Source organism: Pseudomonas sp. MYb118, from assembly GCF_040947875.1.
Lineage (GTDB): Bacteria > Pseudomonadota > Gammaproteobacteria > Pseudomonadales > Pseudomonadaceae > Aquipseudomonas.
In genome coordinates this window covers 1,194,615-1,309,957 of the sequence record NZ_JBFRXN010000002.1, presented here as the reverse complement: position 1 = coordinate 1,309,957, position 115,343 = coordinate 1,194,615, and the positions used below count along the sequence as shown (strand labels likewise).

Below are 115,343 nucleotides of genomic sequence, written 5' to 3'. Positions count from 1 at the left end.
AGTACAGCGCGGTCAGCACCGTCAGGCCACTCACCAGCGCGCCGGTCCAGGGCAGGTCGGCCAGGTCGGCGCCGCTGGCGACCACCAGTCCGCCGAGCCATGCGCCTGTGGCATTGCCCAGGTTGAAAGCGCTCTGGTTCAGGGTCGAGCCAAGATTCGGCGCCTCATGGGCCTGGTCGATGATCAGCAATTGCAGGATCGGGCACAGGGCAAAGGCGAAAATCCCCCACAGCACCAGCGTGATCGCCGCTGGAATCACCGAGTGGCTGGTCTGGCTGAAAGCGGCCAGGACCAGCACCACGGCCAGGGCCATGCCCACCAGCGAAGGCAGCAGGCGACTGTCGGCCAGGCGACCGCCGAGCATGCTGCCGGCGGTCAGGCCGACGCCGAACAACAGCAGCATGATCGTCACGCCATGGGGGCTGACGCCGGTGATGTCCTGCAGGATCGGCGCGATGTAGGTGAACACGCTGAACAGGCTGGTCGAGGCCAGGACGCTCATGCCCAGGGCGAGCAACACATTGACCTTGCCCAGCACCTTGAATTCGCTGGCCAGGTTGGCCTTGTCCATGGCGATCTCTTTGGGCAGCCAGAGCCATTGCGCGATGGCGGCGATCACGCCGATCACCGACACCGCCCAGAACGTCGAGCGCCAGCCGGCGTATTGCCCCAGTGCCGTGCCCAGTGGCACGCCGAGCACATTGGCCAGGGTCAGCCCGGTGAACATCATCGCAATGGCCTGGGCGCGCTTGTTCGGTGCCACCAGCCCGGCGGCGACCACCGAGCCGATGCCGAAAAAGGCGCCGTGGCACAGCGCGGTCACCACGCGAGCGGCCATCAACGTGGCGTAGTTCGGGGCGAGGGCGCAGAGCATGTTGCCGAGGATGAACATCAGCGTCATGCCCAGCAAGGTGGCTTTGCGCGGCATGTTGGCGGTTCCGATCGCGAGGATCGGCGCGCCGAACACCACGCCCAGGGCATAGCCGGTGATCAGCAGGCCGGCGTGGGGAATGCTGACGGCGAGGTCGCGGGCGACATCGGGCAACAGGCCCATGATGACGAATTCAGTAGTGCCGATGCCGAACGCGGCAACAGCAAGGGCAAGCAAGGCGAGGGGCATGCGCAAGGTCTCTTTCTTCGGTTTTGACGCTGCGATCAGGCGTACGCATGCCAAGGGCCGTTATGCGGGCAAACGGCTCGAGACAGGAATTATTGGAATTGGTCTTTGCGCAACTGGGTGCGGCGTGGTCGCTTGCAGTATAAACAGCTGCTGAAATATGGCGAATCAATTCTCCCGCGCCTCTGCACCTGCAGAGCCGTGTCGACCGGAATGTGCGGGTTGTTCAGCTACGCTCTGGTGCTGTACAGCCTGCGCTGCCCGAAAGAACCTTTGCGTCGGCCGTGGCTCTTAGCCTGTGGGCTGGTGGTGATCGACATGCAGGTGATGAAGTCCTGAGCGTGCTCGACCACTGCCTCCATATTTGAAAACCGATAAGGGATGATGTTTATGAATGTTGCGCTGTGGTGCGTTTTGATCGCGATTTTCCTGCCGTACCTGTGCACGCTGGTGGCCAAGATCAGTGGCGGCTACCGGTTGAGCGACAATCACGATCCACGGGATTTCCTCGAATCGCTGGACGGTTTCGCCCGGCGTGCGCATGCGGCGCAATTGAACAGTTTTGAAATCACCCCGGCTTTTGCCGCGGCGGTGATCGTTGCGCACCTGGTGGGCAATGCCGAGCTGGTGACGATCAATGTGTTGTCGGTTCTGTTCATTACCAGCCGCCTGCTGTACATCATTTGCTATCTGGCGGACTGGGCGATTCTGCGGTCGTTGGTGTGGTTTGTGGGGATGGGGTTGATCGTCAGTTTCTTTGTGGTGTCAGCCTGATTTTTTCTGTTTTGCCGAGATTATCGCGAGCAGGCTCGCTCCCACAAAAACCTGTAGGAGCGGGCTTGCCCGCGATAGCAGTCGCAAGGTCGCAGCAGGGCTCAGGGCTTGGCCTTGACCTCATCCGCCACCTGCGGCACCTGGGGCAAGGCTGCGCCCTTGGGCCACAGCATCCAGATCTGCCCCTGTTGCTTCATGTCGCCTGCCAGTTGCCCGGCCGCCTCGCCGGTGCCCCAGAACAGGTCTGCGCGGACTTCGCCGCTGATCGCACCGCCCGTGTCCTGGGCCGCGACCGGTCGAACCAGTGGCGTGCCGTCCGGCCGGGTGGTCGATAGCCACATCAGGCTGCCCAGCGGAATCACCTTGCGGTCCACGGCGGCGCTGTAGCCGGCGGTGAGCGGAACGTTCAGCGAGCCGCGAGGGCCTTCGTTGCTGTCCGGGTTACGGGTGAAGAACACGTAGCTGGGGTTGCTGCCGAGCAGTTCGGGGATGCGTTGCGGATTGGCCTTGGCCCAATCGCTGATGGCCCCCATGGTCACGTCTTCTTTTTTCAGCTCACCCTGTTCCACCAGCCAGCGGCCGATGGGGCGATACGGGTGGCCGTTCTGGTCGGCATAGGCAATGCGCAACTGACGGCCATCGTCGAGCTGGATACGGCCCGAGCCCTGGATCTGCAGGAATTGCAGGTTCATCGGGTCGGTCAACCAGGCCACCACCGGGGCCTTGACCCCTTGGCTTTCGATCGTGGCGGCGTCGTCATAAGGCTTGAGCACACGTCCTTCGAGCCGCCCGCGCAGGCGCTTGCCCTTGAGTTCCGGGTAGAGGCTGTCGAGGGCGACGATGATCATGTCCTCGGGCACGCCATACACCGGAATGTTGGCCACGCTGGTCTGGGTCAGGCTGCCGGGGTAGACCGGCTCGTAGTAGCCGGTGATCAGGCCGTTGGGGTTGTCGTTGGCGGCGCGCAGGCCATAGACGTCGAGGTGCTGCTTGAGAAAACCGCGGATGTCGTTGGCGGTGGCTGGCACGTTGGCGGCAGCGGCGCAGGTCGGGCCCCAGACGGCGTCCGCCTTGAGTCGGGTGCAGGCGCTGCGCCATGAGCCAAAACCAGCGACCAGGTCGTTATCGGTAACGGCGGGCAGTGCGTCCCAGGAGGCGCTGGAGTACGTGGCCAGCGCATGGGTTTTTGGCTGGCCGGAGTCGCCGCCGGTGCAGCCTGCGAGCACGGCAACCATCGGCAGTGTCCACGCGAAGTGGGCTCGCCACGCCTTGAAACGGCTGTTCATGAAATCTTTCCTGTGCCGGTTGTCCGGGCGCTTGGTGCGCGGGAACAACCCTTATTGTTAATAGGGGTATTGGTGTTTGGCGATGAGGCGAGGATACTGGCCGCCGTTTTCCGCGACCTGAAGCCACCATGACTTTGAAAAAAATTGCCGTTGTATTGCTGGCCTGCCTCTCGTTGTCCGCCTGTGGTGGCGTCGACCCGAATTCGCCGTTGGGTCAACGCAAGGCGATCTTCAAACAGATGCTCAAGACCGGCGAAGACCTGGGCGGCATGTTGCGTGGCCGCATTGCATTCGACGGTGACAAATTTGCCGCCGGTGCCGTGAAGCTCGATGCGTTGTCCCATGAGCCGTGGAAGCATTTCCCGCAGGTGCGCGAAGAGGATCACACCAGCGCCAAGGATGATGTCTGGCAAAAACAGGCACGTTTTCAGGAGCTGGCCCGTACCCTCGAGGCGGCCACCGGTGAGCTGGTGGTTGCCAGCCAGGTTAAGCCCTACAAGGCCGGCAACCTGGGGCCGGCGGTGCAGAAAGTCGAAGATGCCTGCAGTGCGTGCCATAAGGAATTCCGGGATCATTGACGGGCGGTGATCACGTTCGCGCCTGGCGCAGGCGTGATCATCTGGCCGTTCTCACTTGTCCAGTTCATCCAGTGCGTCCTGCAGTTCCTTGCGGGACTCGGCCAGTTTGTCCTTGCGCTTGTTGATCTTTTCGGGATCGCCCTTTTTCATGGCTTTGTCGAGGTCGGCCTGACGCTTGCTGACTTCGTGCCTGGCATTGAGGACCTTGTTTTCCCGTTCCTTCTTCAGTGAGGCATCGGTGCAGTGGTCGGTGACTTCGCTCAGGGCCTTTTCGAGGCCAGCCTGCTGGTCGGCGTTGCCCTGGGATTTGGCCTGTTCGATCTGGGTCAGAATGTCCTGCTTCTTGGCGGCGCATCCGGTCAGTTCCGGCGCCTGCTCGGCTGCCATCAGCGGAGCGGCCATCACGCCGCACAGGGTCAGCAGGGCGAGTGGTGAAAGAAATTTCATAAAAGCTCCATGTGCAATTGCAATCGGGTCGAGCGGCGGTGGGCGTTTGAGCCCGCCGTCCCCTTTGGGTTCCCGGTCGGGCGAGCTATCGCGGTCACTGGAAACCGTCGATCCCTGCCGCACGCAATGTCTCGCTCAAGGCCAGTACCTGCGGGTCGCGGAAAAAAGCGCTCAATTGCGCTGCGCGTCCCGGGCCAATGCCGGCTTCGGCCTGCCATTGTGCGATGTTTCGTTGGGCCAGCACCTGCCATGAATCAGCAAGTCGTGCCTGGCCGGTGGGCGGTAAACCCAGGGCTTTGAGCCAGCGAATAAAAGGACGTTGGCGGGCACTGTTGAAACTGTTCAAAAGGCGAGCCGCGTGCCGCTCGCCGAAGCCGTCAATGTTAGCAAGCTCTTGGGCGTCGAGGGTCAACCAATCCAGCAGGCCGTTGAGGTGACCCGTTTCGAAAAGTTTCTCCCAGGTGCCAGGCCCCACATGCGGCAGGGCCAAGCCCTGTTTGCCGCTGAGCCAGGCCAGCCGCGCCAGAAACTGACTTTCGCACCCCGGCGTCGGTTGCCAGCAGCTCAAGGGATGGAAGTCGCTGGCCAGCGGCACGTTCAACTCGGCGCGTGCGCTGGCACGCAGCACCACGCCATCGAGTCTCGGGATGGTCAGCCCGGCCAGGCTGATGGACACCTGGTCGGCAGGGCGGATATCCAGCGCCTGCCAGCGACCCAGGGAGCTGACGCTGACCCGCTTGATCTGTCGGTCATCCAGCGTCACCGGCTTGAGCTCCAGCACCGGCGTGATCCGCCCGGTACGCCCGACCTTGAACACGACTTTGCGGACTTCGGCCAATGCCTGGGCAAACGGGTATTTCCAGGCCGCGGCCCAGTAGGGTGTCGTTGTCTGCCAGCGTTCGGCCGGTGGGCGCTGGCCCTGGCGCAGAACCACGCCGTCACTGGCAAAGGGCAGGGGCGAGCGATACCAGTGATCGCGCCAGTGGCTGGCCTCCGCCAGTGACCGGACCGGCCGGCTGTAAGGTGCGGTGCCGGGAAAGCCCAGTTCATCCAGTGCCTGGTTGCGCGCGGGCAGGTCGGCCGGGCCCTGTGGCCAGTCCCACACGAACAGGCCGATAGCGGCGGCCTGTTCTGGCGCAACCGTGTGGCGAGCCATCACGCCGGCGACTTTGCTGCGGGCGCCGAGGCTGCCGGCGCTGGCTTGCACGTGGCCGTTCAGGCGCCAATAGAGTTCGCCTTGCACGAGTACATCCACGGGCCGTGTCAGATGTTTCGCAATGGCCGGGATCTGCCGTGCCGTGTATGTCCAGTCCTGGCCGCTGACGCCGTCGCCGCGACTGATCGCCTGATGCAGCACGCCGCTGCGGTAGATCAGCGTCACCGCCACACCGTCCACCTTGGGTTGTATCCAGATGTCCTGGCGGTTGCGCAGCCAGTGCTCGATGGCGGGCTGATCGTGCAGTTTCTCCAGGCCGGTATGGGCGATCGGATGGGCGACCTTGCCCGCAGCGGAACGCAACGGCGAGGGGGCGGGACCTGCTGCAAAGCAAATGCGCCAGTCGGTCAGGCGCTGGCGGTATTGATCGTAGAGTTCGTCGGCAACGCTTGAATGACCGTCACGGTGGTAACTGGCGTCCCAGGTGTCGATCTGCGTTTGCAGGCTGGTGATTTCTTCAAGCGCTCGGGCGGGTGGCCAGTCGGGGCAGTCGGCGGCATGCACGGAGAAATAGAGCAGGGGCAGAGTGAAGGCGCAGAGCAGTCGTAGCAGCATTTTTGAGCATCCTTGCTCAATGGGGATGCTTGAAGGCTAGTCGTGGGATTGGGGTGACGAGGGCCGGGTGTTTTGCCTGGTGTGTCTGTTGGGTGCTTTTCCTGTGGGAGCGGGCTTGCTCGCGAATGCGGTGTGACTGTCGCCATTTATGTGCCTGACACACCGCATTCGCGAGCAAGCCCGCTCCCACAGGTGATCCGTGTTTTCAGGTTTGGTGGCTTTCAGGCAATAAAAAGCCCCGCACGGCGAACCGTGCGGGGCTTTGGGGACCGCCGGGGAGGTCTTACAGACCGGCCGCCGCGCGCAGTTGTTCGGCGCGGTCGGTTTTTTCCCAGGTGAAGGTGGAGAAGCTGTCTTCGCCCACGGTCTTGGTTTGCGGAGTGCGACCGAAGTGGCCGTATGCCGCGGTTTCCTGGTACATCGGGTGCAGCAGGTCGAGCATGGTGGTGATCGCGTATGGACGCAGGTCGAACACTTCGCGAACCAGCTTGATGATTTTGTCATCGCTGATTTTGCCGGTGCCGAAGGTGTTCAGCGAGATCGAAGTCGGCTGGGCCACACCGATCGCGTAGGACACCTGGATCTCGCAGCGCTCGGCCAGGCCGGCAGCAACGATGTTCTTGGCCACGTAACGACCGGCGTAGGCGGCCGAACGGTCAACCTTCGATGGGTCCTTGCCGGAGAACGCGCCGCCGCCGTGACGGGCCATGCCGCCGTAGCTGTCGACGATGATCTTGCGACCGGTCAGGCCGCAGTCGCCCACCGGGCCACCGATGATGAACTGGCCGGTCGGGTTGATGTGGAACTGGGTGTCCTTGGTCAACAGTTCGGCAGGCAGTACGTGCTTGACGATCAGCTCCATCACGCCTTCGCGCAGATCTTTGTACGACACTTCAGGGTTGTGCTGGGTCGACAGCACCACGGCGTCGATGGCAACGACCTTGCCGCCTTCGTAACGGCAGGTCACTTGCGACTTGGCGTCCGGGCGCAGCCAAGGCAGCAGGCCGGATTTACGGGCTTCGGCCTGGCGCTGTACCAGCTGGTGCGAGAAGGTGATCGGTGCTGGCATCAGCACGTCGGTTTCGTTGCTGGCATAGCCGAACATCAGGCCCTGGTCGCCGGCGCCCTGATCTTCAGGCTTGGCACGGTCGACACCCTGGTTGATGTCTGGGGACTGCTTGCCGATGATGTTCATCACGCCGCAGGTGGCGCCGTCGAAACCGACGTCGGAGCTGGTGTAGCCGATATCGCAAATCACGTCACGAACGATCTGCTCCAGGTCGACCCAGGCGCTGGTAGTCACTTCACCGGCAACGATGGCCACGCCAGTCTTGACCAGGGTTTCAACGGCCACGCGCGCGTGTTTGTCCTGGGCAATGATGGCGTCCAGCACTGCATCGGAAATCTGGTCGGCGATTTTGTCCGGGTGCCCTTCGGACACGGACTCGGAGGTGAAGAGGGAGTATTCGCTCATCTCGATTTTTTCCTGAATTTACCGATGGTGAGTGTCGCCAGCCGGCCGCTGAAAGTGGCGGACCTGGATCTGGAAACCATTACGTAAGCCTACATAGAGGCTTTCCCCGGGAACGAGTCCCGCAGCGGTGGCCCAACGGGCCAGATCGTCCTGTTCAAACCCCAACCACAGATCACCGCAGGCCTCCCTGGCCCAACTCTGGTTGTGGCTGCATAACTCTGTCACGAGCAGGCTACCGCCCGGTTGCAGCAGGCTGGCCATGTGCTTGAGCGCATCGGCCGGTGCGGCAAAGTGGTGCAGCACCATATTCAGTACCACGCAATCGGCCTGCAAGCTGACACCTGTCAATGCATCGGCCAGTTGCAGGTTGACGTTAGCCAGCTGTTCACGTTCGCAGACCTGGCGTGCCAGCTCGAGCATGGCCTGGCTGTTGTCCAGTGCCGTGACGCGATGGAAGCGGCGCGCCAGTTCCGGCAGGAAAGCGCCGTCACCGGGGCCGACTTCGATGGCCGAGGCGTCAGCGCCAAAGCCCAGCTTGTCGAGCAGGGCCACCACGCTGTCGCGGTACTGCGGCAGGCCGGCAATCAAGTCCTGCTGGGCGCGAAACTTTTCCGCGACCCGTGAGAAAAAATCTTGGCTGGCCGCCGCTCGTTGCCCGTGGACCTGACCGATCCGCGACTGCACATCGGCAGGCAGGGTCAGGTTGTCCACTTCTTCGAGCAGCGCAGCGTGCAGCTTGCCGCCCAGACGTTCGGTGTGGGGCAGGGCACGGCGATAGAAAATCGCGTTGCCTTCGCGGCGTGTCGCCACCAGGTCGGCCTGGGCCAGCACCTTGAGGTGATGACTCATGCCCGACTGGCCGATACCGAAGATCTGCGCCAGTTCCAGCACGCCGAACGAATCGTTGGCCAGCGCGCGCAGTACATTCAATCGCAGCGGATCGCCGCCGGCCTTGCACAGGGCCGCCAGTTCGTCGCAATCGTCATGTTGAATGGAAGGCACGCGCAAGTTCATAGGGCCAGCAGTCTAGTGACGGCAGGAAATCATCGCAAGGGCAATATCAAAAAGTTTTGATATTGCTCGATAGATGGCACTTCTCAAGGTCGCTGTCACTCTACAAAGGGTCAGCGGAAAGGTTTCACCAGGCGAATGAGAATCTATCCACCGGAAAAACGCGTTCAGATGACTATCTGTCATTGCCCCCAGGCGGGTCGGTGAGGGAAAATGCTCGCCTTTTTTCCGTTTCGTTTTATTCAAACCCTAGGAGATCAGCGATGCCCAGCCGTCGTGAGCGTGCCAACGCCATTCGTGCCCTCAGCATGGATGCCGTGCAAAAAGCCAACAGCGGCCATCCCGGTGCCCCGATGGGTATGGCGGATATCGCCGAAGTACTGTGGCGTGACTACCTGAAGCACAACCCGAGCAATCCATCGTTCGCCGACCGTGACCGCTTCGTGCTGTCCAACGGCCATGGCTCGATGCTGATCTACTCGCTGCTGCACCTGAGTGGCTACGACCTGTCGATTGATGACCTGAAAAACTTCCGCCAACTGCACAGCCGTACCCCGGGTCACCCGGAATTCGGCTACACCCCGGGCGTCGAGACCACTACCGGTCCGTTGGGCCAGGGCCTGGCCAACGCCGTGGGTTTCGCCCTGGCGGAAAAAGTCATGGCGGCGCAGTTCAACCGTCCTGGCCACAACATCGTTGACCACCACACCTACGTATTCCTGGGTGATGGCTGCATGATGGAAGGTATTTCCCACGAAGTTGCCTCGCTGGCCGGTACTCTGGGCCTGGGCAAACTGATTGCCTTCTACGACGACAACGGCATTTCCATCGACGGTGAAGTCGAAGGCTGGTTCACCGACGACACGCCAAAGCGTTTCGAGTCGTACAACTGGCAGGTGATCCGCAATGTCGACGGTCACGATCCTGAAGAGATCAAGACCGCCATCGAGACTGCCCGCAAAAGCGCGCAGCCAACCCTGATCTGCTGCAAGACCACCATCGGTTTCGGTTCGCCGAACAAGCAAGGCAAGGAAGACTGCCACGGCGCCCCGCTGGGTGACGCGGAAATCGCCCTGACCCGTGAAGCGCTGAAGTGGAACCACGGCCCGTTCGAAATCCCGGCCGACATCTATGCCGAGTGGGATGCCAAGGAAGCCGGTCGCGCTGTCGAAGCCGAGTGGGATCAGCGTTTCGCCGCTTACTCCGCCGCCTTCCCGACCGAAGCCAACGAGCTGGTGCGTCGCCTGAGCGGCGAACTGCCGGCGGACTTCAGCGACAAGGCCGACGCCTACATCGCCGAAGTGGCTGCCAAGGGTGAAACCATCGCCAGCCGCAAGGCCAGCCAGAACACCCTGAACGCCTTCGGCCCTCTGCTGCCTGAGTTCCTCGGCGGTTCGGCCGACCTCGCCGGTTCCAACCTGACCCTGTGGAAAGGCTGCAAGGGTGTCAGCGCCGAAGACGCCAGCGGCAACTACATGTACTACGGCGTGCGCGAATTCGGCATGACCGCGATCATGAACGGCGTTGCCCTGCACGGTGGCCTGGTGCCTTACGGCGCGACCTTCCTGATGTTCATGGAATACGCCCGTAACGCAGTGCGCATGTCGGCCCTGATGAAACAGCGCGTGATCCATGTCTACACCCACGACTCCATCGGTCTGGGCGAAGACGGCCCGACGCACCAGCCGATCGAGCAACTGACCAGCCTGCGCAGCACGCCGAACCTGGATACCTGGCGTCCAGCCGACGCCGTTGAATCGGCCGTGAGCTGGAAACACGCGCTGGAGCGCAAGGACGGCCCTTCGGCGCTGATCTTCTCGCGTCAGAACCTGCAGCACCAAACCCGTGATGCCGGCCAGATCGCCGACATCGCCCGTGGTGGTTATGTGCTCAAGGACTGCGCAGGCGAGCCTGAGCTGATCCTGATCGCTACCGGTTCGGAAGTCGGCCTGGCGGTTCAGGCGTTCGACAAGCTGACCGAGCAGGGCCGCAAGGTGCGTGTGGTGTCCATGCCGTGCACCAGCGTGTTCGATGCCCAGGACGCCGGCTACAAGCAGTCCGTCCTGCCGTTGCAGGTTAGCGCGCGTATCGCCATCGAAGCTGCCCACGCGGACTTCTGGTACAAGTACGTCGGCCTGGAAGGTCGCGTCATCGGCATGACCACCTACGGCGAGTCGGCGCCTGCTTCGGCGTTGTTCGAAGAGTTCGGCTTCACCCTGGAAAACATCCTGGGTCAGGCTGAAGAGCTGCTGGAAGACTGATCCAGGCGTTGTGTTGCCTGGGCTGACGCCATCGCGGGCAAGCCCGCTCCTACAGGGGATTACACAGGACCTGTAGGAGCGGGCTTGCCCGCGATAGCGATTGTTCAGGCGACACAGCACTGACGGATTCACCACGGTAATCGAGAACCCCATGCCTCAACCGCGTCCCTACAAAGTTGCACTCAACGGCTACGGCCGCATTGGTCGTTGCGTCTTGCGTGCGTTGTTCGAGCGAGGCGAGAAGGCCGGGTTCGAGATTGTCGCGATCAACGATCTGGCCGACATGGCCAGCATCGAATACCTGACACGCTTCGACTCCACCCACGGGCGTTTTCCCGGCGAGGTGAAGGTCGATGGCGATTGTCTGCATATCAATGGCGATTGCGTGAAGGTCCTGCGCAGTGCCACGCCTGAAGGCATCGACTGGGCGTCGCTGGACGTCGATCTGGTGCTGGAATGCTCCGGTGCCTATCACACCCGTGAAGACGGCCAGCGGTTCCTCGACGCCGGTGCGCCGCGCGTTTTGTTCTCCCAGCCGATGGCCAGCGAAGCGGATGTCGACGCTACCATCGTCTACGGCGTCAACCAGGATTGCCTGACCGGTGACGAATTGCTGGTGTCCAACGCCTCCTGCACGACCAACTGCGGCGTGCCGCTGTTGCGCCTGCTGGACCAGGCCATCGGTCTGGAATATGTGTCGATCACCACCATTCACTCGGCGATGAACGACCAGCCGGTGATCGACGCCTATCACCACGAAGACCTGCGCCGCACCCGTTCGGCGTTCCAGTCGGTGATCCCGGTGTCCACTGGTCTGGCGCGCGGTATCGAGCGCCTGTTGCCGGAACTTGCCGGACGAATTCAGGCCAAAGCCGTACGCGTGCCGACGGTGAATGTGTCGTGCCTGGATATCACCATGCAAACCGTCAGCGACACCGACGCCAGCGAGGTCAACCGGATACTGCGCGAAGCCGCCACCAGCGGTCCGCTCAAGGGCCTGTTGGCCTATACCGAGTTGCCTCACGCCAGTTGTGATTTCAACCATGACCCCCATTCGGCGATTGTCGATGCCAGTCAGACCCGCGTTTCCGGCCCACGGCTGGTGAACATCCTGGCCTGGTTCGACAACGAATGGGGGTTTGCCAACCGTATGCTGGATGTTGCAGAGCATTATCTGCAGACAGCCGGCGCTCCAAAACACCGCTCTGCAAACCAGTAGGAAATGCGACCCATGACCGTGTTGAAGATGACCGACCTCGATCTGCAAGGTAAGCGCGTACTGATCCGCGAAGACCTCAACGTCCCAGTCAAGGACGGTGTAGTCACCAGCGATGCGCGAATCCTGGCTTCGCTGCCGACCATCAAGCTGGCCCTGGAAAAAGGTGCGGCCGTGATGGTCTGCTCGCACCTTGGCCGTCCGACCGAAGGCGAGTTCTCTACCGAGAACAGCCTCAAGCCGGTTGCTGACTACCTGAGCCGCGCCCTGGGCCGTGAAGTGCCGCTGGTCGCCGACTACCTGGGCGGCGTTGACGTCAAGGCCGGCGACATCGTGCTGTTCGAAAACGTGCGCTTCAACAAGGGCGAGAAAAAGAACGCCGACGAACTGGCCCAGCAATACGCCGCCCTGTGCGACGTATTCGTGATGGACGCCTTCGGCACCGCCCACCGCGCCGAGGGTTCGACCCATGGCGTGGCCAAGTTCGCCAAGGTCGCAGCGGCTGGCCCGCTGCTGGCCGCTGAACTGGACGCGCTGGGCAAGGCCCTGGGCGCTCCGGCCAAGCCAATGGCTGCCATTGTGGCGGGCTCCAAGGTGTCGACCAAACTCGACGTGCTCAACAGCCTGAGCCAGATCTGCGACCAGCTGATCGTCGGCGGCGGCATTGCCAACACCTTCCTGGCCGCTGCCGGTCACCCGGTCGGCAAGTCCCTGTACGAGCCGGACCTGCTGGACACCGCTCGCGCCATCGCCGCCAAGGTCAGCGTGCCTTTGCCGGTGGACGTGGTGGTGGCCAAGGAATTCGCTGAAAGCGCCGCAGCCACCGTAAAGCTGATCGCCGACGTGGCGGCCGACGACATGATCCTGGACATCGGCCCGCAGACCGCGGCGAAATTCGCCGAGCTGCTGAAGTCGTCCAAGACCATCCTGTGGAACGGCCCGGTCGGCGTGTTCGAATTCGATCAGTTCGGCAACGGCACCAAGGTGCTGGCCCAGGCCATCGCGGACAGCGCGGCGTTCTCCATCGCCGGCGGCGGCGACACCCTGGCGGCCATCGACAAATATGGCGTTGCCCAGCAGATCTCCTACATTTCCACCGGTGGCGGTGCGTTCCTCGAGTTCGTCGAAGGCAAGGTGTTGCCGGCCGTTGAAGTCCTGGAAAGCCGTGCCAAGGCCTGAGGTCGTTGAATTGACCAGGCAAGGGAGTGTTCACATGGTCAAGTTGCTTGCGCTGTTGATCGTTGCAGGTTCACTGGCCGCTTGCGGGAGTAACCCGAAGGCTGCGCCGGAACCTGCACCGCAAGCGCCGGAAAAGGGCTGCTACCAGGCTGACTGGCAGGCGGAAACCAACCCGGTGCTCAACAAGCGTTCCGGGCCGGATGGCCTGGATAAATACGAAACGCAGACGCCCGCCAAGGAACATGGTTGTCCTTGACGGGTCTGACTCCTTACTCAGGGCCGGCGGCGTACGCCGTTGGCCGAGGAACACGGATGAAAGGTTTGATCGCCATTACGGCGCTGGCACTGTTGGCAGGTTGCTCGAATTTTGATCTGTTCAAGAGCGCAGAACCTGCGGACAACTGGACCACCTGGACCTGCGACAGCCAGGCCAAAGTGCTCTGGCGCTACACCGACGACAGCCGCAAGGTCGTCGATGTGCGCCTGGGCGGGGCCGATCAGGTCTATCGCCTGAAGGAGGAGCCAGGTGCCTCGGGCGTGCTGTACAGCAACGATATGCTGGCGTTTCACATGAAAGGTGAGGAAGGCCTGGTTTACTGGGTCGCCACCAATGATTTGATTGGCCGTGGTTGCAAGGCGCAATAACCGAAATAACGCTGTTCCCCTGTGGGAGCGGGCTTGCTCGCGAAGGCGGTGTGTCATTCGGCAGAGGTGTTGCCTGACCTGACGCATTCGCGAGCAAGCCCGCTCCCACAGGGGGCCGCGAAGAATTCGAGCGGACGGGCCCAACCCCCGATCTGCAAAAACTTGAATAGCCGCCGCCGCTCCGGCAGGCTGGCACGATTAACGACCCAAACCGGGAGAGAGACACACAATGGCACTTATCAGCATGCGCCAGATGCTGGACCACGCAGCCGAGTTCGGCTACGGCGTTCCAGCCTTCAACGTCAACAACCTTGAGCAGATGCGCGCCATCATGGAAGCCGCTGACAAGACTGACTCTCCGGTGATCGTCCAGGCTTCGGCCGGTGCTCGCAAATACGCTGGCGCGCCGTTCCTGCGTCACCTGATCCTGGCGGCCATCGAGGAATTCCCGCACATTCCGGTGTGCATGCACCAGGACCACGGCACCAGCCCTGACGTCTGCCAGCGCTCCATCCAACTGGGCTTCAGCTCGGTGATGATGGACGGTTCCCTGGGCGAAGACGGCAAGACCCCGACCGACTACGACTACAACGTCCGTGTGACCCAGCAGACCGTGGCCATGGCCCACGCCTGCGGCGTTTCGGTAGAAGGCGAGCTGGGCTGCCTGGGTTCCCTGGAAACCGGCATGGCCGGTGAAGAAGACGGCATCGGCGCCGAAGGCGTGCTGGATCACAGCCAGATGCTGACCGACCCGGAAGAAGCCGCCGACTTCGTCAAGCGCACCCAGGTCGATGCCCTGGCCATCGCCATCGGCACCAGCCACGGCGCCTACAAGTTCACCAAGCCGCCTACCGGTGACGTGCTGGCGATCGACCGCATCAAGGAAATCCACAAGCGCATCCCGAACACCCACCTGGTGATGCACGGTTCGTCTTCGGTTCCGCAAGAGTGGCTGGCGATCATCAACCAGTACGGCGGCGACATCAAAGAGACCTACGGCGTACCGGTCGAAGAAATCGTCGAAGGCATCAAGTACGGCGTGCGCAAGGTCAACATCGACACCGACCTGCGCCTGGCGTCCACCGGTGCCATGCGTCGCCTGATGGCCACCAACCCGAGCGAGTTCGACCCGCGTAAATTCTTCGGCGCCACCGTCACCGCCATGCGCGACGTGTGCATCGCCCGTTACGAAGCCTTCGGCACCGCCGGCAACGCCTCCAAGATCAAGCCGATCTCCCTGGAAGCGATGTACCAGCGTTACCTCAAGGGTGAGTTGAACGCCAAGGTCAACTAAGCCTTCAGCGTTCGCTCATGAAAAACCCGCCTGTTGGCGGGTTTTTTTGTAGCAGATGGGGCGTCATGTCAACTTCCTGGCTCTGGGGGTGACGGTATCAATGTCGTTCAGTGAGACTGCTTCATATCCAGATGCTTCGGTCTCAATGATCCAGGCTTTCATTGCCCGGTCTTTGCTGTAGAGAGCCCCCTCAATTGTTTCGCCAGAATGAGTACGAATGGTAAGAGTGTCGCCGACTTCAAAATGCTCTTCTGTTGTGTTCATTGGGACAATCCCTTTATCGGTATATGGCGCCTGTTCAGACTGTAACTGCGTAGGTGCTGAGGAAGGACACTGCGATTGTCCTGCCTGACGCGTTCGTCTGCTGGTAGCTCAATCTGTAGTTGCCGTTGACCAGGCCCATGTTCTGCAAGGTCTGGTAGTTGTTTACATAAAATCCCTGATTTTGGTTAACGCAGGTCTTCAACAAGGGCTCTGTCAATTCTTCTACGAGAAACTTGAATGAAGCCAATGTGGCAAGGTTTCTCAACTCCAGGCGTATGACATCTCCGATCCTTGTACCGGGAGTCAAATAGATGCTGGCGCTGAAAAAGTCCATGCCGTTCATGAACCCTACAGACTTCATGGTGGGTGCGATGGCCACCGAGGCGCTTGCAGGGGGAGCTGCCGCAATCATGGCGAGAGTGATGGGAGGGGTGGAGGGAGCTGCGGGGTTGTTGGTTGGGGTCAGTGTAATTGTCATTTTTTAGGCCCTGTAATAACAGCAGTGTGATTCAGTGCTTGGCTCCAGGGATTTTTGGCGAATGAAGTTCGACTGCCAACTGTCAGATATACCAGTTCAATCAACTCATTCGAGCTTAAAAGGAGCGTTGTTATTCTCGTGTTGTAAGAACGTAGGCAAGAGTGGAACCCGCGCAGACGCAGGTTCATTTCGAAAGTACTGGCGCACCAGAAACGACTATTTGTCGTGATCAATATCCAGCTTGCTGAACGTCACCTTGCCGCCTTCGCTGGTGTAGCCGGTGTTGTCCTGCACGTACACCCCGGCCTTGAAATACAAGGGTTTGACCCGCCACGTCGCGCTGATCTTGGTGTCCCACTGGTAGCCCGCCGCACTGATGCCCAGTGCGCCGCCGGGGCTCAGGTGGATGAGGTAGGAAAACTCCTGGTTCAGTTTCACGCCCGTGGCGATGGTGATGACCCGGCCTTCGCCGTCGTCGGGGTGCATGCGTACCTTGGCGACGATGTTGCCGGCCTTGGTGGCGTCCTTGTATTGGTACTCGACCTTGACCATGGGCTTCTGGCTTTCATAGGCGTGAATCTGGCCGATGACGATCTTGCCCGAGCTGGGCACCTGGTTCACTGCCAGGGTGGCGCGCAGAGAGTTGTCGGCGTCGGGGTAGTACCAGTTTTTCAGGGTGCCGTTGCTGTAGGTTTCCCGCAGTTCGGTGCGCGGGTACTTGGCGTTTTCGGTGCGGGTGCCGGTCACGGGCGACCAGAAGAACAAGGTACCGGTGTCGGAATGAAAATATTGATTCTTGTAGCCCTTCACCAGTTTGTTGGTTTCAACAGTGTACGGCGGGCTGCCGACGGGAACGCTGAGGTTCCAGGATGCAAGGTCGATCATAGGTGAATGTCCACAACGTTTTTCCGGCACGGGTGTGCCAGAAGCTCTAGCACGGGCCTTGGAGGGCGCTCTTTATAAGCGTAGAAGGACGCTTTGTTAACGTCGGACTGACAGATGGATGGCGTCAAAATCCTGTTAAAACGCCATCTTTCCCGTGTTTAGGGGGCTGTAGAGGTGACCGTTAGTCGGCAAAATAACGCTGTGGTTAAATGATGGCGTACTGACAGCTTCAGCTTTTGCCGAACCCGGTCTAGAGTGAAAGCACTGTAGTGTCCGGTTTTCACGAGAATCCGGCCTGACGTCCCGACAAGAGAAGCAGCATGGAATGCGCGCAAACTTCGCCAGTTGAAGGCAACTCAACCCTTTTGATCGTCGATGATTACCCTGAAAACCTGATCAGTATGCGCGCGTTGTTGCAGCGCCAGGACTGGCAAGTGATGACGGCTGCGTCCGGTTTCGAGGCGCTCAGCCTGCTCCTCGAACACGATATCGACCTGGTGCTGCTGGATGTGCAGATGCCGGGCATGGACGGTTTCGAGGTCGCCCGCCTGATGCGCGGCAGCCAGCGAACCCGTCTCACACCGATCATTTTCCTCACCGCCAACGAACAGTCCCAGGATGCCGTGATCAAGGGCTATGCCAGCGGGGCGGTGGATTACCTGTTCAAGCCGTTCGACCCGCAGATCCTCAAGCCCAAGGTCCAGGCGTTGCTCGAGCACCAGCGCAATCGCCGGGCGTTGCAGCGCCTGAGCCATGACCTGGAAGTGGCGCGGGCCTTCAACGCCTCGGTGCTGGACAACGCCGCCGAAGGCATTCTGGTGGTCGATGAGAGCGGGGTGATCCGCTTCGCCAACCCGGCCATGTCGCGCCTGCTCAATGCCACGCAGCAGGACCTGCAGGACAAGGAATTTCTGGATTACCTGCAAAAACCGCATATCCCGCTGTGGGCCGATTCGGAGTTGTTCTGCGGTTACAAGCGCGGCGAGACCTTCCGCCTGCATGATGCTTTGCTGCGTACCGCCACCGGGCAGCAGTTGCCCGTGGCGCTATCGTGCGCGCCGCTGCCTGCCGAACAGCACGCGATGGTGGTGACGGTGCTGGACATGTCGGTGGTGCGCCATCTGCATCAGCAACTGGAGTTCCAGGCGGTCACCGACCCGTTGACCGGCCTGCTCAATCGCCGGGGTTTCTATCAGACGGTAGAAAACCTGCTGCTGCGCGGTGAGCGTTCCGATTGCGCGTGGGTGCTGATGTACCTCGATCTGGACGGTTTCAAGCGGGTCAACGACTCCCTTGGGCATGACGCCGGTGACCGGGTGCTGCGTTGGGTCTCGGAACAACTGAAAGCCTGTTTGCGCCCTTTCGACATTCTGGCGCGCATGGGCGGTGATGAATTCACGGCGCTGCTGGAACTGGAGTTTCCCGAGCAGGCGGCGAAAATCGCGGAAAAACTCATCGAGCGGGTGTCGATCTGTCAGCAGATTGATGGCCTCGATATCTCGCTGGGTGCCAGTATCGGCATCGCGACCTATCCGGACTGCGGTGCCAACCTCGACGGGTTGATGCGCGCGGCGGATATCGCCATGTACGAGGCCAAACGCGCCGGGCGCCAGCAGTATCGCTTCTATGACCACGACATGAACGGCCGGGCACGCTCGCGGCTGATGCTGGAAGAGAGCGTGCGCAACGCCATTGAAAACCGTGACTTCAACCTGGTGTATCAGCCGCAGGTGGCCATCGAGGACGGGAAGATCCGCGGGTTCGAAGCGTTGCTGCGCTGGCAGCACCCGAGTGTCGGCGACGTACCGCCCGGGCTGTTTTTACCCTTGCTGGAAGAGGCGCGGCTGATCAGCCGCCTGAGCACCTGGATCTATCAGCGCAGCGCCGGCCAGCGCAAAGCCTGGGAAACCCTGTTTGCCGAGGACCTGGTGCTGGGTGTCAGCCTGAGCAGCACGCAGTTCGGCATGCCCAACCTGGTCACCGAGTTGCGCCAGGTGCTGGAGCGGCATGAGTTGCAGCCGCACCATCTTGAGGTCGAGGTCACGGAAGAGGCCTTGATCCAGAACCCCGAGGAAACCCGCAAGCAGTTGCGTCTGCTGCGTAATCTGGGGGTGCGGGTGGCGCTGGATGACTTCGGTTCCGGACCGTGCTCGCTGTCTCATCTGCGCGACCTTGAGCTGGACACGCTCAAGCTCGATCGCCATGTGATCGCGCGGTTGCCGGGCTCGTCGAGGGACGCGGCATTGGTGCGCAATGTGATCGACCTGTGCAAGCAGTATGCAATCCTGGTGATCGCCGAAGGTGTGGAAACCGTCGAGCAATATGAGTGGTTGCGCGCCAATGGCTGTGAGTACGTGCAAGGCTTCCTGGTGGCGCATCCGATGGTCGCCGAAGACGTCTCGGGCTTCGCGCAACCGTTCGACTGGAGCGCGCTGACGGGCTGAATTCGCTACACTGGCGACCTTTGTGTAATGGATGTCTGCGTTGCAATGACCGCCTTGAAGTACCTACAGGCCTACCCCGCCGCGTTGCAGGATCAGGTGCGCCAACTGATCGCCGACGACCGTCTGGGCGAGTACCTGAGCCGGCGCTATCCGCAGCAGCACGCGGTGCAGAGCGACAAGGCGCTGTACACCTACGCCCTGGACCTGAAGCAGGAATACCTGCGCAACGCGCCCGCCATCGACAAGGTGTTGTTCGACAACCGCCTGGACCTGACGCACCGCGCCCTGGGCCTGCACACCACGATTTCCCGAGTGCAGGGCGGCAAGCTCAAGGCGAAGAAGGAAATCCGCGTGGCCTCGCTGTTCAAGGAAGCGCCAGCCGAATTCCTCAAGATGATCGTGGTGCACGAATTGGCGCACTTCAAGGAATCGGATCACAACAAGGCGTTCTACAAGCTGTGCGAGCACATGTTGCCGGGGTATCACCAGGTGGAATTCGACCTGCGGGTGTACCTGACGTGGCGGGAAATGCAGTAGCCAAGGAGTGTGTGGATGGACGTGAGCAAGACCAAGAGCAGCTTCTACCGTCGCCTGTACGTGGCGTACCTGATTGATAGCGGGCTGGCCAGCAGTGTACCGGCCCTGACCGATGTGACCGGCATGCCCCGGCGCACGGCCCAGGACACCATCGCGGCGTTGGCGGACCTGGACATCGTCTGCGAATTCGAACAGGAGGAGGGCGCACGCAATCACGCCGGGCGCTATCGGATTCGCGAGTGGGGGGCGATTGATCGCGGGTGGATCGAGCGCAATTTGCGGCAGATCAGGGCGGTGTTGGAATATCCTTGATTTTTGTAGTGTCTGAGCTGGCGCTATCGCGAGCAGGCTCGCTCCCACAGTAGGGCGCGTTGCCTTTTGTGGGAGCGAGATGTTTCTCAGGGCCGCCGCATGCCGATGTGTGGAATCCCATCCTCAAGGTACTCCTCTCCGGCCACCTCAAACCCGTAGCGCCCGTAATACCCCTGCAAATGCGCCTGCGCCGACAGGTAGATCGGCATATCCGGCCAGTGCTTTTGCGCCTGTTTCAACGCCTGGGCGATCAGCTCATGGCCCAGCCCCTGGCCGCGATAATCAGGCGCCGTGATCACCCGGCCGATCACCACATCGCCGCCCTGCATTTGCGGGTCGAGCAGGCGCAGGTAAGCCGCCAGCCGATCGCCATCCCAGGCCATCAGGTGGCAGGTATCGCCTTCCAGGTCCTGTCCATCGACGTCCTGGTACACGCATTTCTGTTCGACCACGAACACCTCCACGCGCAGTTGCAGAATCGCGTACAGCTGTTCCTTGCCCAGATCGCTGTGGTGTTTGCAAACCCAATCGAATGTCATCTTCACGTTCCCCTGAATCAGTGGTTCGGATACTAAGCGTCCGGAAGGGGGATGTCTGCATGGCAGAGAAATCTGTGACAAAGGCCAAAATGCCATCATTCATTTCTCTCAGCCGTGTCTTCTTTGTGTAATCTCTGGTGAAGCGCTGCGCAGTGGTTTCGATGAGCTAAGGTTAGTACCTGGGTCATGCCGGTAGAGGGGCCTTGGAGTTTTCGCTGAAAACACGTGGGCGCCTGCCCGCTAAGGATATCGAGCATGCCGCGATTGCATCGAGCATTGGCCTTGATCGGTTTGCTGTTGCTGACTCAAGGCGCGGCTGCGCAAAAGCTGCGACTGGTCGCCGACGCCTGGCCACCCTTTACCGACGCCACGCTGGTCAATGGCGGGCTGGCTACCGACATCGTTGCCACAGCGCTGGCTCGCGCAGGTTACGCCAGTGAATTCGAGCAGGTGCCCTGGGCGCGGGCGTTGATGGGCGTGGGCGAAGGGCGTTACGACGTGCTGGTGAATGCCTGGTACACCGAAGAACGCACCAAGCTGGGCAAGTTTTCCGCTGAGTACCTGCTCAACCGCGTGCGCTTCCTCAAGCGCAAGGACGCCCCCATCGAGTTCAATAACCTGCAACAACTGCACATGTACCCGATTGCCATCGTGCGCGGTTACGCCTATTCGCCCGAGTTCGACGAAGATGCTTCGTTACAGAAAATCCCGGTTCACAGTTTTGCCATGGCCGTGCGCATGGTGGCGGCTGACCGGGTCAAGCTGACACTGGAAGATGAATACGTGGCGCGTTATTACCTGGCGCGTGAGTCCGCCAAGGTGCGCAATTCGGTGGAGTTCCTGCCCAAGGCGCTGAGCGAGAACAGCCTGCATATATTGGTGAGCCTGAAGAACCCGGAGCATGAGCAGATCGTTGCCGGGTTTGATCGGGAGATTGCCGGGATGAAGGCCGATGGCAGTTATGCGCGGTTGTTGAAGCAGCATGGGATGTGAGGGTGTTTGCACTGGCCCTATCGCGAGCAGGCTCGCTCCCACAGTGGGTGTCAGTGCCCACCGATTTTGTGTACAACACAGAACCCTGTGGGAGCGAGCCTGCTCGCGATGACGGCCGATCAGCCGCTACACATCCTCGCTCGTATCCTTGATCAAATGCGCCGCCAACGTCCGCAGCGGCCCCAGTTGCCGGCAGATCAACGCCAATTGCGTCTGCACCAGCCGCTGACCTTCGTCGATCTCGTCCGGCATCTGCTCCAGTTCGTTGGCCAGCGCTTCTTCGTCATCGCTCTGGATCGCGATCGGCATTTTGCTCACCAGGCCCTGGGCGATTTCATCAATGCTGCTGGCCAGCTTCGCCCCGGCGCCCTCGATCAGATGTTCGCGCACGTCCGTCGGCAGCTGGGTTTCGCGGTGCGCGCCCAACCCTGACAGGTAGCTGAGCAAGGTGTGCGACAGCACCAGGAAACGAAAGCCCACATCCGCCTCTTTCCGGAAATGCCCCGGCTCCATCAGCATGTTGGCCAGCGTCGTCGACAGCGCCGCGTCGGCGTTGTGGGCGTTGCGTCGGGCCAGGCGATACGCCAGGTCGTCGCTTTTGCCGGCGGCGTATTGCTGCATGATCTGGCGCAGGTAAATGCTGTTGCAGGTCAGGGTATTGGCCAGCACCTTGTTCAAGCGTCGGCCCTGCCAGTCCGGCAGGAACAGGAACACCGCCAGCCCGGCGATCAGGCTGCCGAGCAGGGTATCGAACAGGCGTGGCAGGAACAGCCCGTAGCCATCGCCCACCTGGTTGAAGCAGAACAGCACCATCAGCGTGATCGCGGCGGTCGCCAGGGTGTAATGGGTGGTTCGGCTGATAAAGAACACCACCCCGGCGACGATGGCGATGCACGACTGCACCAGCGGATTGGGAAACAGATCGAACAGCGCCCAGGCGACGGTCAGGCCGATGGCGGTGCCGATGATTCGCTGCCCGAGCTTGCGCCGCGTCGCGCCGTAGTTCGGCTGGCAAACGAAGAGCGTGGTGAGGATGATCCAGTAGCCCTGCGAGGGGTGAATCAAGTGCACCATGCCGTAGCCAATGCTCAAGGCCAGCGGCAAGCGCAGGGCGTGACGGAACAGCAGCGAAGTCGGCGTCAGTTGCGTGCGCAAACGGACCCACACGTCCTTGAGGTTGCGTGGCGAGCGGTCGAGCAGGCTGCTGTCGCTGGCGTCGGCGAGGGCGTCGGGGTTGCTTGCATCACTGAGCAGGCGGTCCATGGTGCCGAGGTTGACGGACAGCGCGCGCAGGGATCGCAACAGCCCGCGCCAGGCCGGATTGCTCTGGATGCGCAGGTGTTCGATGGACGCGTGCAGGTCGCCCAGGGCCTCGGCGAAACTGGCGTCATAGATGAATGGTTGCCGCATCTGGATCGACTCGGCCAGGACGCGACAGGCTTTGCCTTGCTGGCGCAGCAGGCGCTGACAGCGGAACAGCACGTCGCTGTGGAAAAACGCCTCGGCCAGGGCGTTGTACGGGTAGTGCGAGGAGCTGGCCCGTTCGTGGATGTCCTGGGCGAGGAAGTAGAGCTTCAGGTAACGGCTGACTTTCGACCCCGGTCGACCGTTGCCGACCCGGTGCAGGATGATTTCCTTGGCGGCGTTCAGGGCGGCGACCACCCGGCCGTTCTGTTGGGCCAGTTCCAGTCGGCGTGCTTCCACGTCCAACTGGCGGATCGGTTCGAGCAGCGATGATTTGAGCTTGAGGTAAAACCCCAGTTCGCGGAACAGCCGCGCCAGGCTCTGTTGCACCGGCTGGTTGGAAAACAGCGCCTGCCACAGCACCGAGAGCATGCCGTACCACGCCGCACCCGCCACCAACAGCATCGGCTCGTGCCAGAAGTCGGTGACCGCGCCGCCGCGCTGGTCCACGCCGATCATGGTGTACACCGACAGGATCAGCGTGCCTGAAGCGATCGCACCATAACGTTCGCCCAGTGCGCCAAGCATGGTCAGGCCGAAACCGGCCAGGGCCAGGGCGATGACAAAAATGATCGGGTAGGGGAACAGCAATTCCACCGACAGGGCGGCGATGCTGAAACACACCAGGGTCACCGCCAGTGAATTGAGGCGGCCCTGCCAGCTGTCGTCGGTCTCGGCCAGGGCGCAGGCGATGATGCCGAGGAACAGCGGGATCAGCAGGTTCATTTCATCCTGATACCAGCACAGCGCCATGCTGCCGGTCAGGGCAATGAATACCCGTACGCTGTAGCTGAATTTATCCAGCGCCCAGATACGACGCAGAGACTGACGAAGAGGGGTCGATGACATGAAGTGCGAAGGCCTTCCGAGGCAATGACGCTAAATTGAGCCACTAATGACGCCGACGCAATGGCGCCGATCACATGTGACAGCAAAATCTGTTCCTTATCTTTGCACAATGATCGTTCCCACGCGGAACGTGGGAACGATCGGAGATTTCCGCAATGGCAGAGAACCCTGTAGGAGCTGGCTTGCCAGCGATGAGGCCGGCACATTCAACGTCTTTGTTGGCTGTCAGGCCGCTATCGCTGGCAAGCCAGCTCCCACGGGATTGCATTCACATTGGGAAATTCGAGTCAGACGTACTGCGCAGCCGCGTAGCCCGAGGCCCAGGCCCACTGGAAGTTGAAACCGCCCAGGTGTCCGGTCACGTCCAGCACTTCGCCGATGAAGTACAGGCCCGGGCTTTTCAGCGATTCCATGGTCTTGGACGACACTTCGTTGGTGTTCACGCCGCCCAGGGTGACTTCGGCGGTGCGGTAGCCTTCGGTGCCGGCGGGCACGACTTTCCAGCTCGCCAGTTTGTCGGCGATGTCAGCCAGTTCCGCGTGGGTGTACTGCTTCATCGGCTTGGACACGAACCAGTTGTCCGCCAGCAGGTTGGCCATCTTCTTGGTGAAGATTTCACCGAGCAGGGTTTTCAGTTCGCTGTTCGGGCGTTCCGCTTGCTGCTGTTGCAGCCAGGTCGGCGTATCCAGGTCGGGCAGCAGGTTGATCTCGACCGTATCGCCGGGTTCCCAGAACGAGGAAATCTGCAAGATCGCCGGGCCGCTGAGGCCACGGTGAGTGAACAGGATGTTTTCGCGGAAACTCTGCTCGTTGCAGCTCACCAGGCAATCCACTGAAGTACCCGACAGCTCGGTGCACAGGGCCTTGAGCTGGTCGGTGATGGTGAACGGCACCAGGCCCGCGCGGGTCGGCAGCAGGTCGTGGCCGAACTGCTTGGCCACCTGATAACCGAAACCTGTGGCGCCCAGGGTCGGAATCGACAGGCCGCCGGTGGCGATCACCAGCGATTGGCAGCGGACCTGGCCGAGCGTGGTGTCCAGCAGGTAACCGTTTTCCAGTTTCTCGATGTTCTGGATCGAGGTGTCCAGGTGCAGGCTGACGCCGGCCTGATCGCACTCGTCGAGCAGCATCTCAAGAATGTCGCTGGACTTGTTATCACAGAACAGCTGGCCGAGTTTCTTCTCGTGGTAGGGCACGCTGTGCTTGGCCACCATGGCGATGAAATCCCACTGGGTGTAACGCGCCAGGGCGGATTTGCAGAAGTGCGAGTTCTGCGAGAGGAAATTGCTCGGCTCGGTGTACATGTTGGTGAAATTGCAGCGGCCACCGCCCGACATCAGGATTTTCTTGCCGGCCTTGTTCGCATGGTCGAGCAGCAGCACCTGACGCCCGCGCCCGGCGGCGGTCAGTGCGCACATCAACCCTGCGGCGCCAGCGCCAATGATCACGACTTCGGTAGAGCGCAAAACGGTGTCCTCTTCATTCACCAAACACGAAACCTGTAGGAGCGAGCTTGCTCGCGATGAGGGTGTGTCAGCAGCATTAAACTGCCTGACACATCGCTATCGCGAGCAAGCTCGCTCCTACAGTGGGGACGGTGCGTCCTTAAAGGATCCGCACCCGGAACGAGCGGCCCTTGATCTTGCCGTCATTCAGGCGCTGCAAGGCCTGTTTGGCGACGCCGCGTTCCACGGCCACGTAGGCCTGGAAGTCGAAGATCGCGATCTTGCCGACCTGCGCGCCGGGAATGCCGGCGTCACCGGTCAACGCGCCGAGGATGTCGCCCGGGCGTACCTTGTCCTTGCGCCCGGCGGCGATGCACAGGGTGCTCATCTGCGGCAGCAGCGGGCCGCCGCCCTGGGACTTGAGGTTGTCCACCTGATCCCAGGTCAATGGCGACTTCTGCAACTCTTCGATGGCCTGGGCGCGCTGTGCTTCGGACGGCGCCACCAGGCTGATCGCCAGGCCTTTCTCACCGGCACGACCGGTACGGCCGACGCGGTGGATGTGGATTTCCGAGTCCCGCGCCAGCTCGACGTTGATCACCATGTCCAGCGAGTCGATGTCCAGGCCACGGGCGGCCACGTCGGTGGCCACCAGCACCGAAGTGCTGCGGTTGGCGAACATCGCCAGGACCTGGTCGCGGTCACGCTGTTCCAGATCGCCGTGCAGGCCGACGGCGCTGATGCCCTTGGCGGTCAGGTGATCGACGGTTTCCTGGACCTGCTGCTTGGTGAAGCAGAAGGCCACGCAGGACGCCGGGCGGAAATGCCCGAGTACCTTGGTTACCGCGCTCATGCGATCTTCCGGGGAGATTTCGTAGAAGCGTTGTTCGATCTGCGAGTCGTCGTGCAGCGCTTCGGCCTTGACCTGCTGCGGGTTGCGCATGAACTTGGCGGCCAGTTGCTTGATGCCCACCGGGTAGGTGGCGGAGAACAGCAGCGTCTGGCGACGCTCTGGGGACTGCATGATGATTTCTTCGATGGAGTCGTAGAAACCCATGTCGAGCATGCGGTCGGCTTCATCGAGGATCAGCGTGTTGAGGCCGTGCAGCACCAGCGAACCCTTGCGCAGGTGTTGCTGGATGCGCCCCGGGGTGCCGACGATGATGTGCGCGCCGTGCTCCAGCGAAGCGATCTGCGGGCCCAGGGACACGCCGCCGCACAGGGTCAGGACCTTGATGTTGTCTTCGGCACGGGCCAGGCGACGGATTTCCTTGGCGACCTGGTCGGCCAGCTCGCGGGTCGGGCACAGGATCAGTGCCTGGCACCCGAAGTAACGCGGGTTGATCGGGTTCAGCAGACCGATGCCGAACGCGGCTGTCTTGCCGCTGCCGGTCTTGGCCTGGGCGATCAGGTCCATCCCCTTGAGGATCACCGGCAAGCTTTGCGCCTGGATCGGCGTCATCTGGGCATAACCGAGGGATTCGAGGTTAGCCAGCATGGCGGCGGACAGCGGCAAAGTATTAAATTCGGTGGCGATGGTGGTCACGGGACTGGCCTGCAAAACAAAATGTCGCGCAGTGTACCAGTCCCGCCCGCCCTACCTGCAAATTCTGGACGAATAGCCTTTGGCCGCTATCCCCGGTCAGTGCTCGATGTGCGGGTCGCGGTTGACTATCCGGCGCCCGTCGGTAGGCGACAGCTGGGAGAAAATCGTCGCCGCCAGCATGGCCATCACGCCCACGGTGACGAAGGTCAGCTGGAACGCGCCGAGCACCGTGTCCACGCCGTCATTGCCCACTTGCGCGGTGAAGCCGCCAAGCAAGGCACCGGCACAGGCCACGCCGAGGCTCAGGGACAACTGCGCGACCACCGACAGCAGGCTGTTGCCGCTGCTGGCGCTGGCGTCGTCGAGGTCGATCAGGGTCACGGTGTTCATCGCGGTGAACTGCAACGAGTTGATCGCCCCGAGGATCGCCAGCATGCCCAGCAGCAGCCAGTACGGCGTCTGCTCGCTGACCAGGCCCATGCTCGCCAGCATCAGGCCCAGCGCCAGGGTGTTGCCGGTGAGCACGATGCGATAGCCCAGGCGCTCGATCATTGGCCGTGCCACTGACTTGGCGACCATCGCCGCGGCGGCCAGCGGCAACATGCTCATACCGGCCTGGGACGGCGAGTAACCCAGCGCCACTTGCAACAGCAGCGGCACGAGGAACGGCAGGGCGCCGCTGCCCAGGCGGGCGAACAGGTTGCCGAGGATACCCACGGCGAAGGTGCGGGTCTTGAACAGCGACGGGGCGAACAACGGATTGTCGATGTGCCCGGCGCGCAGCCAGTACGCGGCCAGGCAGGCCATGCCGCCGAACAGCAGCAACATCACCCGCAGGTGCGGCAGGTGCAGTTCGCCCAGGCCTTCCATGGCGATGGTGATCAGCACCATCGCCGCGCCAAACAACAAGAAGCCCAGGCTGTCGAACCGCGTGCGCTCGCTGCCGCGCAGGTCGGGGATGAATTTCCACACGGCGTAACAACCGATGGCGCCGACCGGCAGGTTGATCAGGAAGATCCAGTGCCAGGTCAGGTACTGCACCATCCAGCCGCCCATGGTCGGGCCGATCAGCGGGCCGAGCAGGCCGGGAATGGTGATGAAGCCCATGATCCGCACCAGCTCCGAACGCGGGTAGGCGCGCAGCACCACCAGGCGCCCCACCGGCAGCATCAGCGCGCCGCCCAGGCCCTGGATCACCCGCGCGCCGATCAGCATGCTCAGGCTGTTGGACAGCGCGCAGAGCAGCGAACCGATGCTGAACAGCAGGATCGCGCCGAAGAAGATCTTCTTGGTGCCGAAGCGGTCGGCGATCCAGCCCGAGGCGGGAATCAGCAGGGCGACGGTGAGCATGTAGGCGATGATCACCCCCTGCATGCGCAGCGGGTCTTCCGCCAGGTCGCGGGCCATGGCCGGCAGGGCGGTGTTGAGGATGGTCCCGTCCAGGGACTGCATGAAAAACGCAATGGCGACCACCCACGGCAACCAGCGGGCGGTGACAGCATCGAGAGCAGGGCGGTTGGGCATGGGGCCTCTTGTTAGGGGTGACCTTTGGGAGATTTACCTGTGGGAGCGAGCCTGCTCGCGATAGCGGTGTGTCAGTCGACCTGTTTATTACTGATGTACCGCCATCGCGAGCAGGCTCGCTCCCACAGAAGTGTTCACACCAGTGGGAGCGGTGTTTACAGGGTTAGAGTCAGCTTGCTGACCAGCGCCCCCGGCAGCAACGCCGAAGCGGTCGCCCGCTGACTATAGGTGCTCGCCGACAGCAACAGTTCCCGCTCCGAGGTCAACGCTTCCAGTTGCGACCCCAGCAGGCTGAAGGCGCTGTCGTCGAAGCGCATGGTGCTGACCGGTGCCTGGATCTCGCCGTTCTCCACCCAGAAGGTGGCGAAGCGGGTCATGCCGGTCAGACGTGCTGCCGGCTGGTCGGAGAAGTTCAGGTACCACAGGTTGCTGATGTACAGCCCGGAGCCCAATTGCTTGAGCACTTCGGCCTCGGGCAACGTGCCGGCCGCCATGTTCAGGGCGCTGGGTGATTCGTAGCTGCTGGCGCCGTTGGCGGTCAGGCCGTATTCGGCGGCGCTGCGTGAGTTCACCAGTTGCGCGTCGCCGCGGCCCTCGGTAATCAACTTCAGTTCGCTACGTGGATAACCCTCGTCGGAAAACGCCGGGCTCAGCGAGCCGCTGACCTGCTCGTCGACCGACACCAGCGGGCTGAACGATTGGTCGCCGCCATAGAGCTTCTGCAAGGGGCTGCTCTTGCTGGCGATCGACTGCGCGGAGAAACCGCCCCAGCACAACATGCCCATGATTTCTTCCAGCGCCGCCGGTGCCAGGTAGGCGCGGTACTGACCGGGCGCCAGGGTGCGCAGCGGTCGGCTGAGGAATTCGAGTTGTTCGCGTGCCTGGGCAAAACGCCGGGCGAACCCTTCGCTGTTCCAGTCATGCCCGGCATAGCTGGCTTTCACCGCCTGGCCGTTGGCGTGGAACAGGCTGAAGTCGAAGTTGAAGCTGTTGGCCTGATGCCAGCCGAATGCGCCCGCCGAGCTGGCGAAACCACGGCTGATCGGGCCGGCCGCATAGATGCCGACCAGGTCCAGGCCTTCACCCGCGCGGCTGATTTCCTCGATCACTTGCGCAGTGTCCGGCAGCGGATGCGCCTGCACATTGCTGCTTTGCCAGCCGTTGTAGTTCAGCAGCAGGTACGGATCCGGCGGCAGCAGCGGCAAGGTCTCGCGCAGTTGTTGCAGGCCCTCGGCCAGGCGTTCGGCATCCACCTCTGCATCGCCCGACAGGGTGATGTCGAGGTCGGCATGCCGGCCTTCGTTGATGAGTTTCAGGCCGATGCTCGCCTGCTGCACCTGCCCGGCCTGGCGCACCTTGCCGTGGTTGAAGCGCACGAAGGCCGACGATTCGGCGGCGTAGCTCAAGGTGAATTGTTCCGGCTCGCGCAGCGCACCGCGCAGGCGCTTGACCAGGGCCTTGAACGCCTCGGCCTGGCTGTTGGCAAAATGGCTGTGCGGCATCAGGCGTCTCCCCCAAACACATCGACATTGCTGAACACACAGGCGGGCGAGGCATGGCCGACGCGGATCACCTGGTTCGGTTCCCCCTTGCCGCAGTTCGGCGTACCCAGCACCTGGAAGGTGTTGGCATCGCCGACCGCGCTCAGGCTCTTCCAGAACTGCGCGGAAACGCCCCGGTAATTGGGGTTCTTCACCACGCCCTTGAGTTCGCCGTTTTCGATCAGTTGCCCCCATTCGCAACCGAACTGGAATTTGTTGCGAGCATCGTCGATCGACCACGAGCGGTTGGTCGACATCAGGATGCCGTGCTCGATGTTGCCGATCAGTTGCGCCAGCGGCTGGTCGCCGGGCTCGATGTTGAGGTTGGCCATGCGGTCGATGGGGGCGCGGTTCCAGCTACAGGCGCGGCTGTTGGCGACGCCGTCCATGCCCGTGCGAAATTGCGACAGCGCGCCGCCCAGCGGGCGCAGCAGCACACCTTGCTTGATCAGGAATTGCTTGCTGGCGGTACTGCCGTCGTCGTCATGCCCGTAGCTGGCCAGTTGTTCGGCAATGTTCGGATCGAACGTCACGTTGAGCAGGTTCGAGCCGTATTGCAGGTGACCGAAGTCTTCGGCCTTGACGAAGCTGGTGCCGGCGTAATTGCGCTCATCGCCGAGGATGCGGTCCAGTTCCAGCGGGTGACCGATGGATTCGTGGATCTGCAGCATCATCTGGTCGGGCATCAGCAGCAGATCTCGCGGGCCCTGCGGGGTGTTCGGCGCCAGCAGCAGTTGCAGCGCCTGGTCGGCGACCGTCGGGCCGGCACCGATCAGACCGCAGCGGCTGATCACGTCTGCGCCGCCCTGCTGGCCGAAGTTTTCGCGGCCCAGGCTGCGGGTCTGGCTGTCGTTGCCGTCGTAGGCGGTGACGTCCAGGCCTGGGTAGACAAAGCGCTGGGCCTGGCGCAACTCGGCGCCGGCGCTGCTCAGGTAGATCTGTTCGACGTGGGTGATGCCGATGCTCACCTGCCAGTTCACCAGTCGCTCGTCCTTGGGCACGGCGGCAGACTCGGCGCCGAGCAGCTCGAAGCACTCGCTCAGGGACGGGAAGGGTTGTTCGAGGTTCGGCGAAAAGTAATCGGCGCTCTCGCTGGACACCGCTTGCCCGCTCAGGTCGAGCAAGGCATGGGGCTTGAGTTGGCGCGCTTGCTGCTCGGCCTTATCAAGGGCGGCCTGCAGGCCCGATTGCGACAGGTCGTTGGTGGCGGCGTAGGTTTCGACGCCATTGACCCTCACGGTCAGCATCGCCCCTTCGTCACGCCGCAGGCTCGGAGGTTCGGCGACGTTCTTGCGCACCGACAGGTACTGGCCGGACTCGCGCACATAACGCAGGGAAAAGAATTCAGCGCCCGTGCGCAAGGCAGCGAAGCGCTGCTTGAGCTGGGGGTGGAAATCGAACATGGGTGAACCTCCTGGCGATGGAGTGGGGTGCTGCGGTGTGGCGGGGGGAGGGTGAAACGGTTGCGTGGCGCTAGAGTAGGCCTGGCAGGGGGGAGGGATCAAGGTTGGAGCGGTGATTGTGGGGGCCTCATCGCGAGCAGGCTCGCTCCCACATTGGGTCTGTGTCGTACAGAAATCCACTGTGGGAGCGAGCCTGCTCGCGATAGGGGCGACGCGGTATTACGCCGTCTGAGGCACTTCCCGCACCGCCTTACCTTTCACCGGCGCATCGCCAGCCACATAGTAATCCGCCGTGCTGCGCGGCAACGGCTGGCGACCACGGATCCGGTCGGCGATTTTCTCGGCCATCATGATGGTCGGCGCGTTCAGGTTGCCGGTGGTGATGATCGGCATGATCGAGGCATCGACCACGCGCAGGCCCTGCATGCCGTGCACGCGACCCTGGCCATCGACCACGGCCATGTCGTCGGTGCCCATCTTGCACGAGCAGGACGGGTGGAACGCGGTTTCGGCGTGCTCGCGAATGAACGTGTCCAGTTGCTCATCGGTCTGCACGTCGATGCCTGGGCTGATTTCGCGACCACGGTACGCGTCGAGGGCCGGCTGCTGCATGATTTCCCGGGTCAGGCGGATGCCGTCACGGAATTCCTGCCAGTCCTGCTCGGTGGCCATGTAGTTGAACAGGATGCTCGGGTGCTGGCGTGGGTCCTTGGACTTGAGCTGGATGCGCCCGCGGCTTGGCGAACGCATGGAGCCCATGTGCGCCTGGAAGCCGTGTTCTTTTACACCATTGCTGCCGTTGTAGTTAATCGCCACCGGCAGGAAGTGGTACTGGATGTTCGGCCATTCGAATTCCGGACGGCTGCGGATGAAGCCGCCGGCTTCGAACTGGTTGCTGGCGCCGATGCCGGTGCCGTTGAACAGCCACTCGGCACCGATGGCCGGCTGGTTGTACCAGAGCAGCGACGGGTACAGCGAGACCGGTTGGGTGCAGGCGTATTGCAGGTACAGCTCAAGGTGGTCCTGCAGGTTTTCACCGACGCCCGGCAGGTCGTGGACCACCGGGATGTCGAGGCTTTCCAGCAATTTGGCCGGGCCGACGCCGGAGCGTTGCAGCAGTTGCGGCGAGGCGATCGCGCCGCTGCACACCAGCACTTCCTTGCGCGCACGGACTTCGACGCGCTCTTCGGCGGCGCCCACCAGGTAACGCACGCCGACCGCGCGCTTGCCTTCGAAGAGGATCTTGTCGGTCAGCGCGTGGGTGACGATGGTCAGGGTCGAGCGCTGCTTGGCCACGTCCAGGTAACCGCGGGCGGTGGAAGCACGACGGCCTTTCGGGGTCACGGTGCGGTCCATCGGGCCGAAGCCTTCCTGCTGGTAGCCGTTGAGGTCTTCGGTACGCGGGTAACCGGCCTGCACGCCGGCTTCGACCATGGCGTGGAACAGCGGGTTGTTACCGGCCTTGGGCGTGGTCACGCTGACCGGACCATCGCCACCGTGGTAGTCGTTGGGACCGATGTCGCGGGTTTCCGCCTTGCGGAAATACGGCAGGCAATCGAGGTAGGTCCAGTCTTCCAGGCCCGGCAACTTGGCCCAGCCGTCGTAGTCCATGGCGTTGCCGCGGATGTAGCACATGCCGTTGATCAGCGACGAGCCGCCCAGGCCCTTGCCGCGACCACACTCCATGCGGCGCCCGTCCATGTGCGGTTCCGGATCGGTTTCGTACGCCCAGTTGTAGCGACGACCCTGCAGCGGGAAGGCCAGGGCGGCCGGCATTTGCGTGCGGAAATCCATGCGGTAGTCCGGGCCGCCTGCTTCGAGCAGCAGCACGGTGACGCCTGCGTCTTCGGTCAGGCGGGTCGCCAGGGTGTTACCGGCCGAGCCGGCACCGATGATGATGTAATCGAATTCTTGGGACATTGAATGCACCCTCTTTGATGGTGGTCCAGATCGAGGTGTCTCGGGGCGAGTGCTGCGCACTCGAATCGCGGGCAAGCCCGCTCCTACAGGGGAGGCGTTGCATTGGCTCCTGTAGGAGCGGGCTTGCCCGCGATAGCGGCCTCGCAGGCAATACAGAACTCGGCGCTTAGAACACCGACGCGTAATCGCCCAGCTCGACCTGTACCGATTTGATGCGAGTGAAGTTGTTCAGCGAGCTGATGCCGTTCTCACGGCCCACGCCCGACTGCTTGTAGCCGCCGACCGGCATCTTGGCGTCGGACTCGCCCCAGGCGTTGATCCAGCAGATGCCCGCTTCCAGTTGATGGATGATGCGGTGCGCGCGGTTCAGGTCCTTGGTGACCACACCGGCGGCCAGGCCGAAGTCGGTGTCGTTGGCGCGGCGGATCACTTCTTCTTCGGTTTCGTAGGTCAGGATCGCCATGACCGGGCCGAAGATTTCTTCGCGCACGATGGTCATGTCGTCGGTGCAGTCGGTGAACACGGTCGGCGCAACGAACGCGCCCTTGGCGAATTCGCCTTCGGTCAGGCGGCTGCCGCCGCACAGCACGCGGGCGCCTTCTTCCTTGCCCTTGGCGATGTAGCCCAGCACGCTTTCCATGTGGGCGAAGCTGACCAGCGGGCCGAAGTTGGTGTTTTCGTCTTCCGGGTTACCGATGCGGATGCGTGCCACGCGCTCGGCGATCTTGGCTTCGAACGCGGCCTTGAGGTGGCTCGGCACGAACACGCGGGTGCCGTTGGTGCAGACCTGGCCCGAGCTGTAGAAGTTGGCCATCATCGCGGTGTCGGCGGCGCGATCCAGGTCGGCGTCGTCGCAGATGATCAACGGCGATTTGCCGCCCAGTTCCATGGTCACGTCCTTGAGCGAGGAGCTCGAGGCGCTGGCCATGACTTTCTTGCCGGTGTCGGTGCCGCCGGTGAACGAGACTTTCTCGATGCGCGGGTGCTCGGTCAGCCAGGTGCCGACTTCACGGCCGCTGCCGGTCAGGACGTTGAACACGCCCGCTGGCAGGCCGGCTTCGGTGTAGATCTCGGCCAGTTTCAGGGTGGTCAGCGAGGTGACTTCGCTTGGCTTGAAGATCATCGCGTTGCCCGCCGCCAGGGCCGGTGCGGATTTCCACAGGGCGATCTGGATCGGGTAGTTCCACGCGCCGATGCCGGCGACGACGCCCAGCGGCTCGCGACGGGTGTAGACGAACGAGGTGGTGCGCAGCGGAATCTGCTCGCCTTCGATGGCAGGTACCAGGCCGGCGTAGTACTCCAGCACGTCGGCGCCGGTGACGATGTCGACGTAGCGGGTTTCGGAGTAGGCCTTGCCGGTGTCCAGGGTTTCCAGGGCGGCCAGCTCGTCGTTGCGTTCACGCAGGATTTCCACGGCGCGGCGCAGGATGCGCGAACGCTCCATGGCGGTCATGGCGGCCCAGATCTTCTGGCCCTTCTCGGCACTGACCACGGCGCGCTCGACGTCTTCCTTCGTAGCGCGTTGTACTTTTGCGAGGACTTCACCGTTAGCCGGGTTGATGGCTTCGAAGGTGGCATCGCTGCCAGCGTCGGAGTAAGCGCCATCAATGTAGAGTTTTTGCAATTCGAAACGGGCCATAAAGTCCTCGCAAGTGCATCAGTGATTGGCTCGAATCGGGTGTTGAGCGTTCTAGGTGTGCTCTAACTCACCCGCTTGGCCAGTTGGAAATCCATGTATTCGTAAGCGATCCGGTGCGCCTGCTCGGTGTCGAAAGCGTCTCCCGACAGCGCGCCGCGCAACCACAAACCGTCAATCAACGCTGCCAGGCCCCGGGCTGCACTGCGCGCATCATCGAGCGGCAGTTCGCGGCGGAACTGGCAGCACAGGTTGGAATACAGACGGTGATCGTTGATCCGCTGCAACCTGTGCAAAGACGGGTGGTGCATGCTGGTGGCCCAGAAGGCCAGCCAGGTTTTCATTGCCGGGCCATTGACCTGGCTGGCGTCGAAGTTGCCTTCGATGATCACCTGCAGATGCGCCCGCGGGCTGTCATCTGTCAGCGCCTGACGGCGCGCGGTGACATTCTCGGCCAGGACAGTCATCAGGTACTGCGCGGTGGCAGCGATCAGGCCGTTCTTGTCCTGAAAGTAGTGACTGATGATGCCATTCGAGACACCGGCCAAACGGGCGATCAGCGCAATGCTGGCGTCCCCCATCCCGACCTGATCGACCGCCAGCAGCGTGGCTTCGATCAATTGCTGGCGGCGGATGGGTTGCATACCGACCTTGGGCATCTGCACATCTCCTTGGGCCTTTTCGGCAGACGTCAAACGACTACCGGCTTGAGGCCAGTCTATTTTGTTTTGATTGAACGTTCAATCAACAAAGAATAAGCTCTGCGACAAATCGTCGCTCCCTGCCGGTTTTTCCAATCTGTAGAGGGCGATAAAACCGACACCCAAAAAGGCTCGAAACCAGCGCGCGCAAGCGTCTGCAGGCTTCGGGCTTTTTTCGGGATGTCTTTATAACACCCGCCGGTCGGCTGCCCACTAACCGATTGGTCGGGTACCGCGTTTGCCTTGTGTTCTTTTGCTGCATTGCCCGGAGCATCTGTGTCATGAGTTCTGCTGCCCTGATAAAGACCCCACCCACGAAGGTGACGGTCAACGGTTGGGTGTTCTACACCTCGACCGCGCTGATCCTGTTGTTGACCGCCATCCTGATCATCGCCCCCCAGGAGGCGGGGCGAATGCTCGGTACAGCGCAAGCCTGGCTGTCGCGCAGCTTCGGCTGGTACTACATGGTGGTGATCGCCGCCTACCTGATTTTTGTCGTCGGCCTGGCGTTTTCCTCCTACGGCAAACTGAAACTGGGCAGCAAGGACGATACCCCGGACTTCAGCTATGGCGCCTGGGCGGGGATGCTGTTTTCCTCGGGCATCGGCATTTCGCTGTTGTACTTTGGCGCTTCCGAGCCGCTGGACCATTTCTTCAACCCGCCCGAGGGCGTGGCCGGCAGCAACCAGGCAGCGCGCCAGGCGGTGCAGGTGACGTTCCTGCATTGGGGCCTGCATGGTTGGGCGATCTATGCGCTGGTCGGGTTGGCCGTGGCCTACTTTGCCTACCGGCACAACCAGCCGCTGGCGCTGCGTTCGGCGCTGTACCCGCTGGTGGGCGAGCGCTGGGTCAAGGGCGCGGCCGGGCACGCGGTGGACGGCTTCGGCATGTTCGTCACGCTGCTGGGGCTGGTGACGAACCTGGGGATCGGTTCGCTGCAAGTGTCGTCGGGCCTGGAAAACCTGTTCGGCATGCAGCACAGCAACACCAACCTGCTGATCGTGATCATCGTGATGAGCACCGTGGCGACCATCGCTGCCGTGTCGGGCGTGGAAAACGGCATTCGCCGCCTGTCCAACCTCAACATCATCCTGTTCAGCGGCCTGCTGATCTTCGTGCTGCTGTTTGGCCCGACCCTGCACCTGCTCAACGGCTTCGTGCAGAACATCGGCGACTACCTCAACGGTGTGGTGCTCAAGACTTTCGACCTGTACGTCTACACCGGCGACAGCGCCAAGTCCGACCGCTGGCTGGGCCTGTGGACCCTGTTCTACTGGGCCTGGTGGATTTCCTGGGCGCCATTCGTAGGCATGTTCATCGCGCGCATTTCCCGTGGTCGCACCGTGCGTGAACTGGTGGCCGGCGTGCTGCTGATTCCGTTGGGCTTCACCCTGGCGTGGCTGTCGATCTTCGGCAACTCGGCGCTGGACCTGGTGATGAACCACGGCGCGGTCGAACTGGGCAAAACCGCACTGGAACAGCCGTCCATGGCGATCTACCAGTTGCTGGAGCATTACCCGGCGTCGAAAGTGGTGATCGGCGTGTCGATCTTCGTCGGCTTCGTGCTGTTCCTGACCCCGGCGGATTCCGGCGCGGTGATGATGGCCAACCTTTCCTGCAAGGGCGGCACCGTCGACGAAGACGCCCCGCACTGGCTGCGGATCTTCTGGTCGGTGGTGATCACCCTGGTGACCATCGGCCTGCTGTTCGCCGGCAACTTCGAAGCCATGCAGACCATGGTGGTATTGGCTGGTTTGCCGTTCTCGGTGGTGCTGGTGTGTTTCATGTTCGGCTTGCACAAGGCCATGCGCCAGGACCAGCAGGCGGAACTGGAGCAGGCCGAACTGGCGGCGCGCAGTCGTCGTGGGTTCAACGAGTTGCTGACCGAGCTGGACATGGAGCCTTCGCGAGCGGCGGTGAGTCGTGATGGGGTTTCTGCCTGAAGCACCGAGTCGTTTTATCGCGAGCAGGCTCGCTCCCACAGGTTTTGGGTCGTTCACAAAACCTGTGTTCAAACTGATCCATTGTGGGAGCGAGCCTGCTCGCGATCGGTTCTTCAGAGTTGTCCGTACAAACAAAAACGCCGCGATCTCTCGCGGCGTTTTTGCATCTGTGGCCTTACCCCAGGTTCTTGCCCAGCAACGCGTGATACAGCTCGCTGTCGCCAAGAATCCCCACCACCTTGTTGTTGTCGTGCAGCACCAGCTTGTTGCCGGTCTGGTAGCGGATCTGCAACGCATCGCGCATGCCGATGCTCGAATCCACCAGCGTCGGTCGGCGGCCCAGGCCTTCCACTGCTTGCCCCGGCGCCCAGTTCTGCAGGTCCAGGGTCGAGCCGTTCTGGCGGGCACCCTTGATGGTGTTGCCTTCGGCCAGGTCCAGCCAGGAGTCGCCACCCGGGTCGAGGCACACCGAGCCGTTGATGCGTTTGCAGTTGTCCAGGGTGCGCATCAGGCTGCGGCCGCACAACACGTTCAGCGGGTTGGTGTGGGCGACAAAGGTACGCACGTAGTCGTCCGCCGGGTTCAGCACGATTTCTTCCGGCTTGCTGTACTGGATGATCCGCCCGTCTTTCATGATCGCGATGCGGCTGCCCAGCTTCAGGGCCTCGTCGAGGTCGTGGCTGACGAACACGATGGTCTTGCTCAGCTTGCGTTGCAGTTCCAGCAGTTCGTCCTGCAGACCCTGGCGGATCAGCGGGTCGAGGGCCGAGAACGGTTCGTCCATCAACAGGATGTCAGCGTCCATCGCCAGCGCGCGGGCCAGGCCGACACGCTGCTGCATGCCGCCGGAGAGCTCGTCGGGCTTCTTGTTGCGCCATTGGGTCAGGCCCACCAGTTCGAGTTTTTCATCGACCAGTTTCTTGCGGTCCTTTTCCGGGCGGCCCTGCATTTCCAGGCCGAAGCTGATGTTCTCGCGCACCGTCAGCCAGGGCATCAGGGCGAACTTCTGGAACACCATGGCAATGCGCTTGGTGCGCATCATCTTCAGCTCGGCGGCGGTGCAGGAGGCAATGTCGATCTGCCGGCCTTCGTGCTCGACGAACAGCTTGCCGCGGCTGACGGTGTTGAGGCCGTTGATGCAGCGCAGCAGGCTGGACTTGCCGGAACCGGACAGGCCCATCAGCACGCAGATTTCACCTTTCTCGATGTCCAGGCTGGCCTTTTCCACGCCGACGATCTGCCCGGTCTTTTTCAGGATCTCGTTACGGGTCATGCCCTGATCCAGCAGCTTGAGCGCCTCGCGTGGATCCTTGGTGAAGATTACATCGACGTCTTCGAAGCGAATTATGCTCATGCGTCACCCCCTACTTTGGCGTCGGGTTGTTTGCAGATACGGTCGAGCATGATCGCCAGCAGTACGATCGCCAGGCCGGCTTCGAAGCCCAGGGCGATATCAGCAGTGTTCAGTGCGTTGACCACCGGTTTGCCGAGTCCGTCGGCGCCCACCAGTGCCGCGATCACCACCATCGACAACGACAGCATGATGCACTGGGTGATGCCCGCCGCGATGCTCGGCATGGCGTGGGGCAGTTCGATCCTGGTCAGCAGTTGACGTCGCGAGCAGCCGAAGGCCTTGCCGGCGTCCATCAGTTCCTGTGGCACATCGCGGATACCCAGGTAGGTCAGGCGGATGGGCGCGGCAATCGCAAACACCACCGTCGAAATCAGGCCTGGGACCACACCCAGCCCGAAGAGGGTCAGGGTAGGAATGAGGTATACGAAGGTCGGTACGGTCTGCATCAGATCGAGTACCGGTCGCATGAGGGTAAAGAACATCGGTTTGTGCGCGGCAATAATGCCCAGCGGCACGCCGATGACCACGCAGACCAAGGTGGCGAACAGCACCTGGGCGAGGGTTTCCATGGTCTCCTGCCAGTAACCCAGATTGAGGATCAGTAGAAAGGAAGCGATGACGAAGACGGTCAGGCCCCATTTGCGTTGGATGAAATGCGCCAGTAGCGCGATAAGCCCGATCAAGACCAGCGGGTTGAACCAGGTGAGCGCAAACGTCACGCCGTGGATCATCGTTTCCAGTGACACGGCGATGGCGTCGAAGGTGTTGGCGCCGTGTTGCGTCAACCATTCAACGAAGCCTGCAATGTACTGGCCTAGAGGTATTTTCTGATCAATCAGCATGGTAGTGAACGTCCGCATGCAAGGAAATAAACAGCCCGGACGGCCTGAGCCGCCCGGCATAAGCGATGCTCTTTAACTCAAGGCTGGTTGAGCTTGGCTTTCACGGCCTCCAGGCCAGGTTTACCGTCAGTGGTGGTCACGCCAGCGAGCCAGGTATCGAGCACCTGTGGGTTCTTTTTCAGCCAGGCTTTGGCGGCCGCGTCAGGCTTCATCTTGTCGTCCAGGATGTTGCCCATGAGTTCGCTTTCCATGTCGACCGTGAACTCCAGGTTTTTCAGCAGTTGGCCCACGTTGCTGCATTCCTCGGCGTAACCCTTGCGGGTGTTGGTCGCCACGGTGGCGGCACCGAAATCCGGGCCAAAGAAGTCGTCGCCGCCGGTGAGGTACTGGATCTTGAAGCGTTTGTTCATCGGATGCGGCGCCCAGCCGAGGAAGACCACGGCGGTGTCGCGTTTCTGTGCGCGGTCGACCTGCGACAGCATGCCCGCTTCGCTGGACTCGACGACCTTGAAGCCGGCGTCTTTGAGGCCAAAGGCGTTCTTGTCGATCATGCTCTGGATCAGGCGGTTGCCGTCGTTGCCGGGCTCGATGCCGTAGATCTTGCCGTCCAGTTCCTTCTTGAACTTGGCGATGTCGGCAAAATCATGCAGGCCTTTGTCGTACAGAGCCTGGGGCACGGCGAGGGTGTACTTGGCGCCCTTGAGGTTGGTGCGCACGGTTTCCACAGTGCCGGCGTCGCGGTAGGCCTTGATGTCGTTTTCCATGGTCGGCATCCAGTTGCCGAGGAAAACGTCCATGTTCTTGCCGTCGGCCAGGGACTTGTAGGTCACCGGCACGGAAATCATCGTGGTCTTGGTCTTGTAGCCCAGGGCGTTGAGCACGACGCTGGTGGTGGCGGTTGTCGCGGTGATGTCGGTCCAGCCGACATCGGAGAAGTTCACGGTATTGCATTGTGCGGGTTCTGCAGCTTGTGCCAATAACGGCAGGCTGAGCATGGCGGCCAACAACAACGACGGGGAACCTTTCATGAATGGACTCCTTGGTGTTTTTTTTTGGCAGTGTTCCGACTGGGACCACCGCACTTATGGGTTGCGGTTGGGTGGCGTTCTTGTGACAGCTCTTACCGCAGCGCCTGCAATCGAGTCGAATAAGATCATGTACCAGTGAAAATCTGACGCCTACAGGGGGCGTCGTAACCAGTACAGGGATGGTCGCATCCAGTGTCGGTGACGTCGTTTACAGATTTTTTCAGGTCCTTTTGCCCCGCTGCGCCGCAAAAAAGCGGCGAAACATGGCGTAAAACGCCAGCGGCGTTGCTGGACATGAGTGCGTCGGTTCGAGACGTCGCACGACAACCCAAAAGCCCGATGATGCGGCCATCTCGGCGGATTGCAGCTTGAGCGTAGCAGCTCCGTCACCGGGCGCTTTTGCGCCTGGAAATGGCACATCCAGGAGTTCGGCAGCCATGGCTATCAGCGTTTTCGACCTGTTCAAAATCGGCATCGGTCCTTCCAGCTCGCACACCGTCGGGCCGATGCGCGCCGCCGCGCTGTTCGTGCAGGGTTTGCGCGAGCAGGGGCGGCTGGAACAGGTGCGGCGGGTCGAGGTCCGGTTGTATGGCTCGTTGTCGGCCACCGGCATCGGCCACGGTAGCGACAATGCGGTGATCATGGGCCTGATGGGCGAGTGGCCGGATGCGATCGACCCGTCGCAAATCGGCATCCGCATCGCCACCTTGCGCGAAACCGACACGCTGCTGCTCGACGGGCGCCTGCCGGTGCCGTTCATCTGGGCGCGGGACATGCTGCTTATAGATGAGAACCTGCCGTTTCACCCCAATGCCATGACCCTGGTGGCCGAGGGCGATGACGGCGAGCTGCATCGCGACACCTACTATTCCGTCGGCGGCGGCTTTGTCGTCGATGAGGCCCAGGCCAGCAGTGGCGTGGTCGACCTGGACCGCACCGAACTGCCTTACGACTTTTCCAGCGCCGTCGAGCTGCTGGAACTGTGCAAGCGCCACAACCTGCGGGTGGCCGAACTGATGATGGCCAATGAGCGGGTGTGGCGCAGCGAGGAAGAAATCCGCGCCGGCCTGATGAAACTCTGGCGGGCCATGCAGGATTGCGTCGAACACGGCCTCAAGCACGAGGGCATCCTGCCCGGCGGGCTGAATGTGCGCCGGCGCGCGGCCAAGTTGCACCGCAGTTTGCAGGAGCTGAACAAGCCCAACGTGATCGGCTCGACCTTGAGCGCCATGGAGTGGGTCAACCTGTATGCCCTGGCGGTCAACGAAGAAAACGCCGCCGGTGGGCGCATGGTCACGGCACCGACCAATGGCGCGGCAGGGATCATCCCGGCGGTGTTGCACTACTTCATGAAGTTCAGCGAGGCGGTGACGGACGCCAACGTGGTCGACTACTTCCTCGGTGCGGCGGCGGTGGGCATCCTGTGCAAGAAGAACGCCTCGATTTCCGGCGCCGAAGTCGGCTGCCAGGGTGAAGTCGGTTCCGCCTGCGCCATGGCGGCGGCGGGGCTGGCGGAAATCCTCGGCGCGACGCCGGAGCAATTGTGCAACGCCGCGGAAATCGGCCTGGAGCACAACCTCGGCCTGACCTGCGACCCGGTGGGCGGCCTGGTCCAGGTGCCGTGCATCGAGCGCAACGCGATTGCCGCGGTGAAGGCGATCAACGCCGCACAAATGGCTCTGCGTGGCGACGGCCAGCATTTCATCTCGCTGGACCGGGTGATCCGCACCATGCGCGATACCGGCGCGGACATGCATGACAAATATAAAGAGACATCGCGGGGTGGGTTGGCGGTGAGTGCGGTGGAGTGTTGAGATCGCGTTGACCCCCATCGCGAGCAGGCTCGCTCCCACAAGGGATTTGTGAACATCGCAGATCAACTGTAGGAGCGAGCTTGCTCGCGATGGCGTCAGACCAGTCAAAACTGCGCGCAAATCGAACACCCGCGCTCATCCACGCCACCTTTTAGCGCGTCGCTCACAGATAAATGCCCCCGCCACCGGTCGGGTACAATCACGGCGTGAACCACCCATCCCCCCGCGCCTGGGGTGACACTCTCCCCGGATTGCCCACAGCCCCCTTCCCACAAGTGCTACCGAACTGCTCACACCCTTCGCGACAGCACACTTCGCAGCGCTGATGGCACTTATTACCCCCACTCGCGGCGCGGCTTATATAGACACGTCCATAGGTCGTTTTCAGGATTTATTGAACGCGCATTCAAGTTTAGGCATGGCATTTGCTCTGTCATTACAAAGCCCGTCTCCACTGCGAGAACGATGGCCATAACAAGAGCCTCCGCCTGAGGCCATCACCTGCTTTGTGTGAGGAGATACCGCGATGACGTCGTTCAACTCCGGGGCTCAACCCCAGAACCGTGCGCCTCAATCCATCGGCTTTCTGCTGCTGGACAATTTCACGCTGATTTCCCTGGCCTCCGCCGTAGAACCCCTGCGCATGGCCAACCAATTGTCCGGTCGCGAGTTGTATCGCTGGACCACGCTCACCGTCGATGGCGGCCAGGTCTGGGCCAGTGACGGCCTGCAGATCACCCCTGACGCCTCCATGCACAAAGCCCCGGCCATGGACACCATCATTGTCTGCGGCGGTATCGGTATTCAACGCACCGTGACCCGTGAACACGTGTCATGGCTGCAAAGCCAGGCGCGCCAGTCCAAGCGCCTGGGCGCGGTCTGCACCGGCAGCTGGGCCCTGGCCTGCGCCGGCCTGCTCGACGGTTTCGATTGCAGCGTGCACTGGGAGTGCCTGGCCTCGATGCAGGAAGCCTTCCCGCGCGTGGCCATGAGCACCCGACTGTTCACCCTGGACCGTAACCGTTTCACCAGCTCCGGCGGCACCGCGCCGCTGGACATGATGCTGCACCTGATCAGCCGCGATCACGGCCGCGAACTGTCGGCCGCGATTTCCGAGATGTTCGTCTACGAGCGCATCCGCAACGAACAGGATCACCAGCGCGTACCGCTCAAGCACATGCTGGGCACCAACCAGCCGAAACTGCAGGAAATTGTCGCGCTGATGGAAGCCAACCTCGAGGAGCCGATCGACCTCGACGAACTGGCGGTGTACGTCGCCGTGTCCCGTCGCCAGCTCGAACGGCTGTTCCAGAAATACCTGCATTGCTCGCCGTCGCGTTACTACCTGAAGCTGCGCCTGATCCGTGCGCGGCAGCTGCTCAAGCAAACGCCGATGTCGATCATCGAAGTGGCGTCGGTCTGTGGCTTCGTGTCCACCCCGCACTTCTCCAAGTGCTACCGCGAATACTTCGGCATCCCGCCGCGTGACGAACGCGTCGGCTCCAACACCACCCAGCAGGTGGCACTGATGCCACTGCCGCAAGCGCTGGTGCTGTCGCCATTGTCCGGACCGCTGTCGGCGCTGAGCCAGGCGCGCAATGAGTCGACGTTTGCCAGTGTGAGGCTGTAAAGCCTCAGCTTCTTCTGTAGGAGCGAGCTTGCTCGCGATGCTAGCCAAGGCACCGCGGGCATCCAGACATCCCGCGTCATCGTTAACGACCATCGCGAGCAGGCTCGCTCCCACAGGTGTTTAAGGTGTTCACAGCTTTTGTGTTCACCCCGCCCCCTGTAGGAGCGAGCTTGCTCGCGATGGTAGTCCAGACACCGCGGGCATTCAGAAAATCCGCGTTATCGTTAACGACCATCGCGAGCAAGCTCGCTCCTACAGGGGTAAATTTTTAGACAGCACGACCTTGCTGATACGCCGCCAACGCCGGCAACAACTGCCGATCAATCGCCTGGCGTACGGCCGGGAGGATGGTCGCGCTGCTGGTGTACATCTGCTTGACCATGGTGCGCAGGGTCATCGCGCGTTCGTCGTTCAAACCGCGTACGGCGCACTCGCAGGCCTGCTCGGCCGTGGCGCCGTTGGGTACCTGGAAACCCAGTGACTTGAGTTGGCCCAACAGGTCTTCCTGATCGATCAGATCGGCATGCATCATGGCGTAAATCCTTCTTCCGGGAATGGTGTCGTGGCTCGATTCTGGTAGGGGGGAAGGGGCGCGGCAAGGGCGATTTGTCGTGATGGCCGCATTGACTATGAGCATGTCGTTTTCGGCTAACTTGCCTTGCCGGGGAGTCGGCACACTGGCTCCAGCTTGCTTCACGAAGGTTTGGTCACCCTCGCATGGCGGCTCCTCAACAGTACCCTCTGCCCCGATCCTGTCACGGCTTGTATCGGGGCTTTTTTTGTCTGTGAATCTTTGGGTTTTGTTGTGTCTGGGCGGGCCTCATCGCGAGCAAGCTCGCTCCTACAGGGGGCAGGGCGTATACAAGATTTGTGAACACCCCCAATACCTGTAGGAGCGGGCTTGCCCGCGATGAAGTCGGCTCGGTCTACCGCTGCAACACCAGGATGCGCGACAGCAGCTCATCGCGATCCACATAACAGCCCTGGAAATGCCGCGCTCCGGTGGCCGGGTCGAACGCGTTGCGCGCGTGCAGCGTGCGGCGGTTGTCGAAGCACCACAGCTCGCCGGGGTTGAGCCGCTGCATCAGTCGAAACCGGCTCTCGCGGGTCATGGCGATGAACCGGCGATAGGCCCGGTACAGCCTGGGCATCTGTTCCACCGAGGCATCGAACGGCCCGCGCAGGAAGTTGGCCATGCGGATTTCCGCGACCTTTCCCAGGGCGTTCAAGGCGATGATCGGTGCCAGGCAGCGGTAGTCGCTGTGGCGGTCCTTGTTGCGAAACTCCACGGGGATCTCGCACAGCGCCTGGAACGCCTCGGGGTCTTCCTCGCGTAACGCTTGGGCGATGGCAAAACCGTCGACGAAGATGCTTTCACCCCCTTCGGCATCGTTGACCAGGCAATGCAGGAATTGCAGCCCCGGTTGCAGCTCGCGGGTCGGCAGGTCGCTGTGCAGCGGCAGGTTGAAAGCGGTGTAGGCGTTGCTGTCGGCATCGGCCTTGGATTGCACGTTGAACAGCACGCCGAAATTGCTCTCGCGGATGAACGAAATCCGCTGCGCGATCAGTTTCAGCGAACCGGGCTCGGTGGGCACGCCGCGTACCTGGGTCAGGCCGGTATCGCGCACCGCCAGCAACCATTGCAGCAGGGCGTGGTTGTCGTTCATCAACGCCTGATAGTCGAACACCGGCAGTGTCAGGTCGCTGTACCAGAGCTTCGCCCCGGGCTTGGCCGCCTGGCGTTCGGCGCGCGACGCATCGTCGTAGGCGTGGGCGCGCAACCATCCCGGATCGAAGCGGCTCTGATGGCCGTCCTGCCAGTCGATGCTCAGGCAACCCTGTTCGTCGACACGGGCGTTGGTCGCCTTCAAGTCCGCTTCGACATCGACGATTTCCAATACCTGCTCGCGGGTCACGCTGTAGACGCATTGTGTGCACGGGCAGTTGTCCCGCAGCCATTGATGATGGAACGGGCTGACACGCTGGTCGGCCCAGGTCACCACGACACGATCGGCCAGGGCCTGCACGCCACCGAGCGCGCTGATCAACGGATACGTACGAAAGTCGGCAAACGCAGCGGCGGTGTTCATGGCGATCTCCTTGATTATTTTTTTGTCGGTAACGCGATCACTCGGCCAATGTATTGCGGGGCGGACAGGTCAGCCTGCTCGGTGACGATGGCTGCGAGCCGCGCCAGCGAAGTTTCGCTGAACGGCGTGGCATGCGGGCCGGCGAGGTCGACGTGCAAGAGCATCTGCTCGTTGCCGGCCAGTGCCTTGTCGTCGCCCACGAGATGCAGGCTGTGATACAGGTGCAGGCGTTTGCTGTCGTGACCGATGATCTGCGTGCGCACCTCGACCTCGGCATCGAGCTTCACTTCGTGCAGGTAATTGAGGTGCAGCTCCAGGGTGAACAGCGAATGGCCGCTGGCTTCGCGGCTGTTGCTGTCGAGGCCGAGTCGGTCCATCAGGGCGTCGGTGGCGTAGCTGAAGATCAGCAGGTAGAAGGCGTCGCGCAGGTGGCCGTTGTAGTCGACCCAGTCGGGGATGATGCGGGTCTGGTAGGTGGTGAGGGTGGGCATGGTGATTGATCCGGAGTGTGTGGGGATTTGGCTACCGTCATCGCGGGCAAGCCCGCTCCCACAGGATTCGTGAGCACCGCAAAACCTGTGGGAGCGGGCTTGCCCGCGATGAGGCCAGACCTGCTATTCGCTGAAACTCATGCCATGTTTGGCCTTGGTCGCCTTCACCGCCTCCAGCACCGCCATCAGGCAATCATCACGATAGCGCTCCAGCGCCGAAATGCTGTGTGAGCCCAGTTGCTCGCTGGTGCCATCGACCACGTCGTCGATCAGCTTTTCGGTCAGCTCGGGCGCTGGCAGGTAGGTCCAGGGCAACTGCAGGGCCGGGCCGAACTGGGCCATGAAGTGACGCATGCCCGCGTCACCACCGGCCAGGGTGTAGGTGAGGAAGGTGCCCATGAACGACCAGCGCAGGCCCGCGCCAAAGCGGATCGCGTCGTCGATTTCGCCGGTGGTCGCCACGCCGTCGTTGACCAGGTGCAGCGCCTCGCGCCATAGCGCTTCGAGCAGGCGATCGGCGATGAACCCCGGCACTTCCTTGCGCACATGCAGCGGGCGCATCCCCAGGGATTCGTAGACTTGCATGGCGGCCTGCACGGCTTCAGGAGCGGTGTTCTTGCCGCCGACCACTTCCACCAATGGCAGCAGGTACACCGGGTTGAACGGGTGACCGACCACGCAGCGCTCCGGGTGCGTGGCACTCTCGTAGAACTCGCTGGGTAGCAGCCCCGAGGTGCTGGAGCCGATCAGGGCATTGGGCTTGGCCGCCGCGCTGATTTTGCTGTGCAGGTCCAGTTTCAGCTCAAGGCGTTCCGGAGCGCTTTCCTGGATGAAGTCGGCATCGCGTACGCACTCTTCGATGGTGGCGACAAAACGCAGGCGATCCTGCGAAGCGCCGGGCGCCAGGCCTTGTTTCTCCAGAGCGCCCCAGGCGTTGGCCACGCGCTTGCGCAAGGCTGCTTCGGCGCCGGGCGCCGGGTCCCAGGCGACGACGTCCAGGCCGTGGGCGAGGGCGCGGGACACCCAGCCGCTACCGATGACACCGCTGCCGAGGGCGGCGAAGGTTTTGATGTTGGTGATGAAGCTCATGATCGCATCCCGAGAATTTGAAAAGAAAAACTGTAGGAGCGAGCTTGCTCGCGATAGCGGCATGCCAGTCGACATCAATGCTGAATGTGCTGACGTCATCGCGAGCAAGCTCGCTCCTACAGGGGGAAAAACGGAGGAGGTTTAGCCGCGCTGCTTGAGCCCCATCTTCTTGCGGCCCTCGGCCGGGGTCAGGACGCGGGCGCCCATGCGGCTGAGGATTTCGCTGGCGCGTTCCACCAGTTGGCCGTTGGTGGCCAGCACGCCCTTGTCCAGCCAGATGTTGTCTTCCAGGCCGACCCGCACGTTGCCGCCCAGCAGCACCGCCTGCGCCGCCATCGGCATCTGCATGCGACCGATGCCGAAGCCGGCCCAGACCGCGTCTGGCGGCAGGTTATCGACCATGGCCTTCATGGTGGTGGTGTCCGCGGGGGCGCCCCACGGGATGCCCAGGCACAGCTGGAACAGCGGGTTGTCGAGCAGGCCTTCTTTCATCATCTGCTTGGCGAACCACAGGTGGCCGGTGTCGAAGATCTCCAGCTCAGCCTTCACCCCCAGCTCCTGGATGCGCTTGGCGCCGGCACGCAGTTGCGCCGGGGTCGAGACGTAAATGGTGTCGCCATCGCCGAAGTTCAGGGTGCCGCAATCGAGGGTGCAGATTTCCGGCAGCAGTTCCTCGACGTGGGCCAGGCGGGTCAACGGGCCGACCAAGTCGGTGTTGGGGCCGAATTCCATGGGGTTTTCCCCGGCGCCGATTTCCAGGTCGCCGCCCATGCCGGCCGTCAGGTTGACGATGATGTCGACGTCGGCCTCGCGAATGCGCTCCATGACTTCGCGGTACAGCGCCACGTCGCGGCTGAACTTGCCGGTTTCGGGGTTGCGCACGTGGCAGTGCACCACGGTGGCGCCGGCCTTGGCGGCTTCCACGGCGGCGGCGGCGATCTGTTTCGGGGTGACCGGCACGTGCGGGCTCTTGGCGGTCGTGTCGCCAGCACCGGTGAGTGCGCAGGTGATGATGACGTCGTGGTTCATGGGGCGGTTCCTTACAGGCGAGTGCTTTTCGGTGGGCGTAACGGTGCCGTTCGCAGCCCGCAGGGGCTGCGAAACGGTGATTCGTTCATTGGGTTATTTGGCGGTCAGTTGCAGGTTTTCAGCCGCCGGCTTGCCATCGAAGGTGGTCACACCTTCAAGCCAGCGTTCCTTGTCCTGCGGGTGATCCTTGAGCCATTGGCGGGCCGATTCGAGGGCGTCCTTGTGATCCAGCAGCGGCTGCATCATCCGGCTCTCGTCTTCGGCGGTGAAGGTCAGGTTGGTCAGCAGGCGGCCGATGTTCGGGCACTGCTGGGCATAGGTCGGCGCGGTGACGGTCCACACGGTGGCCATGCCTTCGTTCGGGCCTAGGGCGTCGTCGCTGCCGGTCAGGTAGGTCATCTGCACGTTGACGTTCATCGGGTGCGGCGCCCAGCCGAAGAACACCACGGCTTCCTTGCGGCGCACGGCGCGGTCGACGGCGGCGAGCATGCCGGCCTCGCTGGACTCCACCAACTGGAACTTGCCCAGGCCGAACTGGTTCTTGGCGATCATCGCCTTGATCTGGGTATTGGCGCCGGAACCGGGCTCGATGCCGTAGATCTTGCCGCCCAGTTCTTTCTCGAACTTGGCGATGTCAGCGAAGGTTTTCAGGCCCTTGTCGGCGAGGTAGGTCGGCACGGCGAGGGTCGCACGGGCATCCTTCAGGCTTGGCTCTTCAAGCACCTTGACCTGGTTGGCCTCGACGAACGGCGTGATGGTCTGGGTCATCAGCGGGTTCCAGTAGCCCAGGAACAGGTCCAGGCGCTGGTCGCGGATGCCGGCGAAGATGATCTGCTGGGAGGCGCTGGTTTGCTTGGTCTTGTAGCCGAGGCCGTCGAGCAGGACCTGGGTCATGGCGCTGGTGGCGATCACGTCGGTCCAGTTCACGACGCCCATGCGCACGTTCTGGCACGATGCAGGCTCGGCCGCCATGACGCTGGCGTTCAGCAAGGCGGTACCACTCAGTGCAAGAACACAGCTGCTGATCAGTCGTTTCATCACAGGTTTCCTCGGCAGAACATTATTGTGGGGTCCGGTGTCTGTGCGCCGGTGATGCCAACGTTACGCAGCCTTGGCCCCCTGAAAGCGCACTGCGGCGACCAGCTCTTGCACTGCAGCGACCTGTGCTCTTGAATGCTGGGTGCAAGTGGCGTATCAACATCCACACGCTAGCGGTCTCACGTTACTGGCTGATCGAGTGCGCCATGTCCCAGGATTTCTACTTTTTGTTGATGCCGGGTTTCTCGGCCATCGGATTCATCTCGGCCATCGAGCCGCTGCGGGTCGCCAATCGCTTTCGCGGCGAGCTGTACCGCTGGCATGTGCTGAGCGCCGACGGTGGGGCGGTCCTGGCCAGCAATGGCATGTCGGTCAACGCCGATGCCGCGCTGGAGCCTTTGAAGAAAGGCGCGACGCTGCTGGTGGTCGCCGGCTTCGAACCGCTGAAGTTCGCCACGCCCGCCCTGGAGCATTGGCTGCGCCGACTCGACAAGGAAGGCGTGACCCTCGGCGGGATCGACACCGGCAGCGTTGTCCTGGCCGAAGCCGGCCTGCTCGATGGTCACCGCCTGACCCTGCACTGGGAAGCCATCGACGCCTTCAAGGAATCCTATCCACAACTGAGCGTCACCCAGGAACTGTTCGAGATCGACCGCCGGCGCATCACCTGCGCGGGCGGTACCGCCTCCATCGACCTGATGCTCGACCTGATCGCCCAGGCCCACGGCCCGGAACTGGCGATCCAGGTCAGCGAGCAATTCGTGCTCGGCCGCATCCGCCCGCGCAAGGACCACCAGCGCATGGAAGTCGCCACGCGGTATGGCATCAGCAACAAGAAACTGGTGCAGGTGATCGGCGAAATGGAGCAACACAGCGAACCGCCGCTGACCACCCTGGAACTGGCCGAGTCGATCAAGGTGACGCGCCGGCAACTGGAACGGCTGTTTCGCCTGCACCTGAACGACACGCCGAGCAATTTCTACTTGAGGTTGCGGCTGGAAAAGGCCCGGCAGTTGTTGCGCCAGACCGACATGAGCGTGCTGGAAGTGAGCATTGCCTGCGGGTTTGAATCGCCGTCGTATTTCACTCGCAGCTATCGCGCGCGGTTTGCGCGGTGTCCGCGGGAAGATCGGCGCACCGCGAAGGCATGAACATCGGATAAACCTGTGGGAGCGGCGGTGCGGCGGTGCGACGGTTCGACTTGCTCGCGAAAGCGGTGTGTTAGTCAGTATCAAGGTGTCTGATACACCGCTTTCGCGAGCAAGCCCGCTCCCACAGGAGGGCTGCTTTGACCGGTTGAGAGGGTTACTTCTTCATCAGCGCCGAACAGGCCGCTTTATAGGCCTCATGCTGATACTTGTTCAGCGTCGCCGGCGGCTCGAAACCGTGCTTCTTGGCCTGTGCATTGATGGTCTGCGGTGACAGCAGCGTCACCTCGCAGCTTTCGAGCAACTGGAAAACGCCCTCGATCTTGAACGTCGTCGGCCCACCGGCGAATTCGCCTTTTTTGCTGCGCTTCTTGATCGCGATCCGGTCGATGGCGTTCTCGCGAACGAACGAGGCGACCTGTGCGGCAAACACCTTGACGTTGGCCGCCTCGTCGTCGTCATCCAGGGCGATCTTCTTGGTGTTGAGCGCGACATGGCCCAGCGCCTGACCGTCGAGCGCCGCCACGGCAATGATCGCCTCACTGCCCTTGATTTCAATGCCGCAGATTTTCATGTCGGTGCCTTTCAAAATGGATGTTGCGCAGTCTACAGCTCAAGCTGGTTGGCGGTGATGCCAAACGCCGCAGCAATTTTCTCGCGGGTGGCCCGACGCGGCTTCGCGACGGTTTCCTGCTGGGCGAAGGCAGGTTGCGAGATGCCCATGCGTTGGGCCACTTCTTCCTGGGTAAGGTTCAAGTGTTCGCGCCAGGCGCGAATCGGGGTCGCACCGTCGACCATCCGGCTGACCACTTCATGGGGAATCAAGTCGGGTTCGATCTTCTGCGCCACATATTGCGCGTAAGGAATGACCACGAAAGCAGGATTGCCCTCTGCATCGTTGATGATTTGAACGTCAGTAGGTGCGTTCATCGCGTTTTTTGACCTCTTGGATACTGATCACTTTGATTGCTCCATCCCAATCGAACATGACTCTGTAATGACCTACTCGAAGTCGATAGGCATACAGATGGCCGACCAGTGCTTTGACGTTGCCCGTATCGGGCATGTCAGCCAGCGACGTCACGGCATCGCGAACCTGGCTCTGATGAGTGGAATGCAATTTCAGGAGTTGCTTAACGGCCTTTCGAGTCCAGTGGATACTGTTCATGAGAGAATATAAGTCTTTTATAAGATTTCCAATCTTTACTTATATTTCTCTTAGGGCCAATAAACAAAACATGTCGGGGTGTTGCCCAAGGGGAGGGTCCGACAAGGTGTGATGTGGGGTCTGTAGGCAGGCTCAGCAAGGTGTGTAGGAGAGGGCTGGCAAGAGTGCCAGCTCCTCGCAGAAGCATCATTTCACTCCTGCCCAATCGACTCCAAAAACTCCGACCGCTCGTCGCTCATGCGCGCCACGCAGTCATTTTGCGCGATGGTGAAGGCCTTGCTGCCACTGGTCGCAGGGAAGGCTTCGACGGCGCAGTCGGCGTCGCGGGTTTTCAGCCATTGTTGCTGGGCGGCCTTGATCTTGCCGGTGATGTCGGCCAGTTGCGTCGGGTTCTTGCCATAGACGCCTTGCAGGCGTTCGGTGAGGCTTTGGAGGTTGTCCTTGAGCAGGTCTTCGGCGGTGGTGCGGCTGTAGACCGAGCATTCCAGGGTCTGCACGTCGTTTTCGACTGCGTCGCAAGGGTTGGTGTCGGACTCCTGCGCCGCGTGTGCGCCGGTCGTTATCAGTGCCAAGGCCAGCAAAACAGATTTCATCGCATCACCCCAAATTCCGTAATGGCGCGAATTCTGGCCCATGCGCAAGCCCTTGAACAGGTGGCTCGTGTCGGCTGGCGACGACCCTTTGTCGCGGATTGACGCTTTCGGCAATTCCCCTGTCGTTTTTGCACCCGGCTGCCAAGGCACCGAGGCATATGCTGGCCCCAAAGCGCCGGCACACGATTCGGCGCATGAATCGACAATAGGGGACAGCCTGATGAGCCCAGCCGAGTTACACGCCGACAGCATCGTTATCGACGGGCTGATTATTGCCAAATGGAACCGTGAGCTGTTCGAAGACATGCGCAAGGGCGGTCTGACCGCAGCCAACTGCACCGTGTCGGTGTGGGAAGGCTTCCAGGCCACAGTCAATAACATCGCCGCCAGCCAGAAACTGATCCGCGAAAACAGCGACCTGGTGATCCCGGTGCGCACCACCGCCGACATCCGAAAAGCCAAGGAACAAGGCAAGACCGGCATCCTGTTCGGCTTCCAGAACGCCCACGCGTTCGAAGACCAGATCAGCTATGTCGAGATCTTCAAGCAGCTCGGCGTGGGCATCGTGCAGATGTGCTACAACACCCAGAATCTGGTGGGCACCGGCTGTTACGAGCGCGATGGCGGCCTGTCGGGTTTCGGTCGCGAAATCGTTGCCGAGATGAACCGCGTAGGCGTGATGTGCGACCTGTCCCACGTCGGCTCGAAAACCTCCGAAGAAGTCATCCTCGAATCGAAAAAGCCGGTGTGCTACTCGCACTGCCTGCCGTCGGGCCTCAAGGTTCACCCGCGCAACAAATCCGATGAAGAACTGAAGTTCATCGCCGACCACGGCGGTTTCGTCGGTGTGACCATGTTCGCGCCGTTCCTGGCCAAGGGTATCGACTCGACCATCGACGACTACGCCGAAGCGATCGAATACACCATGAACATCGTCGGCGAAGACGCCATCGGCATCGGCACCGACTTCACCCAGGGCCATGGCCAGGACTTCTTCGAATACCTGACCCATGACAAGGGCTACGCCCGCCGCCTGACCAGCTTCGGCAAGATCATCAACCCGCTGGGCATCCGCACCGTCGGCGAGTTCCCGAACCTGACCGAAACCCTGCTCAAGCGCGGCCACTCCGAACGGGTGGTGCGCAAGATCATGGGCGAAAACTGGGTCAACGTCCTCAAGGACGTCTGGGGCGAATAACCCGCCGCGCTGAATCCTTTTCCCCCGGCCGTCCGCGCCGGGGGCAACACCAAAATTTTTCTGGAGTTAAGTTTCCATGGCCAAGATCGCCCCGCAATTGCCTATCGAAGTCGACAGCGAAACCGGTGTCTGGACCTCCGACGCCCTGCCGATGCTGTACGTGCCGCGCCATTTCTTCGTCAACAACCACATGGGCATCGAGGAAGTGCTGGGCGCCGACGCCTATGCCGAGATCCTCTACAAGGCCGGCTACAAGTCCGCCTGGCACTGGTGTGAAAAAGAAGCCGAGTGCCATGGCCTGGAAGGCGTCGCGGTGTTCGAGCACTACATGAAGCGCCTGTCGCAACGCGGCTGGGGCCTGTTCAAGATCCAGGACATCGACCTGGACAAGGGCACCGCCAGCGTCAAGCTCGAACACTCGGCGTTCGTCTACGTGTACGGCAAGGTCGGACGCAAGGTCGACTACATGTTCACCGGCTGGTTTGCCGGTGCGATGGACCAGATCCTCGCCGCTCGCGGCAGCAAGATCCGCACCGTCGCCGAACAAGTCTACGGTGGCTCCGAAGAGGGCCACGACGACGGTTTGTTCACCGTCAAGCCGTTGTAAGTCGAGGAACCCGCCATGGCTTTCGAAGCAATGTTCCAGCCGATCCAGATCGGCAAACTGACCATCCGCAACCGCGTGATCAGCACCGCGCACGCCGAGGTCTATGCGACCGACGGCGGCATGACCACCGACCGGTACGTCAAGTATTACGAAGAGAAAGCCAAGGGCGGGATCGGCCTGGCGATCTGTGGTGGTTCGTCGGTGGTGGCCATCGACAGCCCGCAGGAGTGGTGGAGCTCGGTGAACCTGTCCACCGACCGCATCATTCCGCACTTCCAGAACCTGGCCGACGCCATGCACAAGCACGGCGCCAAGATCATGATCCAGATTACCCACATGGGCCGTCGCTCGCGTTGGGACGGCTTCAACTGGCCGACCCTGATGTCGCCGTCGGGTATCCGTGAACCGGTGCACCGCGCCACCTGCAAGACCATCGAGCCGGAAGAGATCTGGCGGGTGATCGGCAACTACGCGCAGGCGGCCCGTCGGGCCAAGGCCGGTGGCCTGGATGGCGTGGAGCTGTCGGCGGTGCACCAGCACATGATCGACCAGTTCTGGAGCCCGCGGGTCAACAAGCGTACCGACGAATGGGGTGGCAGCTTCGAAGGCCGCATGAAGTTCGGCCTGGAAGTGCTCAAGGCCGTGCGCGCCGAGGTCGGTGACGATTTCTGCGTGGGCATGCGCATCTGCGGTGACGAGTTCCACCCGGACGGCCTGTCCCATGAGGACATGAAGCAGATCGCCAAGTATTACGACGACACCGGCATGCTCGATTTCATCGGCGTCGTTGGCTCGGGTTGCGACACCCACAACACCCTGGCCAACGTGATCCCGAACATGAGTTATCCACCGGAGCCGTTCCTGCACCTGGCGGCCGGGATCAAGGAAGTGGTCAAGGTTCCGGTGCTGCACGCGCAGAACATCAAGGACCCGAACCAGGCCACCCGTATTCTGGAGGGCGGTTACGTCGACATGGTCGGTATGACCCGCGCGCACATCGCCGACCCGCATCTGATCGCCAAGATCAAGATGGGCCAGGTCGACCAGATCAAGCAATGCGTGGGCGCCAACTACTGCATCGACCGGCAGTACCAGGGCCTGGATGTGCTGTGCATCCAGAACGCTGCGACCTCCCGTGAATACATGGGCGTGCCGCACATCATCGAGAAGACCACCGGCAAGAAACGCAAGGTGGTGGTGGTCGGTGCCGGTCCTGCGGGCATGGAAGCGGCGCGTGTCGCCGCCGAGCGTGGCCATGACGTGACGCTGTTCGAGAAGAAGGAATTCATCGGCGGGCAGATCACCACGGCGGCGAAAGCCCCGCAACGCGATCAGATCGCCGGTATCACCCGCTGGTACCAGCTGGAACTGGCACGCCTGAAAGTCGACCTGCGCCTGGGCACCGCGGCGGATGCCCCGACCATCATGGACCTGCGCCCCGATGTGGTGGTGCTGGCGGTTGGCGGTCATCCATATCTTGAGCAGAACGAACACTGGGGCGCGGCTGAAGGCCTGGTGGTCAGCAGCTGGGACGTGCTCGACGGCAAGGTCGCGCCGGGCAAGAACGTGCTGGTCTACGACACCATCTGCGAATTCACTGGCATGTCCACCGCCGACTTCCTGGCCGACAAGGGCAGCCAGGTCGAGATCGTCACCGACGACATCAAGCCGGGCGTGGCGATCGGCGGTACGTCGTTCCCGACCTACTACCGCAGCATGTACCCCAAGGAAGTGATCATGACCGGGGACATGATGCTCGAGAAGGTCTACCGCGAAGGCGACAGGCTGGTGGCTGTACTGGAAAACGAATACACCGGCGCCAAGGAAGAGCGGGTGGTGGACCAGGTGGTCGTCGAAAACGGCGTGCGTCCGGACGAAGAGATCTACTACGCGTTGAAGGAAGGCTCGCGCAACAAGGGCCAGATCGACGTCGAGGCACTGTTCGCGATCAAGCCACAGCCTAGCCTTGCGCAGGACGGCGACGGCTACCTGCTGTTCCGCATCGGCGACTGCGTGGCCCAGCGTAACGTGCATGCGGCGATCTATGACGCGTTGCGGTTGTGCAAGGACTTCTAACGGCTTGCGCATGGCCCCTGTAGGAGCGAGCTTGCTCGCGATGGCGGTGTATCAGCCAACACTGATACCCACTGATACACCGCATCGCGAGCAAGCTCGCTCCTACAGGGCATCGGGCACGGCATCCAAGTAGTTTGGCCTGCAAGACCCCCGGTCTTTGGGAGCTTCACCTATGTTGAACACCCTTCTTCCAATCCTGTTGTTCGCCGCCCTGGGCCTTGCGGTCCTCGGCGCGTTGCGGCGGGTGGCCATGTGGCGTCGCGGCCGGGCCGCGAAGGTCGATCTGATCGGCGGCCTGTTCGCCATGCCCAAGCGCTACATGGTCGACCTGCACCACGTGGTGGCGCGGGACAAATACATCGCCAACACCCACGTGGCCACGGCCGGTGGGGCGGTGGCGTCCATCGTGCTGGCGATCCTGGTGCACGGTTTCGGCCTGCATAACCGCTGGCTCGGCTACGCGTTGCTGGTGATGACGGCGGTGATGTTCGTCGGCGCGATATTCGTCTACCGGCGTCGGCTCAACCCGCCGGCGCGGCTGTCGAAAGGGCCGTGGATGCGCCTGCCGAAAAGCCTGCTGGCGTTCTCGGCGTCGTTCTTCCTGGTGACCCTGCCGGTGGCCGGGATCCTCCCGGAAAACTTCGGTGGTTGGCTGTTGGCGGCGATCCTTGGCGTCGGTGTGCTGTGGGGCGTGTCCGAGCTGTTCTTCGGCATGACCTGGGGCGGGCCGATGAAGCACGCTTTCGCCGGTGCCCTGCACCTGGCCTGGCACCGTCGCGCCGAGCGCTTTGGCGGTGGCCGCTCCACCGGGTTGAAACCGTTGGACCTGAACGATCCGAGCGCCCCGCTGGGCGTGGAAAAGCCCAAGGATTTCACCTGGAACCAGTTGCTCGGCTTCGATGCCTGCGTGCAGTGCGGCAAGTGCGAAGCGGCGTGCCCGGCCTTCGCCGCCGGCCAGCCGTTGAACCCGAAAAAACTCATCCAGGACATGGTCGTCGGCCTGGCCGGCGGCAGCGACGCCAAGTTCGCCGGCAGCCCTTACCCAGGCAAGCCAATCGGCGAACACAGCGGTAACCCGCATCAACCAATCGTCAACGGCCTGGTGGACGCCGAAACCCTGTGGTCCTGCACCACCTGCCGCGCGTGCGTCGAGGAGTGCCCGATGATGATCGAGCACGTCGATGCCATCGTCGACATGCGCCGTCACCTGACCCTGGAAAAAGGCGCGACCCCGAACAAGGGCGCCGAGGTCCTGGAAAACCTGATCGCTACCGACAACCCCGGTGGCTTCGCTCCAGGCGGGCGGATGAACTGGGCGGCGGACCTCAACCTCAGCCTGCTCAGCGAGAAGAAATCCACCGACGTGCTGTTCTGGGTCGGCGATGGTGCCTTCGATATGCGCAACCAGCGCACCCTGCGCGCCTTCGTCAAAGTGCTCAAGGCGGCGAAAATCGACTTCGCCGTGCTCGGCCTCGAAGAGCGCGACAGCGGTGACGTGGCCCGGCGTCTGGGCGATGAAGCGACCTTCCAGCTGCTGGCCAAGCGCAACATCCAGACCCTGGCCAAATACAGCTTCAACCGCATCGTCACCTGCGACCCGCACAGCTTCCACGTGCTGAAAAACGAGTACGGCGCGTTCGACGGCAATTACCTGGTGCAGCACCACAGCACCTACATGGCAGAAATCATCGACGCGGGCGCGTTGAACCTCGGCCAGCACAAGGGCGACAGCGTGACCTACCACGACCCGTGCTACCTGGGCCGCTACAACGGCGAATATGAGGCGCCGCGCCAGGTGCTGCGCGCCCTCGGTATCGAGGTGAAGGAGATGCAACGTTCCGGTTTCCGCTCGCGCTGCTGCGGCGGCGGTGGCGGCGCGCCGATCACCGACATCCCGGGCAAGCAACGCATCCCCGACATGCGCATGGAAGACATCCGTGAAACAGGCGCCGCCCTGGTGGCCGTGGGTTGCCCGCAATGCACGGCGATGCTCGAAGGCGTGGTCGAACCCCGACCGTTGATCAAGGACATTGCCGAGCTGGTGGCGGACGCGCTGCTTGAAGAAGACGCGCCGAAAGCGGCCCCGGCGACCAAACGCGAACCTGCGGAGGTGCACTGATGAGCGACATTATCCGCCGCGACCCCCGTGCCGAATGGATTGCCCGTAACCGCCTGCACCCGCTGCATGCGGCCATGCAACCGGCGCAGCACAGCTGGATGGGGCCCAATGGCGTCATCCGCAAGAACCTGCACGGCATCGGCTTTATCGGCCCCAACGGCATCAAGCGCATTGACCGCAGCGGCGCCCAGCAGGGCGGCGGTGCCAAGCACTCGGCCAGCGTGGAAGTGCAACTGCCGCTGCATCAGGTGCCCGCGCCGGCGTTCTACATCAGCGTGGTGCCGGACATGGTCGGCGGCCGGCTGAGCAGCCACGACCGCGACTTGCTCGGCTTGGCGCACCAGTTGGCCGGCCAGGACGGCGCCGTGTTGGCGGTGGTGTTCGGCGAACACAAGGAAAGCGCTTTCGCCACGGCCGGCGTCGATCGCCTGCTGGTGCTCGAGGGCGACGAATACAGCGGTTATGCACCGGAGCAACGCATCCAGGCCCTGCGGGCTGTGGATAACCAGTTCAGCCCCCGGCACTGGCTGCTGCCGGACAGCCGCACGGGCGGTGGCGAACTGGGTCGGCGCTTCGCTGCCGCCGTCGGCGAACGCCCGGCGACGCGGGTCTGGCAGGTCAAGGATGAGCAATGCATCGGCCGTGCCGGTGCCGGCTTGCAGGACATAGCACGCCCTGTCGCGCGGCTGATCCTCGGTGCCGTTGAATGTGCCGAACCGGTCAGCGAAACCCGTCACGAAGCCTTGCCGGTGGAGTTATCCACAAGCGTGGCGCGCAGCTTGTCGCGCATCGAGGACCTGGGCGCGGTGGCCGTGGACCCGGCGGCGATTCCGATGGCCGAAGCCGAGTTCATTTTCTCCGGCGGCAACGGGGTCAAGGACTGGGAGCTGTTCCACAGAACTGCCGCTGCGCTGGGGGCGACCGAGGGCGCTTCGCGGGTGGCGGTGGACGATGGCTTCATGGCGCGCGACCGGCAGGTCGGCGCCTCCGGCACCTGGGTCACGGCGCGGGTCTACGTGGCCGTGGGGATTTCCGGGGCGATCCAGCACCTGCAAGGCATCGGTGCCTGCGACAAGGTGGTGGCGATCAACCTCGACCCCGGTTGCGACATGATCAAACGGGCCGACCTGTCGGTGATCGGCGAAAGCGCCGAGCTTCTTCAAGCCTTGATTGATGCGGTAGCGGCTTATCGCAACGACGCCAAGCGCGATGCGGCTTAAGGGAAGGAAAGGGTTATGAGCACGAAAATCGTCAGCCTGGTGTCCATCGGCGCCCACCCGACCTCCGGCCGTCCACGCCGCGCGGAGCAGGATGCGCGGGCGGTGGAACTGGGTTTGCAACTGGCTGGGGATAACTTGCAGGTGCTGCACGCCGGCGATGTTGCCGAGCCGGCGCTGCGTGCGTACCTGGGCATGGGCCTGGAGCAGATGCATGTGCTGGAACAACCGGCGGGCGCCGATGCGCTGCCGGCGCTGACCGCTTACTTGCGTGACGCCGGGGCCCAGGTGGTGCTGACCGGCAGCCAGGCGGAAACCGGTGAAGGTTCGGGCATGCTGCCGTTCCTGCTGGCGGAGGGCCTGGGCTGGCCGCTGGTGGTGGGGTTGGCGCAGGTGGAATCCATCGACGGCGGTTCGGCCCTGGTCCTGCAGGCGTTGCCCCGTGGCCAGCGGCGACGCCTTAAGGTGCGCCTGCCGTTCCTGGCCACTGTGGATAACGCTGCGCCCAAGCCCCGCCAGAGTGCCTACGGCCCGGCGCGGCGCGGGGTATTGCAGGCCGACGATGTCGAAGTGATCGACGACGAGCTGCTGGCGGTGGCCACGCTGCAACCGGCCAAGCCCCGGCCAAAACGCCTGAAAGTGATCAAGGCCAAGAGCGGTGCCGACCGCATGAAAGCCGCTACGGCCAAGGCCAGCGGCGGAGGCGGGCAGGTGCTCAAGGGCGTGTCCGCCCAGGCGGGTGCCGAGGCGATCCTCAAGTTGTTGATCGAGGAAGGTGTGGTGCGTTGATCACACCGACAATGCACAACTCTGTGGGAGCGAGCCTGCTCGCGATGGTCGTCAACGATAACGCTGGCTGCCTGACACCCAGCGGTGTCTGACACTCCATCGCGAGCAGGCTCGCTCCCACAGGGGAATTTCCACAGCAATTCCGCACAGTCTCCCACCCAGGAACCAGCCACCCTATGACCGTTGAATTCCGTCCTGCCCGGCGCAGCGATGCGCGGGAGATTGCCCGTCTGTTCCAGATTTCTTCCGAAGGCGCCGCCGATTACATCTGGAGCCAGATCGCCGAACCCGGGCAGCACTTGCTCGACGTCGGCGCCCAGCGCTATGCCCGCGATGATGTGGATTTCTCGTACCAGAACTGCCTGATTGCCGAAGCGGACGGCCAGGTCATCGGCATGATGCACAGCTATGTCATGCGCCATGACCCGTTGGCCGAACCCACCACCGACCCGGTGCTGGCGCCCTACGCCACGATGGAAATCCCCGATACCCTCTACATCTCCAGCCTGGCCTTGCATGAAGGCTGGCGCAGCCAGGGGCTGGGTCAGCGTTTTCTCGCCCATGCCCAGGAGCGTGCCAGCCGGCTGGGTCTCAAGGGCCTGAGCCTGATCGACTACGCCGTCAATACCGGCGCCCGGCGTTTTTACGAGCGTCACGGCTTTCGCATCGTCGATACCTGCCAGATCGCGCCGCATCCCATGATTCGGGTGACGGGTGATGCCTACCTGATGCAGTGGCCGTGAGGTTACCCACAATCCCTGTGAACGCTTCTGTGGATAACATGTTTGCCCCTCCCGCAAGGCCTTGGCAATCAAGGCCTGCGGGCCTTCGTACGAAAAATGATCAACCTAAGCTACGGTTTTTACGGGTTTTTTTACCCACGAAGTGCGGGAGTTGCCCCCAATCTCTGTTGGCGTATCTGTGGATAAGGTGTTCGCTGTCGCGTCGAGGCCTTGTGGGACGGGGCGTGTAGATGTTTGGTTGAAAATTAACCAAATTGGCCTTTGAGCCTTTGAAAAGTGCTGGGAGCCCTTGTTTTCAGAGTCTTTGAGCGGTTTTCCACAGCGGTGCGCAAGTTGCCCCCAAAGTCTGTTGGCCTTTCTGTGGATAACGTGTTCGCCATCCTTTGCAAGCCACGTGAATAGCGGATTACACGGCTTTGATCAAAAAATAACCATAAGTTATCCAGAGCTGTCTTTTTGGATAAGTCACGGTTTTTCTTCAGTTTCTGCAAGCAGAATGGATGACGTATCCACAGTTGTCCCCATTTGTTGTGGGTGGAGGTGTGGATAACTTGTTTGTGGAAGGCTGGGAGGCGCGGCGGGCTTAGTGCTGAATGAAATAGATCATATTTCGTACAGTTCTAGGCTTTGAGATATCTAGTGTTTGAAAGGACGCTTTCGCGGGCAAGCCCGCTCCTACAGTGGGTTTGGCGCAGAACCTGTAGGAGCGGGCTTGCCCGCGATGCTTTTTGCGATTAACCGCTGACCGCTACCCCTTTGAGGTAAGGCGCAGGCTCGGCCCCGAGGTTGTTGAGCATGCGGCCGCTGTACCAGTCGATGAAGTTCACCACACCGAACTCATAGGTCTTGGAGTAAGGCCCAGGCTGGTAAGCCGTGGAGTTGATGCCGCGCTGGTTCTCTTCGGCCAGGCGACGGTCCTGGTCGTTGGTGGCGTCCCAGACCTGGCGCATGCGCTCCACGTCGTAGTCCACGCCTTCGACGGCGTCCTTGTGCACGATCCACTTGGTGGTGACCATGGTTTCCTGGGCACTGATCGGCCACACGGTGAACACGATGATGTGGTCGCCCATGCAGTGGTTCCACGAGTGCGGCAGGTGCAGGATGCGCATCGAGCCCAGGTCCGGGTTCTTGATGCGGCCCATCAGTTTGGCGCAGCCCTGTTTGCCGTCCAGGGTCATCGACACGGTGCCCTTGAGCAGCGGCATGCGCACGATGCGGTTACGCAGGCCGAAGCTGGCGTGGGCGTAAGGGATCTTTTCCGCTTCCCAGGCCGCGGCGGAGGCAGCGACATGGTCCTTGAACGCCTGGTCGGCACGCGGGTCGGTGACGTCGTCCCATTCCAGCAGGGTTTTCAGCAGTTCCGGGTGCGACGCGTTGCAGTGGTAGCACTCGCGGTTGTTTTCCAGCACCAGTTTCCAGTTGGCCTTTTCCATCAAGGTGGTTTGCACCGCCACCTTGGTGTTTTCCATGTCGTACGGTTCCATGTAGTGGGTCAGCGTGGCCAGGAACTCGTCGATGGCCGGCGGGTTTTCCGCCAGGCTGATGAAGATGTAGCCGCCGGCGGTCTTCACGTTCACAGGCTTGAGGCCGTATTGCTTCATGTCGAAGTCGGCGCCCATTTCGGTGCCGGCGAACAGCAGGCGGCCGTCCAGCTCGTAGGTCCACTGGTGGTAATGACACACCAGCTTGGCGACCTTGCCCTTGTCGCTGGTGCACAGGCGCGAACCGCGGTGACGGCAGACGTTGTGGAAGGCATGTACCACGCCCTCGGCGCCACGGATGACGATGATCGGGTTCTTGCCGACCTGCAGGGTCAGGTAGTTGCCCTTGGCCGGGATCTCGCAGGTCATGCCGGCGATCAACCACTCTTTCTGGAAGATCTCCTGCATGTCGATATCGAACAGGCGCTCGTCCGAATAGAACGGTTGCGGCAGCGAGAAGGTGCGCTCACGTTCTTGCAGCATCTGCGCGGTGGCCTTGCGTGCGGGTTCCAGCGGATCGCCCAGGCTCAGGGTAGTAGTGACGTCCATCATTGTGATCCTCAAGGCCATTCTGTGTGGCCAGCGAAAGTGGCTAATCAGGGTTGCTACGCAAGGTGTCGAAGGTCTGTCTTGGTATGGGGCGAGTGTGGGGCCGGCGTGACCGATAACCTTATCCATGGGCGACATGGCCCAATCTGTTCCCGACGCGCAACCCCCGGTGGTTAAGGGCTGGTCGCGATAAGTATGTGAATGTCGCTGGTAGGTAAATGGGCGGTTTGCGCTATACGCAGAATCGCCAACATAAGGCCGACACTCGGCGGTGGAGAACAAGCATGTCCAATAACTTCCTGAACCCGGTAACCACCCAGACCTGGGCCAATGGTCGACACATTGTCCGTTGCGTCAAAGTCATCCAGGAAACCTGGGATGTGCGCACCTTCTGCTTCATGGCCGACCAGCCGATCATGTTCTTTTTCAAGCCGGGGCAGTTCGTCACCCTGGAGCTGGAGATCGAAGGCCAGCCGATCATGCGTTCGTACACCATTTCCAGCTCGCCGTCGGTGCCGTACAGCTTCTCGGTAACCATCAAGCGCGTGCCGGGCGGCAAGGTGTCGAACTGGTTGCACGACACCCTGCACGAAGGCCAGGAGCTGGCGGTGCACGGGCCGGTCGGGCTGTTCAACGCCATCGACTTCCCCGCGCCGAAAGTGCTGTATTTGAGCGGCGGTGTCGGCATCACGCCGTGCATGTCCATGGCTCGCTGGTTCTACGACACCAACGGCAACGTCGACATGACATTTATCCACAGCGCTCGCTCGCCCAAGGACATCATTTATCACCGCGAGCTGGAACACATGGCCTCGCGCATTGATAACTTCAGCCTGCACCTGATCTGCGAGAAGCACGGCCTGGGCGAGCCATGGGCCGGTTATCGCGGCTACCTGAACCACAAGATGCTCGAATTGATGACGCCCGACTTCATGGAGCGCGAAGTGTTCTGCTGCGGCCCGACGCCGTACATGAACGCGGTCAAGCGCATGCTCGAGTCCGTTGGTTTCGACATGAAGCGTTATCACGAGGAATCCTTCGGTGCCACGCCGGAAGAGGCCCGCGCCGACGCGGTAGAACAAGCCGAACAGGCGGCGGATGCCCCGGAAGTCGATGCGGCGGACCTGCATCAGGTGGAATTCATTTCCTCGGGCAAGAGCATTCGCGTGGCTCCCGGCGAAACCGTGCACGCGGCGGCGGCCAAGGTCGGCCTGCTCATCCCCAAGGCCTGCGGCATGGGCATCTGCGGCACCTGCAAGGTGTTGAAGTTGGGGGGCGAGGTGGAGATGGAGCACAACGGCGGGATCACCGAGGAAGACGAAGCCGAGGGGTACATCCTGTCGTGCTGCAGCGTGCCGAAGGGCGATGTGCGGATCGAATTCTGATACCCCCCCGCTTTCTGTAGGAGCGAGCTTGCTCGCGATGGTCATTAACGATGACGCTGGCTGTCTGAAACCCAGCGGTGTCTGGACTACCATCGCGAGCAAGCTCGCTCCTACAGGTTTCGGTGTGTTCAGTCGATGAATAGATCCGGCATCAACGCCTCGCTGCTACCCGGTTCGAACCGGTAGTGCTCGAACTCGCTCACGCCGTTCTCGCGCAATACCTGCTCGTCTATCATCAACCGCCCGGTCAGGCTGCGGCCAGTGCTGGCGAGGATCACGTGCGCGGCATCGGCCATGATCGCCGGGGTCCTGGCGTGCTTGAACGATTCGCGTGAGCCCAGTTGAAACTCGATGGCGGCCGTGGCGATCATGGTTTGCGGCCACAGCGAATTGACGCTGATCCCGAAGTTACGAAATTCCTCGCTCATCCCCAGGGTCAGCATGCTCATGCCGTACTTGGTCACGGTGTACGGGCTGTACTGGGCGAACCACTTGGCATCCAGGTTCAGCGGCGGCGACAGGTTGAGGATGTGCCCGGCGGATTTCTTCAGGTAGGGCAGGGCGGCCTGGCTGCACAGCAGCACGGCGCGGGTGTTGATCTGGTGCATCAGGTCGAAGCGCTTGAGTTCCAGGTGCGCCACCCCGGTCAGCTTGATGGCGCCGGCGTTGTTGACCAGCGCATCAATGGTGCCGAAATGCTCATTGGCCTGGGCCAGCGCCTGCTGCACGGCCATCTCGTCACGCACGTCCACTTGCAGGGCCAGCGCCTTGCCGCCAGCGGCCTCGACTTCCGCGGCCACGCTGTGAATCGTGCCCGGCAACTTGGCATGCGGCTCGGCGCTCTTGGCGGCAATCACGATGTTGGCGCCATCGCGCGCGGCGCGCAGGGCAATCTCGCGACCAATCCCACGACTGGCACCGGTGATGAACAGGGTTTTGCCTTGCAATGACATGCGCATGCTCCTGATTGTTGTTATTCGAGCAAAGGCTCGAGAAACAATGTAGACGAAGTCTTCAGGTGCGAATGAAGCCCACCTCCATCCCTTTGTGGGAGCGAGCCTGCTCGCGATGCGGTGTGTCTGGCAGGCCGCTATCGCGAGCAGGCTCGCTCCCACAGGGATGACAGTGAGGGCGGGAGCTGGGTTAACGCGTCATCACTTCACGGATATCGGCGGCCAGTTCGCGGACGCGGTCTTCTTCGGTGTCCCAGGAGCACATGAAGCGGGCGCCGCCCTTGCCGATGAAGGTGTAGAAGCGCCAGCCCCTGGCGGTCAGGGCGGCGATGGCCGGTTCCGAGAGTTGCAGGAACACGCCGTTGGCCTGTACCGGGAACATCAGTTCGACGCCTGGAATGTCGCTGACCAGTTCGGCGAGCAGTTGCGCGCAGTGGTTGGCGTGGCGGGCGTATTTGAGCCAGGCGTCGTTTTCCAGGATGCCGACCCAGGGGGCCGAGAGGAAGCGCATTTTCGAGGCCAGTTGCCCGGCCTGCTTGCAGCGGTAGTCGAAGTCTTCGGCCAGGTCGTGGTTGAAGAACAGGATCGCTTCACCCACCGCCATGCCGTTTTTCGTCCCGCCAAAGCACAGCACATCGACGCCGGCCTTCCAGGTCAGGTCGGCGGGGGTGCAGCCCAGGTACGCGCAGGCGTTGGAGAAGCGCGCGCCGTCCATGTGCAGGTTCAGGCCCAGTTCCTTGCAGGTGACGCTGATGGCGCGGATTTCTTCCGGGGTGTAGACGCTGCCGACCTCGGTGGCCTGGGTCAGGGTCACCACCCGTGGTTTGGGGTAGTGGATGTCCTGGCGCTTGAGCGCCACTTCGCGGATCGACTCGGGGGTCAGCTTGCCGTTTTCAGTGCGGGCGATCAGCAGTTTGGAGCCGTTGGAGAAGAACTCCGGCGCGCCGCATTCGTCGGTTTCGACGTGGGCGGTTTCCGAGCAGATCACGCTGTGGTAACTCTGGCACAGCGACGACAGGGCCAGCGAGTTGGCCGCGGTGCCGTTGAAGGCGAAAAATACTTCGCAGTCGGTTTCGAACAATTTGCGGAATTGATCGGACGCGCGAGCGGTCCATTCATCGTCGCCGTAGGCGCGCTGGTGGCCATGGTTGGCCTGTTCCATGGCCGCCCAGGCTTCAGGGCAGATACCGGAATAGTTGTCGCTGGCGAATTGTTGGCTCTTATCGGTCATGGCCCTGCTTTCCGTGGTCGAGACGCCTATGGTGAAGCGGCTCAAGGTCATTGATGGTGCGAACTCTACCGAAGATCATCCGGGGAGCACACGGGATGCGTCAGACAAAAAAATTCAAGGACGACGGGCAATTATGCACATGACGCACAGGGATGGGGCACTGGATTTGCTCAAGTGGCTGGCGCTATTGAGCATGGTGCTCGATCACCTGCGATATGTCGGCTACTCCGTCGATTGGCTGTATGTGCCGGGACGTCTGGCGTTTCCCTGGTTCTGCCTGGCGATGGCCGCCAATCTGGCCCGCGGGCCGGTCGCCACCACCGGGCAATGGCGCTACCTGGGCTGGCTGGTGCTGTTCAGCGCGGTGAGCGAGATTCCCTACCGACTGTTCATCGCCGATGCCGACACCTTGAACGTGCTGCCCACCCTGGCGCTGGGCCTGCTGGTGGCGCGGGGCTGGCAGGCGCCGGGTCTTCAGGCACGGGTGTTGGCGGTGACGGCCATGGCGGTGGCGCTGCTGTTTTCGGCGCAATTGATGTTCGGCGTGTTTGGTGTGCTGTTGCCGCTGGCGACGCTGCTGGTCTACCGCAAACCCTGGTATTTCGCCCTGGTGCCGGGGCTTGTGTGCCTGGCGGCCAACCAGTGGTCGGTGCTGTATCACTCGATCCGCCTGGGCAGCACGGTGGCAATGGTGGCGGTTGCCACATGCCTGATTGCGCCATGGCTGGGACTGTTCCTGTTGCGACATGCGAAAGGCGTAAAACCACCGCCGATGCGACGGTGGGCGTATGCGCTTTATCCGGGGCATTTTCTACTGCTGCTCGCACTTCGCCAGATGCTTGCCTGATCCTGCACCATCCCTGTGGGAGCGAGCCTGCTCGCGATTGCGGTGGGTCAGCCTGCACAGATGCTGAATGCTCGATCGCCATCGCGAGCAGGCTCGCTCCCACAGGGGCTGTGCACAGGTTGAGGATCTCAGCTGGCCTGTCGCTTTGCGCCCATGTCGTAAACGCGCCTTTGCGTGGCGCCCGTAGGCATTTGACCTCTCGACGCCGGCCATACCATCGCATTCAAAGGGCACTGCCGAAGAGCCGGTGCCTTACCAAGACGAATGGCGCACAGATGCCGCTGGGAGAGACGCGATGTTCAGCAAGCAAGACCAGATCCAGGGTTACGACGATGCACTGCTGGCGGCGATGAATGCCGAGGAGCAACGTCAGGAAGATCACATCGAGCTGATCGCGTCGGAGAACTACACCAGCAAGCGCGTGATGGAAGCGCAAGGCAGCGGCCTGACCAACAAATACGCCGAAGGCTACCCGGGCAAGCGCTACTACGGTGGCTGCGAGCACGTGGACAAGGTCGAGGCCCTGGCCATCGAGCGCGCCAAGCAGCTGTTCGGCGCCGATTACGCCAACGTCCAGCCGCACTCCGGTTCCTCGGCCAACAGCGCCGTGTACCTGGCCCTGCTGCAAGCCGGCGACACCATTCTGGGCATGAGCCTGGCCCACGGCGGTCACCTGACCCACGGTGCCAAGGTGTCGTCCTCGGGCAAGCTGTACAACGCCGTTCAATATGGCATCAACACCGAGACCGGCCTGATCGACTACGACGAAGTCGAGCGCCTGGCCGTCGAGCACAAGCCGAAGATGATCGTCGCCGGCTTCTCGGCCTACTCCAAGACCCTGGACTTCCCGCGCTTCCGCCAGATCGCCGACAAGGTCGGTGCGCTGCTGTTCGTCGACATGGCCCACGTGGCTGGTCTGGTCGCCGCCGGCCTGTACCCCAACCCGATTCCGTTCGCCGACGTGGTCACCACCACCACCCACAAAACCCTGCGCGGTCCGCGTGGCGGCCTGATCCTGGCCAAGTCCAACGAAGAGATCGAGAAGAAGCTCAACGCCGCGGTATTCCCCGGCGCCCAGGGCGGCCCGCTGATGCACGTGATCGCCGCCAAGGCCGTGTGCTTCAAGGAAGCGCTGGAGCCAGGCTTCAAGGCCTACCAGCAACAAGTGATCGAGAACGCCCAGGCCATGGCCGGCGTGTTTATCAAACGCGGCTACGATGTAGTGTCCGGCGGCACCGATAACCACCTGTTCCTGGTCAGCCTGATCCGTCAGGGCCTCACCGGCAAGGATGCAGACGCCGCCCTCGGTCGCGCCCACATCACCGTGAACAAGAACGCCGTGCCGAACGACCCGCAGTCGCCGTTCGTCACTTCCGGCCTGCGCATCGGTACCCCGGCGGTGACCACGCGCGGCTTCAAGGTGACCCAGTGCGTCACGCTGGCCGGCTGGATCTGCGACATCCTCGACAACCTCGGCGATGCCGATGTCGAGGCCAATGTCGCCGAGCAGGTGTCGGCCCTGTGCGCGGACTTCCCGGTTTATCGCTGAGTGCAGTTTTGGAGTAAATGACTATGCAACGCTACTCGGGTTTCGGCCTCTTCAAGCACTCTCTGAGCCATCACGAAAACTGGCAGCGCATGTGGCGCACGCCGACGCCGAAGAAGGTCTACGACGTGGTCATCGTCGGCGGTGGCGGGCATGGCCTGGCGACTGCCTACTACCTGGCCAAGGAACACGGCATCACCAACGTGGCCGTGGTAGAGAAAGGCTGGCTGGGCGGCGGTAACACCGCGCGCAACACCACCATCGTTCGCTCCAACTACCTGTGGGACGAGTCGGCGCACCTGTACGAACACGCGATGAAACTGTGGGAAGGCCTGTCCCAGGACCTCAACTACAACGTGATGTTCTCCCAGCGTGGCGTCTACAACCTGTGCCACACCCTGCAGGATATTCGTGATTCCGAGCGTCGGGTCAGCGCCAACCGCCTCAACGGCGTGGACGGCGAGCTGCTCGATGCCAAGCAGGTCGCGGACGAGATTCCGTACCTGGATTGCTCGAAGAACACCCGCTATCCGGTGATGGGCGCTACCGTGCAGCGTCGCGGCGGCGTGGCCCGTCACGATGCCGTGGCCTGGGGCTTTGCCCGTGCCGCCGACGCCCTGGGCGTGGACCTGATCCAGCAGACCGAAGTGACCGGGTTCCGCAAGGAAAACGGCGTGTGCATCGGGGTCGAGACCAACAAGGGCTTCATCGGCGCCAAGCGCGTTGGTGTGGTCACCGCCGGTAACTCCGGGCACATGGCCAAGCTTGCCGGTTTCCGCTTGCCGCTCGAATCCCACCCGCTGCAGGCGCTGGTGTCCGAGCCGATCAAGCCGATCATCGACAGCGTGATCATGTCCAACGCCGTACACGGTTACATCAGCCAGTCCGACAAGGGTGACCTGGTGATCGGTGCCGGTATCGACGGCTACAACGGCTACGGCCAGCGTGGTTCGTACCCGGTGATCGAGCACACCATCCAGGCCATCGTCGAGATGTTCCCGGTGCTGTCACGCGTGCGCATGAACCGCCAGTGGGGCGGCATCGTCGACACCACCCCGGATGCCTGCCCGATCATCTCGAAAACCCCGGTGCCGAACATGTTCTTCAACTGCGGTTGGGGTACCGGTGGCTTCAAGGCCACGCCGGGCTCGGGCAACGTGTTTGCCGCAAGCCTGGCCAAGGGTGAAATGCACCCGCTGGCCGCACCGTTCTCCATCGACCGCTTCCACAGCGGTGCCCTCATCGACGAACACGGCGCTGCTGCCGTCGCCCACTAACAGGAGAAATTTCCCATGTTGCATATCTTCTGTCCTCACTGCGGCGAACTGCGCTCCGAAGAGGAATTCCACGCATCCGGCCAGGCGCACATCCCGCGCCCGCTGGACCCCAACAGCTGCACCGACGAGGAGTGGGGCGACTACATGTTCTTCCGCGACAACCCTCGCGGTTTGCACCATGAACTGTGGATCCACGCCGCCGGTTGCCGTCAGTACTTCAACGCCACCCGCGACACCGTGACCTACGAGATCCTGGAAACCTACAAGATCGGCACCAAGCCACAATTCACCGACAAGACCGAGAGCCCGAAAGCGGCCGCCACGGCTCTGGGAGAGAAGGTATGAGCCAGACCAATCGCCTGTCCAACGGCGGACGGATCGACCGCAACAAAGTCCTGAGCTTCACCTTCAACGGCCAGAGCTACAAGGGCTTCGAAGGTGACTCTCTGGCCGCAGCCCTGCTGGCCAACGGTGTCGACATCATCGGTCGTAGCTTCAAGTACTCGCGCCCACGCGGCATCTTCGCTGCCGGTGCCGAAGAGCCCAACGCGGTGCTGCAGATCGGCGCCACCGAAGCCACGCAGATCCCCAACGTGCGCGCCACGCAACAGGCGCTGTACCAGGGCCTGGTCGCCACCAGCACCAACGGCTGGCCGAGCGTGAACAACGACGTGATGGGGATTCTCGGCAAGGTCGGCGGCAAGCTGATGCCTCCGGGTTTCTACTACAAAACCTTCATGTACCCGCAATCGTTCTGGATGACCTACGAGAAATACATTCGTAAGGCCGCCGGCCTTGGTCGCTCGCCGACCGAGAACGATCCGGACACCTACGACTACATGAACCAGCACTGCGACGTGCTGGTGGTCGGCGCCGGCCCCGCAGGCCTGGCCGCAGCACTGGCGGCGGCACGCAGCGGCGCCCGGGTGATCCTCGCCGATGAACAGGAAGAGTTCGGCGGCAGCCTGCTCGATTCGCGCGAAAGCCTCGACGGCAAGCCTGCCATGGACTGGGTGGCCAGCGTCGTCAGCGAACTGAAGAACACCCCGGACGTGGTGCTGCTGCCACGCGCCACGGTCAACGGCTACCACGACCATAACTTCCTGACCATTCACGAGCGCCTGACCGATCACCTGGGTGATCGTGCGCCGATTGGCCAGGTGCGCCAGCGTATCCACCGGGTGCGCGCCAAGCGCGTGGTCCTGGCGACCGGCGCCCACGAGCGTCCATTGGTCTACGGCAACAACGACGTGCCGGGCAACATGCTCGCCGGCGCTGTGTCCACCTATGTGCGTCGCTACGGCGTGGCACCGGGCAAGAAACTGGTGCTGTCGACCAACAACGACCACGCCTACCGCGTGGCCCTGGATTGGCTCGATGCCAGCCTGCAAGTGGTGGCCATCGCCGACGCCCGCAGCAACCCGCGCGGCGCGCTGGTGGAAGAAGCCCGCGCCAAGGGCATTCGCATCCTCACCGGCAGCGCCGTGATCGAGGCCCGTGGCAGCAAACACGTGACCGCTGCCCGTGTCGCGGCGATCGACGTCAAAGCCCACGCCGTGACCAGTCCTGGCGAATGGCTCGAATGCGACCTGGTGGCCAGCTCCGGCGGCTACAGCCCGGTGGTTCACCTGGCTTCGCACCTGGGTGGCAAGCCCATCTGGCGTGAAGACATCCTCGGTTTCGTACCGGGTGAAGCCCCGCAGAAACGCGTGTGCGTCGGTGGCATCAACGGCGTCTACGGCCTCGGCGATTCCCTGGCCGATGGTTTCGAAGGCGGCGCCCGTGCGGCCAGCGAAGCTGGTTTCAGCGTGGTCGAAGGCACCTTGCCCAAAGCCCTGAGCCGCCTCGAAGAGCCGACCCTGGCGCTGTTCCAGGTGCCCCATGAAAAGAACACCGCTCGTGCGCCGAAGCAATTCGTCGACCTGCAGAACGACGTCACCGCCGCCGCCATCGAACTGGCGACCCGCGAGGGCTTCGAGTCGGTCGAGCACGTCAAGCGCTACACCGCGCTGGGCTTTGGTACCGACCAGGGCAAGCTAGGCAATGTCAACGGTCTGGCCATCGCCGCCCGTTCGCTGAACGTGACCATCCCGCAGATGGGCACCACCATGTTCCGTCCGAACTACACGCCGATCACCTTCGGCGCTGTGGCCGGCCGTCACTGTGGGCACATCTTCGAGCCAGTGCGTTTCACCGCGCTGCATCACTGGCACGTGAAAAACGGTGCCGAGTTCGAAGACGTCGGCCAGTGGAAGCGTCCGTGGTACTTCCCGAAAAACGGTGAAGACATTCATGCGGCGGTGAAACGCGAATGTAAGGCCGTGCGTGACAGCGTCGGCCTGCTGGACGCCTCGACCCTGGGCAAGATCGACATCCAGGGGCCGGATGCCCGTGAGTTCCTCAACCGCATCTACACCAACGCCTGGACCAAGCTAGACGTGGGCAAGGCGCGCTACGGCCTGATGTGCAAGGAAGACGGCATGGTGTTCGACGACGGTGTGACGGCCTGTCTGGCCGACAACCATTTCGTCATGACCACCACCACCGGCGGCGCTGCACGCGTGCTGCAGTGGCTGGAGATCTACCAGCAGACCGAATGGCCGGACCTGAAGGTGTACTTCACCTCCGTGACCGATCACTGGGCGACCATGACCCTGTCCGGGCCGAACAGCCGCAAGCTGCTCAGCGAAGTCACCGACATGGACCTGGGCAACGAAGCGTTCCCGTTCATGACCTGGAAAGAAGGCCTGGTGGGCGGCGTGCCGGCGCGGGTGTTCCGGATCTCGTTCACCGGTGAGCTGTCGTACGAAGTCAACGTGCAGGCCGACTATGCGATGGGCGTGCTGGAAAAAATCGTCGAGGCCGGCAAGCAGTACAACCTGACCCCGTACGGCACCGAAACCATGCACATCCTGCGGGCCGAGAAGGGCTTCATCATCGTCGGCCAGGACACCGACGGCTCGATGACCCCGGACGACCTGAACATGGGCTGGTGCGTGGGCCGCACCAAACCGTTCTCGTGGATCGGCCAGCGTGGCATGAACCGTGAAGACTGCGTGCGTGACCAGCGCAAGCAACTGGTAGGCCTCAAGCCGATCGACCCGACCAAGTGGCTGCCGGAAGGTGCGCAACTGGTGTTCAACACCAAGCAGGCGATCCCGATGACCATGGTCGGCCACGTCACCTCCAGCTACCTGCACAACTCCCTGGGCTATTCGTTTGCCATGGGCGTGGTCAAGGGCGGGCTGAAGCGCCTGGGTGAGCGCGTGTTCGCACCGCTGGCCGACGGCAGCGTGATCGAGGCGGAAATCGTTTCTTCGGTGTTCTTCGATCCGAAGGGGGATCGGCAGAACGTGTAGTGGCTTGAAGTCTTGTGGGTGGGCAGTGACACCGAGTCGGCCCATTCGCGAGCAAGCCCGCTCCCACAATTTGGAATGCGTTTCCCTGTGGGAGCGGGCTTGCTCGCGATGGCGGCGGGCCTGCCACCACAGGAGCCGGAACCAACAGAATTCAGCAAAGGGTGCCTTATGACCGCAGCCAACGTATACCAACAACGCCCAACCACCGGGGCCAAGGCCGAGTCGTCGCTGCATCATGCCGACCTCGCCAGCCTGGTGGGCAAGGGCCGCAAGAGCGCCGGCGTGACCGTGCGCGAGAAAAAACTCCTCGGCCACCTGACCATCCGTGGCGATGGCCATGACGCCGCGTTCGCCGCCGGTGTGCACAAGGCCCTGGGCATCGAACTGCCGGCCGCACTGACCGTCATCGTCAAGGGTGAAACCAGCCTGCAATGGCTGGGCCCGGACGAATGGCTGCTGATCGTGCCGAGCGGCGAAGAGTTCGAAGCCGAGAAAAAACTGCGCGAAGCGCTGGGCGACCTGCACATCCAGATCGTCAACGTCAGCGGCGGCCAGCAGATCCTCGAACTGAGCGGCCCGAACGTGCGCCAGGTGCTGATGAAATCCACCAGCTACGACGTGCACCCCAACAGCTTCCCGGTGGGCAAGGCCGTGGGCACCGTGTTCGCCAAGTCGCAACTGGTGATCCGCCACACCGCCGAAGACACCTGGGAACTGCTGATCCGTCGCAGCTTCTCCGACTACTGGTGGCTGTGGCTGCAAGACGCCTCGGCCGAGTACGGCCTGGCCGTGCAGGCCTGATTCACCCCTCCACCCTGTGGGAGCGGGCTTGCTCGCGAATGCGCTGGGTCAGCTGTATCAATGGCGACTGACACACCGCATTCGCGAGCAAGCCCGCTCCCACAGGAGAGGCGCATAGAATATCAATGTTCCAGGAGTCACCCGCTATGAGCCGCGCCCCAGACACATGGATCCTGACCGCCGACTGCCCCAGCGTACTCGGCACCGTGGACGCGGTGACCCGCTTTCTGTTCGAGCAGGGCTGCTACGTCACCGAGCACCATTCGTTCGATGACCGGCTTTCGGGCCGCTTTTTCATTCGTGTGGAATTCCGTCAGCCCGACGGCTTCGACGAGCAATCCTTCCGCGCAGGCCTGCAGGAGCGAGGCGAGTCGTTCGGCATGATCTTCGAACTGACGCCCCCGCACTACCGGCCGAAAGTGGTGATCATGGTCTCCAAGGCCGATCACTGCCTCAACGACCTGCTCTACCGCCAGCGCATCGGCCAGTTGTCAATGGACGTGGCGGCGGTGGTGTCCAACCATCCGGATCTCAAGCCGCTGGCCGACTGGCACCAGATTCCGTACTACCATTTCCCCCTGGACCCGAACGACAAGCCGTCGCAGGAGCGCCAGGTGCTGCAAGTGATCGAAGACGCCGGCGCCGAACTGGTGATCCTTGCGCGTTACATGCAGGTTTTGTCGCCGGAACTGTGCCGCAAGCTCGATGGCAAGGCGATCAACATCCACCACTCCCTGCTGCCGGGGTTCAAGGGCGCCAAGCCGTACCACCAGGCCTACAACAAGGGCGTGAAACTGGTCGGCGCGACGGCGCATTACATCAACAACGACCTTGATGAAGGTCCGATCATCGCCCAGGGCGTGGAGGTGGTGGATCACAGCCACTATCCGGAAGATCTGATCGCCAAGGGGCGGGACATTGAAGGCCTGACGTTGGCGCGGGCCGTGGGGTATCACATTGAGAGAAGGGTGTTTTTGAACGCCAATCGTACGGTCGTTCTCTAGATCGCTATCGCGGGCAAGCCCGCTCCCACAGGATTTGTGTCTGCCTGCAAATCCTGGTCACACCAATGATCAACTGTGGGAGCGAGCCTGCTCGCGATGACGGCACAACAGGCAACACAAGAACAGCATCTGTACCCGAGCAACCAGCGCGCCGCCGTCCTTTGGCGACGCGTCCGTTACATAAAAACAACAGCGAGGTGAAAGCATGTCTGGCAATCGTGGTGTGGTGTATCTCGGCTCTGGCAAGGTCGAAGTACAGAAAATCGACTATCCGAAAATGCAGGACCCGCGCGGCAGGAAGATCGAGCACGGTGTCATCCTGCGTGTGGTTTCCACCAACATCTGTGGTTCCGACCAGCACATGGTGCGCGGCCGTACCACCGCCCAGGTCGGCCTGGTCCTGGGGCACGAGATCACTGGTGAAGTGATCGAGAAGGGCAGCGACGTCGAAAACCTGAAAATCGGCGACCTGGTCTCCGTACCGTTCAACGTGGCGTGCGGGCGCTGCCGTTCCTGCAAGGAGCAACACACCGGCGTGTGCCTGACCGTCAACCCGGCCCGTGCCGGTGGCGCTTACGGCTATGTCGACATGGGCGACTGGACCGGCGGCCAGGCCGAATACGTGCTGGTGCCGTACGCCGACTTCAACCTGCTGAAACTGCCGGACCGCGACAAGGCCATGGAAAAAATCCGTGACCTGACCTGCCTCTCCGACATCCTGCCCACCGGCTACCACGGTGCCGTGACCGCCGGTGTCGGCCCAGGCAGCACCGTGTACATCGCCGGTGCCGGCCCGGTCGGCCTGGCGTCTGCCGCTTCGGCGCGCCTACTGGGTGCGGCGGTGGTGATCGTCGGCGACGTCAACCCGATCCGCCTGGCCCACGCCAAGGCCCAGGGTTTTGAAATCGTCGACCTGTCCAAGGACGCACCGCTGCACGAGCAGATCGCCGACCTGCTGGGCGAGCCTGAAGTGGATTGCGCCGTGGACTGCGTGGGCTTCGAAGCCCGTGGTCACGGTCATGATGGCGTGAAACACGAAGCGCCGGCCACCGTGCTCAACTCGCTGATGGGCGTGGTCCGGGTTGCCGGCAAAATCGGCATCCCCGGCCTCTACGTCACCGAAGACCCGGGCGCCGTCGACGCCGCCGCGAAGATGGGCAGCCTGAGCATCCGCTTTGGCCTGGGCTGGGCCAAGTCCCACAGCTTCCACACCGGCCAGACTCCGGTGATGAAGTATAACCGGGCGCTGATGCAAGCCATCATGTGGGACCGCATCAACATCGCCGAAGTGGTGGGCGTGCAGGTGATCAGCCTGGACCAGGCGCCGGAAGGCTACGGCGAGTTCGATGCCGGCGTGCCGAAGAAGTTTGTGATCGACCCGCACAAGTTGTTCAGTGCGGCGTAAGTCATACGCGCAAGGGAAAGGGCGACGAATGTCGCCCTTTTTCTATTACGGCACCTCACCTATGCCCGATCCATGCCCACTGTGGGAGCGAGCCTGCTCGCGATGGAGGCACAGACAGCGCAGTTTGTCAGGTAGCCAGCGTTACCGTTGACGACCATCGCGAGCAGGCTCGCTCCCACAGTGGCGGTGGGGCGGGGGAACAATCGCCGATGGCTTTAGTCCAACGAACTGTTTTAACCGCCCATTCCCGGGCGGTTTTTCGTTGAGGGTGTCTGGATGAAGGTTTCACGCGGTTTTGTACTGGCATCGCTCATGACCCTGGCCGCCGGGCCGGTGTTTGCACAGTTCAGTCTGGGCGATGCGGCCAGCGCCATTGCCGGCATGAAGGGTGACAACGCTGCCACCGAGGCTGCGCCAACCTCCGAGACCGCCGGCTTGCTCGGTGCGCTCAGTCAGCTGGACGTGACCCCGCAACAAGCCGTCGGCGGCACCGGGGCGATGCTGGGGCTGGCGAAGAATCAGTTGAGCACCGCCGACTACGCCGAGCTGGCCAAGAGCGTGCCGGGCATCGACAAATTATCGGGCGGTGGCGAGTTGGGCGCGCTGGCCAGTCTGCTCGGTTCCAACGGCAAGGCCGCCGGCCTGGATAATGCCTTGGGCAACGTCAAAGACACCAACGACCTGAACAACGCGTTCGATGCCCTGGGCATGGACAGCGGCATGGTCGGCCAGTTTGCCCCGTTGATCCTGCAATACCTCGGTCAGCAGGGCGTTGGCGGCTCGCTGCTGCAAAGCCTGGGCGGTATCTGGGGCACCGGCAGCTGATTCAGCGGCTTTCGTTGCGCAGGGCGGCGATGCGAAGGTCTTTCTCGGTCCAGAGCTGGTTGACCCAGTTCTGCACCGACTCGCGAAACACCGGGTCGTTTTCGTAATCGCCCTGCCACAGCGCCGGGTCGAGCTCGCGGGTGTGGATATCAATGATCACCCTCGGCACGTTGCCGCTGATCAGGTCCCAGAACCCCGGGATGTTCGCCTGCGGGTAGACCACCGTCACATCGAGAATGGCGTCCAGCTGTTCCCCCATCGCCGCCAGTACGAACGCCACGCCGCCGGCCTTGGGCTTGAGCAGATGGCTGAACGGTGATTGCTGCTGGGTGCTTTTCGCCGGAGTGAAACGGGTGCCTTCCAGGTAATTGACCACGGTCACCGGCTGGCGCTTGAACAGTTCGCAGGCGGCCTTGGTGATTTCCAGGTCCTTGCCCGCCAGCTCCGGGTTTTTCGCCAGGAACGCCTTGGTGTAGCGCTTCATGAACGGGTAATCCAGCGCCCACCACGCCAGCCCCAGGAACGGCACCCAGATCAGTTCCTTCTTGAGGAAGAATTTGAAGAACGGCGTGCGCCGGTTCAGCGTCTGGATCAGCGCCGGGATGTCGACCCAGGATTGATGGTTGCTGATCACCAGGTACGAGGTGTCGCGCCGCAGGTCGTCGCCACCGCGAATGTCCCATTGGGTGGGGATGCACAGGTGGAAGATCAGCTTGTCGATCTCCGACCAGGTCTCGGCGATCCACATCACCGCCCCGGAAGCGTAATCGCGAAAACGGCCGGGCAGGACCAGCTTGAGCAGGGCGAACACCATCAAGGGCCCGATCAGGACCAGGGTGTTGAGCAACAGCAGCAGGGCGACGAAACAGCCAGTGAGCAGGCGGCGCATGGGCGACTCTTGAAAACCATTGGGCGGGCCATGATAAGCAGGTTCGGGTGGCAGGCCAAATTGCCGGTGACGAATGTTTCACCTTGTTATCGGTATGCTCGCAAAAATGCAGCCAGGCATACCGGCCCCTCGCGAGCAGGCTCGCTCCCACAGTTGGGCGCTGTCTAATGTGGGAGCGAGCCTGCTCGCGATAGCGATTTGAAGAACGAACGAATCCCTTGCCGGCGGTCTAAAATCCCGCTGCCCCTTTCTCAAGGACACCGATCACGTGAAATCTTTTCTTGCAATTTTGTCCCTGGTTGCCCTGCCGGTCATGGCCGCCGAACCGACCCTGTACGGCCGCTACGAATACATCGCCCTGCCGGAAATCGGCGGTGAAGTGCTCAAGGCGAAAATGGACACCGGCGCGCTGACCGCCTCGCTGTCGGCCAGGGACATCGAAACCTTCACCCGCGATGGCGAAGACTGGGTGCGGTTCCGCCTGGCCACCAAGGACGCCAGCAACAAGATCTTCGAGCACAAGATCGCGCGTATCAGCAAGATCAAGACCCGCTCCGAAGAAGACGATGACGAGGAAGTGGCGGCGCCGACCAAGCGCCCGGTGGTCGACCTGGAACTGTGCCTGGGCAACGTCAAGCGCACCGTCGAGGTCAACCTCACCGACCGCAGCAGCTTCAACTATCCGCTGCTGATCGGTGCCAAGGCCTTGCGCGAGTTCGGCGCAGCGGTGAACCCGGCTCGGCGTTTCACGGCGGACAAGCCGGACTGCTGATTTCAACCCGCCCGATTGACGTGATGTAAGGCTTGAGTCACCGTTCGCCCACTCCACTGCCGGGCTCGGACGCCATGCCTCACATCCTGATTGTCGAAGACGAAGCGGCGATTGCCGATACGCTGATTTTTGCCTTGCAGGGCGAAGGTTTCAGTACCACCTGGCTGAACCTCGGGGCCGCCGCGCTGGAGCATCAACGGCAGACGCCGGCTGACCTGATCATTCTCGATATCGGCCTGCCCGACATCAGTGGCTTTGAAACCTGCAAGCAACTGCGGCGTTTCTCAGAGGTGCCGGTGATTTTCCTCACGGCCCGTGACGCAGAAATTGATCGGGTGGTGGGCCTGGAGATCGGCGCTGATGATTACGTGGTCAAGCCGTTCAGCCCTCGCGAAGTGACGGCGCGGGTTCGCGCGATTCTCAAGCGCATGGCGCCCCGTGTGGAGGCCGAGCCCTCGTCGGGCCTGTTCCGTGTCGATCATGAGCGGGTGCAGATCCACTATCGCGGCCAGGTGCTGAGCCTGACCCGCCACGAATTTCGCCTCTTGCAATGCCTGCTCGAACAGCCCGAACGGGTGTTCAGCCGCGAGCAGTTGCTCGATGCCCTGGGCGTGGCGGCCGATGCCGGCTACGAGCGCAGTATCGACAGCCACATCAAGAGCGTGCGCGCCAAGTTGCGCGCGGTGAAGGGCGATGCCGAGCCGATCCAGACCCATCGCGGCCTCGGCTACAGCTACAGCCCGGGGCACAGCTAATGCCACTCGGGCTACGGATTTTCCTGGTCTATGTGCTGTTCATCGGCCTGACCGGTTACTTTGTGCTCAGCACGGTCATGGAGGAAATCCGTCCTGGCGTGCGCCAGTCCACGGAAGAAACCCTGGTGGATACCGCCAACCTGATGGCAGAGATTCTGCGCGATGACTTCAAGGCTGGCACCCTCAACCAGAACCGCTGGCCGCAGTTGCTCAAGGCCTATGGCGAACGGCAACCGAAGGCGAGCATCTGGGGCTTGCCGAAGAACCAGGTCAACCATCGCATCTACGTCACCGACGCCAAGGGTATCGTGGTGCTGGATTCCAGCGGTACGGCGGTCGGCCAGGATTATTCGCGCTGGAACGATGTTTACCTGACCTTGCGCGGTGAGTACGGCGCGCGTTCGACTCGCAGTGACCCGGACGATGCCAGCTCGTCAGTGATGCACGTGGGGGCGGCGATCCGTGACAACGGCCAGATCATAGGCGTTGTAACCGTGGCCAAGCCCAACAGCTCGCTGCAACCTTATGTCGACCGCACCGAGCGCCGCTTGCTGGCGTATGGCGCCGGGTTGATCGGTCTGGGCCTGTTGTTCGGCGCGTTGCTGTCGTGGTGGTTGAGTGCGGCGCTGCGCCGGCTGACTGCGTACGCGCAGGCGGTCAGCGAAGGGCGCCGGGTCGAGGTGCCGCATTATCGCGGCGGCGAGCTGGAGCAACTGGCGACGGCCGTGGAGCAGATGCGCACCCAGCTTGAAGGCAAGGCCTACGTCGAGCGTTATGTGCACACGCTGACCCATGAACTGAAAAGCCCGCTGGCGGCGATTCGCGGTGCGGCGGAGTTGCTGCAGGGGGAAATGCCGTTGGCGCAACAGCAGCGCTTCGTCAGCAACATCGACAATGAAAGCGTGCGTATGCAGCAGTTGATCGAGCGGCTGTTGAACCTGGCCCTGGTGGAACAGCGCCAGGGGTTGGAGGAGCGCGTGCCGGTGCCGCTGGCGGGGCTGGTGGATGAATTGCTGATGGCTCAGGCCGGGCGTATCGAAGGCAAGCAGTTGCGCGTGGAGCGGGCGGTCGCGCCGGACCTGGCGTGGTTGGGGGAGCCGTTTCTGTTGCGTCAGGCGCTGGCGAATCTGCTGGAAAATGCGCTGGATTTCACCCAGGCCCAGGGCCTGTTACGGTTCAGTGCTGCTCGGGTGGGGGAGCGGGTCGAGTTGAAACTGTTCAACCAGGCCGAGGCGATACCGGATTATGCGTTGCCGCGTTTGAGTGAGCGCTTTTATTCCCTGCCGCGTCCGGACAGTGGGCGCAAGAGCACCGGGTTGGGGCTTAATTTTGTCGAGGAAGTGGCGAAGTTGCATGGTGGGGTGTTGAGGATTGGCAATGTCGAGGGTGGGGTGGAGGTGATTTTGTGTCTGCCTTGAGACCGAGTTGTGTCTATCGCGAGCAGGCTCGCTCCCACAGGGGCTCAGTCTCCACACAATCTCCATAAACCCCACATAACCCCTCCACACACCGACCCCAGACTCTCCCCATCCAAACAGGGAGAGTCCCATGAACCGCAATCTGACCTTGAAACTCGGGGCCATCGCCCTGCTGATTTTGTTGCTGCTGATTCCGCTGCTGATGATCAACGGCGTCATCCAGGACCGCCAGCAACTGCGCGACGGCGTGCTCGAAGACATCGCCCGCAGTTCCAGCTACAGCCAGCAATTGAGCGGGCCGCTGATGGTGGTGCCGTACCGCAAGGTGGTGCGCACCTGGAAACTCAACGAAAAGACCAACCAGCGCTACCAGGAAGTCGGCGAAGAACGCGGTCGCCTGTACTTCCTGCCGGAGCGCTTCGAACTCGACGGCGAGGTGGCCACGGAACTGCGTGCCCGGGGCATTTATCAGGCGCGACTGTTCCATGCCGACAACCGTATCAACGGACACTTTTCGCTGCCGGCGCAATTGGGCATCAAGGAAGATTTCGCCGATTACCAGTTCGACCAGCCGTTCCTCGCCGTCGGTATCAGCGACATTCGCGGCATCGAGAATGCCTTGAAACTCGAACTCAACGGCCAGCGCCTGGACTTCGTGCCGGGCAGCCAGGTCGGTTGGCTGGGCGAGGGTGTGCACGTGGTGTTGCCGGCGTTGGACGCCAGGCAGAACACCGAGCTGGCGTTCGCATTCGACCTGAAGCTGCAAGGCACCGGCCAGTTGCAGGTGGTGCCGGTGGGCAAGACCAGCAACGTGTCGCTGACCGCCAACTGGCCGCACCCCAGCTTCATCGGCAACTACCTGCCGGCCAAGCGTGACATCACCGACCAGGGCTTTTCCGCCGAGTGGCAGACCTCGTTCTTCTCCACCAACCTGCAAGAAGCCCTGAATGACTGCGTGCTGCGCCGCAGCTGTGAAGCGTTCAATGGGCGCAGCTTTGGCGTGAGCTTCATCGACCCGGTTGACCAGTACCTGAAAAGCGATCGGGCGATCAAATATGCGCTGTTGTTCATTGTTCTGACGTTTGCCGGTTTCTTCCTTTTCGAAGTGCTGAAAAGCCTGGCGGTGCACCCGGTGCAATACGCATTGGTGGGGGTGGCGCTGGCGTTCTTTTATCTGCTGTTGTTGTCGTTGTCCGAGCACATCGGCTTTGATCCGGCGTACCTGCTGTCGGCCGGCGCCTGTGTGTCGTTGATCGGGTTCTACGTCTGCCATGTCCTGCACAGCGTGCGCCACGGCTTGAGTTTCTCGGCGGGGCTGGTGGCTCTGTATGGCCTGCTTTACGGGCTGTTGAGCGCCGAGGATTACGCGTTGTTGATGGGGTCGGGGCTGCTGTTCGGCGTGCTCGGGGTGTTCATGGTGCTGACCAGAAAACTGGATTGGTACGGGGTGGGGCAGAAGGTGGCCAAGCCGGTGGCGTTTGATTTGGGAGAGGTGAAATGAGCCGGTCGCTGGGGTTGCGCGAGGATCAGCGGGAAGGGGAGAGGTTGGTGGTGTTGATTTGCGAGTTATTTACGTCGGAACCGCTGGGATGCCATCGCGAGCGGATCGAATCGTCGCTCCGTCGCTCCCACCTGACGGCGCGGTCCGGTGTGGGAGCTGCGGTGCGACGATTCGACTGCCCGCGATGAGGCCAGCCCTGCCAGCGAAAATCTAAACCTTGGGCATCGTCGCCAGCATCGAAGGCCGCTGGCTCACCTCGAAATACCAGGCCGCCAACTGCGGATTCGCCTCGCGCCATGCCAGATCCGGATGGCGCAGGTCCAGGTAACCCAACGCACACGCCACGCTGATCGCCGCCACATCGAAGTGGCTGGTCAGCTCGGCAATCGCGTCTTTTTCCAGCAGGGCCAGGGCACGGCGGATCTTGTCGCGCTGGCCGTCGAGCCATTGCGGCCAGTGTTTTTCCGGTGCACGCAGGGCGACTTCGTAGCGGGTCAGCACGGCGGCGTCCATGATGCCGTCGGCCATCGAGGCCAGGGTCAGGCGGCGCCAGCGGGCCGAACCTTCACGGGGAATCAGCGGGTTGCCGACGTGCTGATGGTCGAGGTAGTCGAGGATCACCCGGCTGTCGTGGATGACGTTGCCGTCGGCCAGGCGCAGGGCCGGGATCTTGCTCAGGGGATTGTCGTCGATCAGCGCCTGGTCGGGGTCGACCGGGGTCAGTACGCAGTTTTGCAGGCTGACGCGATCCTGCTGGCCGGTTTCGTGCAACAGCACCATGACTTTGCGTACGAAGGGCGAGAGGGGGTTGTGGTACAGGGTCATGCTCGGGGCGGACATGGCTGCGTCTCGGTCGGTGGCTGAGGGGGGCAGCATAGCGTGTTGCAGGGTTGGCTCAAACTAGGCAGAACCCTTGTGGGATAACCTGTGGGAGCGAGCCTGCTCGCGAGGCGGAGTGTCAGCCAGCAATTGTGGTGACAACATACCGCCTCGCGAGCAGGCTCGCTCCCACAAGGGGGCAGCCGTGCGTCAGCGGCGTTGCAGCAGGCCGCGCAGGGCCAGGGCGGCGGGTATGCCCAGCCCCAGCCAGCTCAGGGCATCCCAGGCGCCATCGCCCAGTAGCGCGGCAAACAGGCCTGCGGCAGTCAGCAGGGCGATCACCGTGGGCGTGGCGAAGACTTTCCAGAAGTTCGATTGCCGAGGCTTCATGCGGCGACCTCGGCTTTTTCCAGCGCGGGCTTGGCCGCTCTGCGCCGCACCACCCACAGGTAGACACCGCTGCCGAGCACGATGATGGTCAGCACGTCGAGGGTGGCCCAGAGGATTTTCATCGGCATGCCGCCGTAGTCGCCGAAGTGCAGCGGCTGCGACATGCCCATGGCGTCCATGTACCACGGCCGCTCGACCACGGCGGTGACCTCGAGGTTGCTGGCGTCGATCAGGATCGGCGTCAACAGGTGGGAGGTCAGGTGCGTGCTGCCCTTCATGAACACGGCGTAATGGTGCTCACTGGAAAACCGCGTGCCGGGGAAGGCGATGAAGTCCGGGCGCATGCCGGGCGCGGCGTCACGGGCGATGTCGAGCAGGCGGGTGGCCGGGGCCAGTTGGGTCAGCGGCGGGGCATTGCGGTACGGCGCGATCATGGTGTTGAGCGTGTCGTTGCGCCATTGCGCGATCAGCAGGTCGGCGCAGGCGCTGATGACACCGGTGACGCCCACGACCAGCGCCCAGGTCAGGGTGACCACGCCAATCAGGTTGTGCAGGTCGAGCCAGCGCAGGCGGGTGGATTTGTCCTGGCGCACGGTGGCGAACTTGAGGCGGCGCATGAACGGCAGGTACAACACCGTCCCGGACACGATCGCCACCACGAACAGCAGGCCCATGAACGCCAGCAACAGCTTGCCCGGCAGTTCGGCGAACATGTCCACGTGCAGGCGCAGCATCAACATCATGAACCCGCCATTGGCCGACGGCATTTCCAGCGCTTCGCCGGTGCGCGCATCGAGCATGAAGGTGTGCGACGAGTTCGGCTCGGTCCCGGCGGTGGCCGCCATGATGGCAATGGCAGCGTTGGGTTCGTCTTCCTCATAACCGAAATACTGCATGACTTCGCCGGGACGATGTCTTTCTGCCGCCTGCACCAGTTGCTGCAGATTGAGCTGCGGAGTGTCGGCCGGCATGACCTTCAACTCCGGGGCATCACCCAGCAGGTGATCAATCTCATGATGGAAGATCAACGGCAGGCCGGTGAGCGCCAGCATCAACAGGAACACGGTGCAGATCAGGCTGGTCCAGGTGTGGACGAAGGACCAGCGGCGGATTGTTTTGCTTTTCATTTCATGACTCTCAGAAATACCAAAGCCGTCCAATGAGGACGGCTCGGGTACAGGGTCTTGTCAGTTCAACCCGTTACCACTTGTAGTTCACGGCAGCCACGACATTGCGTTCATCACCGTAGTAGCACCAGAAACCGTCGCAAGTCGAGACGTAGTCCTTGTCGAAAATGTTCTTCGCCGTGACGTCGACCGAAACACCAGCCAGCGCCGGGTTAAGACGGCTCAGATCATAATGGACGGAGGCGTCGTACACAGTGTAGGAGCCAACGTGCGAGTTTTCGGTATTGCTGGTGCTGCCGTAGGTGTCACCGACATAGCGAACGCCCGCGCCGACGCCAAAGCCGTCGAGGAAGCCCGAACGCCATGTGTAGTCAGACCACAGCGAGGCCTGATTTCGCGGAACCAGTTTGAAGCGATTACCTTTGTCGGCGCCCTTGAGGATTTCGGTGTCGGTGTAGGTGTAGGAACCCACCACCTTCAAGTTTTCGTTGACGTCGGAAGTGGCTTCAAGCTCGATACCGCGCACTTTCAGCTCGCCGACCTGACTGGTCACGTTGTTCTGGGTCACGGAAACGTTTTCCTGACGCAGATCGAACGCCGCTGCGGTCAGCAGTGTGTTGCTGCCTGGTGGCATGTACTTCACGCCGACTTCGGTTTGCTTGCCTTCGGTCGGTTTGAACGAGTTGGTGGAGCTGGCATCGGCACCCATGGATGGCTGGAACGACTCGGTGTAGGAGATGTACGGCGTAATCCCCGAATCGAACACATAGCTCAAGCCGGCGTTTCCACTGAAGGCTTTATCGCGCTGAGTGTTGGTGGCGTCGCTGAGGTTGTTGAACTGCGTCGCGGTATGAATCCAGTCTTCACGGCCGCCCAGGGTCAGGCGCCATTTATCCAGGGAGATTTGATCCTGGACGTACAGACCTGTCTGGTTGGTCTTCTGGTTGTAGTCGTAGAAGGTGGCGTAATTGACGTTGGAGTAGTCGGCACCACGGACCGGCGTGATGACGTTGCTCGGCGGAGCACTGCCTTCAAGCCATCTGTAGTTGGTATTGGTGCGTTGATGATCCAGCCCGATCAGCAGGACATGGCTGAGCGGACCCGTCTGGAAATCGGCCTGGAAGTTGTTATCCACGGCGAACTGGCTGATGTCTTCATCGACCTTGTCGACCAGGCGAGCCAGCGTGCCATCCGGCGACACCGAGTTACCGAACGACGCATAGGTTTGCTGGAATTCCAGATCGCTCTTGGTATAGCGCAGATTCTGTTTGAACTGCCAGACGTCATTCAGGCGATGGTCAAAGGCATAGCCCAGTGCGTAGTAGGTGCGATCGTAGTGATCGGACTCCGGGTCGCCCAGGTTCTTGTGGTGCGAGATATCCCCGAGCGGTGAATCCAGCTTGGTGCCTTGCAGCGGCAGGAACTGACCGCTGACCCCGGTATCGTCGCGAGTGAACTGCGAGAGGAACGTCACGTGCGTGTCGTCGTCCATGTTCCACGTCAGGCTCGGCGCCAGGTTGTAGCGCTTGTCATCGGTGTGGTCGACCGGCATCCCGCTGTCACGCACCACGCCGTCGACGCGGTAGAGGAACTGACCTTCGTCATCGACTTTGCCGGTGCTGTCGAAGCTGATCTGCTTGCGGTTGTTACTGCCGACTTCGGCGCGTACTTCGTGGCTGGCAATGGCCTCGGGACGACGGCTGACCATGTCGAGCATGCCGCCGGGAGGGGTCTGGCCGTACACCGAGGAGGCAGGGCCGCGCAGGAGTGTAATGCGTTCCAGGTTCCAGGTTTCAGCCTTCGGGTTGGCGTAGGAGCCTTTCGGTAACGGCAGGCCATCGAGGAACTGGGTCGGTTCGAAGCCGCGCACGCGCAGCCAGTCGGCACGCGAGTCGCTGCCGTAGCTGCTGGCAATCACACCCGGCATGTAACGCACGGCGTCATCGAGGTTCTGTACCCCACGATCGTCCATCTGTGCGCGGGTGATCACCGACATCGAGCGCGGTGCCTCGACGATAGGCGTGTCGGTCTTGGTGCCTGCCGCAGTGCGAGTGGCGACGTAACCCTCGACCGGTCCCCAGGCATTTTCGGTGGTGCCTACGCCGATCACGTTGGTTTCCGGCAATGCGACAACGCCTTCAGGTGCGGCCACCAGGCTGTAGGTACCGGTGCTGCTCTGTTCAAGTTGCAGACCGGTGCCGCGCAGGGCTGCACGCAGGGCGCCAACGGCATCGTACTGGCCACTGACCGGGGCAGAGGTCTTGCCTGCTGCCAGGGATGGATTGAGCGACAGCGCCACGCCGGCCTGGCTGGCGATCTGGTTCAGGGTGCTGGCCAATGGCGCGGCCGGCAGGTTGTAGGCGCGAACGCTGGACGCCTGCTCAGCGGCGATCAGCTGGCTGCTGGCCAGCGGGGTGCAAAGGGCGATAGCGACCGCCAACAGGCTGGGGCGCAAAAACGTGTCAAGCGAACGGGACATACAGCGGCTCCTGAAAGGGAATACTTCTCAATTGCCTGTGTGCCGAATGAGATTTGAAAAGTGATAGGGCTGGATGAAAATAATTTTTATTCAGGGGGATTTTTAGCGAATCGGATGGCGCTATCGCGAGCAGGCTCGCTCCCACAGTTCATTTATGGCGTACACAAATCCACTGTGGGAGCGAGCCTGCTCGCGATTGGGGCCTTCCGGCTTCCATCTATTTCAGGGCTTGGCATCCGCCTTCGCCACCGTCACCCACCACGCCGTGTGCTGCTCGATCTGCACCGGCAATGTCGGCAGCAGGGCGCTCAGGGCGAGGTCGGTGTTCTTCAGCGGGAAACTGCCGGTGATGCGCAGGTCTGCCACTTCCGGCGCTACGCCAAGGTGCCCGCGACGGTAGCGACCGAGCTCATGCACCAGGTCTTCCAGGCGCGCGTTATCCACCACCAGCATGCCGCGGGTCCAGGCGTCGGCGCCGACGTCCAGCGCGGCGATGGGGCCAAGGCCATTGCTGCGCATCAGCACCTGCTGGCCTTCCTGCAGAATCTGTTCGTCGGGGCTCGACTCCGGGTGTGCGGCCACGGCGGACTTCAACACGCTCAGGCGCGTGCCTTCTTCCTCGCGCTTGACCAGGAACCGCGTGCCCAGTGCACGCATGCTGCCCTCGCGGGTTTCGACGATGAACGGCCGGGCGTCGCCGTGGCCGGTTTCGACGAGGATTTCGCCGTCCTGCAGAATCACTCGCCGCTGCTTCTCGTCGAAGCGCACGTCCAGGGCACTGTGGGTGTTGAGGTTGATCACGGTGCCGTCGCTCAGGCGCAGGGTGCGTTGCTCACCGGTGGCGGTGCGTTGATCGGCCAGCCAATAGTCGACCGGCAGGTAGCGCCCACCGGCGAACAGGGCCAGGCCGATCACTGCGACGACGCTCGCCAGGCCATTGCCCAGCTTGCGCACCCGTCGGCGAATGCTTTCGCGCGATTGCAGCAACGCGGTGCGCGCCGGGCCGCTGGCCACGCTGAAACGCTGATCGAGCATGCCCAACTGGTTCCAGGCGCGGGCGTGTTCTTCGTGGGCGGCGTGCCATTTGGCGAATTCTTCGCGCTCCACCGGGTTGGCCGAGTCCAGAGACAGCTGCCAGGCGATCGCCGCGTCCAGCACCTGCGCCGAGACCGGTTTGGAACTGGTCGGGGTCACACCGGTTCTCCATACAGCGCGATGTAGCACTGACGAATGCCCTGGGCCAGGTACTGACGCACCCGCGGCACCGAAACGCCCAGGCGTTGGGCGATTTCCGCGTGGCTGAGACCGTCGAGACGGTTGTACAGGAATGCCGCCCGTGCCTTGCTGGACAGCTTGCCGAGCAGGCGGTCGATGTTCTTCAGGTCTTCGAGGATCAGTTGCTGTTCTTCCGGTGAAGGGTGTTCTTCCTCGGGGATCAGCATCAATTCGGTGAGGTAGGCCTGTTCCAGCGCGGCGCGGCGGAAATAGTCGAACAGCAGGCCCTTGGCGATCGCCACCAGGAACGCCCTGGGTTCGCGCGGTTCTTTGAGCTCATCGCGGCCGAGCAAGCGCACGAAGGTGTCCTGGCTCAGGTCCTCGGCCCGCTGGGGGCAGGCGATGTTGCGTCTGAGCCAGGCCAATAGCCAACCGCGATGGTCGCGATATAACGCACCGACGAGCTCACTTTGAGGGCTTGGGACTGACGACACGCAGCATCACCGATTAAGAAGTGTTAACTAACGAGAATTGTTCGCGATTGTGGCAGAGGCGAGAAAGGGAAGCAATTGGCCGCTGGTCGGCTGGTGAGAACGGCAGATAGACCGCGTTATCGTTCATCGCGGGCGAGCCCGCTCCTACAGAGATCTCTGAGCGCCGCCCACCCTGTAGGAGCGAGCTTGCTCGCGATGGGGCCCGCCCAGTCAACGAAGATTCAAAAGGACGGCGAATTCTGCCGCCGCTTCCACTGGCTCAACCGCTGTTGCAGATTCAGCGGGCTGTGAATCTGCTGCTGCCGCGCCCGGCTGAACAGGATCAACGCCAGTTCGGCGGTGGCCAGTGCATCGGCGCTGGCGTTATGGCGCTCGACCACTTCAAGCTTGAACCAGTCGATCCACTCATCCAGCCCGGCTTCGCGAATGTGCGCCTGCGGGCACAGCAGTGGTGCGATGTCCGCGACATCCAGGAAGGTGTGTTGCAACTTGTAACCCAGGTGATCCTTCAACGCGCGCCCGAGCATGTGCTGGTCGAACGGCGCATGGAATGCCAGCAAAGGGCTGTCGCCAACGAACTCCATGAACTCGACCAGCGCCTGCGCCGGGTCGCTGCCAGCGGCTACCGCGCTCGGGCCCAGGCCGTGGATCAACACGCTGGGCGCCACTTTCATGTCGGCGCATTGCAGGGTGCGTTCGAACTGCTGGCCGAAGTCGATGGCGCCGTCCTCGATCACCACCGCGCCAATGGACAGCACCCGATCCTTGTTCAGGTTGAGCCCGGTGGTTTCCAGGTCCAGCACCACCCAGCGCTGCTCGCGCAGGCTGCATTCGCCCAGCTCCGCCAGCGCTGGCAGGTCTTTGAGCCGTTGCTGCAATTCCCCGGACAACATGGGGCCGGTCGGTCGCAGCCAGGAAAACAGGCTCATAACTGATACCGCAGGGTCAGGCTGCTTTGCAGGCGTTGGGCCTGGCGCAGGGATTCACGCAGGATGCGGCGATCCAGGTGATTGAGGCTGTCGGGATCGACCCGGTTGGAGTAGGGCAGGTTCTCCCGCGTTTGTAGCTGATGTTGCTGCATGCGGGTTTGCTGAATGAAGTGGTAGGCCTCTTCGTACGCTGCGCCGTCGAGCTTGTCGATCACTTCCTTTTCCACCAACTGACGGAAACGCTCCAGGGTATTGTTCGCGCCGATGCCATGGGCCAAGGCGAGCAGGCGTGCACCATCGACGAAGGGGCCCAATCCCTGGGCCTTGAGGTCCAGCGTGGCTTTCTCGCCGTTCTTGCGCGCCAGCACGAACTCGCGGAAACGCCCTACGGGCGGGCGGTTGCGCAGGGCATTCTCGGCCATCATGCGCTGGAACAGGCGGTTGTCGCCCACCTGGTCGAGGATCCCGCGACGCAGTTGCTCGCAGCTCTGCTCGTCGCCCCAGACCACCCGCAGGTCGAAGTAGATGCTCGACCCCAGCAGGTTCTCTGGTGTCGCTTCACGAATGAACGCGGCAAAGCGTCGGGCCCACTCGGCGCGGGACAGGCACAGCTCGGGGTTGCCGGCCATGATGTTGCCCTTGCACAGGGTGAAGCCGCACTGCGCCAGGCTGTGGTTGATGTGTTGCGCGATGGGCAGCAGCTTGCCGCGAATCTCGGCGGCATGCGCCGCATCCCGGGCTTCGAAAAGAATGCCGTTGTCCTGGTCGGTGTGCAGCGTCTGTTCGCGCCGGCCTTCGCTGCCGAAGCACAGCCAGCTGAACGGCACGCCGGGGTCGCCTTTTTCGGCAAGCGTCAGTTCGATCACCCGGCATACGGTGTGATCGTTGAGCAGGGTGATGATGTGGGTGATCTGGGTTGAGGAGGCACCGTGGGCGAGCATGCGCTCCACCAACTGGCCGATCTCGCCCCGCAGCGCCACCAGGTTTTCCACCCGTTGCGCACTGCGGATGGTGCGCGCCAGGTGCACCAGGTCGACCCGTTGCAGGGAGAACAGGTCGCGCTCGGAGACCACGCCGCACAGGCGTTGATCCTTGACCAGGCAAACGTGGGCGATGTGCCGTTCGGTCATGGCAATCGCCGCATCGAAGGCGCTGTGATCCGGGCTCAGGAAAAACGGCGAGCGGGTCATGTGCCCGTCGATGGCTTCGTTGAAATCATTGGTGCCGCCCGCCACCACGTGGCGCAGGTCACGCAGGGTGAAAATCCCCTGGGCGTCTTGTGCTCGTTGACGATCACAATGCTGCCCACCTGCTGTTCGTGCATCAGGGTCACGGCTTCGCGCAGGGGCGTTTGCGGGCTGCACGTCACCGGGTGACGCATGGCCAGCTCACCCAGGCGGGTGTTGAGCGAGTACTGGGTGCCGAGGGTTTCCACGGCTTTTTGCTGGACTTGCTGGTTGACCTGATCCAGCAGGCTGCTGACCCCGCGCAGGGCGAAATCACGAAAGGTGTTGGACAGGGCGAACAGCTTGATGAACGCCAGCTTGTTCAGTTGCAGGCAGAAGGTGTCTTCGGCGGCCAAATGTTCGGTGCGGGTCGCCCGCTCGCCCAGCAGCGCAGCCAGGGGGAAGCACTCGCCGGTAGTGATTTCGAACGTGGTTTCGGTGCCGCCCTTGGCGCTGTGGGGGCGTTCACCCACCACCCGGCCCTGTTTGACGATGTAGAAATGCTCAACCGGGCCGTCGGCGGGTTTGATGATGCTCTCGCCGGGCGCATAAAAACGCAGCTGACACTGTTCAACCAGATAGGCCAGATGGGCGTGTTCCATCTGATTGAAGGGCGGGAAGCGCTGAAGGAATTGCAGAGTGCCCTGGATGTTCTGCAATACCGCGGTTTTCCCTGCCTGGGTGAAGGCGTCCGCTTTACTCATAACCATTACCGCAGTCTTTTTTAAAATTGTTGTTGTCGGATGACTCAGCCATGGTCAGCTTCTGAGCGCCAAGTGCCCATTGGACGTAAGTCTAGGATGGCCCGGGGACTGCAAAATTTCGGAAATCCCCTACGCAATCTTTGGAAAAAACTATCCTTTCCCTTATAGGCAAAAAATCCGACGAAGTGCACATTAGAAGGTCTCCTTAGGATGTCTCACCACTGAGCCAGGGAAGAATTTGATTACCTAGAGAAAGCCATGTCCGACCACGATATTTTGAGTGACGCCGAACGCGCAGCGCTGAGTGCCGTCATGCTGGAGCCCGATCTGCCGCCGCAACGGGTGCTGATCGTTGACGACGATAAAGACGCTCGCGAGCTGTTGTCGGAAATATTGGGGTTGGATGGCATTCGCTGCATGACCGCTTCCAGTGGCGAAACGGCGCTGAAGATGTTGAGTGAGAAACCCTCGATCGGCCTGGTGATCACCGATCTGCGCATGGGCCACGTCGATGGCCTGGACCTGATTCGCCAGGTGCGCGAATCCGTGAGGGCGGCCATGCCGTTCATCATCGTTTCCGGCGATGCCGACGTGAAGGATGCGATTGCCGCGATGCATTTGAGCGTGGTGGACTTCCTGCTCAAGCCCATTGATACGGGCAAGCTGCTGGCGTTGGTCAAGCATGAGTTGGGGATGGAGCCCTGACCGAACCGTTCCCGTCCCTGTAGGAGCGAGCTTGCTCGCGATGGTCGTTAACGATTACACGGTTCTACCTGATACCCAGCGGCGGTCTTGCGTCCATCGCGAGCAAGCTCGCTCCTACAGGAATCAAGCAGCACATACAAAAAAGCCCTGATCGACAGATCAGGGCTTTTTTCATTGGCTTCAGTTACAGGCCATTGGCAGCCTTGAACTCACGACGACGACGGTGCAGGACCCGCTCGGTGTAGCCGTTGGGTTGTTTGGTGCCTTCGATCACCAGTTCGACCGCCGCCTGGAAGGCGATGTTGCTGTCGAAATTCGGCGCCAGCGGACGATACAGCGCATCGCCCGCGTTCTGACGGTCAACCACTGGCGCCATGCGCTTGAGGCTTTCCATCACCTGCTCCTGCGTGACGATGCCGTGACGCAGCCAGTTGGCGATGTGCTGGCTGGAAATGCGCAGGGTGGCGCGGTCTTCCATCAGGCCGATGTCGTTGATGTCCGGCACTTTCGAGCAGCCGACGCCCTGGTCGATCCAGCGCACCACGTAACCGAGAATGCCCTGGGCGTTGTTGTCCAGTTCGTTCTTGATCTGCTCGGCGCTCCACTGCGGGTTCACTGCCAGCGGGATGGTCAGGATGTCGTCCACCGAGGCCGGTGCACGCTTGGCCAGTTCGGCTTGGCGGGCGAATACATCGACCTTGTGGTAGTGCAGCGCGTGCAACGCGGCGGCGGTTGGCGACGGGACCCAGGCGGTGTTGGCTCCGGCCAGCGGGTGGGCGATTTTCTGTTCGAGCATCGCCGCCATCAGGTCCGGCATGGCCCACATGCCTTTACCGATCTGCGCACGACCTTGCAGGCCGGTGCTCAAGCCGATATCGACGTTGGAGTTCTCGTAGGCGCCGATCCATTTTTCCGCCTTCATGTCGGCCTTGCGCACCATCGGGCCGGCTTCCATGGAGGTGTGGATTTCATCGCCGGTGCGGTCGAGGAAGCCGGTGTTGATGAACACCACGCGCTCGCTGGCCGCCTTGATGCAAGCCTTGAGGTTGACCGTGGTACGGCGCTCCTCGTCCATGATCCCGACTTTCAGGGTGTTGCGCGCCAGGCCCAGCACGTCTTCGATGCGACCGAACAGCTCGTTGGTGAACGCCGCTTCTTCCGGGCCGTGCATCTTCGGCTTGACGATGTAGATCGAGCCGGTGCGGGTGTTCTTGCGCGTGGTGTTGCCATTGAGGTTGTGCAGCGCCGCCAGGCACGTCACCAGGCCGTCGAGGATGCCTTCCGGCACTTCGTTGCCCTGGCTGTCGAGGATCGCGTCGATGGTCATCAGGTGACCGACGTTGCGCACGAACAGCAGCGAGCGGCCGTGCAGGCTCAGCGCGCTGCCGTCGACGGCAGTGTAGGTGCGGTCGGCGTTCATGGTGCGGGTGAAGGTCTTGCCACCCTTGGCGACTTCTTCTGCCAGGTCGCCCTTCATCAGGCCGAGCCAGTTGCGGTAGATCACCACTTTGTCGTCGGCATCGACGGCCGCAACGGAGTCTTCGCAGTCCATGATGGTGGTCAGCGCGGCTTCCATCAGAATGTCTTTGACGCCGGCAGCGTCGGTCTGGCCGACCGGGGTGCTGGCATCGACCTGGATTTCGAAGTGCAGGCCGTTGTTTTTCAGCAGGATGGCGATCGGTGCCGCGGCATCGCCCTGGAAGCCGATCAGTTGCGCGTCGTTGCGCAGGCCGCTGTTGCTGCCGCCCTTGAGGGCGACGACCAGCTTGCCGTCAGCGATGCTGTAGCGGGTGGCGTCGACGTGGGAGCCGGCGGCCAAAGGTGCGGCTTCGTCGAGGAAGGCGCGGGCGAAGGCAATGACCTTGTCGCCGCGAACCTTGTTGTAGCCTTTGCCTTTTTCCGCACCATCGGCTTCGCTGATGGCGTCGGTGCCGTAGAGCGCGTCGTACAGCGAACCCCAGCGGGCGTTCGAGGCGTTGAGCGCAAAACGGGCATTCATCACCGGCACCACCAGTTGCGGGCCGGCCATACGGGCGATTTCTTCATCGACGTTTTGCGTCGTTACCTGGAAATCGGCCGCTTCTGGCAGCAGATAACCGATGTCTTGCAGGAACGCCTTGTAAGCCTGGGCGTCATGGGCCTGGCCTGCACGTTCTTGGTGCCAGGCGTCGATACGAGCCTGGATATCATCGCGTTTGGCGAGTAGGGCTTTGTTCTTCGGCGCCAGGTCATGAATGACCTTGTCGGCACCGGCCCAGAACGCTTCGGCGGTGAGGCCGGTTCCGGGAATGGCTTCGTTGTTCACGAAGTCGAACAGGACTTTGGCGACCTGCAGGCCACCGACTTGAACGTGTTCAGTCATTGCTTGCCTCACTCTGCTCAGCTATTTCGCTTTTGTTCTTCAAATTGACAATCAAGCCTGGGGCTATTTAAACCACAAACCCCTTCCCTCGGTACATGCCCTTTCGGGCGGCCGGGATGGAACCGATCAACGGCTTTGAAGCCTTGCTGACTGGGCTTTGGGGGTTGCGAGCGTGCCTGCGGCAGACCTCGATCCAACGTTATGTAGTGCGCGCTGCGGCATACTACATGATCAATTGCGCTTGTGAAAATTAGACTAATTACGTCGTTCTGCGACCCCGTGACGCATTGCAGTCACGGCGAAGCACGGGATGTTCTCAAAAAACTCATGGATTGTTCCAGTTAAATATCGTGAGTTGTACACGATTTGTCGTTCGCGCCGCCCCGATCCCTGTAGGAGCGGGCTTGCCCGCGATGGCGTCCGCCCAAACAACACACAACCCCCGCTTGCCTATACTTGCAACTCAACTACAAAAATCATGACCAGAGAGGGCTGCGCCATGGACCACCTCGTACTCACCGTTTTCGCGCCGGACAAACCCGGCCAGGTCGAGCGCATTGCCCAATGCATCGCCGAGCAGGGCGGTAACTGGCTGGAAAGCCGCATGTCGCGCATGGCCGGGCAGTTCGCCGGGATTCTTCGGGTGGGCGTGCCGGCAGAGGCCTACGACGCGCTGGTCGATGCCTTGCAAGGCTTGTCGACCCAGGGCATTCGCGTGTTGATTGCCGAAAGCTCGATCGAGCAGTCCTGCACCTGGAAGCCGATTGCCATGGAACTGGTGGGCAATGATCGCCCGGGGATCGTGCGCGACATCACGCGACTGTTGAGCGAGCAGGGGGTGAACCTGGAGCGTCTGGTCACCGAAGTGCGCCCAGCGCCGATGAGCAGCGAGCCGCTGTTCCACGCCGAGGCGATCCTGGCCGTGCCGCTGACGCTGTCGCTGGATGTGCTGCAATCGCGCCTGGAAACCCTGGCGGATGACTTGATGGTGGAATTGGTGCTGCGCAGCGAGCCCTGAACGGGTTATCCAGTTTATTCGTGCACCGGCCTGTGGATAACCTGTAGAGACAGCCCGCTAGCCCCCGCCGGCCGGGCTTCTTCAAGAACTGATCAAAAAACCAGCAGTTTCAACGAGTTGCGCACAAACGGCGGGGATCACGCTGTGGATAACCTTGGGAAGGATGCGTGCAGGCCACGGCGAACGCGGCCTGCAGGGCTTTGTGCGTTTTTTGATCAGCTGCGCCGGCGCAGACTTATCCACGCATCGACGCTGTAAACCGCCAGCCCGGCCCAGATGAACATGAAGGCGATCAGGGTGGTGGACGACAGATGCTCACCAAACAGCAGCACGGCTTGCAGCAGCACCAGCGTCGGCGCCAGGTATTGCAGGAAGCCCAGGGTGGTGTAGGGCAGGTCCCGCGCGGCGGCGTTGAAGCACACCAGCGGCACCAGAGTGACCGGCCCGGCGGCGATCAGCCACCAGGCCTCGGTGGTGGTCCAGAACTCGGGTTGGGCGGTCATGGCCGTCTGGTTGAACAGCAGCCAGGCCATGGCCAGCGGCACCAGCATCCAGGTTTCCACCACCAGCCCGGGCAGGGCCTTGACCGGCGCCTGCTTGCGGATCAGGCCATAGAAGCCGAACGTCAGCGCCAGCACCAGCGACACCCACGGCAAGCTTCCGACCTGCCACACCTGCTGCGCCACACCCACAGCCGCCAGCCCGACGGCGATCCACTGCATGCGCCGCAGCCGTTCGCCGAGGATCAGCATGCCCAGCAGCACATTGACCAGCGGGTTGATGTAGTAGCCGAGGCTGGCTTCGAGCATGCGCCCGTTGTTTACCGACCAGACATACGTCAGCCAGTTGGCCGCGATCAGCGTGCCGCTCAGGGCAAGGATCGCCAGGCGCTTGGGGTTGTCACGCAATTCGCGCCACCAGCCCGGGTGCTTCCAGACCAGCAGCAACAGGCTGCCGAACAGCGCCGACCAGATGGCCCGGTGAATGATGATCTCGACCGCGGGCACGCTGGCGATGGCTTTGAAATAGATCGGGAACAAGCCCCAGATGATGTAGGCGGTGAGGCCCAGGATATACCCGCGACGCGGGTTGGCAGCTTGCATGCAGAATCCTTGCTTAGGCAGCTAACAAAAGAGTGATTGTAAGGAAATTTGTCTACAAATGTCCCGTAAACAACGGTGGAGCCAATACCTGTAGGAGCGAGCTTGCTCGCGATGCAGTGAGTCAGCCAACGTTGATGGTGAATGACGAACCGCAATCGCGAGCAAGCTCGCTCCTACAGGAGGGGCTGTGGTCAGAAGAGTTTCAATGGCTCTTCATTCAACGCCGCCAATTGCTCGCGCAGCGCCAGCACCTGATCCCCCCAGTACCGCTCCGTGCCAAACCAGGGAAAACTGTGCGGGAACGCCGGGTCATCCCAGCGCCGGGCGAGCCAGGCGCTGTAGTGCATCAGGCGCAGCGCGCGCAACGGTTCGATCAGTGCCAGTTCCCGTGGGTCGAAGTCGTGAAACTCGTTGTAGCCATCCATCAGCTCCGACAACTGGCCCAGGCAGGCCTGGCGATCGCCGGCGAGCATCATCCAGATGTCCTGCACCGCCGGGCCCATGCGGCAGTCGTCGAGGTCGACGATGTGGAACACCTCGTCGCGGCACATCATGTTGCCGGGGTGGCAGTCGCCGTGCATGCGGATGTTCTGGTGCGGGGTAGCCTGGTAAACCTCTTCCACACGCTTGAGCAGGTCGCGGGCCACTGACTCGTAGGCCGGCAGCAGGCTTTTGGGAATGAAGTTGCCTTCGAGCAGGATGGCCAGCGAGTCATGGCCGAAGTTTTTCGTGCCCAGCGCTTCGCGGTGCTCGAACGGCCGGGTCGAGCCGACGGCGTGCAGACGCCCGAGCAACTGGCCGAGGCGATACAGTTGATCGAGGTTGCCCGGCTCCGGCGCGCGGCCGCCACGGCGGGGAAACAGGGTGAAACGAAAACCGTTGTGTTCGTGCAGGCTGGTGCCGTTGTGCATCAGCGGCGCGACCACCGGCACCTCGCACTCGGCGAGTTCGAAGGTGAACTGGTGTTCTTCCAGGATCGCTTCGTTGCTCCAGCGCTGCGGGCGATAGAACTTGGCGATCAGCGGTTCTTCGCCTTCGATGCCGACTTGGTAGACGCGGTTCTCGTAACTGTTGAGCGCCAGGATGCGCGCGTCGCTGAGAAAGCCGATGCTTTCGACGGCATCGAGCACGAGGTCTGGGGTGAGGGTTGCAAACGGGTGGGCCATGCTGACTCCTGCGCGCAGCAGGCTGCTGCGTCCGGCCAGGCATGGTAGCGCAGACGGCCTTGTAAGGGTTGGGACTGTGGTGAAGCTATCGCGGGCAAGCCCGCTCCTACAGAGGATTTGTGAACGACACAGATCAACTGTGGGAGCGGGCTTGCCCGCGATGAGGCCCTATCAGGCGCCGACGACCCCGCCATCCTCACGGGTAATCGCCATCACCGAAGACCGCGGCTTGCCATTGGGCAAATGCTCGGGGAAGGTCGAACCACCGTTTTCCCCGGGATGCTGAATACCGACGAACAAGGTCTTCTGGTCCGGCGAGAAGCTGATGCCGGTCACTTCGCAACCAATCGGCCCGACCATGAAGCGGCGGATCTCGCCGGTCACTGGGTCGGCGCAGAGCATCTGGTTGTTGCCCATGCCGGCGAAGTCCCCGGTATTGCTCGAATCGCCGTCGGTGAGGATCCACAGCCGGCCGGCCTTGTCGAAACCCAGGCCGTCGGGGCTGTTGAACATGTTCTGCGGGGTGACGTTCGACGAGCCGCCCTTGGGCGTGCCGGCGTGCACGCCTGGGTTGCCGGCGACCACGAACAGGTCCCAGGCGAAGCTGTTCGACGCGTGATCGTCACGGTCGGTGCGCCAGCGCAGGATCTGCCCGTAGACGTTTTTCTCCCGTGGGTTCGGGCCGCCGACCGGCTGGCCGTCTTCGCCGCGTTTGGCGTTGTTGGTCAGGGTGCAATAGACCTGGCCATCCTTGGGGCTGACGACGATCCATTCCGGACGGTCCATGCGCGTGGCCTTCACCACGGTGGCGGCCAGGCGTGCATTGATCAGCACTTCGGCCTGGCTGGCAAAACCGCTGCTGGCGTCGATGCCGTTCTTGCCGTGGGTCAGTTCGACCCACTGACCTTTGCCCTTGGGGTGGTCGGCATTGCCGTCGCCGGCGTCGAAGATCGCCACGTACAGGGTGCCGTGGTCCAGCAGGTCACGGTTGGCCTTGGGGTTCTTGTGGTTGATCTTGTCGCGGCTGACGAACTTGTAGATGAATTCGCCACGCTCGTCGTCGCCCATGTACACCACGGCGCGCCCGTCATGGGTTTCGGCCAGGGCGGCGTTTTCGTGCTTGAAGCGGCCCAGTGCGGTGCGCTTGACCGGCGTCGATTTCGGGTCGAACGGGTCGATTTCCACCACCCAGCCGTGACGGTTGAGTTCGTTGGGGTTTTTCGCCATGTCGAAGCGTTCGTCGTGCGGGTGCCAGTTGATCTCCTTGCTGGCGGCCACCACGCCATAGCGCTTCTGAGCGGCGTCGAACTTGTGCTCGGCATTGCTGCTGCCGAAGCAGTCGGTGAAGTTCTCTTCACACGTCAGGTAAGTGCCCCACGGCGTCTTGCCGTTGGCGCAGTTCTGGAAGGTGCCGAGGACGTTCTTGCCCTGCGGGTCGGCGCTGGTCTTGAGCAGGTCATGACCGGCGGCGGGGCCGCTGAGGGTGATCGGCGCATTGCCGTGGATGCGACGGTTGTAGCGCGAGCCCTGGACGAACTGCCAATGGCCCTTCTTGCGTTGCACCTCGATCACCGTCACGCCTTCGCAGGCCAGCGCCTTGCGCACTTCTTCGGCTGACTGCGGCATGCCGCCGTGGGGGTAGAGGTAGCGGTAGTTGGTGTATTCGTTGTTGATCGCCATCAGCGCCCGGTCTTTCTCGCCGGGAAACTCGAACAGGCTCATGCCGTCGTTGTTGTCGCCAAACTGGACTTCCTGCTGGGCGGCGGTGCCGTTGCCACTCGGGTCGAACGCCGGGCCGTCCTTTTGCAACGGCTGGCCCCAACTGATCAGTACCGAGGACTTGTAGCCGGGCGGCAGGGTAATGGCATCGCTGGTGGCCGCGGGGATGCTGGCAAAACCCAGCAGCTTGCTGTTGCCGGCGCTGACGCTCGCGGCCATCACGCTGCGGCTCAGCAGATTACCGCCGAGGAACATCGCGGCACCGCAGAGGGCGCCGGCGCTGATGAAACCACGACGGCTGAGGCCGACCATTTTTTCAAGGTCGGTGGATTGGTTCTCTTCTAATAGGCTCACGGTCAGGCTCCCTGCGGTTTTTTGCAGTCACCTTAAAGCGCGTAAATGACGCTTGTGTTTCAGAGTTGTGTACCGAGCAGCACGTTGGACGGGGCGAACTGCACCCGCACCGGTTTATCGACCCCCAGGCCACGCGCGCGCAGGTCCAGCGGTTCGGCCAGTGCGCACAGGGTCTGGCCTGTGGGCAGGCCGATGCGCACTTCACTGGGGCCGTCCTCGGCGTCGAGGATTTCTTCGATGACGCCGGTCAGATCATTGTGTCCCGGTGTTGCCGGCGTTTCGACGGCCAGCAAGTCGAGCCAGCCAGCCTTGATCAGGGCGAAGACTTCGCTGCCCGGCTCCAGTGCCAGGCGCACGGTGCTGTCATGGGTGATCTGTGCATCCAGGCTCAAGCCTTCAGCCAGTTCCAGACGAATCAGGTCGTTGCGACCCTGGGCTTCGATGGTCTGGACCTTGCCGTGCAACTGGTTGCGGGCGCTGGTGCGCAGCATCAGGCGTCCGAGCAGGTTGAGGTCGCTGGCCTCTTCGGCGGCTTCGAGCACCTGGGCCTGCAGCGCTTGCAGCTTCTGGTACAGGCGCAGAATCCGCTCGCCCTCGCTCGACAGCTTGGCGCCGCCACCGCCCTTGCCGCCGACGCTGCGTTCCACCAGCGGTTTTTGCGCCAGGTTGTTCAGCTCGTCGATGGCATCCCACGCGGCCTTGTAGCTCAGGCCCGCGCTTTTCGCGGCACGGGTGATCGAGCCCTGTTCGGCGATGTGTTGCAGCAGCGCGATGCGTTGCGGGCGGCGGACGATGTATTGGGACAGCAGGGTGGACAGAGGCATGGCGGATATTCTGTAGGAGCGAGCTTGTCGAGGCGTCGAACCGTCGCGATGGACGTCAACGATAACACTGTCGGCCTGACACACCGCGGCGTTCTTGAGGCCATCGCGACGGTTCGACGTTTCGACAAGCTCGCTCCTACAGGGATCCCGATCAACCCGGTTTTGGTGTTCGCGCCAGGCAATACACATCGACCCGCGCAGCGCCGGCCTCCATCAACAGCCGCGCCAATGCCTGGGCGGTGGCGCCGGTCGTGAGCACGTCATCCACCAGCACCAGGTGGCGGCCGACGACCTGCGCACCGGGCACCAGGGCAAAGGCGTGACGCAGGTTCTTCTTGCGCGCCTCGGCCTTGAGTTCTTGTTGGGCGCTGGTGTCTTGTACGCGCTTGAGCAGGTGTTCGTCGCTGGCGATGTCCAGGCTGTCGCCCAGCCAGCGGGCCAGCATCACCGCCTGATTGAACCCGCGCTGACGCAAGCGCTTGACCGCGAGGGGTACCGGCACCAGGGCATCAGGGCGCGCCAGCCCTTCGTCGTAGCGATGTTGCAGGAACTGGGCGAGAAGTTCGCCGAGCAGGCGGCCATAGGGCCACTTCGCGTTGTGTTTGAAGCGGGTGATCAGGCTGTCCAGCGGAAAGTCGTACAGCCATGGTGCGACCACCCGCTGGAACGGCGGCGGTTCGTGCAGGCACTGGCCGCATGTCAGTCCTGCGGCGGGTAAGGGCAGGGCACAGGTCTGGCACTGATCGCCCAGCCACGGCAATTCGGTTTCGCAATCGGTGCAGATGGGCGTGGCCTCATCGGCGGGCTCGCTACAAAGCAAACAGATTTGTTTGTTTTTTAACCAGATGTAAACCGGTCCATCGTACTGCGGTTGACAGCGCATCGCTCTTCCTTAAATATGCCAAACATCCGTGTCGCGCCTGTGGTTATTCCCTGCCTCAGTCGCCAGCCTTGCCCCGTTCAGAATAAAGGTAACGCCCATGAGCGCCAGCACCTCCGCCACTTTGCGTCATGACTGGTCTTTGGCCGAAGTCAAAGCTCTCTTCGTCCAGCCATTCAATGACCTGTTGTTCCAGGCGCAGACCGTGCACCGCGCGCATTTCGACGCCAACCGCGTGCAGGTCTCCACGCTGCTGTCGATCAAGACCGGCGCCTGCCCGGAAGATTGCAAGTACTGCCCGCAGTCCGGCCACTACAACACCGGCCTGGAAAAAGAAAAGCTGATGGAAGTGCAGAAGGTCCTCGAGGAGGCTGCGCGCGCCAAAGCCATCGGTTCCACCCGTTTCTGCATGGGTGCGGCGTGGAAGCACCCATCGGCCAAGGACATGCCTTACGTGCTGAAGATGGTCGAAGGCGTGAAGGCCATGGGCCTGGAAACCTGCATGACCCTGGGGCGCCTGGACCAGGAGCAGACCGAAGCGCTGGCCAAGGCCGGCCTGGATTACTACAACCACAACCTCGACACCTCGCCCGAGTTCTACGGCAGCATCATCACCACCCGCACCTACAGCGAGCGCCTGCAAACCCTGGCCTACGTGCGTGATTCGGGGATGAAGATCTGCTCCGGCGGCATCCTCGGCATGGGCGAGTCGCTGGACGACCGCGCCAACCTGCTGATCCAGTTGGCCAACCTGCCGGAGCATCCGGAGTCGGTGCCGATCAACATGCTGGTGAAAGTCGCCGGCACACCGCTGGAAAATGCCGAAGACGTCGACCCGTTCGACTTCATCCGCATGCTCGCGGTTGCGCGCATCCTGATGCCGCAATCCCACGTGCGGCTGTCCGCTGGCCGCGAGGCCATGAACGAGCAGATGCAGGCCCTGGCGTTCTTCGCCGGCGCCAACTCGATTTTCTACGGCGAAAAACTGCTGACCACCGCCAACCCGCAGGCCGACAAGGACATGCAACTGTTCTCGCGCCTGGGCATCCTCCCGGAAGCCCGCGAGGAGCATGCCGACGAGGTGCATCAGGCGGCCATCGAGCAGGCGCTGGTGGAGCAGAAGAGTAGCGAGATGTTCTACAACGCGGCGGTTTGATATCGCGGCTTGAAGTACAACCCCACACTTTGTGGGAGCGGGCTTGCCCGCGATAGCTGTGTGACATTCAACATAGATGTCGACAGATTGATTGCTATCGCGGGCAAGCCCGCTCCCACATGTCCAGTGTCTACATTCATTGCTGTCCGAGGCCTGCATGTCTTTCGATCTCGCCGCACGCCTGGCTGCCCGTCGTGCCGAAAACCTCTACCGCCAACGCCCCCTGCTCGAAAGCCCGCAAGGCCCCGAGGTGGTGGTTGATGGCCAGCCATTGCTGGCGTTCTGCAACAACGATTACCTGGGCCTGGCCAATCATCCGCTGGTGATTGAAGCCTGGCGCGCGGGCGCTGCGAAGTGGGGCGTCGGTGGTGGTGCTTCGCACCTGGTGATCGGTCACAGCGGCCCGCACCACGCACTGGAAGAAGCCCTGGCCGACCTGACCGGGCGCCCGCGTGCGCTGTTGTTCACCACCGGCTACATGGCCAACCTCGGCGCGGTGACCGCGCTGGTGGGGCAGGGCGATACGGTGCTCGAAGACCGCCTCAATCATGCCTCGCTGCTCGATGCCGGCCTGTTGTCCGGCGCGCGTTTCAGCCGTTACCTGCACAACGACGCGGCGAGCCTGGCCAATCGCCTTGAGAAGGCCACCGGCAACACCCTGGTGGTCACCGACGGCGTGTTCAGCATGGACGGCGACATCGCCGACCTGCCGGCGCTGGCCCGCGAGACCAAGGCCAAGGGCGCCTGGTTGATGGTCGATGACGCCCACGGTTTTGGCCCCTTGGGCGCCAATGGCGGCGGGATCGTCGAGCATTTCGGCCTGAGCCAGGACGACGTACCGGTGCTGGTCGGCACGCTCGGCAAGGCATTCGGCACGGCGGGCGCCTTCGTCGCTGGCAGCGAAGAGCTGATCGAGAGTCTGATCCAGTTCGCCCGGCCCTACATCTACACCACCAGCCAGCCACCGGCCCTGGCCTGCGCGACGCTCAAGAGCCTCGAATTGCTGCGCACCGAACATTGGCGGCGTGAACATCTGAACCGGCTGATCCGCCAGTTCCGCCAGGGCGCCGAGCAGATCGGCCTGACCCTGATGGACAGCTTCACGCCGATCCAGCCGATCCTGATCGGCGATGCCGGGCGCGCGGTGCGCCTGTCGCAGATGCTGCGCGAACGCGGCCTGATGGTCACGGCGATCCGCCCGCCAACCGTGCCCGCCGGCAGCGCGCGCCTGCGCGTGACCCTGACCGCCGCCCACAGCGAGGCACAGGTGCAGCTATTGTTAGAGGGACTGGCCGATTGTTTTCAACAACTGGGACCGGAGCCAAGCCATGCGTGACCGCCTGATCCTGCTGCCCGGCTGGGGCCTCGGTATTTCCGTGCTGGAGCCCCTGGCTGCGGCGCTGCAAGGGCTGGATGAACACCTGCGGGTCGAGATCGAGCCGCTGCCGGAAGTCGACTCCAGTGACCCTGAAGACTGGCTCGATGAGCTCGACGCCAGCGTGCCCCAGGACGCCTGGCTGGGCGGCTGGTCCCTGGGCGGCATGCTCGCCTCGGCGTTGGCGGCACGGCGCGGTGATCGCTGCTGCGGCTTGCTGACCCTGGCGAGCAATCCTTCGTTTGTCGCCCATGAACAGTGGCCGAGCGCGATGGCGGGCGAGACGTTCGACGCTTTCCTGGCCGGCTGCCAGGCTGATCCGCGCACGACCCTCAAGCGTTTTTCGCTGCTGTGCGCCCAGGGCGCCGAAGACCCGCGCGGACTTTCACGGCTGCTGCTGGGTGGCGCGCCGAACACCGCGCCTTCTGTGTTGATGAGCGGCCTGGAGCTGCTTGCCCGGCTCGATACCCGCGAGGCCCTGCAAGCGTTCCGGGGGCCGCAACTGCACCTGTTCGCCGGGCTCGACGGGCTGGTGCCCGCCGAAACGGCCGGTGAGTTGCTGGCCTTGCTGCCGGATGTCGAAATCGGCCTGATCGAACAGGCCAGCCACGCGTTTCTCCTGGAGGACCCGCACGGAGTGGCGGGGGCGATCCAGGCCTTTTTGCATGAGTGCGGTGATGACTGATTTATCCCTTCCCAACCTGCCCGGTGCCTTGCCGGACAAGCGCCAGGTGGCGGCGTCCTTTTCCCGGGCAGCGGCCAGCTACGACAGCGTGGCCGAGTTGCAGCGCAATGTCGGCGAGCAGTTGCTGAGCCGATTGCCAGCCGATTTCGTACCGGGTCGCTGGCTCGACCTGGGATGCGGCACCGGGCATTTCAGTCGGGTGCTGGCCGAGCGTTTTCCCGAGGGCAGCGGCGTGGCGCTGGACATCGCCGAAGGCATGCTCAATCACGCCCGTCCGCTGGGCGGCGCCACGCACTTTGTCGCGGGCGATGCCGAGCGCCTGCCGCTGCGTGATGCCACCTGCGACCTGATCTTCTCCAGCCTGGCGGTACAGTGGTGCGGCGACTTCAACGCGGTGCTCGATGAAGCGTTGCGCGTACTCAAACCTGGCGGAATGTTCGCGTTTGCTAGTCTGTGCGTGGGCACGCTGGCGGAGTTGCGCGACAGTTGGCGGCAAGTGGACGGCATGGTGCACGTCAATCGCTTTCGCCAGTTCGCCGATTACCAGACGTTGTGCGGGGCCAGTGGCCTGCGGGTCGTGGGCCTGCAAACCCGCCCGCACGTGCTGCATTACCCGGATGTGCGCAGCCTGACCCACGAGCTCAAGGCACTGGGTGCGCACAACCTCAACCCCGGGCGGCCGGGTGGTTTGACCGGGCGGGCGCGGATACTCGGCCTGGTCGAGGCCTATGAGCAGTTTCGACAGGCCCAGGGCCTGCCGGCGACTTATCAAGTGGTGTATGCCGTTTTGGAGAAACCCTTATGAGCGCAGCGTATTTCATCACCGGCACCGATACCGATGTCGGCAAGACCACCGTCGCCGCAGGCCTCCTGCACGCGGCACGGCTGGCAGGGCAGAGCACCGCTGCGGGCAAACCGGTGGCCTCGGGGTGTGACGTGACGCCCAAGGGCCTGCGCAACTCCGATGCGCTGGCGTTGCTGGCTGAATGCTCGCTGCCGCTCAAGTATGCCCAGGTCAATCCGGTCGCGTTCGAGCCGGCCATCGCCCCGCATCTGGCGGCGCGGGAGGCGGGCGTGGCGTTGACCGTGCAATCGCTGCTGGCCCCAATGCGCCAGATACTGGAGATGCAGGCCGATTTCACCCTGATCGAAGGCGCGGGCGGCTGGCGTGTGCCGCTGGCCGATCAGGACAACCTGTCGGACCTGGCCATGGCGCTGGATCTGCCGGTGATTCTGGTGGTCGGCGTGCGGCTGGGGTGCATCAGCCATGCGTTGCTCACCGCCGAGGCGATTGCCCATGACGGTTTGCAACTGGCGGGTTGGGTGGCCAACATCATCGACCCGAAAACCTCGCGCCTGGAAGAAAACCTCGCGACCTTGGCTGAACGCATTCCTGCGCCGTGCCTGGGGCGAGTGCCGAAGCTCAAGCAGGTGACAGCGGAGGCGGTTGCCGAACACCTTCAACTGGATCTTTTGGACTGAGGTTTCGGTTTTCACTATGACAAGGCACTGTGCCATTAGTGTTTTTGTCGGGCGTTATGCCGCCATCTCTGCTTCAATAGGCGGCGTTGATCCTTTTTCAGGACGAGTTCTCCCATGGAAATCTCAGGAAATACCGCTTTTTATGCCGGTCTGAGCACTATTCAGACAGGGCAGAACCGTGTCGATCAGGCGTCTGGCCAGATTGCCAACAATACGATCGAGCGTTCGGTGACCAGCCAGTCCTCCAACGTTCAGGTCGATCGCCTGCGTTCGGTCGATCGCAGTCAGCAATCGGACATCGAAAGCAGCATGATCGAAATGGCCCAGGGCAAGTTCCAGGTCGAGGCCGGCGTCAAGGTGGCCAAGGCTTCCGACGAAGTGCTCGGCACGCTGATCGACACCTTCGCCTGATCCCGCGCTCGATCCGCATCACCAACGCCGCGACCTTTCGCGGCGTTTTTGTCTGTAAGTCCTTCTGCGCCAACTAAACTTTGCTCCACGACAGCCTTCATGCGGCGCCATGTCGCGTCTTCGCGTGTCCGGCATTTGCATAGGGCGATGACGAACGGCAAAAGAACGATGCTTGACAAGATTTGGGCGTAAACGTATGTTTCAAACAACTGTTTGACCGTCACAACAATTTCAGCGGTCGTTCATTCCCGGTTACATCAGCAGAGGTTTATCGCTATGCCTGACTACAAGGCCCCCTTGCGTGATATTCGCTTCGTTCGTGACGAACTGCTCGGCTACGAAGCGCACTATCAGAGCCTTCCGGCCTGCGCAGACGCCACTCCGGACATGGTTGACGCCATTCTCGAAGAAGGCGCCAAGTTTTGTGAGCAGGTGCTGGCGCCGCTGAACCGTGTGGGCGACCTCGAAGGCTGCACCTGGAGCGAGTCCGGCGTTAAGACCCCGACCGGCTTCAAGGAAGCCTACAAGCAATTCGTCGATGGCGGCTGGCCAAGCCTGGCCCATGACGTCGAGCACGGTGGTCAGGGCCTGCCTGAGTCGCTGGGCCTGGCGGTCAGCGAAATGGTCGGCGAAGCCAACTGGTCGTGGGGCATGTACCCAGGCCTGTCCCACGGCGCGATGAACACCATCTCCGAGCACGGCACCCCTGAGCAGCAAGAGGCGTACCTGACCAAGCTGGTTTCCGGTGAGTGGACCGGCACCATGTGCCTGACCGAGCCGCACTGCGGCACCGACCTGGGCATGCTGCGCACCAAGGCCGAACCTCAGGCCGACGGTTCCTACAAGGTATCCGGCACCAAGATCTTCATCTCGGCCGGTGAACACGACATGGCCGACAACATCGTCCACATCGTGCTGGCCCGCCTGCCGGACGCTCCGGCTGGCACCAAAGGCATTTCGCTGTTCATCGTGCCCAAGTTCCTGCCAAACGCAGACGGCTCGATCGGTGCGCGTAACGCCGTGTCCTGCGGTTCCCTGGAACACAAGATGGGCATCCACGGCAACGCCACCTGCGTGATGAACTTCGACGCGGCCACCGGTTTCCTGATCGGCCCGGCGAACAAAGGCCTGAACTGCATGTTCACCTTCATGAACACCGCTCGCCTGGGCACCGCGCTGCAAGGCCTGGCCCACGCCGAAATCGGCTTCCAGGGCGGTCTGAAATACGCTCGCGATCGCCTGCAAATGCGTTCGCTGACTGGCCCGAAAGCACCGGACAAAGCCGCTGACCCGATCATCGTGCACCCGGACGTACGTCGCATGCTGCTGACCATGAAAGCGTTCGCCGAAGGCAACCGCGCAATGGTCTACTTCACTGCCAAGCAGGTCGACATCGTCAAATACGGCGTGGACGAAGAAGAGAAGAAGAAAGCCGACGCACTGCTGGCGTTCATGACGCCAATCGCCAAGGCCTTCATGACCGAAGTCGGTTTCGAATCGGCCAACCACGGCGTGCAGATCTACGGCGGCCACGGCTTCATCGCCGAATGGGGCATGGAGCAGAACGTTCGCGACAGCCGCATTTCGATGCTGTACGAAGGCACCACCGGTATCCAGGCACTCGACCTGCTGGGCCGTAAAGTGCTGATGACCCAGGGCGAAGCACTCAAAGGCTTCACCAAGATCGTCCACAAGTTCTGCCAGAACAACGAAGGCAACGAAGCTGTCCAGGAATTCGTCGCGCCGCTGGCTGCACTGAACAAGGAATGGGGCGAGCTGACCATGAAGGTCGGTATGGCTGCCATGAAAGACCGCGAAGAAGTCGGCGCGGCCTCCGTGGACTACCTGATGTACTCCGGTTACGCCTGCCTGGCCTACTTCTGGGCCGACATGGCGCGCCTGGCCGCCGAGAAGCTGGCTGCCGGCACCACCGACACGGCGTTCTACACCGCCAAGCTGCAGACTGCGCGCTTCTACTTCCAGCGCATCCTGCCGCGTACCCGCACTCACGTTGCAACCATGCTGTCGGGCGCCAACAACCTGATGGACATGAAAGAAGAAGACTTCGCACTGGGCTACTAAGCCTTAGCGCGATGCCTTGAAAAACCGCTGCTCCTTTGGGGGCGGCGGTTTTTTTTTGCGCAGTTTTCCCCCGAAGTCGGGTGCCTTGCCCCAACGCTTCCGGCGCCGGGTTACCTGAGACCCTTGGGTTAATTGATTCAAAATATTTCCAAATGGGGTGGCAAATTAATTGCACCGCACCGATCAACCGGTGCTCGACCAATAGCTCGCAGAAGCCTCACGCCCGGCCACTTAATAACAACAGTCAGGGTGAAGCTCATGAACATCAGTCGACTCGTTCGTTTGACCTTCTGGTTACCCATCGCGCTGTCCGCCCACAGTGTCCTGGCAGCCAACGCCGCCGAGGTGGATCCGCCCGTGCCGGAAGTCCCCAGCCTGCAGTCGTTGCGCGGCATGGTGCCACCCGACCCGTCGGGTACCGAGGGAGGACGCAAGGTCGACCTGATGACCGACTACGTACTCAGCCGCAGCGCAGCGATCCTGTTGGGCAAGGCGCTGTTCTGGGACATGGAGGTCGGCAGCGACAGCGCCACCGCCTGCGCGTCCTGTCACTTCCATGCCGGGGTCGATCACCGGATCACCAACCAGATCAACCCTGGCCAGGCCAACACCAACGCCAACGTGGCCTCGATCTTTCACAAGCCGTTCACCGCTTCCGACATCCCCGGTGACGTGGCGTCCTACGCGACCCTGTCCGGCGGCAAGGGCGGGCCGAACTACACGCTGAAAAAGACCGATTTTCCCACCCATGTGTTGGTCAACCCGCTGGACCGCGATTCGGCCATCGCCTATTCCAGCGATGACGTGATCGGCTCGCAAGGCGTGTTCGACGCCAACTTCGTCAAGCCCAATCAACCGCGTTTCGACAAGTGCACGCAGCAGCCGGACGGTATTTTCCAGGTCGGCGGCATCAACGTCCGCCGCGCGACCGGGCGTAATGCGCCGTCGGTGATCAACGCGGCGTTCAATGTGCGCAACTTCTGGGATGGGCGGGCCAACAACGTGTTCAACGGCTTCTCGCCCTTCGGCAATCGCGACCCCGATGCCGGGATTTTCGTCACCAGCGACCGCAGCGGCGTGGCCAGCAAAGTGCGCCTGGCGCTCAACGATGCGTCTGCCGCTTCGCAAGCCGTCGGCCCACCCGGCAGCGCCGTGGAGATGTCCTGCGGCGGGCGCACCTTCGCTGATATCGGTCGGCGTATGCTCGATACGCTGATGCTCAAGCAACAGCGGATTTCCTCGACCGACTCGGTGCTGGGCCCGGTGTCCGGCGCACGCCGGCCGACCTACCGCGAACTGATCAAGGCGGCCTTCCAGCCGCGGCTGTGGAACGCCACGCAACCGGTGTCGCTGGGCGGTGCGTCCTACACGCAGATGGAGGCGAACTTCCCGTTGTTCTTCGGGCTGGCGATTCAGATGTACGAATCGACGCTGATTTCCGACCAGGCACCGCTCGACGCCTATCTGCAAGGCGATCATCAAGCGATGAACGCGCAGCAGGTCGAAGGCATGAACCTGTTCCTCGGCAAGGGCAAGTGCGTCAGTTGCCATGGTGGCGCGGAGCTGACCAATGCCGGCAGTCGCCTGTTGTTCCACCCGCGCGAGCGTATCGAGCGGATGGTCATGGCGGACAACCTGACCACGCTGTACGACAACGGCTTCTACAACACCGGGGTACGCCCAACCTCGGAAGACCTGGCACTGGGCGGCACCGACGCCTGGGGCAACCCCCTGGCCTTCACCCGCGAGTACAACACCCAGATCCAGGGTGCCAAGGTGCCTGACCCGCTGGATGTTGACGTGTGCACCTTCGAAGCGCCGTTGAGTGCGGCGCTACCCTGCGATGCGACGCTCAAGCCCACGGTGGGGTTTCGCGACGCGGTCGACGGTGCCTTCAAGACGCCGACGCTGCGCAACATCGCCCTGACCGGTCCGTATTTCCACAACGGCAGTCGCTCGACGCTCAGGCAAGTCATGGAGTTCTACAACCGTGGCGGCGACCGGCGTGGTTCGGACGCCAACAACACCAGCGGCTTCGATCACGCCAGCGTCAACCAGCACAACACCTCGAACCTCGACCCGGACATGACTGCGCTGAATCTGAGCAGCGACGAGATCGATGCCTTGGTCAAATTCATGGAAGTGGGCCTGACCGACCCGCGTGTGTCATGGGAACAAGCGCCGTTCGATCACCCGTCGCTGGCCATTCCCCAGGGGCACGTGGGCGATGAAAACGCGGTGACACCGAAACCGGTCAGCCCGAAGATCACGACCCGCCAGGCCACCGATGCGCTGATTACGCTCAAGCCTGTCGGTGCCGAGGGACGGAGTGCTGCGGAGGGGCCGTTGCAGCCGTTCTATAACGATCTTTGATGGCTGGAAGCACGTAACGGGGTGCAGGTTGCATCCCGTTACACAGCCGCATTAAAAAAACCTGAGTAATTGACTCAGAAAGTCAGGGTTTCTGCCGTTAAAGTATGTGGGCACATTGCCATCTATTGATCTGACGGGTCGGAGCTTTACCCTTGCCGCGTTCTTCCGCTGTACGTTTCAGTCATTTTTTGCCGTCACTGCTGCTGTTGCTCTCGGGACTGGCGGCAGCGTACGTCAAGGACCTGAACGTCTTCTTCACCTCACTGTTCAACGTGCTGCCGACGTTGGTGCTGTTGCTCGGCGGTGCTTATTGCGCGGTTTACCGACGTCAGCGTGAACTGTTTCTGATGGTCACGGTGTACATCGCCTACTTCCTGCTCGACACCCAGACCGACTACTACCGCGACAATGGCCGGGTGCGTGACGACGCCGCAGTGATTTTTCACTTGTGCTGCCTGCTGCTGCCCTTGATGTTCGGTTTGTTCGCCGCGTGGCAGGAGCGCACCCACCTGTTCCAGGACATGGTCGCGCGGTTCGCCGTGCTGCTGGCGGTCGGCAGCGTAGCGTTGGGCCTGGAGCAAAGTTACCCACAGCCGCTGCTGATGTGGCTGTCGGAAATCCGCTGGCCAGCCCTGCACGGGGCCTGGATGAGTCTGATCCAGTTGTCCTACCCGGTGTTCCTGGTGGTTTTCCTGCTGCTGGGCTGGCAGTACTGGCGCAACCCGCGTCCGCTGCACGCCGCGCAACTGGTGGGCCTGCTCGGCCTGTTCTGGGCCTTGCCGAAAACCTTCATCCTGCCGTTCACCCTCAACATCATGTGCAGCCAGGTGATGCTGATGATCGCCGCCGCGGTCGCCCATGAAGCCTATCAAATGGCGTTCCGTGATGAGCTCACCGGCCTGCCGGGGCGTCGTGCGTTGAACGAGCGCATGCAGCGCCTGGGGCGCAACTACGTGTTGGCGATGAGCGACGTCGACCACTTCAAGAAATTCAACGACACCCATGGTCACGATGTCGGCGACCAGGTGCTGCGGCTGGTGGCCAGCAAGCTGTCGAAAATCGGCGGTGGCGGCAGGGCCTATCGCTACGGCGGTGAGGAATTTGCCCTGGTGTTTGCCGGCAAGACGCTCGAGGAATGTCTGCCGCATCTGGAAGTCATCCGCGAGTCGATCGAGACCTACAGCATTCACCTGCGCAACCAGGACAGCCGACCTCAGGACGACCAGCAAGGGCGCCAGCGCCGCTCCGGTTCTTCGGCTTCCACGGTATCGGTCACGGTCAGCATCGGCGTGGCCGAACGGGTGGACCAGCGCAACCCGGAAAAAGTGCTCAAGTCCGCCGACGAAGCGCTCTATGCCGCCAAGGGTGCCGGGCGTAACTGCGTGATGGCCTATGGGCAGAATCGCCGTGGCGCGGTGCGCACGGAAGCGGCTGCGGGTTGAGTGATGATGGCGCATTCATCGTCTGGACTGTGATTGTGGGGGGCGGTTGGCGGCAGTAGGTTGGGGGGATCTGCTACCGGAGAAATGACCATGCCCGAGTACAAGGCCCCCCTGCGTGACATGCGGTTCCTGATCGACCACGTCTTCGAATTTCACGGTAACTACGCGGCCCTGGGCGCCACTGAAGCCAGCCCGGACATGGTCAGTGCGATCCTCGAAGAAGGCGCGAAATTCTGCGAAAACGTGCTCGCCCCGCTCAATCGCAGCGGCGACGAGGAAGGCTGCCATTTCGACAATGGTGTGGTGACCACGCCGGCCGGCTTCAAGCAGGCGTTCGCCCAGTACGTCGAAGGTGGCTGGCATGGCTTGGCGGCCGATCCTGCCTACGGCGGCCAGGGTTTGCCGAGTTCCCTCGGGCTGGTCATCAGCGAGATGGTCGGCTCCAGCAACACCTCCTGGGGCATGTACCCCGGCCTGACCCACGGGGCGATGTCGGCCATTCACGCCCACGGCACCCAGGCGCAGAAAGACACCTATCTGAGCAAGCTGACCGCCGGCCAGTGGACCGGCACCATGTGCCTGACCGAAGCCCACTGCGGCACTGACCTTGGCATCATCAAGACCCGCGCCGTGCCTGCGGCGGACGGCAGCTATGCGATCTCCGGCAGCAAGATCTTCATCTCGGCCGGCGAGCACGACATGAGCGACAACATCATTCACCTGGTGTTGGCGAAACTGCCGGATGCACCGGCGGGCACCAAGGGCATTTCGCTGTTCATCGTGCCCAAGTTCCTGCCCGATGCCCAGGGCGAGGCCGGTGAACGCAATGGCGTGTCCTGCGGTTCGATCGAACACAAGATGGGCATCAAGGCCTCGGCCACCTGCGTGCTCAACTTCGATGGCGCCAAGGGCTTCCTCATCGGCGAGCCGAACAAGGGCCTGAACTGCATGTTCACCATGATGAACCATGCGCGTCTCGGCACCGGCATGCAGGGCCTTTGCCTGGGCGAAGCGAGCTTCCAGGGGGCGATCAAGTACGCCAACGACCGCTTGCAGATGCGTGCGCTGACCGGCCCCAAGGCGCCGGAAAAAGCTGCCGACCCGATCATCGTCCATCCCGATGTGCGACGCATGTTGCTGACCATGAAAGCCTTCAACGAAGGCAACCGCGCGCTGACCTATTTCACCGCGCAACTGCTGGATGTCGCGCATCTGAGCAGCGATGAAAGCGCGCGCCAGGACGCCGAGGACCTGCTGGCCTTCCTGACGCCGATCTGCAAGGCCT

98 protein-coding genes and 2 pseudogenes (2 of these 100 cut by a window edge) are annotated in these 115,343 nt (G+C 62.3%); 50 read left to right on the top strand and 50 right to left on the bottom strand.

Annotated elements, in window-relative coordinates:
* Positions 1–1,120 carry the 5' portion of an MFS transporter gene (locus ABVN20_RS11850; protein ID WP_368555806.1) on the bottom strand. The gene continues 50 nt to the left of window position 1, outside the view, so only the first 1,120 of its 1,170 coding nucleotides appear in the window; the start codon lies at positions 1,118–1,120; its stop codon lies off the left edge, out of view.
* A 237-nt stretch (positions 1,121–1,357) separates the two neighbouring features.
* Here ABVN20_RS11850 and ABVN20_RS11845 point away from each other — a divergent pair.
* Both ABVN20_RS11845 and ABVN20_RS11840 read left to right on the top strand, forming a co-directional pair.
* Positions 1,358–1,456, top strand: a pseudogene (locus tag ABVN20_RS11845) (EamA family transporter); the annotation flags it as partial.
* 51 nt (positions 1,457–1,507) lie between these two features.
* Positions 1,508–1,891, top strand: coding sequence for an MAPEG family protein (locus ABVN20_RS11840; protein ID WP_368555804.1), 384 nt, complete (start codon positions 1,508–1,510; stop codon positions 1,889–1,891).
* A gap of 101 nt (positions 1,892–1,992) precedes the next feature.
* Here the strand turns inward: ABVN20_RS11840 and ABVN20_RS11835 are convergent, their stop codons facing one another.
* The gene (locus tag ABVN20_RS11835) at positions 1,993–3,177 is read right to left on the bottom strand and encodes a murein transglycosylase A (protein ID WP_368555803.1); all 1,185 of its coding nucleotides are present in this window, start codon (positions 3,175–3,177) and stop codon (positions 1,993–1,995) included.
* Between the two features lie 128 nt (positions 3,178–3,305).
* On the opposite strand from ABVN20_RS11835, the gene ABVN20_RS11830 reads away from it, so the two are divergent.
* A complete protein-coding gene (locus ABVN20_RS11830; RefSeq protein ID WP_368555801.1) occupies positions 3,306–3,755 on the top strand; it encodes a cytochrome c in 450 nt (149 codons plus the stop codon).
* 51 nt (positions 3,756–3,806) lie between these two features.
* Here ABVN20_RS11830 and ABVN20_RS11825 read toward each other — a convergent pair whose 3' ends face one another.
* The 4 genes from ABVN20_RS11825 to ABVN20_RS11810 all read right to left on the bottom strand — a co-directional run bounded on the left by ABVN20_RS11825 (position 3,807) and on the right by ABVN20_RS11810 (position 8,461).
* On the bottom strand, positions 3,807–4,202 hold the full coding sequence (locus ABVN20_RS11825; RefSeq protein ID WP_368555800.1) for a DUF1090 domain-containing protein: 396 nt from the start codon (positions 4,200–4,202) through the stop codon (positions 3,807–3,809).
* Positions 4,203–4,296: 94 nt separating this feature from the next.
* A complete protein-coding gene (gene ligB, locus ABVN20_RS11820; RefSeq protein WP_368555798.1) occupies positions 4,297–5,973 on the bottom strand; it encodes an NAD-dependent DNA ligase LigB in 1,677 nt (558 codons plus the stop codon).
* 283 nt (positions 5,974–6,256) lie between these two features.
* A complete protein-coding gene (metK, locus tag ABVN20_RS11815; protein WP_368555797.1) occupies positions 6,257–7,447 on the bottom strand; it encodes a methionine adenosyltransferase in 1,191 nt (396 codons plus the stop codon).
* An 18-nt stretch (positions 7,448–7,465) separates the two neighbouring features.
* On the bottom strand, positions 7,466–8,461 hold the full coding sequence (locus ABVN20_RS11810; RefSeq protein WP_368555796.1) for an ArsR/SmtB family transcription factor: 996 nt from the start codon (positions 8,459–8,461) through the stop codon (positions 7,466–7,468).
* A gap of 260 nt (positions 8,462–8,721) precedes the next feature.
* Between ABVN20_RS11810 and tkt the strand changes: the two genes are divergently transcribed.
* From tkt to fba, 6 genes are all read left to right on the top strand, one after another.
* The gene (tkt, locus tag ABVN20_RS11805; RefSeq protein WP_368555794.1) at positions 8,722–10,719 is read left to right on the top strand and encodes a transketolase; all 1,998 of its coding nucleotides are present in this window, start codon (positions 8,722–8,724) and stop codon (positions 10,717–10,719) included.
* A 151-nt stretch (positions 10,720–10,870) separates the two neighbouring features.
* A complete protein-coding gene (gene epd / locus ABVN20_RS11800; protein ID WP_368555793.1) occupies positions 10,871–11,938 on the top strand; it encodes an erythrose-4-phosphate dehydrogenase in 1,068 nt (355 codons plus the stop codon).
* A gap of 12 nt (positions 11,939–11,950) precedes the next feature.
* Positions 11,951–13,114 carry a phosphoglycerate kinase gene (locus tag ABVN20_RS11795; protein WP_368555792.1) on the top strand — a complete coding sequence of 388 codons (1,164 nt, stop codon included), beginning with the start codon at positions 11,951–11,953 and terminating at the stop codon, positions 13,112–13,114.
* Positions 13,115–13,148: 34 nt separating this feature from the next.
* Entirely contained in the window at positions 13,149–13,370 is a 222-nt protein-coding gene (locus ABVN20_RS11790) for a hypothetical protein (RefSeq protein ID WP_368555791.1), read from the top strand.
* 56 nt (positions 13,371–13,426) lie between these two features.
* Positions 13,427–13,759 (top strand): MliC family protein, encoded by a 333-nt coding sequence (locus ABVN20_RS11785; RefSeq protein WP_368555790.1) that lies wholly within the window; start codon positions 13,427–13,429, stop codon positions 13,757–13,759.
* Positions 13,760–13,988: 229 nt separating this feature from the next.
* Complete coding sequence (fba, locus tag ABVN20_RS11780) at positions 13,989–15,053, top strand: class II fructose-bisphosphate aldolase (RefSeq protein WP_007913760.1); 1,065 nt, start codon at positions 13,989–13,991, stop codon at positions 15,051–15,053.
* 63 nt (positions 15,054–15,116) lie between these two features.
* Here fba and ABVN20_RS11775 read toward each other — a convergent pair whose 3' ends face one another.
* From ABVN20_RS11775 to ABVN20_RS11765, 3 genes are all read right to left on the bottom strand, one after another.
* Positions 15,117–15,317 (bottom strand): hypothetical protein, encoded by a 201-nt coding sequence (locus ABVN20_RS11775; protein WP_368555788.1) that lies wholly within the window; start codon positions 15,315–15,317, stop codon positions 15,117–15,119.
* 34 nt (positions 15,318–15,351) lie between these two features.
* The gene (locus tag ABVN20_RS11770; RefSeq protein ID WP_368555786.1) at positions 15,352–15,795 is read right to left on the bottom strand and encodes a hypothetical protein; all 444 of its coding nucleotides are present in this window, start codon (positions 15,793–15,795) and stop codon (positions 15,352–15,354) included.
* Between the two features lie 216 nt (positions 15,796–16,011).
* Entirely contained in the window at positions 16,012–16,680 is a 669-nt protein-coding gene (locus tag ABVN20_RS11765; protein WP_368555785.1) for a polysaccharide lyase family 7 protein, read from the bottom strand.
* A 320-nt stretch (positions 16,681–17,000) separates the two neighbouring features.
* Here ABVN20_RS11765 and ABVN20_RS11760 point away from each other — a divergent pair, with 320 nt between their 5' ends.
* The 3 genes from ABVN20_RS11760 to ABVN20_RS11750 are packed head-to-tail and all read left to right on the top strand — an operon-like array spanning position 17,001 to position 19,973.
* Entirely contained in the window at positions 17,001–19,124 is a 2,124-nt protein-coding gene (locus tag ABVN20_RS11760; protein ID WP_368555784.1) for a putative bifunctional diguanylate cyclase/phosphodiesterase, read from the top strand.
* A gap of 45 nt (positions 19,125–19,169) precedes the next feature.
* Positions 19,170–19,661 (top strand): M48 family metallopeptidase, encoded by a 492-nt coding sequence (locus ABVN20_RS11755; RefSeq protein WP_368555783.1) that lies wholly within the window; start codon positions 19,170–19,172, stop codon positions 19,659–19,661.
* A 15-nt stretch (positions 19,662–19,676) separates the two neighbouring features.
* Complete coding sequence (locus ABVN20_RS11750) at positions 19,677–19,973, top strand: helix-turn-helix domain-containing protein (RefSeq protein WP_368555782.1); 297 nt, start codon at positions 19,677–19,679, stop codon at positions 19,971–19,973.
* 86 nt (positions 19,974–20,059) lie between these two features.
* Here ABVN20_RS11750 and ABVN20_RS11745 read toward each other — a convergent pair whose 3' ends face one another.
* Positions 20,060–20,512, bottom strand: coding sequence for a GNAT family N-acetyltransferase (locus ABVN20_RS11745; RefSeq protein ID WP_368555781.1), 453 nt, complete (start codon positions 20,510–20,512; stop codon positions 20,060–20,062).
* Between the two features lie 255 nt (positions 20,513–20,767).
* On the opposite strand from ABVN20_RS11745, the gene ABVN20_RS11740 reads away from it, so the two are divergent.
* Entirely contained in the window at positions 20,768–21,505 is a 738-nt protein-coding gene (locus tag ABVN20_RS11740; protein ID WP_368555779.1) for a substrate-binding periplasmic protein, read from the top strand.
* 126 nt (positions 21,506–21,631) lie between these two features.
* Here the strand turns inward: ABVN20_RS11740 and yccS are convergent, their stop codons facing one another.
* The 9 genes from yccS to betI form a co-directional block, all read right to left on the bottom strand.
* Complete coding sequence (yccS, locus tag ABVN20_RS11735; RefSeq protein ID WP_368555778.1) at positions 21,632–23,818, bottom strand: YccS family putative transporter; 2,187 nt, start codon at positions 23,816–23,818, stop codon at positions 21,632–21,634.
* A 287-nt stretch (positions 23,819–24,105) separates the two neighbouring features.
* Entirely contained in the window at positions 24,106–25,284 is a 1,179-nt protein-coding gene (locus tag ABVN20_RS11730; RefSeq protein WP_368557699.1) for an NAD(P)/FAD-dependent oxidoreductase, read from the bottom strand.
* 139 nt (positions 25,285–25,423) lie between these two features.
* The gene (gene dbpA / locus ABVN20_RS11725) at positions 25,424–26,809 is read right to left on the bottom strand and encodes an ATP-dependent RNA helicase DbpA (RefSeq protein WP_368555777.1); all 1,386 of its coding nucleotides are present in this window, start codon (positions 26,807–26,809) and stop codon (positions 25,424–25,426) included.
* A gap of 96 nt (positions 26,810–26,905) precedes the next feature.
* Positions 26,906–28,366: a multidrug transporter subunit MdtD gene (gene mdtD / locus ABVN20_RS11720; RefSeq protein ID WP_368557698.1), complete on the bottom strand. Its 1,461-nt coding sequence runs from the start codon at positions 28,364–28,366 to the stop codon at positions 26,906–26,908.
* Positions 28,367–28,488: 122 nt separating this feature from the next.
* The gene (locus ABVN20_RS11715; RefSeq protein WP_368555776.1) at positions 28,489–29,835 is read right to left on the bottom strand and encodes a TldD/PmbA family protein; all 1,347 of its coding nucleotides are present in this window, start codon (positions 29,833–29,835) and stop codon (positions 28,489–28,491) included.
* Positions 29,835–31,277, bottom strand: coding sequence for a TldD/PmbA family protein (locus tag ABVN20_RS11710; RefSeq protein WP_368555775.1), 1,443 nt, complete (start codon positions 31,275–31,277; stop codon positions 29,835–29,837). The genes ABVN20_RS11715 and ABVN20_RS11710 overlap by 1 nt, the downstream gene beginning before the upstream one ends.
* Positions 31,278–31,496: 219 nt before the next feature.
* Positions 31,497–33,197 (bottom strand): choline dehydrogenase, encoded by a 1,701-nt coding sequence (gene betA, locus ABVN20_RS11705; RefSeq protein WP_368555774.1) that lies wholly within the window; start codon positions 33,195–33,197, stop codon positions 31,497–31,499.
* 166 nt (positions 33,198–33,363) lie between these two features.
* Positions 33,364–34,836 carry a betaine-aldehyde dehydrogenase gene (gene betB, locus ABVN20_RS11700; RefSeq protein ID WP_368555773.1) on the bottom strand — a complete coding sequence of 491 codons (1,473 nt, stop codon included), beginning with the start codon at positions 34,834–34,836 and terminating at the stop codon, positions 33,364–33,366.
* 62 nt (positions 34,837–34,898) lie between these two features.
* Positions 34,899–35,492: a transcriptional regulator BetI gene (gene betI / locus ABVN20_RS11695; protein WP_368555772.1), complete on the bottom strand. Its 594-nt coding sequence runs from the start codon at positions 35,490–35,492 to the stop codon at positions 34,899–34,901.
* Positions 35,493–35,872: 380 nt separating this feature from the next.
* Between betI and ABVN20_RS11690 the strand changes: the two genes are divergently transcribed.
* Positions 35,873–37,477: a BCCT family transporter gene (locus tag ABVN20_RS11690; RefSeq protein WP_368557697.1), complete on the top strand. Its 1,605-nt coding sequence runs from the start codon at positions 35,873–35,875 to the stop codon at positions 37,475–37,477.
* A gap of 175 nt (positions 37,478–37,652) precedes the next feature.
* On the opposite strand, the gene choV is transcribed toward ABVN20_RS11690, so the two are convergent.
* From choV to ABVN20_RS11675, 3 genes are all read right to left on the bottom strand, one after another.
* A complete protein-coding gene (gene choV, locus ABVN20_RS11685) occupies positions 37,653–38,831 on the bottom strand; it encodes a choline ABC transporter ATP-binding protein (protein WP_368555771.1) in 1,179 nt (392 codons plus the stop codon).
* A complete protein-coding gene (choW, locus tag ABVN20_RS11680) occupies positions 38,828–39,673 on the bottom strand; it encodes a choline ABC transporter permease subunit (RefSeq protein ID WP_368555770.1) in 846 nt (281 codons plus the stop codon). The genes choV and choW overlap by 4 nt, the downstream gene beginning before the upstream one ends.
* A gap of 77 nt (positions 39,674–39,750) precedes the next feature.
* Positions 39,751–40,701: a choline ABC transporter substrate-binding protein gene (locus tag ABVN20_RS11675; protein WP_368555769.1), complete on the bottom strand. Its 951-nt coding sequence runs from the start codon at positions 40,699–40,701 to the stop codon at positions 39,751–39,753.
* A gap of 437 nt (positions 40,702–41,138) precedes the next feature.
* Here ABVN20_RS11675 and ABVN20_RS11670 point away from each other — a divergent pair, with 437 nt between their 5' ends.
* Entirely contained in the window at positions 41,139–42,515 is a 1,377-nt protein-coding gene (locus tag ABVN20_RS11670; protein WP_368555768.1) for an L-serine ammonia-lyase, read from the top strand.
* 526 nt (positions 42,516–43,041) lie between these two features.
* Positions 43,042–44,145, top strand: a complete 1,104-nt coding sequence (locus ABVN20_RS11665; protein WP_192306686.1) for a GlxA family transcriptional regulator — start codon at positions 43,042–43,044, stop codon at positions 44,143–44,145.
* A gap of 268 nt (positions 44,146–44,413) precedes the next feature.
* On the opposite strand, the gene ABVN20_RS11660 is transcribed toward ABVN20_RS11665, so the two are convergent.
* From ABVN20_RS11660 to ABVN20_RS11635, 6 genes are all read right to left on the bottom strand, one after another.
* Positions 44,414–44,677, bottom strand: a complete 264-nt coding sequence (locus ABVN20_RS11660) for a hypothetical protein (RefSeq protein WP_368555766.1) — start codon at positions 44,675–44,677, stop codon at positions 44,414–44,416.
* A gap of 394 nt (positions 44,678–45,071) precedes the next feature.
* Complete coding sequence (locus tag ABVN20_RS11655; protein WP_368555765.1) at positions 45,072–46,235, bottom strand: gamma-butyrobetaine dioxygenase; 1,164 nt, start codon at positions 46,233–46,235, stop codon at positions 45,072–45,074.
* 14 nt (positions 46,236–46,249) lie between these two features.
* Complete coding sequence (locus ABVN20_RS11650; RefSeq protein ID WP_368555764.1) at positions 46,250–46,726, bottom strand: thioesterase family protein; 477 nt, start codon at positions 46,724–46,726, stop codon at positions 46,250–46,252.
* 123 nt (positions 46,727–46,849) lie between these two features.
* The gene (locus ABVN20_RS11645) at positions 46,850–47,815 is read right to left on the bottom strand and encodes an L-carnitine dehydrogenase (RefSeq protein ID WP_368555763.1); all 966 of its coding nucleotides are present in this window, start codon (positions 47,813–47,815) and stop codon (positions 46,850–46,852) included.
* Between the two features lie 141 nt (positions 47,816–47,956).
* Complete coding sequence (locus ABVN20_RS11640; RefSeq protein ID WP_368555762.1) at positions 47,957–48,844, bottom strand: 3-keto-5-aminohexanoate cleavage protein; 888 nt, start codon at positions 48,842–48,844, stop codon at positions 47,957–47,959.
* A gap of 93 nt (positions 48,845–48,937) precedes the next feature.
* Entirely contained in the window at positions 48,938–49,882 is a 945-nt protein-coding gene (locus tag ABVN20_RS11635; RefSeq protein ID WP_368555760.1) for a choline ABC transporter substrate-binding protein, read from the bottom strand.
* 206 nt (positions 49,883–50,088) lie between these two features.
* On the opposite strand from ABVN20_RS11635, the gene ABVN20_RS11630 reads away from it, so the two are divergent.
* Positions 50,089–51,033 carry a GlxA family transcriptional regulator gene (locus tag ABVN20_RS11630; protein ID WP_368555758.1) on the top strand — a complete coding sequence of 315 codons (945 nt, stop codon included), beginning with the start codon at positions 50,089–50,091 and terminating at the stop codon, positions 51,031–51,033.
* 154 nt (positions 51,034–51,187) lie between these two features.
* Here ABVN20_RS11630 and ABVN20_RS11625 read toward each other — a convergent pair whose 3' ends face one another.
* From ABVN20_RS11625 to ABVN20_RS11610, 4 genes are all read right to left on the bottom strand, one after another.
* On the bottom strand, positions 51,188–51,604 hold the full coding sequence (locus tag ABVN20_RS11625; protein WP_368555756.1) for a DUF3010 family protein: 417 nt from the start codon (positions 51,602–51,604) through the stop codon (positions 51,188–51,190).
* A gap of 32 nt (positions 51,605–51,636) precedes the next feature.
* A complete protein-coding gene (locus ABVN20_RS11620; RefSeq protein ID WP_368555755.1) occupies positions 51,637–51,960 on the bottom strand; it encodes a helix-turn-helix domain-containing protein in 324 nt (107 codons plus the stop codon).
* The gene (locus ABVN20_RS11615; RefSeq protein WP_368555754.1) at positions 51,944–52,198 is read right to left on the bottom strand and encodes a type II toxin-antitoxin system RelE/ParE family toxin; all 255 of its coding nucleotides are present in this window, start codon (positions 52,196–52,198) and stop codon (positions 51,944–51,946) included. Before ABVN20_RS11615 ends, ABVN20_RS11620 begins: the two co-directional genes overlap by 17 nt.
* Positions 52,199–52,389: 191 nt before the next feature.
* Positions 52,390–52,791, bottom strand: coding sequence for a lysozyme inhibitor LprI family protein (locus ABVN20_RS11610; RefSeq protein WP_368555753.1), 402 nt, complete (start codon positions 52,789–52,791; stop codon positions 52,390–52,392).
* Between the two features lie 220 nt (positions 52,792–53,011).
* Here ABVN20_RS11610 and ABVN20_RS11605 point away from each other — a divergent pair, with 220 nt between their 5' ends.
* The 7 genes from ABVN20_RS11605 to ABVN20_RS11575 all read left to right on the top strand — a co-directional run bounded on the left by ABVN20_RS11605 (position 53,012) and on the right by ABVN20_RS11575 (position 61,540).
* On the top strand, positions 53,012–53,989 hold the full coding sequence (locus tag ABVN20_RS11605) for a dipeptidase (protein ID WP_175376594.1): 978 nt from the start codon (positions 53,012–53,014) through the stop codon (positions 53,987–53,989).
* Between the two features lie 76 nt (positions 53,990–54,065).
* Positions 54,066–54,596, top strand: a complete 531-nt coding sequence (locus tag ABVN20_RS11600) for a DUF5943 domain-containing protein (protein ID WP_007926354.1) — start codon at positions 54,066–54,068, stop codon at positions 54,594–54,596.
* 15 nt (positions 54,597–54,611) lie between these two features.
* Positions 54,612–56,672 (top strand): dimethylglycine demethylation protein DgcA, encoded by a 2,061-nt coding sequence (dgcA, locus tag ABVN20_RS11595; protein WP_368555752.1) that lies wholly within the window; start codon positions 54,612–54,614, stop codon positions 56,670–56,672.
* Between the two features lie 172 nt (positions 56,673–56,844).
* Complete coding sequence (gene dgcB, locus ABVN20_RS11590) at positions 56,845–58,791, top strand: dimethylglycine demethylation protein DgcB (protein WP_368555750.1); 1,947 nt, start codon at positions 56,845–56,847, stop codon at positions 58,789–58,791.
* Positions 58,791–60,011, top strand: coding sequence for an electron transfer flavoprotein subunit alpha/FixB family protein (locus ABVN20_RS11585; RefSeq protein WP_368555749.1), 1,221 nt, complete (start codon positions 58,791–58,793; stop codon positions 60,009–60,011). The genes dgcB and ABVN20_RS11585 overlap by 1 nt, the downstream gene beginning before the upstream one ends.
* 15 nt (positions 60,012–60,026) lie before the next feature.
* Positions 60,027–60,797, top strand: a complete 771-nt coding sequence (locus tag ABVN20_RS11580) for an electron transfer flavoprotein subunit beta (protein WP_368555747.1) — start codon at positions 60,027–60,029, stop codon at positions 60,795–60,797.
* Positions 60,798–60,973: 176 nt separating this feature from the next.
* The gene (locus tag ABVN20_RS11575; protein ID WP_368555746.1) at positions 60,974–61,540 is read left to right on the top strand and encodes an N-acetyltransferase family protein; all 567 of its coding nucleotides are present in this window, start codon (positions 60,974–60,976) and stop codon (positions 61,538–61,540) included.
* A 734-nt stretch (positions 61,541–62,274) separates the two neighbouring features.
* On the opposite strand, the gene gbcA is transcribed toward ABVN20_RS11575, so the two are convergent.
* The gene (gene gbcA, locus ABVN20_RS11570) at positions 62,275–63,570 is read right to left on the bottom strand and encodes a glycine-betaine demethylase subunit GbcA (protein ID WP_368555744.1); all 1,296 of its coding nucleotides are present in this window, start codon (positions 63,568–63,570) and stop codon (positions 62,275–62,277) included.
* A 284-nt stretch (positions 63,571–63,854) separates the two neighbouring features.
* Here gbcA and gbcB point away from each other — a divergent pair, with 284 nt between their 5' ends.
* A complete protein-coding gene (gbcB, locus tag ABVN20_RS11565; protein WP_368555743.1) occupies positions 63,855–64,955 on the top strand; it encodes a glycine-betaine demethylase subunit GbcB in 1,101 nt (366 codons plus the stop codon).
* 128 nt (positions 64,956–65,083) lie between these two features.
* On the opposite strand, the gene ABVN20_RS11560 is transcribed toward gbcB, so the two are convergent.
* Positions 65,084–65,908, bottom strand: a complete 825-nt coding sequence (locus tag ABVN20_RS11560; protein WP_368555742.1) for an SDR family oxidoreductase — start codon at positions 65,906–65,908, stop codon at positions 65,084–65,086.
* A 190-nt stretch (positions 65,909–66,098) separates the two neighbouring features.
* Complete coding sequence (locus ABVN20_RS11555) at positions 66,099–67,139, bottom strand: low specificity L-threonine aldolase (protein ID WP_368555741.1); 1,041 nt, start codon at positions 67,137–67,139, stop codon at positions 66,099–66,101.
* A gap of 133 nt (positions 67,140–67,272) precedes the next feature.
* Between ABVN20_RS11555 and ABVN20_RS11550 the strand changes: the two genes are divergently transcribed.
* The 9 genes from ABVN20_RS11550 (at position 67,273) to ABVN20_RS11510 (ending at position 78,203) form a co-directional block, all read left to right on the top strand.
* Positions 67,273–67,986: a TraX family protein gene (locus tag ABVN20_RS11550; protein WP_368555740.1), complete on the top strand. Its 714-nt coding sequence runs from the start codon at positions 67,273–67,275 to the stop codon at positions 67,984–67,986.
* Positions 67,987–68,281: 295 nt separating this feature from the next.
* Positions 68,282–69,535, top strand: a complete 1,254-nt coding sequence (gene glyA / locus ABVN20_RS11545; protein WP_368555739.1) for a serine hydroxymethyltransferase — start codon at positions 68,282–68,284, stop codon at positions 69,533–69,535.
* Positions 69,536–69,558: 23 nt separating this feature from the next.
* Positions 69,559–70,809: a sarcosine oxidase subunit beta gene (locus ABVN20_RS11540; RefSeq protein WP_368557696.1), complete on the top strand. Its 1,251-nt coding sequence runs from the start codon at positions 69,559–69,561 to the stop codon at positions 70,807–70,809.
* A gap of 15 nt (positions 70,810–70,824) precedes the next feature.
* Positions 70,825–71,154 (top strand): sarcosine oxidase subunit delta, encoded by a 330-nt coding sequence (locus tag ABVN20_RS11535; protein ID WP_368555738.1) that lies wholly within the window; start codon positions 70,825–70,827, stop codon positions 71,152–71,154.
* The gene (locus ABVN20_RS11530; protein WP_368555737.1) at positions 71,151–74,168 is read left to right on the top strand and encodes a sarcosine oxidase subunit alpha; all 3,018 of its coding nucleotides are present in this window, start codon (positions 71,151–71,153) and stop codon (positions 74,166–74,168) included. Before ABVN20_RS11535 ends, ABVN20_RS11530 begins: the two co-directional genes overlap by 4 nt.
* Positions 74,169–74,336: 168 nt before the next feature.
* Positions 74,337–74,969 (top strand): sarcosine oxidase subunit gamma, encoded by a 633-nt coding sequence (locus tag ABVN20_RS11525; protein WP_368555735.1) that lies wholly within the window; start codon positions 74,337–74,339, stop codon positions 74,967–74,969.
* A gap of 146 nt (positions 74,970–75,115) precedes the next feature.
* Positions 75,116–75,973: a formyltetrahydrofolate deformylase gene (gene purU / locus ABVN20_RS11520; RefSeq protein WP_150705249.1), complete on the top strand. Its 858-nt coding sequence runs from the start codon at positions 75,116–75,118 to the stop codon at positions 75,971–75,973.
* Positions 75,974–76,178: 205 nt separating this feature from the next.
* On the top strand, positions 76,179–77,378 hold the full coding sequence (fdhA, locus tag ABVN20_RS11515) for a formaldehyde dehydrogenase, glutathione-independent (RefSeq protein ID WP_368555733.1): 1,200 nt from the start codon (positions 76,179–76,181) through the stop codon (positions 77,376–77,378).
* Between the two features lie 276 nt (positions 77,379–77,654).
* Positions 77,655–78,203 carry a DUF2780 domain-containing protein gene (locus ABVN20_RS11510; protein WP_368555732.1) on the top strand — a complete coding sequence of 183 codons (549 nt, stop codon included), beginning with the start codon at positions 77,655–77,657 and terminating at the stop codon, positions 78,201–78,203.
* Position 78,204: 1 nt separating this feature from the next.
* On the opposite strand, the gene ABVN20_RS11505 is transcribed toward ABVN20_RS11510, so the two are convergent.
* A complete protein-coding gene (locus tag ABVN20_RS11505; RefSeq protein ID WP_368555731.1) occupies positions 78,205–79,092 on the bottom strand; it encodes an acyltransferase in 888 nt (295 codons plus the stop codon).
* 268 nt (positions 79,093–79,360) lie between these two features.
* Between ABVN20_RS11505 and ABVN20_RS11500 the strand changes: the two genes are divergently transcribed.
* The 4 genes from ABVN20_RS11500 (at position 79,361) to creD (ending at position 83,538) form a co-directional block, all read left to right on the top strand.
* Positions 79,361–79,864: an ATP-dependent zinc protease gene (locus ABVN20_RS11500; protein WP_368555729.1), complete on the top strand. Its 504-nt coding sequence runs from the start codon at positions 79,361–79,363 to the stop codon at positions 79,862–79,864.
* A 74-nt stretch (positions 79,865–79,938) separates the two neighbouring features.
* Entirely contained in the window at positions 79,939–80,619 is a 681-nt protein-coding gene (gene creB, locus ABVN20_RS11495) for a two-component system response regulator CreB (protein WP_368555728.1), read from the top strand.
* Complete coding sequence (gene creC, locus ABVN20_RS11490) at positions 80,619–82,037, top strand: two-component system sensor histidine kinase CreC (protein WP_368555726.1); 1,419 nt, start codon at positions 80,619–80,621, stop codon at positions 82,035–82,037. Before creB ends, creC begins: the two co-directional genes overlap by 1 nt.
* A 130-nt stretch (positions 82,038–82,167) precedes the next feature.
* Positions 82,168–83,538: a cell envelope integrity protein CreD gene (gene creD, locus ABVN20_RS11485; protein WP_368555725.1), complete on the top strand. Its 1,371-nt coding sequence runs from the start codon at positions 82,168–82,170 to the stop codon at positions 83,536–83,538.
* 210 nt (positions 83,539–83,748) lie between these two features.
* Here the strand turns inward: creD and ABVN20_RS11480 are convergent, their stop codons facing one another.
* The 8 genes and pseudogenes from ABVN20_RS11480 to ABVN20_RS11445 form a co-directional block, all read right to left on the bottom strand.
* Positions 83,749–84,378: a glutathione S-transferase gene (locus tag ABVN20_RS11480; protein ID WP_368555724.1), complete on the bottom strand. Its 630-nt coding sequence runs from the start codon at positions 84,376–84,378 to the stop codon at positions 83,749–83,751.
* Between the two features lie 189 nt (positions 84,379–84,567).
* On the bottom strand, positions 84,568–84,747 hold the full coding sequence (locus tag ABVN20_RS11475) for a hypothetical protein (protein WP_368555723.1): 180 nt from the start codon (positions 84,745–84,747) through the stop codon (positions 84,568–84,570).
* On the bottom strand, positions 84,744–85,874 hold the full coding sequence (locus ABVN20_RS11470) for a PepSY-associated TM helix domain-containing protein (RefSeq protein WP_368555722.1): 1,131 nt from the start codon (positions 85,872–85,874) through the stop codon (positions 84,744–84,746). The genes ABVN20_RS11475 and ABVN20_RS11470 overlap by 4 nt, the downstream gene beginning before the upstream one ends.
* Positions 85,875–85,947: 73 nt before the next feature.
* The gene (locus ABVN20_RS11465; RefSeq protein ID WP_368555721.1) at positions 85,948–88,353 is read right to left on the bottom strand and encodes a TonB-dependent siderophore receptor; all 2,406 of its coding nucleotides are present in this window, start codon (positions 88,351–88,353) and stop codon (positions 85,948–85,950) included.
* 222 nt (positions 88,354–88,575) lie between these two features.
* On the bottom strand, positions 88,576–89,547 hold the full coding sequence (locus tag ABVN20_RS11460) for a FecR domain-containing protein (RefSeq protein WP_368555720.1): 972 nt from the start codon (positions 89,545–89,547) through the stop codon (positions 88,576–88,578).
* The gene (locus tag ABVN20_RS11455) at positions 89,544–90,062 is read right to left on the bottom strand and encodes an RNA polymerase sigma factor (RefSeq protein WP_368555719.1); all 519 of its coding nucleotides are present in this window, start codon (positions 90,060–90,062) and stop codon (positions 89,544–89,546) included. Before ABVN20_RS11455 ends, ABVN20_RS11460 begins: the two co-directional genes overlap by 4 nt.
* 221 nt (positions 90,063–90,283) lie before the next feature.
* The gene (locus ABVN20_RS11450; protein ID WP_368555718.1) at positions 90,284–90,991 is read right to left on the bottom strand and encodes a PolC-type DNA polymerase III; all 708 of its coding nucleotides are present in this window, start codon (positions 90,989–90,991) and stop codon (positions 90,284–90,286) included.
* Positions 90,988–92,921: pseudogene (locus ABVN20_RS11445) on the bottom strand (putative nucleotidyltransferase substrate binding domain-containing protein). The gene ABVN20_RS11450 and the pseudogene ABVN20_RS11445 overlap by 4 nt, the downstream one beginning before the upstream one ends.
* 258 nt (positions 92,922–93,179) lie before the next feature.
* On the opposite strand from ABVN20_RS11445, the gene ABVN20_RS11440 reads away from it, so the two are divergent.
* Positions 93,180–93,626 (top strand): response regulator, encoded by a 447-nt coding sequence (locus tag ABVN20_RS11440; RefSeq protein ID WP_368555716.1) that lies wholly within the window; start codon positions 93,180–93,182, stop codon positions 93,624–93,626.
* 184 nt (positions 93,627–93,810) lie between these two features.
* On the opposite strand, the gene ABVN20_RS11435 is transcribed toward ABVN20_RS11440, so the two are convergent.
* The gene (locus ABVN20_RS11435) at positions 93,811–95,988 is read right to left on the bottom strand and encodes a malate synthase G (RefSeq protein ID WP_368555714.1); all 2,178 of its coding nucleotides are present in this window, start codon (positions 95,986–95,988) and stop codon (positions 93,811–93,813) included.
* Positions 95,989–96,487: 499 nt separating this feature from the next.
* Between ABVN20_RS11435 and ABVN20_RS11430 the strand changes: the two genes are divergently transcribed.
* Complete coding sequence (locus ABVN20_RS11430; protein WP_368555713.1) at positions 96,488–97,006, top strand: glycine cleavage system protein R; 519 nt, start codon at positions 96,488–96,490, stop codon at positions 97,004–97,006.
* A gap of 215 nt (positions 97,007–97,221) precedes the next feature.
* Here the strand turns inward: ABVN20_RS11430 and rarD are convergent, their stop codons facing one another.
* The 5 genes from rarD to ABVN20_RS11405 form a co-directional block, all read right to left on the bottom strand.
* A complete protein-coding gene (rarD, locus tag ABVN20_RS11425; protein ID WP_368555711.1) occupies positions 97,222–98,109 on the bottom strand; it encodes an EamA family transporter RarD in 888 nt (295 codons plus the stop codon).
* Between the two features lie 191 nt (positions 98,110–98,300).
* Positions 98,301–99,275, bottom strand: a complete 975-nt coding sequence (locus ABVN20_RS11420; RefSeq protein ID WP_368555709.1) for a serine/threonine protein kinase — start codon at positions 99,273–99,275, stop codon at positions 98,301–98,303.
* Positions 99,276–99,446: 171 nt separating this feature from the next.
* Positions 99,447–101,348, bottom strand: a complete 1,902-nt coding sequence (locus ABVN20_RS11415; protein ID WP_368555707.1) for a PhoX family phosphatase — start codon at positions 101,346–101,348, stop codon at positions 99,447–99,449.
* 59 nt (positions 101,349–101,407) lie between these two features.
* Entirely contained in the window at positions 101,408–102,172 is a 765-nt protein-coding gene (locus ABVN20_RS11410) for a TOBE domain-containing protein (protein ID WP_368555706.1), read from the bottom strand.
* 151 nt (positions 102,173–102,323) lie between these two features.
* The gene (locus ABVN20_RS11405) at positions 102,324–103,055 is read right to left on the bottom strand and encodes a ComF family protein (RefSeq protein ID WP_368555705.1); all 732 of its coding nucleotides are present in this window, start codon (positions 103,053–103,055) and stop codon (positions 102,324–102,326) included.
* A 97-nt stretch (positions 103,056–103,152) separates the two neighbouring features.
* Between ABVN20_RS11405 and bioB the strand changes: the two genes are divergently transcribed.
* From bioB to ABVN20_RS11355, 10 genes are all read left to right on the top strand, one after another.
* Positions 103,153–104,208 carry a biotin synthase BioB gene (bioB, locus tag ABVN20_RS11400; protein ID WP_368555704.1) on the top strand — a complete coding sequence of 352 codons (1,056 nt, stop codon included), beginning with the start codon at positions 103,153–103,155 and terminating at the stop codon, positions 104,206–104,208.
* Positions 104,209–104,365: 157 nt separating this feature from the next.
* A complete protein-coding gene (gene bioF, locus ABVN20_RS11395) occupies positions 104,366–105,544 on the top strand; it encodes an 8-amino-7-oxononanoate synthase (protein WP_368555703.1) in 1,179 nt (392 codons plus the stop codon).
* On the top strand, positions 105,537–106,268 hold the full coding sequence (locus ABVN20_RS11390; protein ID WP_368555702.1) for an alpha/beta fold hydrolase: 732 nt from the start codon (positions 105,537–105,539) through the stop codon (positions 106,266–106,268). The genes bioF and ABVN20_RS11390 overlap by 8 nt, the downstream gene beginning before the upstream one ends.
* The gene (gene bioC / locus ABVN20_RS11385) at positions 106,261–107,073 is read left to right on the top strand and encodes a malonyl-ACP O-methyltransferase BioC (protein WP_368555701.1); all 813 of its coding nucleotides are present in this window, start codon (positions 106,261–106,263) and stop codon (positions 107,071–107,073) included. Before ABVN20_RS11390 ends, bioC begins: the two co-directional genes overlap by 8 nt.
* Complete coding sequence (gene bioD / locus ABVN20_RS11380) at positions 107,070–107,750, top strand: dethiobiotin synthase (protein WP_368555699.1); 681 nt, start codon at positions 107,070–107,072, stop codon at positions 107,748–107,750. The genes bioC and bioD overlap by 4 nt, the downstream gene beginning before the upstream one ends.
* A gap of 114 nt (positions 107,751–107,864) precedes the next feature.
* The gene (locus tag ABVN20_RS11375) at positions 107,865–108,161 is read left to right on the top strand and encodes a pyrroloquinoline quinone biosynthesis protein PqqE (protein WP_368555697.1); all 297 of its coding nucleotides are present in this window, start codon (positions 107,865–107,867) and stop codon (positions 108,159–108,161) included.
* A gap of 276 nt (positions 108,162–108,437) precedes the next feature.
* On the top strand, positions 108,438–110,243 hold the full coding sequence (locus ABVN20_RS11370; protein ID WP_368555696.1) for a phenylacyl-CoA dehydrogenase: 1,806 nt from the start codon (positions 108,438–108,440) through the stop codon (positions 110,241–110,243).
* 258 nt (positions 110,244–110,501) lie between these two features.
* A complete protein-coding gene (locus ABVN20_RS11365; RefSeq protein WP_368555695.1) occupies positions 110,502–112,616 on the top strand; it encodes a cytochrome-c peroxidase in 2,115 nt (704 codons plus the stop codon).
* Positions 112,617–112,768: 152 nt separating this feature from the next.
* Positions 112,769–114,058 carry a GGDEF domain-containing protein gene (locus ABVN20_RS11360; RefSeq protein ID WP_368555694.1) on the top strand — a complete coding sequence of 430 codons (1,290 nt, stop codon included), beginning with the start codon at positions 112,769–112,771 and terminating at the stop codon, positions 114,056–114,058.
* 90 nt (positions 114,059–114,148) lie between these two features.
* A protein-coding gene (locus ABVN20_RS11355) for an acyl-CoA dehydrogenase C-terminal domain-containing protein (RefSeq protein WP_368555693.1) crosses the window boundary here: on the top strand, positions 114,149–115,343 show its 5' portion. It continues 602 nt past the right edge of the window; only the first 1,195 of its 1,797 coding nucleotides appear in the window; its start codon is at positions 114,149–114,151; its stop codon lies beyond the right edge, outside the window.

Bases quoted from the DNA above. Each gene is read 5' to 3' on its own strand.
- ABVN20_RS11840 (WP_368555804.1), top strand. From the start codon at position 1,508: ATGAATGTTGCGCTGTGGTGCGTTTTGATCGCGATTTTCCTGCCGTAC.
- ABVN20_RS11835 (WP_368555803.1), bottom strand. From the start codon at position 3,177: ATGAACAGCCGTTTCAAGGCGTGGCGAGCCCACTTCGCGTGGACACTG.
- ABVN20_RS11830 (WP_368555801.1), top strand. From the start codon at position 3,306: ATGACTTTGAAAAAAATTGCCGTTGTATTGCTGGCCTGCCTCTCGTTG.
- ABVN20_RS11825 (WP_368555800.1), bottom strand. From the start codon at position 4,202: ATGAAATTTCTTTCACCACTCGCCCTGCTGACCCTGTGCGGCGTGATG.
- ligB (WP_368555798.1), bottom strand. From the start codon at position 5,973: ATGCTGCTACGACTGCTCTGCGCCTTCACTCTGCCCCTGCTCTATTTC.
- metK (WP_368555797.1), bottom strand. From the start codon at position 7,447: ATGAGCGAATACTCCCTCTTCACCTCCGAGTCCGTGTCCGAAGGGCAC.
- ABVN20_RS11810 (WP_368555796.1), bottom strand. From the start codon at position 8,461: ATGAACTTGCGCGTGCCTTCCATTCAACATGACGATTGCGACGAACTG.
- tkt (WP_368555794.1), top strand. From the start codon at position 8,722: ATGCCCAGCCGTCGTGAGCGTGCCAACGCCATTCGTGCCCTCAGCATG.
- epd (WP_368555793.1), top strand. From the start codon at position 10,871: ATGCCTCAACCGCGTCCCTACAAAGTTGCACTCAACGGCTACGGCCGC.
- ABVN20_RS11795 (WP_368555792.1), top strand. From the start codon at position 11,951: ATGACCGTGTTGAAGATGACCGACCTCGATCTGCAAGGTAAGCGCGTA.
- ABVN20_RS11790 (WP_368555791.1), top strand. From the start codon at position 13,149: ATGGTCAAGTTGCTTGCGCTGTTGATCGTTGCAGGTTCACTGGCCGCT.
- ABVN20_RS11785 (WP_368555790.1), top strand. From the start codon at position 13,427: ATGAAAGGTTTGATCGCCATTACGGCGCTGGCACTGTTGGCAGGTTGC.
- fba (WP_007913760.1), top strand. From the start codon at position 13,989: ATGGCACTTATCAGCATGCGCCAGATGCTGGACCACGCAGCCGAGTTC.
- ABVN20_RS11775 (WP_368555788.1), bottom strand. From the start codon at position 15,317: ATGAACACAACAGAAGAGCATTTTGAAGTCGGCGACACTCTTACCATT.
- ABVN20_RS11770 (WP_368555786.1), bottom strand. From the start codon at position 15,795: ATGACAATTACACTGACCCCAACCAACAACCCCGCAGCTCCCTCCACC.
- ABVN20_RS11765 (WP_368555785.1), bottom strand. From the start codon at position 16,680: ATGATCGACCTTGCATCCTGGAACCTCAGCGTTCCCGTCGGCAGCCCG.
- ABVN20_RS11760 (WP_368555784.1), top strand. From the start codon at position 17,001: ATGGAATGCGCGCAAACTTCGCCAGTTGAAGGCAACTCAACCCTTTTG.
- ABVN20_RS11755 (WP_368555783.1), top strand. From the start codon at position 19,170: ATGACCGCCTTGAAGTACCTACAGGCCTACCCCGCCGCGTTGCAGGAT.
- ABVN20_RS11750 (WP_368555782.1), top strand. From the start codon at position 19,677: ATGGACGTGAGCAAGACCAAGAGCAGCTTCTACCGTCGCCTGTACGTG.
- ABVN20_RS11745 (WP_368555781.1), bottom strand. From the start codon at position 20,512: ATGACATTCGATTGGGTTTGCAAACACCACAGCGATCTGGGCAAGGAA.
- ABVN20_RS11740 (WP_368555779.1), top strand. From the start codon at position 20,768: ATGCCGCGATTGCATCGAGCATTGGCCTTGATCGGTTTGCTGTTGCTG.
- yccS (WP_368555778.1), bottom strand. From the start codon at position 23,818: ATGTCATCGACCCCTCTTCGTCAGTCTCTGCGTCGTATCTGGGCGCTG.
- ABVN20_RS11715 (WP_368555776.1), bottom strand. From the start codon at position 29,835: ATGCCGCACAGCCATTTTGCCAACAGCCAGGCCGAGGCGTTCAAGGCC.
- ABVN20_RS11710 (WP_368555775.1), bottom strand. From the start codon at position 31,277: ATGTTCGATTTCCACCCCCAGCTCAAGCAGCGCTTCGCTGCCTTGCGC.
- betA (WP_368555774.1), bottom strand. From the start codon at position 33,197: ATGTCCCAAGAATTCGATTACATCATCATCGGTGCCGGCTCGGCCGGT.
- betB (WP_368555773.1), bottom strand. From the start codon at position 34,836: ATGGCCCGTTTCGAATTGCAAAAACTCTACATTGATGGCGCTTACTCC.
- betI (WP_368555772.1), bottom strand. From the start codon at position 35,492: ATGCCCAAGGTCGGTATGCAACCCATCCGCCGCCAGCAATTGATCGAA.
- choV (WP_368555771.1), bottom strand. From the start codon at position 38,831: ATGAGCATAATTCGCTTCGAAGACGTCGATGTAATCTTCACCAAGGAT.
- choW (WP_368555770.1), bottom strand. From the start codon at position 39,673: ATGCTGATTGATCAGAAAATACCTCTAGGCCAGTACATTGCAGGCTTC.
- ABVN20_RS11675 (WP_368555769.1), bottom strand. From the start codon at position 40,701: ATGAAAGGTTCCCCGTCGTTGTTGTTGGCCGCCATGCTCAGCCTGCCG.
- ABVN20_RS11670 (WP_368555768.1), top strand. From the start codon at position 41,139: ATGGCTATCAGCGTTTTCGACCTGTTCAAAATCGGCATCGGTCCTTCC.
- ABVN20_RS11665 (WP_192306686.1), top strand. From the start codon at position 43,042: ATGACGTCGTTCAACTCCGGGGCTCAACCCCAGAACCGTGCGCCTCAA.
- ABVN20_RS11660 (WP_368555766.1), bottom strand. From the start codon at position 44,677: ATGATGCATGCCGATCTGATCGATCAGGAAGACCTGTTGGGCCAACTC.
- ABVN20_RS11655 (WP_368555765.1), bottom strand. From the start codon at position 46,235: ATGAACACCGCCGCTGCGTTTGCCGACTTTCGTACGTATCCGTTGATC.
- ABVN20_RS11650 (WP_368555764.1), bottom strand. From the start codon at position 46,726: ATGCCCACCCTCACCACCTACCAGACCCGCATCATCCCCGACTGGGTC.
- ABVN20_RS11645 (WP_368555763.1), bottom strand. From the start codon at position 47,815: ATGAGCTTCATCACCAACATCAAAACCTTCGCCGCCCTCGGCAGCGGT.
- ABVN20_RS11640 (WP_368555762.1), bottom strand. From the start codon at position 48,844: ATGAACCACGACGTCATCATCACCTGCGCACTCACCGGTGCTGGCGAC.
- ABVN20_RS11635 (WP_368555760.1), bottom strand. From the start codon at position 49,882: ATGAAACGACTGATCAGCAGCTGTGTTCTTGCACTGAGTGGTACCGCC.
- ABVN20_RS11630 (WP_368555758.1), top strand. From the start codon at position 50,089: ATGTCCCAGGATTTCTACTTTTTGTTGATGCCGGGTTTCTCGGCCATC.
- ABVN20_RS11625 (WP_368555756.1), bottom strand. From the start codon at position 51,604: ATGAAAATCTGCGGCATTGAAATCAAGGGCAGTGAGGCGATCATTGCC.
- ABVN20_RS11620 (WP_368555755.1), bottom strand. From the start codon at position 51,960: ATGAACGCACCTACTGACGTTCAAATCATCAACGATGCAGAGGGCAAT.
- ABVN20_RS11615 (WP_368555754.1), bottom strand. From the start codon at position 52,198: ATGAACAGTATCCACTGGACTCGAAAGGCCGTTAAGCAACTCCTGAAA.
- ABVN20_RS11610 (WP_368555753.1), bottom strand. From the start codon at position 52,791: ATGAAATCTGTTTTGCTGGCCTTGGCACTGATAACGACCGGCGCACAC.
- ABVN20_RS11605 (WP_175376594.1), top strand. From the start codon at position 53,012: ATGAGCCCAGCCGAGTTACACGCCGACAGCATCGTTATCGACGGGCTG.
- ABVN20_RS11600 (WP_007926354.1), top strand. From the start codon at position 54,066: ATGGCCAAGATCGCCCCGCAATTGCCTATCGAAGTCGACAGCGAAACC.
- dgcA (WP_368555752.1), top strand. From the start codon at position 54,612: ATGGCTTTCGAAGCAATGTTCCAGCCGATCCAGATCGGCAAACTGACC.
- dgcB (WP_368555750.1), top strand. From the start codon at position 56,845: ATGTTGAACACCCTTCTTCCAATCCTGTTGTTCGCCGCCCTGGGCCTT.
- ABVN20_RS11585 (WP_368555749.1), top strand. From the start codon at position 58,791: ATGAGCGACATTATCCGCCGCGACCCCCGTGCCGAATGGATTGCCCGT.
- ABVN20_RS11580 (WP_368555747.1), top strand. From the start codon at position 60,027: ATGAGCACGAAAATCGTCAGCCTGGTGTCCATCGGCGCCCACCCGACC.
- ABVN20_RS11575 (WP_368555746.1), top strand. From the start codon at position 60,974: ATGACCGTTGAATTCCGTCCTGCCCGGCGCAGCGATGCGCGGGAGATT.
- gbcA (WP_368555744.1), bottom strand. From the start codon at position 63,570: ATGGACGTCACTACTACCCTGAGCCTGGGCGATCCGCTGGAACCCGCA.
- gbcB (WP_368555743.1), top strand. From the start codon at position 63,855: ATGTCCAATAACTTCCTGAACCCGGTAACCACCCAGACCTGGGCCAAT.
- ABVN20_RS11560 (WP_368555742.1), bottom strand. From the start codon at position 65,908: ATGTCATTGCAAGGCAAAACCCTGTTCATCACCGGTGCCAGTCGTGGG.
- ABVN20_RS11555 (WP_368555741.1), bottom strand. From the start codon at position 67,139: ATGACCGATAAGAGCCAACAATTCGCCAGCGACAACTATTCCGGTATC.
- ABVN20_RS11550 (WP_368555740.1), top strand. From the start codon at position 67,273: ATGCACATGACGCACAGGGATGGGGCACTGGATTTGCTCAAGTGGCTG.
- glyA (WP_368555739.1), top strand. From the start codon at position 68,282: ATGTTCAGCAAGCAAGACCAGATCCAGGGTTACGACGATGCACTGCTG.
- ABVN20_RS11540 (WP_368557696.1), top strand. From the start codon at position 69,559: ATGCAACGCTACTCGGGTTTCGGCCTCTTCAAGCACTCTCTGAGCCAT.
- ABVN20_RS11535 (WP_368555738.1), top strand. From the start codon at position 70,825: ATGTTGCATATCTTCTGTCCTCACTGCGGCGAACTGCGCTCCGAAGAG.
- ABVN20_RS11530 (WP_368555737.1), top strand. From the start codon at position 71,151: ATGAGCCAGACCAATCGCCTGTCCAACGGCGGACGGATCGACCGCAAC.
- ABVN20_RS11525 (WP_368555735.1), top strand. From the start codon at position 74,337: ATGACCGCAGCCAACGTATACCAACAACGCCCAACCACCGGGGCCAAG.
- purU (WP_150705249.1), top strand. From the start codon at position 75,116: ATGAGCCGCGCCCCAGACACATGGATCCTGACCGCCGACTGCCCCAGC.
- fdhA (WP_368555733.1), top strand. From the start codon at position 76,179: ATGTCTGGCAATCGTGGTGTGGTGTATCTCGGCTCTGGCAAGGTCGAA.
- ABVN20_RS11510 (WP_368555732.1), top strand. From the start codon at position 77,655: ATGAAGGTTTCACGCGGTTTTGTACTGGCATCGCTCATGACCCTGGCC.
- ABVN20_RS11505 (WP_368555731.1), bottom strand. From the start codon at position 79,092: ATGCGCCGCCTGCTCACTGGCTGTTTCGTCGCCCTGCTGCTGTTGCTC.
- creB (WP_368555728.1), top strand. From the start codon at position 79,939: ATGCCTCACATCCTGATTGTCGAAGACGAAGCGGCGATTGCCGATACG.
- creC (WP_368555726.1), top strand. From the start codon at position 80,619: ATGCCACTCGGGCTACGGATTTTCCTGGTCTATGTGCTGTTCATCGGC.
- creD (WP_368555725.1), top strand. From the start codon at position 82,168: ATGAACCGCAATCTGACCTTGAAACTCGGGGCCATCGCCCTGCTGATT.
- ABVN20_RS11480 (WP_368555724.1), bottom strand. From the start codon at position 84,378: ATGTCCGCCCCGAGCATGACCCTGTACCACAACCCCCTCTCGCCCTTC.
- ABVN20_RS11475 (WP_368555723.1), bottom strand. From the start codon at position 84,747: ATGAAGCCTCGGCAATCGAACTTCTGGAAAGTCTTCGCCACGCCCACG.
- ABVN20_RS11470 (WP_368555722.1), bottom strand. From the start codon at position 85,874: ATGAAAAGCAAAACAATCCGCCGCTGGTCCTTCGTCCACACCTGGACC.
- ABVN20_RS11465 (WP_368555721.1), bottom strand. From the start codon at position 88,353: ATGTCCCGTTCGCTTGACACGTTTTTGCGCCCCAGCCTGTTGGCGGTC.
- ABVN20_RS11450 (WP_368555718.1), bottom strand. From the start codon at position 90,991: ATGAGCCTGTTTTCCTGGCTGCGACCGACCGGCCCCATGTTGTCCGGG.
- ABVN20_RS11440 (WP_368555716.1), top strand. From the start codon at position 93,180: ATGTCCGACCACGATATTTTGAGTGACGCCGAACGCGCAGCGCTGAGT.
- ABVN20_RS11435 (WP_368555714.1), bottom strand. From the start codon at position 95,988: ATGACTGAACACGTTCAAGTCGGTGGCCTGCAGGTCGCCAAAGTCCTG.
- ABVN20_RS11430 (WP_368555713.1), top strand. From the start codon at position 96,488: ATGGACCACCTCGTACTCACCGTTTTCGCGCCGGACAAACCCGGCCAG.
- rarD (WP_368555711.1), bottom strand. From the start codon at position 98,109: ATGCAAGCTGCCAACCCGCGTCGCGGGTATATCCTGGGCCTCACCGCC.
- ABVN20_RS11420 (WP_368555709.1), bottom strand. From the start codon at position 99,275: ATGGCCCACCCGTTTGCAACCCTCACCCCAGACCTCGTGCTCGATGCC.
- ABVN20_RS11410 (WP_368555706.1), bottom strand. From the start codon at position 102,172: ATGCCTCTGTCCACCCTGCTGTCCCAATACATCGTCCGCCGCCCGCAA.
- ABVN20_RS11405 (WP_368555705.1), bottom strand. From the start codon at position 103,055: ATGCGCTGTCAACCGCAGTACGATGGACCGGTTTACATCTGGTTAAAA.
- bioB (WP_368555704.1), top strand. From the start codon at position 103,153: ATGAGCGCCAGCACCTCCGCCACTTTGCGTCATGACTGGTCTTTGGCC.
- bioF (WP_368555703.1), top strand. From the start codon at position 104,366: ATGTCTTTCGATCTCGCCGCACGCCTGGCTGCCCGTCGTGCCGAAAAC.
- ABVN20_RS11390 (WP_368555702.1), top strand. From the start codon at position 105,537: ATGCGTGACCGCCTGATCCTGCTGCCCGGCTGGGGCCTCGGTATTTCC.
- bioC (WP_368555701.1), top strand. From the start codon at position 106,261: ATGACTGATTTATCCCTTCCCAACCTGCCCGGTGCCTTGCCGGACAAG.
- bioD (WP_368555699.1), top strand. From the start codon at position 107,070: ATGAGCGCAGCGTATTTCATCACCGGCACCGATACCGATGTCGGCAAG.
- ABVN20_RS11375 (WP_368555697.1), top strand. From the start codon at position 107,865: ATGGAAATCTCAGGAAATACCGCTTTTTATGCCGGTCTGAGCACTATT.
- ABVN20_RS11370 (WP_368555696.1), top strand. From the start codon at position 108,438: ATGCCTGACTACAAGGCCCCCTTGCGTGATATTCGCTTCGTTCGTGAC.
- ABVN20_RS11365 (WP_368555695.1), top strand. From the start codon at position 110,502: ATGAACATCAGTCGACTCGTTCGTTTGACCTTCTGGTTACCCATCGCG.